The organism is Bifidobacterium sp. W8110, assembly GCF_016101375.1.
In the GTDB taxonomy this organism is placed as follows: domain Bacteria; phylum Actinomycetota; class Actinomycetes; order Actinomycetales; family Bifidobacteriaceae; genus Bombiscardovia; species Bombiscardovia asteroides.
The window spans coordinates 230,687-346,029 of the sequence record NZ_JACFQO010000002.1; the positions used below are offsets into that span (position 1 = coordinate 230,687).

General features: G+C 62.1%; 81 protein-coding genes, 2 tRNA genes and 1 pseudogene (2 of these 84 running past the window's edge). 57 read left to right on the forward strand and 27 right to left on the reverse strand.

Annotated elements, in window-relative coordinates; all coding sequences use genetic code 11:
* Positions 1-472 carry the final stretch of a glycoside hydrolase family 172 protein gene (locus H3T88_RS04130; RefSeq protein WP_232347169.1) on the forward strand. The gene continues 653 nt to the left of window position 1, outside the view, so 472 of the gene's 1,125 nt are visible here — the last part of the coding sequence; its start codon lies beyond the left edge, outside the window; the stop codon is at positions 470-472.
* Between the two features lie 20 nt (positions 473-492).
* Here the strand turns inward: H3T88_RS04130 and H3T88_RS04135 are convergent, their stop codons facing one another.
* Together H3T88_RS04135 and cysS are read right to left on the reverse strand one after the other, a co-directional pair.
* Positions 493-1,506 (reverse strand): LacI family DNA-binding transcriptional regulator, encoded by a 1,014-nt coding sequence (locus H3T88_RS04135; RefSeq protein ID WP_198203658.1) that lies wholly within the window; start codon positions 1,504-1,506, stop codon positions 493-495.
* A 3-nt stretch (positions 1,507-1,509) separates the two neighbouring features.
* Positions 1,510-3,087: a cysteine--tRNA ligase gene (cysS, locus tag H3T88_RS04140; protein WP_198203659.1), complete on the reverse strand. Its 1,578-nt coding sequence runs from the start codon at positions 3,085-3,087 to the stop codon at positions 1,510-1,512.
* Between the two features lie 91 nt (positions 3,088-3,178).
* On the opposite strand from cysS, the gene H3T88_RS04145 reads away from it, so the two are divergent.
* The gene (locus H3T88_RS04145) at positions 3,179-3,904 is read left to right on the forward strand and encodes a type 1 glutamine amidotransferase (protein ID WP_198203660.1); all 726 of its coding nucleotides are present in this window, start codon (positions 3,179-3,181) and stop codon (positions 3,902-3,904) included.
* 2 nt (positions 3,905-3,906) lie between these two features.
* Here the strand turns inward: H3T88_RS04145 and H3T88_RS04150 are convergent, their stop codons facing one another.
* From H3T88_RS04150 to coaD, 9 genes are all read right to left on the reverse strand, one after another.
* Positions 3,907-5,871, reverse strand: a complete 1,965-nt coding sequence (locus H3T88_RS04150; RefSeq protein WP_198203661.1) for an ABC-F family ATP-binding cassette domain-containing protein — start codon at positions 5,869-5,871, stop codon at positions 3,907-3,909.
* A 66-nt stretch (positions 5,872-5,937) separates the two neighbouring features.
* Positions 5,938-6,597, reverse strand: a complete 660-nt coding sequence (locus tag H3T88_RS04155) for a sugar O-acetyltransferase (RefSeq protein ID WP_198203662.1) — start codon at positions 6,595-6,597, stop codon at positions 5,938-5,940.
* Between the two features lie 30 nt (positions 6,598-6,627).
* Positions 6,628-7,182, reverse strand: coding sequence for an acetolactate synthase small subunit (ilvN, locus tag H3T88_RS04160; protein WP_015021375.1), 555 nt, complete (start codon positions 7,180-7,182; stop codon positions 6,628-6,630).
* Positions 7,183-7,196: 14 nt separating this feature from the next.
* Positions 7,197-9,137, reverse strand: a complete 1,941-nt coding sequence (locus H3T88_RS04165; RefSeq protein ID WP_110416839.1) for an acetolactate synthase large subunit — start codon at positions 9,135-9,137, stop codon at positions 7,197-7,199.
* A 217-nt stretch (positions 9,138-9,354) separates the two neighbouring features.
* Positions 9,355-10,116, reverse strand: a complete 762-nt coding sequence (gene rnc, locus H3T88_RS04170) for a ribonuclease III (RefSeq protein WP_198203912.1) — start codon at positions 10,114-10,116, stop codon at positions 9,355-9,357.
* A 142-nt stretch (positions 10,117-10,258) separates the two neighbouring features.
* Complete coding sequence (gene rpmF / locus H3T88_RS04175; protein WP_015021378.1) at positions 10,259-10,453, reverse strand: 50S ribosomal protein L32; 195 nt, start codon at positions 10,451-10,453, stop codon at positions 10,259-10,261.
* A 64-nt stretch (positions 10,454-10,517) separates the two neighbouring features.
* Entirely contained in the window at positions 10,518-11,138 is a 621-nt protein-coding gene (locus H3T88_RS04180; RefSeq protein WP_198203663.1) for a YceD family protein, read from the reverse strand.
* Entirely contained in the window at positions 11,135-11,827 is a 693-nt protein-coding gene (locus H3T88_RS04185; RefSeq protein ID WP_198203664.1) for a cell division protein, read from the reverse strand. The genes H3T88_RS04180 and H3T88_RS04185 overlap by 4 nt, the downstream gene beginning before the upstream one ends.
* On the reverse strand, positions 11,824-12,333 hold the full coding sequence (gene coaD, locus H3T88_RS04190; protein ID WP_198203665.1) for a pantetheine-phosphate adenylyltransferase: 510 nt from the start codon (positions 12,331-12,333) through the stop codon (positions 11,824-11,826). The genes H3T88_RS04185 and coaD overlap by 4 nt, the downstream gene beginning before the upstream one ends.
* Positions 12,334-12,394: 61 nt before the next feature.
* Between coaD and H3T88_RS04195 the strand changes: the two genes are divergently transcribed.
* On the forward strand, positions 12,395-12,706 hold the full coding sequence (locus H3T88_RS04195) for a DUF3039 domain-containing protein (protein WP_024627652.1): 312 nt from the start codon (positions 12,395-12,397) through the stop codon (positions 12,704-12,706).
* Between the two features lie 25 nt (positions 12,707-12,731).
* On the opposite strand, the gene H3T88_RS04200 is transcribed toward H3T88_RS04195, so the two are convergent.
* Positions 12,732-13,751: an aldo/keto reductase gene (locus H3T88_RS04200; protein WP_198203666.1), complete on the reverse strand. Its 1,020-nt coding sequence runs from the start codon at positions 13,749-13,751 to the stop codon at positions 12,732-12,734.
* Complete coding sequence (locus H3T88_RS04205) at positions 13,751-15,097, reverse strand: nicotinate phosphoribosyltransferase (RefSeq protein WP_198203667.1); 1,347 nt, start codon at positions 15,095-15,097, stop codon at positions 13,751-13,753. The genes H3T88_RS04200 and H3T88_RS04205 overlap by 1 nt, the downstream gene beginning before the upstream one ends.
* Before the next feature lie 103 nt (positions 15,098-15,200).
* On the opposite strand from H3T88_RS04205, the gene H3T88_RS04210 reads away from it, so the two are divergent.
* The 7 genes from H3T88_RS04210 (at position 15,201) to H3T88_RS04240 (ending at position 27,103) form a co-directional block, all read left to right on the forward strand.
* Entirely contained in the window at positions 15,201-15,839 is a 639-nt protein-coding gene (locus H3T88_RS04210; RefSeq protein ID WP_033511228.1) for a Pr6Pr family membrane protein, read from the forward strand.
* 65 nt (positions 15,840-15,904) lie between these two features.
* Positions 15,905-16,669 carry a ribonuclease PH gene (gene rph / locus H3T88_RS04215; RefSeq protein ID WP_015021386.1) on the forward strand — a complete coding sequence of 255 codons (765 nt, stop codon included), beginning with the start codon at positions 15,905-15,907 and terminating at the stop codon, positions 16,667-16,669.
* Positions 16,670-16,704: 35 nt separating this feature from the next.
* Positions 16,705-17,391, forward strand: a complete 687-nt coding sequence (gene rdgB / locus H3T88_RS04220) for an RdgB/HAM1 family non-canonical purine NTP pyrophosphatase (RefSeq protein ID WP_015021387.1) — start codon at positions 16,705-16,707, stop codon at positions 17,389-17,391.
* A 174-nt stretch (positions 17,392-17,565) separates the two neighbouring features.
* Positions 17,566-20,526, forward strand: coding sequence for a hypothetical protein (locus H3T88_RS04225; RefSeq protein ID WP_198203668.1), 2,961 nt, complete (start codon positions 17,566-17,568; stop codon positions 20,524-20,526).
* A gap of 474 nt (positions 20,527-21,000) precedes the next feature.
* Positions 21,001-23,811: a hypothetical protein gene (locus H3T88_RS04230; protein WP_232347134.1), complete on the forward strand. Its 2,811-nt coding sequence runs from the start codon at positions 21,001-21,003 to the stop codon at positions 23,809-23,811.
* A 50-nt stretch (positions 23,812-23,861) separates the two neighbouring features.
* Positions 23,862-24,155, forward strand: coding sequence for a hypothetical protein (locus H3T88_RS04235; RefSeq protein WP_198203670.1), 294 nt, complete (start codon positions 23,862-23,864; stop codon positions 24,153-24,155).
* Between the two features lie 68 nt (positions 24,156-24,223).
* Positions 24,224-27,103 (forward strand): hypothetical protein, encoded by a 2,880-nt coding sequence (locus tag H3T88_RS04240; RefSeq protein ID WP_332461010.1) that lies wholly within the window; start codon positions 24,224-24,226, stop codon positions 27,101-27,103.
* Positions 27,104-27,156: 53 nt separating this feature from the next.
* Here the strand turns inward: H3T88_RS04240 and H3T88_RS04245 are convergent.
* Positions 27,157-27,237, reverse strand: a tRNA-Leu gene (locus H3T88_RS04245).
* A 40-nt stretch (positions 27,238-27,277) separates the two neighbouring features.
* Positions 27,278-27,350 (reverse strand) — tRNA-Thr (locus H3T88_RS04250).
* Between the two features lie 122 nt (positions 27,351-27,472).
* Between H3T88_RS04250 and H3T88_RS04255 the strand changes: the two genes are divergently transcribed.
* The 14 genes from H3T88_RS04255 to H3T88_RS04320 all read left to right on the forward strand — a co-directional run bounded on the left by H3T88_RS04255 (position 27,473) and on the right by H3T88_RS04320 (position 44,583).
* Positions 27,473-28,597, forward strand: coding sequence for a mannose-1-phosphate guanylyltransferase (locus H3T88_RS04255; protein WP_110416849.1), 1,125 nt, complete (start codon positions 27,473-27,475; stop codon positions 28,595-28,597).
* Positions 28,598-28,726: 129 nt separating this feature from the next.
* Entirely contained in the window at positions 28,727-30,424 is a 1,698-nt protein-coding gene (gene pgi, locus H3T88_RS04260; RefSeq protein ID WP_198203672.1) for a glucose-6-phosphate isomerase, read from the forward strand.
* Between the two features lie 222 nt (positions 30,425-30,646).
* Positions 30,647-31,018: a 50S ribosomal protein L19 gene (gene rplS, locus H3T88_RS04265; RefSeq protein ID WP_015021395.1), complete on the forward strand. Its 372-nt coding sequence runs from the start codon at positions 30,647-30,649 to the stop codon at positions 31,016-31,018.
* A gap of 145 nt (positions 31,019-31,163) precedes the next feature.
* Positions 31,164-31,928, forward strand: coding sequence for a signal peptidase I (gene lepB / locus H3T88_RS04270; protein WP_015021396.1), 765 nt, complete (start codon positions 31,164-31,166; stop codon positions 31,926-31,928).
* Positions 31,929-31,935: 7 nt separating this feature from the next.
* On the forward strand, positions 31,936-32,643 hold the full coding sequence (locus H3T88_RS04275) for a ribonuclease HII (RefSeq protein WP_015021397.1): 708 nt from the start codon (positions 31,936-31,938) through the stop codon (positions 32,641-32,643).
* A 38-nt stretch (positions 32,644-32,681) separates the two neighbouring features.
* Complete coding sequence (locus tag H3T88_RS04280; protein ID WP_110416851.1) at positions 32,682-33,803, forward strand: LacI family DNA-binding transcriptional regulator; 1,122 nt, start codon at positions 32,682-32,684, stop codon at positions 33,801-33,803.
* 102 nt (positions 33,804-33,905) lie between these two features.
* The gene (locus H3T88_RS04285) at positions 33,906-35,519 is read left to right on the forward strand and encodes a xylulokinase (RefSeq protein ID WP_198203673.1); all 1,614 of its coding nucleotides are present in this window, start codon (positions 33,906-33,908) and stop codon (positions 35,517-35,519) included.
* 64 nt (positions 35,520-35,583) lie between these two features.
* Complete coding sequence (locus H3T88_RS04290; RefSeq protein WP_015021401.1) at positions 35,584-36,276, forward strand: L-ribulose-5-phosphate 4-epimerase; 693 nt, start codon at positions 35,584-35,586, stop codon at positions 36,274-36,276.
* Between the two features lie 28 nt (positions 36,277-36,304).
* Positions 36,305-37,819 (forward strand): L-arabinose isomerase, encoded by a 1,515-nt coding sequence (gene araA / locus H3T88_RS04295; RefSeq protein ID WP_198203674.1) that lies wholly within the window; start codon positions 36,305-36,307, stop codon positions 37,817-37,819.
* Between the two features lie 244 nt (positions 37,820-38,063).
* Positions 38,064-40,046, forward strand: a complete 1,983-nt coding sequence (locus H3T88_RS04300) for a pilin N-terminal domain-containing protein (protein WP_198203675.1) — start codon at positions 38,064-38,066, stop codon at positions 40,044-40,046.
* A gap of 195 nt (positions 40,047-40,241) precedes the next feature.
* A complete protein-coding gene (locus H3T88_RS04305; RefSeq protein ID WP_198203676.1) occupies positions 40,242-41,093 on the forward strand; it encodes a hypothetical protein in 852 nt (283 codons plus the stop codon).
* A 571-nt stretch (positions 41,094-41,664) separates the two neighbouring features.
* The gene (locus H3T88_RS04310; RefSeq protein ID WP_198203677.1) at positions 41,665-42,753 is read left to right on the forward strand and encodes a class C sortase; all 1,089 of its coding nucleotides are present in this window, start codon (positions 41,665-41,667) and stop codon (positions 42,751-42,753) included.
* A 129-nt stretch (positions 42,754-42,882) separates the two neighbouring features.
* Positions 42,883-43,731 (forward strand): aldo/keto reductase, encoded by an 849-nt coding sequence (locus H3T88_RS04315; RefSeq protein ID WP_198203678.1) that lies wholly within the window; start codon positions 42,883-42,885, stop codon positions 43,729-43,731.
* Between the two features lie 54 nt (positions 43,732-43,785).
* Positions 43,786-44,583 carry an HNH endonuclease family protein gene (locus H3T88_RS04320; protein WP_232347135.1) on the forward strand — a complete coding sequence of 266 codons (798 nt, stop codon included), beginning with the start codon at positions 43,786-43,788 and terminating at the stop codon, positions 44,581-44,583.
* 158 nt (positions 44,584-44,741) lie between these two features.
* Here H3T88_RS04320 and H3T88_RS04325 read toward each other — a convergent pair whose 3' ends face one another.
* A complete protein-coding gene (locus H3T88_RS04325; protein ID WP_015021407.1) occupies positions 44,742-46,313 on the reverse strand; it encodes an MDR family MFS transporter in 1,572 nt (523 codons plus the stop codon).
* Between the two features lie 331 nt (positions 46,314-46,644).
* On the opposite strand from H3T88_RS04325, the gene H3T88_RS04330 reads away from it, so the two are divergent.
* From H3T88_RS04330 to H3T88_RS04350, 5 genes are all read left to right on the forward strand, one after another.
* On the forward strand, positions 46,645-47,793 hold the full coding sequence (locus H3T88_RS04330) for a phosphate ABC transporter substrate-binding protein PstS (RefSeq protein WP_198203679.1): 1,149 nt from the start codon (positions 46,645-46,647) through the stop codon (positions 47,791-47,793).
* Positions 47,790-48,743 carry a phosphate ABC transporter permease subunit PstC gene (pstC, locus tag H3T88_RS04335; protein ID WP_198203680.1) on the forward strand — a complete coding sequence of 318 codons (954 nt, stop codon included), beginning with the start codon at positions 47,790-47,792 and terminating at the stop codon, positions 48,741-48,743. Before H3T88_RS04330 ends, pstC begins: the two co-directional genes overlap by 4 nt.
* Complete coding sequence (gene pstA / locus H3T88_RS04340) at positions 48,740-49,720, forward strand: phosphate ABC transporter permease PstA (RefSeq protein WP_198203681.1); 981 nt, start codon at positions 48,740-48,742, stop codon at positions 49,718-49,720. The genes pstC and pstA overlap by 4 nt, the downstream gene beginning before the upstream one ends.
* A gap of 31 nt (positions 49,721-49,751) precedes the next feature.
* Positions 49,752-50,531, forward strand: coding sequence for a phosphate ABC transporter ATP-binding protein PstB (gene pstB, locus H3T88_RS04345; protein ID WP_015021411.1), 780 nt, complete (start codon positions 49,752-49,754; stop codon positions 50,529-50,531).
* A gap of 68 nt (positions 50,532-50,599) precedes the next feature.
* Entirely contained in the window at positions 50,600-51,586 is a 987-nt protein-coding gene (locus H3T88_RS04350; protein ID WP_198203682.1) for an AEC family transporter, read from the forward strand.
* A 4-nt stretch (positions 51,587-51,590) separates the two neighbouring features.
* On the opposite strand, the gene H3T88_RS04355 is transcribed toward H3T88_RS04350, so the two are convergent.
* Positions 51,591-51,794, reverse strand: a complete 204-nt coding sequence (locus H3T88_RS04355) for a hypothetical protein (protein ID WP_015021413.1) — start codon at positions 51,792-51,794, stop codon at positions 51,591-51,593.
* A gap of 205 nt (positions 51,795-51,999) precedes the next feature.
* Between H3T88_RS04355 and H3T88_RS04360 the strand changes: the two genes are divergently transcribed.
* Positions 52,000-53,400 (forward strand): NCS2 family permease, encoded by a 1,401-nt coding sequence (locus H3T88_RS04360; protein ID WP_198203683.1) that lies wholly within the window; start codon positions 52,000-52,002, stop codon positions 53,398-53,400.
* Between the two features lie 191 nt (positions 53,401-53,591).
* Here the strand turns inward: H3T88_RS04360 and H3T88_RS08705 are convergent, their stop codons facing one another.
* The 4 genes and pseudogenes from H3T88_RS08705 to trxA all read right to left on the reverse strand — a co-directional run bounded on the left by H3T88_RS08705 (position 53,592) and on the right by trxA (position 59,198).
* Positions 53,592-55,520 carry an RCC1 domain-containing protein gene (locus H3T88_RS08705; RefSeq protein WP_332461011.1) on the reverse strand — a complete coding sequence of 643 codons (1,929 nt, stop codon included), beginning with the start codon at positions 55,518-55,520 and terminating at the stop codon, positions 53,592-53,594.
* A gap of 72 nt (positions 55,521-55,592) precedes the next feature.
* A pseudogene (locus tag H3T88_RS08910) lies at positions 55,593-57,410 on the reverse strand (RCC1 domain-containing protein); the annotation flags it as partial.
* Between the two features lie 286 nt (positions 57,411-57,696).
* A complete protein-coding gene (locus H3T88_RS04370; RefSeq protein ID WP_015021416.1) occupies positions 57,697-58,704 on the reverse strand; it encodes a G5 domain-containing protein in 1,008 nt (335 codons plus the stop codon).
* A gap of 149 nt (positions 58,705-58,853) precedes the next feature.
* Complete coding sequence (trxA, locus tag H3T88_RS04375) at positions 58,854-59,198, reverse strand: thioredoxin (protein ID WP_015021417.1); 345 nt, start codon at positions 59,196-59,198, stop codon at positions 58,854-58,856.
* Between the two features lie 171 nt (positions 59,199-59,369).
* Between trxA and H3T88_RS04380 the strand changes: the two genes are divergently transcribed.
* From H3T88_RS04380 to H3T88_RS04470, 19 genes are all read left to right on the forward strand, one after another.
* Positions 59,370-59,999, forward strand: a complete 630-nt coding sequence (locus tag H3T88_RS04380; RefSeq protein WP_033511568.1) for an NUDIX hydrolase family protein — start codon at positions 59,370-59,372, stop codon at positions 59,997-59,999.
* Positions 60,000-60,022: 23 nt separating this feature from the next.
* Complete coding sequence (locus H3T88_RS04385; RefSeq protein ID WP_198203685.1) at positions 60,023-60,880, forward strand: alpha/beta fold hydrolase; 858 nt, start codon at positions 60,023-60,025, stop codon at positions 60,878-60,880.
* Positions 60,877-61,914, forward strand: a complete 1,038-nt coding sequence (gene nudC / locus H3T88_RS04390; protein WP_198203686.1) for an NAD(+) diphosphatase — start codon at positions 60,877-60,879, stop codon at positions 61,912-61,914. The genes H3T88_RS04385 and nudC overlap by 4 nt, the downstream gene beginning before the upstream one ends.
* Before the next feature lie 87 nt (positions 61,915-62,001).
* Positions 62,002-63,600, forward strand: a complete 1,599-nt coding sequence (locus tag H3T88_RS04395) for a L,D-transpeptidase family protein (RefSeq protein WP_198203687.1) — start codon at positions 62,002-62,004, stop codon at positions 63,598-63,600.
* Positions 63,601-63,639: 39 nt separating this feature from the next.
* Positions 63,640-64,053 carry a glycine cleavage system protein GcvH gene (gcvH, locus tag H3T88_RS04400; RefSeq protein ID WP_045935082.1) on the forward strand — a complete coding sequence of 138 codons (414 nt, stop codon included), beginning with the start codon at positions 63,640-63,642 and terminating at the stop codon, positions 64,051-64,053.
* 10 nt (positions 64,054-64,063) lie between these two features.
* Positions 64,064-65,254, forward strand: a complete 1,191-nt coding sequence (locus H3T88_RS04405; RefSeq protein WP_198203688.1) for an App1 family protein — start codon at positions 64,064-64,066, stop codon at positions 65,252-65,254.
* Positions 65,255-65,261: 7 nt separating this feature from the next.
* A complete protein-coding gene (locus tag H3T88_RS04410) occupies positions 65,262-67,685 on the forward strand; it encodes a S9 family peptidase (protein WP_198203689.1) in 2,424 nt (807 codons plus the stop codon).
* A 66-nt stretch (positions 67,686-67,751) separates the two neighbouring features.
* The gene (locus H3T88_RS04415; protein WP_110416870.1) at positions 67,752-68,795 is read left to right on the forward strand and encodes a 3-isopropylmalate dehydrogenase; all 1,044 of its coding nucleotides are present in this window, start codon (positions 67,752-67,754) and stop codon (positions 68,793-68,795) included.
* Between the two features lie 30 nt (positions 68,796-68,825).
* A complete protein-coding gene (locus tag H3T88_RS08710; RefSeq protein WP_232347137.1) occupies positions 68,826-69,749 on the forward strand; it encodes a TM2 domain-containing protein in 924 nt (307 codons plus the stop codon).
* Positions 69,731-70,978: a lipoate--protein ligase family protein gene (locus H3T88_RS04425; protein WP_198203690.1), complete on the forward strand. Its 1,248-nt coding sequence runs from the start codon at positions 69,731-69,733 to the stop codon at positions 70,976-70,978. Before H3T88_RS08710 ends, H3T88_RS04425 begins: the two co-directional genes overlap by 19 nt.
* A gap of 124 nt (positions 70,979-71,102) precedes the next feature.
* Positions 71,103-71,822, forward strand: a complete 720-nt coding sequence (locus H3T88_RS04430; RefSeq protein ID WP_015021428.1) for a Crp/Fnr family transcriptional regulator — start codon at positions 71,103-71,105, stop codon at positions 71,820-71,822.
* Between the two features lie 41 nt (positions 71,823-71,863).
* Entirely contained in the window at positions 71,864-74,089 is a 2,226-nt protein-coding gene (locus tag H3T88_RS04435; protein ID WP_110416872.1) for a transglycosylase domain-containing protein, read from the forward strand.
* 149 nt (positions 74,090-74,238) lie between these two features.
* Positions 74,239-75,600, forward strand: a complete 1,362-nt coding sequence (locus H3T88_RS04440; protein ID WP_198203691.1) for an NADH:flavin oxidoreductase/NADH oxidase — start codon at positions 74,239-74,241, stop codon at positions 75,598-75,600.
* Between the two features lie 47 nt (positions 75,601-75,647).
* Positions 75,648-76,352 (forward strand): polyprenol monophosphomannose synthase, encoded by a 705-nt coding sequence (locus H3T88_RS04445; protein ID WP_232347138.1) that lies wholly within the window; start codon positions 75,648-75,650, stop codon positions 76,350-76,352.
* Between the two features lie 220 nt (positions 76,353-76,572).
* Positions 76,573-77,454, forward strand: a complete 882-nt coding sequence (locus tag H3T88_RS04450; RefSeq protein ID WP_332461012.1) for a DeoR/GlpR family DNA-binding transcription regulator — start codon at positions 76,573-76,575, stop codon at positions 77,452-77,454.
* Between the two features lie 82 nt (positions 77,455-77,536).
* A complete protein-coding gene (gene galT, locus H3T88_RS04455; protein WP_198203694.1) occupies positions 77,537-78,820 on the forward strand; it encodes a galactose-1-phosphate uridylyltransferase in 1,284 nt (427 codons plus the stop codon).
* On the forward strand, positions 78,817-80,079 hold the full coding sequence (gene galK, locus H3T88_RS04460) for a galactokinase (protein WP_198203695.1): 1,263 nt from the start codon (positions 78,817-78,819) through the stop codon (positions 80,077-80,079). The genes galT and galK overlap by 4 nt, the downstream gene beginning before the upstream one ends.
* A 115-nt stretch (positions 80,080-80,194) precedes the next feature.
* The gene (locus H3T88_RS04465) at positions 80,195-80,467 is read left to right on the forward strand and encodes an ACT domain-containing protein (RefSeq protein WP_015021435.1); all 273 of its coding nucleotides are present in this window, start codon (positions 80,195-80,197) and stop codon (positions 80,465-80,467) included.
* A gap of 10 nt (positions 80,468-80,477) precedes the next feature.
* Positions 80,478-81,842: a PFL family protein gene (locus H3T88_RS04470; RefSeq protein WP_110416876.1), complete on the forward strand. Its 1,365-nt coding sequence runs from the start codon at positions 80,478-80,480 to the stop codon at positions 81,840-81,842.
* A 15-nt stretch (positions 81,843-81,857) separates the two neighbouring features.
* Here H3T88_RS04470 and H3T88_RS04475 read toward each other — a convergent pair whose 3' ends face one another.
* Positions 81,858-82,511, reverse strand: a complete 654-nt coding sequence (locus tag H3T88_RS04475; protein WP_110416877.1) for a tRNA (cytidine(34)-2'-O)-methyltransferase — start codon at positions 82,509-82,511, stop codon at positions 81,858-81,860.
* A 90-nt stretch (positions 82,512-82,601) separates the two neighbouring features.
* Between H3T88_RS04475 and H3T88_RS04480 the strand changes: the two genes are divergently transcribed.
* The 4 genes from H3T88_RS04480 to H3T88_RS04495 all read left to right on the forward strand — a co-directional run bounded on the left by H3T88_RS04480 (position 82,602) and on the right by H3T88_RS04495 (position 92,330).
* A complete protein-coding gene (locus H3T88_RS04480; protein WP_198203696.1) occupies positions 82,602-83,627 on the forward strand; it encodes an A/G-specific adenine glycosylase in 1,026 nt (341 codons plus the stop codon).
* Positions 83,628-83,657: 30 nt separating this feature from the next.
* On the forward strand, positions 83,658-84,320 hold the full coding sequence (locus H3T88_RS04485; protein WP_198203697.1) for a hypothetical protein: 663 nt from the start codon (positions 83,658-83,660) through the stop codon (positions 84,318-84,320).
* A 194-nt stretch (positions 84,321-84,514) separates the two neighbouring features.
* The gene (gene rpoB / locus H3T88_RS04490; RefSeq protein ID WP_015021440.1) at positions 84,515-88,081 is read left to right on the forward strand and encodes a DNA-directed RNA polymerase subunit beta; all 3,567 of its coding nucleotides are present in this window, start codon (positions 84,515-84,517) and stop codon (positions 88,079-88,081) included.
* Positions 88,082-88,169: 88 nt separating this feature from the next.
* On the forward strand, positions 88,170-92,330 hold the full coding sequence (locus H3T88_RS04495; RefSeq protein WP_015021441.1) for a DNA-directed RNA polymerase subunit beta': 4,161 nt from the start codon (positions 88,170-88,172) through the stop codon (positions 92,328-92,330).
* Positions 92,331-92,694: 364 nt separating this feature from the next.
* Here the strand turns inward: H3T88_RS04495 and H3T88_RS04500 are convergent, their stop codons facing one another.
* From H3T88_RS04500 to H3T88_RS04520, 5 genes are all read right to left on the reverse strand, one after another.
* Positions 92,695-95,109 (reverse strand): DUF3488 and transglutaminase-like domain-containing protein, encoded by a 2,415-nt coding sequence (locus H3T88_RS04500; protein ID WP_198203698.1) that lies wholly within the window; start codon positions 95,107-95,109, stop codon positions 92,695-92,697.
* Complete coding sequence (locus H3T88_RS04505) at positions 95,106-96,350, reverse strand: DUF58 domain-containing protein (protein WP_198203699.1); 1,245 nt, start codon at positions 96,348-96,350, stop codon at positions 95,106-95,108. The genes H3T88_RS04500 and H3T88_RS04505 overlap by 4 nt, the downstream gene beginning before the upstream one ends.
* 3 nt (positions 96,351-96,353) lie before the next feature.
* Positions 96,354-97,886: an AAA family ATPase gene (locus H3T88_RS04510; RefSeq protein ID WP_232347139.1), complete on the reverse strand. Its 1,533-nt coding sequence runs from the start codon at positions 97,884-97,886 to the stop codon at positions 96,354-96,356.
* A gap of 2 nt (positions 97,887-97,888) precedes the next feature.
* Positions 97,889-103,315 (reverse strand): Ig-like domain-containing protein, encoded by a 5,427-nt coding sequence (locus tag H3T88_RS04515; protein ID WP_198203700.1) that lies wholly within the window; start codon positions 103,313-103,315, stop codon positions 97,889-97,891.
* A 184-nt stretch (positions 103,316-103,499) separates the two neighbouring features.
* Positions 103,500-105,056, reverse strand: a complete 1,557-nt coding sequence (locus tag H3T88_RS04520; RefSeq protein WP_198203701.1) for a serine/threonine protein kinase — start codon at positions 105,054-105,056, stop codon at positions 103,500-103,502.
* Positions 105,057-105,228: 172 nt separating this feature from the next.
* Here H3T88_RS04520 and H3T88_RS04525 point away from each other — a divergent pair, with 172 nt between their 5' ends.
* From H3T88_RS04525 to H3T88_RS04540, 4 genes are all read left to right on the forward strand, one after another.
* On the forward strand, positions 105,229-109,794 hold the full coding sequence (locus tag H3T88_RS04525; RefSeq protein WP_198203702.1) for a PD-(D/E)XK nuclease family protein: 4,566 nt from the start codon (positions 105,229-105,231) through the stop codon (positions 109,792-109,794).
* On the forward strand, positions 109,791-113,831 hold the full coding sequence (locus H3T88_RS04530; protein ID WP_232347140.1) for an ATP-dependent DNA helicase: 4,041 nt from the start codon (positions 109,791-109,793) through the stop codon (positions 113,829-113,831). Before H3T88_RS04525 ends, H3T88_RS04530 begins: the two co-directional genes overlap by 4 nt.
* 128 nt (positions 113,832-113,959) lie before the next feature.
* Entirely contained in the window at positions 113,960-114,700 is a 741-nt protein-coding gene (locus tag H3T88_RS04535; RefSeq protein WP_198203704.1) for a GNAT family N-acetyltransferase, read from the forward strand.
* Positions 114,687-115,343, forward strand: partial view of an MFS transporter gene (locus tag H3T88_RS04540; protein WP_198203705.1) — the 5' portion only. 654 nt of this gene lie beyond the right edge of the window; only the first 657 of its 1,311 coding nucleotides appear in the window; its start codon is at positions 114,687-114,689; its stop codon lies beyond the right edge, outside the window. Before H3T88_RS04535 ends, H3T88_RS04540 begins: the two co-directional genes overlap by 14 nt.

The window sequence follows — 115,343 nt, forward strand, 5'->3', positions numbered from 1 at the left end:
TCTGGCTCTGACCGCTCTGGAGAGCCGCTGGTGGGGGGAAGGTGAGGTCAAGGTCTACCTGGACGGAGACAAGGACTATCCAACCTGGTGCTCCACGGGAAGCGAGGACTACTTCGGCGGTGCCTGGAGCTTTGCCGGGCAGGACCCGGATGGCAGGATGCGCGAGGTCACCTACAGCGGGGCCTACATGGGATTTCCCTTCCACTCCAGGCAGTTGGACAACCGCGAATCCCAGTACTGGGATGCCGACACCCCGGTGACCAGGGGGTTCTACCGTTGGCACATCCCCGACCCGATTATTTTCAGCAGCGATATCAAGGTGACCTTGCAGCAGATAGGCGTTGACGAACAGGGCTACTTCGAACGTCAGGATGACTTGGCCAGTGTGGCTTACTGGTACCAGCAGGAGCCCCATCAGCCCTTCCCGCGAAACGTGCTGGAGACAGGGGAGCGGGAACGTCGGCCCCGGTGATTGGCTCAGGCGGCATCCTGCTACTGCCGGCTGATGGAGGCTCGATCAATCAGCGTGGGGCGCTCCAGTAGGACTCGTCCAGCCAGGGAAGCCCCCTCCTCCACAGCCTGGGTCAGCAGATCCGCAGCCTTGGCACATAGCGAGCGGGGGGTAAGTGGCATCTCAGAGATGCCTTGAAGCTCAAGAGTGGGGCTGGTCTTGCCTGCGGCGCAGGACAGAACAGCCACGTCATCGGGAATGCTTATACCGTCTGAGCGCATGCGGACCACCACGGTGTCCAGCAGGGAGGGGCGGATCTGGCCGATCAGGCCATCAATGCGGCCGTGATGGATGATGTTCAGCACCTGCTGGGTGTATGCCAGGTCGCTGCCGGTAGGTCCCGGTTCAAGTTGCAGATCTATGCCCAGACGGCTGGCCCAGGTCTTGAGACTGCGTAGCAGGATGAGGCGGAAGCCGGAACCGCGCCGGTACTCGCCCTCCAGATCCTCCAGAAAGAGCAGGCGTTTGCGTCCCGCTCTCGCCATGGCTTCCAGCGCCATACGACCCATCAGGTCGAAGTCAAGATCCACACAGGCACATGCTGTGTGCTGCCGAGGCAACCCCAGTGCCACGCAGGGGCGTCCATACGAGGCGGCCTGGGTGGCGCGGATGTCATCGTCCACCAGATCCATCAGAACCACGCCGTCGGCCAGATTGCTGCGGGTGACCCGCCGGATGTCTTCAGCGCCATTCTCGGCAGTCAACAATAGGGAGTCATAGCCACGGGCATGCTCGCAGCTGGCCATCTCGATGAAGTAGTCCGCGTAGGAGGCCCGGTTCTGACCGGGTCGGAGCGGGGCGCTCAGAGCGACGATCTGATTGCGCTTGGCCCGCAGCATCCGGGCGCCGGCATCCGGGGCGTAGTCCAGTTCATCGGCGGCCTGCATGATCCGCTGGTAGGTTCCCGGAGAGACGGGACGCTTGCCGGAGAAGGCATAAGAGACTGTGCTGACCGAAACACCGGCCTTCCTGGCAACGTCGCGTATGTCGGACATGGGTTAGCGGCTCAGGTCCCAGGTGCTGCCAGCGGGTGTGTCAGCCACGGTCACGCCGGCCGCCGTCAGCTGGTCCCGGATGGCATCGGCCCGGGCGAAGTCATGATCTTTACGCGCCTGATCGCGTTCCCGCAACTGCTGGCCTACCAAGGCATCCAAGGTGTTCATGGCCCGATTGTCACTGACGGCTGCGGCTCCTGGCCAGTGGGGATCAAGTGGATCAAGTCCGAAGACATCCAGCATGGCTCTGACCTGGAGCAGGGCATTAGCCAGCCACTTGCGATCCAGGGCAGCCGGGTCCGAATCCATGGTCGCGTTGGCTTGACGAATCAGCGCATAGAGGGCAGCCAGGCCGCCAGAGACGTTGATGTCGTCATTCATGGCCTGCACAAAGTCTTCCGGCAGATCGTCCGCGTCCAGTCCAGTCACGCGGTCACGCTCGGGCTGTGCTCCCAGGATCCGACCGGCCCGGTCCACAAAGTTGCTGATGCGCTCGTAGGCGCCTTCGGCCTCCTGCAAGGATTGGTCTGACCATTCCAACATGGACCGGTACTGCACCGAGACCAGAGCGTAGCGCACCACCCAGGCTGGGTGCTGGGACAGCACCTGGTCCACGGACAGCCCGTTGCCCAGGGACTTGCTCATCTTCTCGCCCTTCTGGGTCACCCAGGCCGTGTGCATCCATCGATGGGCGAATCCCCAGCCAGCCGCGTGCGACTGGGCCATCTCGTTCTCGTGATGGGGGAATCGGAGATCAAGGCCGCCTCCGTGGATGTCGAAATCCGCACCCAGATAGCGGTGGCTCATGGCCGAGCATTCCAGATGCCAGCCTGGCCGACCTGTGCCGAAGGGGGTTTGCCAGCGGGCCGTGGGCGGATCGGTGGGCTTGGGTGCCTTCCAAAGTGCGAAGTCACGGGGGTCACGCTTGCCTGGCTCCTCCTCGGCATCGGTATTCTGCCCATCGGTGTCGATGCTGGGTCCCAGCCGGTCGTTGGCGGCGGCCTGTTCGTCGGCGGGCTGGGTACCGGTCTGCTGGTGGGTCAGGGCACCATACTCAGGCCAGGAGGCCACGTCGAAGTAGACGTTGCCTGATGGTCGGCCCTGCTCGTCGGGCACCACATAGGCGTGGCCGTGGTCGATGATGCGCTGGATCAGGTCGATCATCTCGGGGATGTGCCCGGTGGCCCTGGGCTCGTAAGTAGGTGGCAGGACTCCCATGGTCTCGTATGCATGGGTGAATTCGCGCTCGTAGATGTAGGCCCGCTCCCACCAGCGCTGGCCGTTGGCCGCCGCCTTGGCCAGGATCTTGTCGTCGATGTCGGTCACGTTCCGGATCAGGGTCACCTGGTATCCCAGCCTGAGCAGCCAGCGTCGGATCACGTCGAAGGCCAAGGTAGTCCTGATATGGCCAATGTGGGGCGAGCTTTGTACCGTGGCTCCGCACACGTAGATGCCGACCTTGCCCGGTTCAATGGGGCTGAAGGGGGTCACCTGGTGATCAGCAGTGTCATACAGACGTAGACCAGCTGCGGCCAGGCTGACTGAAGCCTTGGAATCATGCGGTTGCGAACTCGTATCCATATCCTTGAGCCTACCAAGGCTTACTGACCGTCCAAGGGGAAATGCCGAGCCCGCAGACCCGGTCCGACGGCATGTGTGCAAGAATGGAATCATGGCGAAACCTAGGGTGCTGGTGCTTCAGCATGTGGATTGGGAAAAGCCGGGTCGCATTCTCGACAATCTTCAGGAGTGCGGGCTGGACACCGAGATCATCAATATCGTGGATGAGAAGAAGCCCGAGTTGCCGCGCTCACGTGAATTGGCGGGGCTGGTCATCATGGGCGGGCCCATGTCGGCTGACGATTATGAGCATCACCCCGGACTCAAGGCGGAGACCAAGCTGGCCAAGGCGGCGATGGCTGCCAACAAGCCCATTCTGGGGATCTGCCTGGGTCATCAGATTCTGGCGCAGGCCCTGGGAGGCACCCTGATGAAGGACCAGGATCCCGAATATGGCATGGGGCCCATCCGCTGGGTGGGGCAGGACGACGACGTGGCCATGTGGAGCAAGAACACGGATGTGCTGCACTGGCATGCCGACCAGGTCACCCTGCCGCCGGGGGCCAAGCTACTGGCCCGCTCCCAGGCAACCAAGGTTCAGGCTTTTCGGCTTGGGTCAGCCCTGGGTCTGCAGTTCCACCTAGAGGTGACGGCGCCCATCTTCGAGGAGTGGATGCAGGTGCCCAGCATGGTTGGCACGATGAAGAAGTCCAAAATCGCTAAAATGCGCGACGAATTTATCAAAGGGATGCCGCAGATGCAACCTCTGGCCGACGCAATCTTCTCCGCCTTTGCAGCCCGGTGCTCGACCCAGGTCGCTCAGCTGGCTGCCGCCTGAGACTACTCCAGCTCCTCCCCGATGGTCAGCCACTCCTCCTCCAGCTGGTCCGACTGCCCGGTCAGATCCTTGAGCTTGCTGTTTAGCTCGTTGAGACCCTGATAGTCGCCGGGGTCGTGCTCAGCCATCTGCCGTTCAAGTTCCTTGCGCTGATCGGACAGCTTGGCCAGCTTGCGTTCGATGGCGGAGGCCTGCTTGCTCAGATTCCGTCTGGCAACTCGTTCGGCCTTGGCCTGATTGGGATCCCCAGCCTCCTTGGCTGATGTCCCGGCTGGTGCATCCGCAGCCTCCCGGTCGGCAGACTCGACCATATCCAGGTAGTCCTGGACACCGCCGGGCAGATGAACCACCTTGCCGTTGATCAGCGCGAACTGCTGGTCGGTCACCCTCTCCAACAGGTAGCGATCGTGGGAGACCACGATCAGTGTGCCGGGCCATGAGTCCAGCATGTCCTCCATGACGGCCAGCATGTCAGTATCCAGGTCGTTGCCTGGCTCGTCCATGATCAACACGTTCGGCTCGTCCAGCAGGATAAGCAAGAGCTGCATGCGGCGCTTCTGTCCGCCAGACAGGTCGCTGATCCTGGTCATCAGCTGGGAGCTTTCAAAGCCCAGGCGCTCCATCAATTGGCTCGGGGACACCTCCTTGCCCTCCACCAGATAGGTGGGCTTGTAACGGCTGAGGACCTCCTTGATTCTATAGCGGCCCAGTTTCTCCAGTTCATCCAGCCGCTGGGTCAGCACCGCAAAGCGGACCGTCTTGCCGACCTTGACGTGTCCTGCCGTGGGAGCCACACTGCCGTCGATCAGACCCAGCAGAGTGGACTTGCCCGCTCCGTTGGCGCCTACGATGCCGAATCGGTCGCCGGGGCCGATCAGCCAGGTCACGTCGTCCAGGACCTTGTGCCCGCTGATGGTGAGGGTGCCGGCTGCCGCAGTGCCCGGACGGTCCTTGCCGTCCTCACCTGCCTTGTCGGGATCAGCGGCCACGGTCACTGATCCCATCAGAGGGCGTTCGGCATGAGGGGAGGGGACCCGGTCGTTCTCGTTCCCATCGACATCGGAGTCGGCCCCTGGATAGATCTTGGTCACGTCGACCAGGTCCACCACCTGTTTACCCAAGCGGGAGGTGGCCATTCGCTTGAGTTCCAGGCTGTTGCGCATGGGTGGCACGTCGGCGATCAGCTCCTGCGCGGCCTTGACATGGAACTTCTGCTTGGTCGAGCGGGCCCGGGCGCCTCGGGTCAGCCAGGCCAGTTCCTTGCGGGCCAGGTTCCGGCGCTTGGTCTCGGCCAGATCCGCCTGGCGCTCGCGCTCGACCCGCTGGAGCATGTAGGCGCTGTAGCCGCCTTCGAAGGGGTCGATGGTTCCGTCATGCACCTCCCACATGGAGGTGCAGACCTCGTCCAGGAACCAGCGGTCGTGGGTGACCAGCAGGAGGGCTCCGGAATTCTTGGCCCAGCGGTTCTTCAGGTGCTCGGCCAGCCAGTGGATGGTGAGCAGGTCCAGATGGTTGGTCGGCTCATCCAGGGCCAGGATGTCCCAATCTCGGAGCAGCAGCCGGGCCAGATCCACCCTGCGGCGCTGACCGCCTGACAGGGTGCCCACCTTGGCCTCCAGTTCCATGCCGCCCAGGAGGGACTCGACGATCTCGCGGGATCTGGGGTCGGCAGCCCACTCGTAGTCTTGTCGATTCTCCAAGGCCGCCTTGCGGACCGTGTCCTCGTCCTTCAGGGGATCACGTTGGTCCAGCATGCCAAAGGTGAGTCCATTGCGCATGGTCACCCGGCCTTGATCGGGTTCCTGGGTGCCTTTCAGCAGGTGCAGCAGGGTGGACTTGCCGTCGCCGTTTCGGCCCACGATGCCGATCCGATCACCCTCGAAGATGCCCTGAGTCACATCCGTAAAGACGGTTTTGGTGGCAAATGACAGAGCGACGTGTTCCAGACCGAGATCATAGATGGGCATGATTCCCCAATCTACCGCCAGCCTTGGATGGAATGAGCTGTGGGCTTTTCAGGGGGGGGGGAGGAGTTATTGGTCCTGGACGTTCTCCTGGTCACGCTGATGAATTCTGTCCAGGTAACCGGTTTTGTCCGCATCGGTGATAGGCCGTAGAACAGTGCATGGGTTGCCGACTGCAACTACCTGATCCGGTATGTCATGGGTGACGACAGACCCTGCCCCGATGACGGCTCCACGGCCAATCCGCACGCCGCCTAGGACGACCACGTGACCTCCCAGCCAGACACCCTGGCAGATTTCGATGGGTCGGGCCTGGCAGGCGCCAGCCTTCCGTTCCTCATAGTCCAAGGCATGGTTTGTGCAAAAGAGCCCCGCGCCGGGACCTATCCACACGTTCCTGCCTATGGTGATCGGAGCGTTGTCCAGCATGACGGCTCCGTAATTGATCAGAGTCTGGCTGCCGATCCGTATGTTGCAGCCGACCTCGCATCTGAAGTCCGGGTTGATGACGACATCCTGCCCCACCTGGCCGAGCAGGTCTTCCAGAATCCGTCGGCGTTCCTGCTTCTGCCCGGGGCCGGTCCTGTTGTATGCCAGAAAGAGGTTTTCCGCCCGTTCCCTTTGGCGATCGATGTCGGGATGGGTGTCCTGGTAGACCTGACCGGATACCATCCGCTCCCATTCGGCCCGGCCGGCCCGGCTCATTCCCGCCGTTTCATCGTCAGTCACGCGCACCACCTTCCAGGATTACAGGACCAATCAGCGGCCGGTGATCTGGGAGCCCAGCACCTTCTCGCTCAGGGCCCGGGGTCCCCGGGTTACGGCTACAGCGCCCGAACGGACCAGCTCGATGATGCCGAAGGGTCGCAGCAGCCGCAAAAGGGCTTCCAATTTGCCCTCGGCCCCGGTGGCCTCGATGGTCAGGGACTCGGGGTGGACGTCGACCACTCGTACGCGGAAGAGCTTGACAATCTCCAACACGTCGGAACGGTTGCGCTCGTTGGCTTTGACCTTGATCATGACCAGTTCGCGTTCCACGGCCTCATCGCCTTTGAGCTCGACGATCTTGAGCACATGCAGGAGCTTGTTGAGCTGCTTGATGATCTGCTCCAGGGGGACGGCCTCCACGTCTGCTGTGACCGTGATCCGGGAGATGTCGTCCCGTTCAGTGGACGAGACTGACAGTGAGTTGATGTTGAAAGCGCGCCGGGCGAACAGGCCGGCCACCCTGGCCAGGACGCCGGGGCGGTTTTCAACCAGGACGGAAAGGGTGTGCCGTTCGGAACCGGGCTTGGATGCTGGATAATTGGCCATGTGGTGCCCCTTTCCTACTTGTTTATACGACCGGCGGCGTCGCTGGCCATGGCTGCTCGATCGGCTCCGGTCTGCTCATGCGGCTCGGTCTGCTCCTGCTCCGGACGGATGCCGGCCAGAGGTTGCACGCCAGGCTTATAGATGATGGTGTCATTGGAGGCGCCTGCCGGGACCATGGGCCATACCATGGCATCCTTCCAGACGCGGAAGTCGATCAGAACCGGTCGATCAGTCACTGCGTTGGCCTTATCGATGGCCTCCAGGGCTTGCTCCTGGGTAAAGGCCCGCAGTCCCAGGCAGCCATAGGCCTCGGCGAGCTTGACGAAGTCGGGGATGCCGTTGCCGTCTGTGGGCTTTGCGCCGCCGTCCTCCAGGTTGGTCTGGGAGTAGTGGCTGCCGTAGAAGAGGGTCTGCCACTGACGGACCATGCCGTAGACCGAGTTGTTGAGTATGGCGATGCGAATGGGCAGCCCCGCCTGCCCGGCCGTGGCCAGCTCCTCGGAGGTCATCTGGAAGGAGCCATCCCCGTCGATCAGCCAGACGGGCCGTGGATCTTCCTGTTCCCTGGTGCCGATTGCCGTGCCGATGGCGGCGGGCAGACCATAGCCCATGGTCCCCAATCCGCAGGAGGAGACCCAGGAGCGGGTGCGTTCGAAGTCGATGAACTGGCTGGCCCACATCTGGTGCTGGCCTACGCCCGATACCCAGATGGTATTCGGATCGGCCTTGTTGCTCAGAGTCTGAACCACCCACTGGGGGGCCAGGGTACCGTCCGGGCTGGGCTCAAAGGTGGTGGGGTAGTCGTGCCGCCATCCGTCGATAAGCCGCCACCAGGGCTTGAGATCGGGCTTGCCCCAGGTGCGTTGAGCCGCCTTGAGCGCCGGGATCAGGTCGTCCAGTACCTGGCCCACATCCCCGACGATGGGTACATCCGCCTGCCGGTTCTTGCCGATCTCGGCCGGGTCTATGTCTATATGAATGACCCTGGCCACCGGGGCGAAGTCCTCCAGGCTACCGGTCACCCGGTCGTCGAAGCGTGTGCCCACAGCCACCAGCAGATCAGAGTGCTGGATAGCCCCATTGGCGGCCACCGTGCCGTGCATTCCGGGCATTCCCAGAACTGCTGGGTCGGAGTCGGGCACGATGCCTCGCGCAGGCAGGGTGGTGACCATGGGGGCACCCGTAGCTCGAACGAGCTCCTGGACCTGCCGACGGGCGTCTGACCGGACTGCGCCGCCACCCACATAGAGGACAGGTCTGTGTGACTGGACCAGGAGTCGGGCGGCATCGTCCAGGACGTGCCCATGGGCCCGCGTCACCGGGTTATAGCCGGGCAGGATCATCTCCTGGGGCCAGGAGTAGAGCATTTTGCCATTCTGAGCCGTCTTGCTCAGATCCACTACTACCGGGCCGGGCCTTCCCGAGCGGGCGATGTGGTAGGCCTCGGTCATGACCCGGGGGATGTCCTGGGCCTTGGTCACCAGATAGGAGTGCTTGGCCACCGGGTAGGTGATGCCCACGATGTCAGCCTCCTGGAAGGCGTCGGTGCCGATGGAGTCCACGCCCACCTGGCCGGTCACCACCACCAGGGGAACCGAGTCCATCATGGCGTCGGCTATGGGGGTGACCATATTGGTGGCTCCGGGTCCAGAAGTCACCAGGCAGACTCCCACCTTGCCTGTGGAGACGGCGTAGCCCTCGGCGGCGTGTCCGGCGGCCTGTTCGTGGCGGACCAAGGTGAAGTTAAAGCGCGCCTTTTCGTCAATGGCATCGTAGGTAGGCAGAATGGCCCCTCCTGGAACGCCGAATACCTGGGTGACCCCCAGATCCTCCAGGGACCGAATCAGCGCTTGGGCTCCCGTCATGGGCTCGCCCTGGGCGGGGACATCCTTGTCGTCATGGTCCCAGTTCTTGGGTACCGAGCTGAACGCTTGCAGAGGTGTCGGCAGACTCATGTTTCCTCTCGACCTCCAGACTGCGCGCCGACCTGCGGCCGTGCATGTCGAAATACGAACCTGTCGGAGCGTCAGCGGGGTGGGCGGACGAATCCCGATCAGGAGGAGGCACCTTTGCTGCTCGTGACGGCGTGCCTCCGGGTTATGCCCATAGTCTAAACAGGGGTCTGGTCGGGGTGTGGCGGCAGTACCGTATGCCGGAATTCCGGCTGGAGACTCATGATGATTGCTCGGTGCGAAGGGTCTTAAGCAGATCCTGGTCGTCCAGCCGCTTCCACCCCTGGGCGGCCGCAGCCAGCTGGGCCTTCCGCTTGCTGCTGGCCCGGCCCTTGCCGATCACGGTCCCGCCGTCTTCCAATCGCAGCTCGGCTGTGAAGACCTGGGCGTATTCCGGCCCGGAGACCGCCATGGTGTACCGGGGCTCACCCAAACCCAACTTGTGGGCCTTGACGGTAATCGAGGTCTTCCAATCCAGTGCTGGTCCCTCGGTGGCCACCTCGGCCAGGGTGTCGTCAAGAAGGGTGTGGACTGTGGTCCTGGCCCCCTCGATGCCGTGCTCCACGAAGACCGACCCGATCAGTGATTCGACGGTGTCGCAGAGTATGGAGTCCTTGTCGGCTCCGCCGTTCTCGCTCTCTCCCCGGCCCAGAAGAATATATTGCCCCAGGTGCAGCTTCTCCCGGGCGATGGTCGACAGGGCCTCCTCGGAGACCGCCTTGGCCCGCATTTTGGCCAGCTGGCCCTCGGTCATGTCCGGATGAACCTTGTATAGGGTCTCGGTGGCCACCAGCTCCAGAACCGCATCGCCCAGGAACTCCAGCCGTTCGTTGTTGGGCATGCCTGGGTGCTCATGGGCGAAGGAGCGATGGGTCAGTGCGTGTACCAACAGCCCCGGGCTGATTCTGCCGCCCAGGGCCTGGAAGAGCTCCTCAGCCGCCTGGTTGCCGGGATCTACCTGCTCCTGTTCCTCCTGCTGCATATGGTCTTCCTGATCCTTCCTGGAGTGCCCTGCCTGCATGGCCATTCTCGCTTCCTTGGCCTTTTCATCTGATGATATGGAAAAACCCCTGCCACCCGTCGATGGCCGGGGTTCTTTCATTGTGTACTGATCGCCGATCGGCTCACTTGCTGAACTGCGAGCGAATGGCGTCGCGGTAGACTCGCCCGCGGTACATGCCGCAGCTGGGGCATGCCATATGCGGCAGCGCGGGAGCTCCGCAGTTGGGGCAGGTAACCGTAGCGGCGGCCTGGGTCTTCCAGTTGGCGCGCCGGGAATGGGTGTTGGCGCGCGAGGTCTTGTACTTTGGCAGTGCCATATTGTCCTCTGTTTCGATCGAATACTTCGAGCTTAAGCGTAGAGCAGTTTACCGCAACCTCCGGTCATTCGCCAGTCTGGCCGTCGTTGCCGGGGTTCTCCTCCTGCTCCAGACGCTGCTTGAGTCCCTCCAGGGCCGCCCACCGGTCGTCCATTATCTCGTGGTGGTGATCGGGATGGTCGTTCAGATCCATGCCGCACTGGGGGCATAGGCCCCGGCAGTCGGGTCGGCACAGGGGCTGCAGGGGGAGGGCCTCAACAAGTGTGTCACGCAGCAGGGCCTCCAGATCCATGAAGGCGCCGCCGCTGACCAGAGGATAAGTCTGGCCGCTGCCCTCCTCCTGTTCCGCCAGGATCTCCTCCTTGCCATGGGTCGGCTCCGGTTCGGGATCCTTGTAGGGGAAGAAGGCCACCGGATCGTCCTGGATGATGGTATTGACGGGCCTCAGGCAGCGGGTGCATTCGGTTTTCAGGGGTACGCTGATGTGGGCCTGCAATAAGAGTCCATCCACTAGGGAGTCGATGTCGCCCTCCACATGCACGGATGTTCCTGCCGGGATGCCCACCACCTGGTCGCCGATGCCCTCCGGGGCTGGAAAATCACGGTCCACCCGGGTGCTCTGCCCTGCCCGCGTCGACACCTGGGCCACTGAAACCCCCCAGGGGGAATCTTCCGGTCTGCTCATCCCTGTGTGTCCTTTCCCTGGTCTGAGACTGACGCGTTCATGCTACGCGCCGCCTCCTGCTCACGCTGGTGGAGAACCTCCAGGCCGGCGCGGACATCCTGACTCATCTTGCCCAGCTGGGTGTCAAGTTCGCCCATGACCTGGGCGGCATATCCATCGGCCCCTTGGACGAGACGGTCCGCCTGGGACTGGGCTGTGTCGATGATGGTCTGGGCCTTCTGTCGGGCTATGGCCACTACATTCTCCTGGCCGGCCAGGAAGCGTGCCTGCTCGCCGGCCTCCTTGACGATATCTGCGGCCCGACTCTGGGCATCGGATATGGTGGCGTTGGCCTGGGTCTGCGCCGTGTTCAGCCGACGCTCCGCCTCCCTCATGAGCGCCGAGGCCCGCTCCAGTTGCACTGGCAGCATTTTCTTGAGCTCGTTGAGGTCGTCGGCCAGCTCGTCTCGGTCCACCTTGACCAGTCCGGGGCTGAAAATGGGGGCCTTGGCCTCATCCAGCATGGCCTGGATCCGGTCGATGATGTCATAGACGGTGGTGAATTCCGATCGAGGATTCCCGCTCTCGCTTCTATCCTCCTGCAGGTCGGGCAGGTCCTTCATGTCGACTGCGGGCTTGGGAGCGCTCGTTCTTGTCGAGTCGTCGATAGGCTCGCCATCGTCCCTTTCCTGGGTCTGCTCGTTCATCATTGGCTCTTTTCCGTGTGCGGTGTGTCCCTGTGCAGTGTGCCCATCAGTGTGTCCACGACGCTGTTGGGGACCATGCCGGTGATGTCCCCTCCGTGTCTGGCCACGTCCTTGACGATGGTGCTGGAGATGTGCTCCCTCACCGGATCGGCTGGCAGGAAGAGTGTTTCCACCCCGGACAGCTTGCGATTGACCAGGGCCATGCCCAGCTCGGCCTCATAATCCCCGTTCTGCCGCAGCCCCTTGACGATGACCGAGGCGCCCACCTTACTGCAGTAGTCGGTGATCAGGCCATCTGTGGAGGCTACGGTGATGTTCGGGTATCCGTCCTCGTCCAGGGCTTGGCGGATCATGGCCACCCGCTTCTGTTCGCTGAACATGGGGGTCTTGGCGGCGTTGACGGCCACAACCACGTGGACCGTCTCGAAGAAGCAGGCGCAACGTTCGATCACATCCATGTGGCCGGAGGTGACCGGATCGTATGAGCCAGGGCATACAGCGATAGTCATGATTCTCAGCGTAGCGCGTCATAGGGAGCGAACGTGCAGCTTGCCGCCGTACCATGGTGTCATGACTGCAAGCAAGAGCATTCGCATGGAGGATCCGGAGCGGGAGCAGAACCCCGACCAGGGCACTGGCACGGCCGTGCTGGACCGCCCGGACACTGAGACCGCCGAGAAGACCCGGTTGAACGATCAGGGCGATGCCGACCGGTTCGCCCATTACGTCTCCCGTGAGCGCATCGCCGAGTCCAAGCTGACCGGCCGACCGGTCGTGGCCCTCTGCGGCAAGGTCTGGGTGCCCAAGCATGACCCCTCCCAGTATCCGGTCTGCCCGGACTGCAAGCGCATCTACGAACAGATGACCGGTGGCAGCCACTGAGCGCTACTGAACGGTCCAGGCTGCTTCAGGACTGCTTGTCCAAGGCGATCCGGTCGATCATCTCCAGTTCTTCCTGGCTGAAATCGGCCGACTGGACGGCTTTGAGATTGTCCAGGATCTGCTCGGGCTTGGAGGCGCCGATGAGCACCGAGGTGACAGTCGGGTCCCTTAGCAGCCAGGCCAGTGCCATCTCTGCCAGACTCTGGCCGCGTTGGTGGGCCATCTCGTTCAGAGCCTGGATCTGCTTCAGCCGCTGTGGGGTCAGGGCGGACTCCTTGAGGAAGCGACCGTCGGCACGAATCCGACTGTCCTCGGGAATCCCGTGCAGGTAGCGATCGGTCAGCAGCCCCTGGGCCAGCGGGCTGAAGGTGATCAGTCCCTTCTTCTCTTTCGTCACGGCCTCTTTGAGCCCGTTGTCCTCGATGGTTCTGTCGAAGATGGAGTAGCGGTTCTGGTTGATGACGAAGGGGACGTGCATCTCGGTCAGGATGGCCGAGGCCCGTGCCATGGTTGGCCCGTCGTAGTTGGACAGTCCCAGGTAGAGGGCCTTGCCGCTGGTGACCGCCTGGGCCAGAGCGCCCATGGTCTCTTCAAGAGGCGTGTCCGGGTCGGGGCGGTGGTGGTAGAAGATGTCCACATAGTCAAGTCCCAGCCGTTTCAGGCTCTGGTCCAGTCCGGACAGCAGATGCTTGCGTGAGCCGAAGTCTCCGTATGGGCCAGGCCACATTTCATAGCCGGCCTTGGTGGAGATGACCAGCTCCTGGCGGTGGTGGCTGAAGCACCGCCGCAGGATGATCCCCATGTTGCGCTCGGCGGCGCCCGGTTCAGGGCCGTAGTTGTCGGCCAGGTCAAAGTGGGTGATGCCGTGGTCGAAGGCCGTCGTGCATAGCTCCTGCATACGATCCAGGGGCGCGGTGTCGCCGAAGTTGTGCCAGCAGCCCAGGCAGATGGGTGGCAGTTTCAGGCCGCTGTCGCCGCAGGGCCGGTAGGTTGTGGCATCGTACCGGCTCGGGTCGGGCTGGTAGGTTTCGGATTGCGCGTTCATCAGATGCTCCTCACTAAGGTGGGCAGGACCGGTTCGCCCTTCATCAGGCTGAGTGCGTTGATGGGCATCTCCTCCAGGGCCTTGGCCCGGTGCTCCCGGGCATCCAGGACCGCCTGCCCGCCCTGGAACTCCGGCATGCTCTGGCCATGGTCCACATAGGTGACCAGCAGATCCCGCCAGCTCTCCTCAGGCGTATAGGCTGCCAGAGCCTGTTCGGCTCCAGAGACGACGTGCTCGGCATCAGCCACCCCGTTGTGGTAGGAGCGGTAGGCCAACTTGCGTCCCGGCACCGAGGCCTTGCCCACCGACTTCTTGGCCACAGCCTGCATGACCCCGTCGGAGTTCTCGCGCTCGGTCAGCTTGTAGACCATGGCGCAGGTGGGGGCTCCCGAACCGGTGACCAGCATGGTGCCCACCCCATAGGAGTCCACCGGGGCATCCTGCAGGGAGGCGATGGCGTACTCGTCCAGATCATTGGTGACGGTGATGGTGGCCTTGGTGGCTCCCAGGGAGTCCAGCTGGGCGCGGACCTGCTGTGCCAGCGAGCCCAGGTCTCCGGAGTCGATGCGAACCCCGCCCAGCTCCGGTCCAGCCACCTCGACTGCTGTCCTGACGGCCTCCTCGATGGAGTAGGTGTCGGTCAGCAGGGTGGTCCCCTTGCCCAGTGCCTGGATCTGACCTTGGAAAGCCTCGCGTTCATTGTCATGCAGGAGGGTGAAGGAGTGGGCTGCGGTTCCGATGGCCTTGAAGCCGTATCGCTTGGCCGCCAGCAGGTTCGAGGTCCCCTGGAATCCGCCGACTATGGCCGCTCTGGCCGCTGCCACGGCCGCATATTCGTTGGCTCGGCGCGCGCCCATGTCCATGCAGGGCCGGCCCTTGGCTGCGGTGACCATTCGGGAGGCGGCCGAGGCCACAGCCGAGTCGTAGTTGAGTATGGACAGGATCAGGGTCTCCAGCAGTGTGCACTCGCCGAAACTGCCTTCGACCTGCAGAATGGGGGAGTCGGGGAAGAATATCTCGCCCTCCCGGTAGCCGCGGATGGTTCCGGTGAAGCGGAAGTGCTCCAGCCAGTCGATGGTGGTCTGGCTGACGATGTGACGGTCGGACAGAAAGCGCAGCTCGTCCTCGCTGGGGTGGAAATCCGCCAGCGCGTCCAGAATCCGTCCGGTGCCTGCTACAACTCCGTAGCGGCGCCCTGCCGGCAGGTGCCGGGTGTAGACCTCGAAGACGGATTGGCGTCCGGCCGTGCCGTCCTGCAGGGCGGCATCCAGCATGGTGTATTCATACATATCGGTCATCAGAGCCGTGGAGGTTCCGGTGTCCTTACTATTGTTTTCAGCGTTCATATCTTCCCCTTTGTGGGTGGAAAGGCCCTTGGTTGGCACCCAGTCTAATCCTCTGAGCACTTGGCTCGCCCTGCCCTCCCAAGGTCGGGCTAAGCTGGTCCGCATGAGATTCGTCGTGGGCATCTACCGATTGCTGATCGCCTTTTTCTGCCTGGGCGGCACCTACGAGGCCTGGCTGCTGGGAATCGGCAACAAGTGGGTCTATTTTACCTTCCAGACCAATATCGCCCTGGGTCTGGTCATGCTCTGGGCCGGAGCCGCCACCCTGCTCAAGGGCATCCAGCCTCCCGCCTGGCTCAAAGGCTGTCTGACGCTTTACATCGTCATCACCGGACTGGTGGCCATCCTGGTCCTGGGGCTGAACAGCACGGACTACCAGCTGGTCCTGGGCATCAGGACCACATGGATGATTCACGTCATCAGCCCCATCCTGGCATCGGTGGACTTCCTCTTGTTCGACCCTCATCGTCGTTTCCACTGGCACAATGTGCTGACCTGGCTGATCTACTTCCCCTTCTATGTAGCCTTTGTGCTGATCAGGGCCGCCATCTGGCCCCATTCGGGACCGGAGGCGGGCGGTAACCCTTATCCCTATGCCTTCTTGGATCTCGGGCACTTGGGATGGGCCCAGTTGACGGTCAACATGGCTGAGTATCTGGTCGTCTTCTTTGCTCTGTCGCTGGTCATCTTCCTGATTGATCGCATTCTGCCGGCCAAGACACCACTGACCATTGATCGGTAGACGGCTGACGGAATAATGGGACCAGACCAGGGGAGCCTGGGCGGAACGGGAAAGGATCATCACTGATGGTTGCTATCAAGGACATGCTCCAGGAGGGTGCCGTACTGCGGCCTGACGGCAGGGCGGCTGATGAGTTGCGACCGGTCGTCATCACCAGGCATTGGACGGAGGCCCCCGAGGGATCGGTGCTGATCGAGTGCGGCAAGACCCGGGTCATGTGCACGGCCTCCTTCACACCGACGCTGCCCCGTTGGCGCAAGGACTCCGGATTGGGTTGGGTCACTGCCGAGTACGCCATGCTTCCCAGGGCCACCAGCGACCGGACTGCACGCGAGTCGGTCCGGGGAAAGGTCGGCGGCCGCACCCAGGAGATCAGCCGGCTGATAGGCCGTTGCCTGCGCGGTGTGGTGGATATGAAGGCCCTGGGTGAGAATCAGATTCAGCTTGACTGCGATGTGCTTCAGGCCGATGGTGGCACCCGTACAGCCTCGGTCACCGGTGCTTACGTTGCCATGGTCGATGCCCTCAGATGGGCCCAGGACCACCATCACATCCGTAGCGCCGACAAGGTGACCAAGGATTGCGTCTCGGCCGTCTCGGTGGGCATCATTGATGGCAAGCCCATGCTTGACCTTCCCTATCTGGAGGACAGCAGGGCCATGACCGATATGAACGTGTCCATGACCGGCTCCGGCGATTTCATAGAGATACAGGGAACGGCGGAGCATCGTCCCTTCAATCGTCAGGAGCTTGGCATCTTGCTGGACCTGGCAACCAAGGGGAACAAGGAGCTTCAGGCCGCTCAGCGCAAGGCTCTGGCATCCGACTGACGTCCGGAACAGGTATTTCAGCGAGGAGGACCGGTATGGGGCAGGCCAGAAAGGTGGTTGTGGCCACGCACAACGAGGGCAAACTAGGTGAGCTTCGTCGCATCCTCGGCGGTTTCCTGGCCGATGAGGGTCAGAGGATCGAGCTGGTTTCGGCCGGCCAGTTGGGCCTGCCCGATCCGGTAGAGACGGGCACCACTTTTCAGGAGAATGCACTTCTCAAGGCTGGGCAGGCCGCTCGGGAGTCAGGTCTGCCCGCGCTGGCGGACGACTCGGGGCTGGTCGTTGATGTGATGGGCGCTGCCCCGGGAATCCTTTCGGCACGGTGGAGTGGCCGCCATGGCGACGACCAGGCCAACTTGGAGCTCTTGCTGAACCAGCTGAACGACATTCCCGACGACCACAGAGGAGGGCGGTTTGTCTGTGCTGCCGCCCTGGTAGTTCCGGATGTGCCGGGGTACGCCGTCCGGGGACGTCAAGTGACCAGGGTCGGCGAGATGCCTGGAAGCATCATCCGCCAGGCACGAGGGGACAATGGGTTCGGCTACGACCCGATCTTCGTGCCCCGTGATCAGCCTCGGCGTGCTAGCGACCGGCATCCGCTGACCTCGGCGGAAATGACCTCGGATGAAAAGAATGCCATTTCGCACAGGGGCAAGGCCTTGGCGTCCATCATGCCGATTCTCGTCAGCTGGGTGCTGGGCGACGGTCACATTAAAGGCTGATAAATCCTTATAGATTCCGTACGGCGAATGGTCGTGAAGCGTCGACAATTATGCTCTGAGCACCGGTTACACTTGAAGTATGCAAGGAAACGCGAAGGTGCGATTTTTTTATCTCTATGATACAGTCGGCGGTATTGGGGACAACTTAAAAACAGAGCTGATCTGTTCTAGCAGATGATTCCATCGGGATTTGGGGGTTTCGTATTGAAGCGATTGCAAGAACGGAACAATAAGGGATCGCTGCACGTGAACCGTTCGATCATCGCCGTTTTGGTAACCCTTCTGGCGACACTAGCCATGGTTGTTCCGCTTGGGCTGAGTGCTCTGTCGGCCAGTCAGGCCAATGCCGTTGATGGACAGGACGAGACGGCGAGCAGGAAGCCTCTGCTCTATAGAATGATGGCCTTCAACGACAGGATCGATACCTATCAGGATGAGCTGCGCATGGACTTCATCCTGCGCGTGAAACACAACGAGTTCAAGCCGGATTGTGTCGACCTTGGTAAGGCAGACACCGGTGGTAAGTCAAAGTGCAATTTATCTTTTGTATATCAGTATGTTGGTTCTGATAACCCTGCAGATTATCATCGTGTAAAGTATATAAACACTATAACTCCAGATGATTATCTTGAAAATAACAAAACTGGGTATGCATATGATGGAGCTACAGCGTGGGCTGATAATCATCTGCAGCGCTTTACTGTTCATAAGATAATCAATTCGGGTTTATACGACTACTTGACCATATCCATCGAAGGCGACATGAACATTGCGGATAAGTCTAAAGATCCCGCAAAGTTCGTGGCTGGTGGTCACCCTGAGCCCTTGAATGTCTTTGCTATCGTTGGTGATCAGAATACCATCCTGTCTTGCGGTAGTTCTTCGTGGGCATGGGGTACCGAAACCTGCTCAACTTTCGATCCAGCCTCCATGAGCAACTTGCAGGATAGATATTCAAATATCACCGCGAGTTTATCGAAGGATAAACAGATGAAAGTGTATATGGGTGACTGCTTGGGTAGCGGAGGAGACGACCTGCAATGCAGCGGCCCATATTCCTGGGTTGGGTGGGACAGCAACCCATATCTCTATCGAAACCATCAGGCTAATTGGGGTATGGTGACCGATTATGGTTTTCCGGCTTATAGCGATGGTACGGTTGGAAATATAAATGCCACAGCCCCGGGCACGGCCCCGGCACGGTCTTTCTTCGTGTATTGGATGAACTTGCGTGGTCCAGGCAACAAAACCAATGGCATATGTTCTGAGACCAGTTCCTATTACTATCAGTGGGTGGCTCTTAAGGACAGCCAGTGGGTGCCTGTTAAGGAACTGACTCCTGAGCCGGTCCTGGTGACAGGCCAGCAGCCGAGTCCCAACACTTTGACTACCACCTACGGACTGCAGGGCATGGTCAATACCAATGGCGCTTATAACGTTAATCCGACCGACCCAAAGTATGCGAATACCACCAATGTGCTTTTTGCGACTGATAAGGATGGCAATCCTATGCCTGCTCAGAAGGCTGATGGCGGGATTGATTTCAAGGAGGCCAAGGAGAAGCAGGATCTTGACGGCTATTTCAAGCTGGTGACCTGGCCTGACACCAGGAATTCTGATGGCACGGAATGTACAGCCGTCAGCCCTGAGGTGTACAGCCCCAAGAGCGCTGGTCTTGTGGGGATTGACGATAACATGTCCGCCGCGCAAAAGGATACGAATCTCTCTGCGGGTTGGACGATTGATACTGCTTTTTATAAGTATAATGTGCCGCGTCCTGATGATCCGACGATCACGAAGATCGAGAATGATGCGGATGCCGGCCTGGATGCTTCTGGAAGCGTGTATACGACCAAGCTTGACCCGGTAATCAGCGGTGAGTGCACGCCTTCCAAGGATGACAAGCATCCTAATACGGTTGTCCTGTATGGAGAGGATCCCACCAATCCGATTGCGGATGGTCAGGGCACAAATGGCGATGACCTGGTGAAAAGCTCGGACACGTGGGGGTTCAGGCTGGGGGAAGCTGTTTGCGAGACCGACACTGGCAGCAAGCAGGGAGGGTCCTGGTGGATACAGGACACCAATAAGCAGTATCCGTCGCCGGATCCCGGCAATAAGTACAACAGCTACAGGCGCTATCACGCCTGGGTGGTTGAGTCCACGTCAGGGTTCGGCCTGACCTCCTACTTCTCGAATGTTGGCACGGCTTATTTCGTCTCGGGCGAGAACGTGCCGGATGCGGCCAAGTTCTCGGTGGCGGTGCCCCATACGGTCAACGGGAGCCTGCCGGCAGGCTCGGTGGTCACGTTCAAGGGTGAGGTGTCGCCTGTGTATACGGCCTGGTCGTCGGGGAAGCTGGGGATGACTGATTCGAAGATGGCTATTTCTATGAAGCAGAACACTGCCTCGGACTGGACCAGCCTGCTGACTACTCCGGCCAACACCTTCCAGAGGGATGCGGCGGTTGGCACCACGTCTTCCGTCACGGATTCCGCGACGGGTCTCACGCTGGGCCTGACCAAGACGGGGGCTTCCACCTGGTCCTGGACGCTGAACATACCTGCCGGCAGGTTCGCCGGCTACAACGGCAGTGACGAGACGCAGACCTATACCTTCCAGGTTGAGATGATCAACCCGATGAACCTCCGATCGGATCCGGCTTCCATCGAGCGGAAGGTCGACATCACACCGACCACGCTGACCTTGGAGCGGTACGACGTCTTCCAGGTGGCGGGCAAAGCCTACAAGTATGTGGATGGGGATACGAAGGTTCCCGAGACCAAGGGGACCGTGGTGCATATAACCTGGCCCGGCAAGGGCAATAGCAGCACCGATGTCGTTGTGGGGGACCATGGCCTGTGGCAGGCGGTTCCTCCTGAGGGGATCAACCAGGGTGAGTTCTCTGCTCAGGTGCTCTCCGACGATGCCGAGAGCGCTGACCCCAAGGGCGGGTTCCAGGGCGGGAACCAGTCGGTCCCGGTGTCGCATGCGCTGGAGTTCCGTCCTTCCAATTCGGCTTTGCCTCTGACCGGCGGTTGGCCGCTTTCGGTGCTCAGGATCCTGTCGCTCATTGCGTTGGGTCTGGTCGGCTTTGTGGCCTGTCTGAGGAACAGGCAGGAAAGCCGGCACTGATCCTCGCGGCATAAGACAGGGCCCGCACTCATCTTTCCAATTCCATGAAGATGAGTGCGGGCCCTGTTTTCCTTATTGCTGTGTCGCTGCAGTTACGTCATTCGCGCCGGCTGCGTGCCCTCCGTAGAAGGCGACTTATTGCTTCTCGCCAACTGGTTGCTGGGCCTGTCGGGGTCAAGATTTCGGAAAGTCGCAAAACACCCTATCTGAATCCCAGATCGCGCCTTCTATTTCTGTACGATTTGGAGCCGTAATGAAAAATTGAAGACGCTTTGTTGTGCTCTATATGCAGTTGTCTTAATTGGGGATAAGTCAAAAGCGGAGTTGATCTGTTCTATCTGTTCTGGGGCATGATTTCATTGTGGTTTGGGGGGTATTGTATTGAGGCGTTTGCAGGAGCGGGGCAATAGGGGATCACTGCACGTAAGCCGTTCGATCATCGTCGTTCTGGTAACCCTTCTGGCGACGTTGGCCATGGTTGTTCCGCTTGGGTTGAGTGCGCTTTCGGCCAGCCAGGCCAATGCCGTCGATGATCAGGACGAGACGGCCAGCAGGAAGCCTCTGCTCTATAGGATGTTGGGCTACAACAACAAAATCGATGCTTACCAGGATGAGCTGCGCATGGACTTCATCCTGCGCGTGAAACACAACGAGTTCGATCCTTCTTGCGCCGATGGTACCAAGGGTGCCGACACCACGGGCAGTTGTAATCTAGCCTTTGTCTATCAGTACAGGGGTTCAGAAAACCCAACATACTATCGCAGGATAAAGTATCTGAACACCATAGCTTCAGCGTCATCCTCGGATCAGCCCTGGTCCGGAGCCTCTAAGTGGGCGCAGAACAGGGATGAGTATTTCACCGTGCACACGATAATCAATTCCGGTTTGTATGATTATCTGACCGTTTCCATTGAGGGTGATCTGGCTCTTAAGAATTCTGCCGATGCGTCATACTACCGGCCTGGTGGGGCCAGCGAGCCGGTGAATATCTATGCGGTTGTTGGACAGCAGAAAGGGACACTATCCTGCCTTGTTCCTGGTAGTTCATGGAATTGGGTCGCAGGAATCGATGACTGTGGCATTTTTAAACCTGACACCATGATTAATGCGCCGGACAGGGTATCCAACATTACCTCAGCCTTAACGGCAGATGGCAAGGATTTCACCTTGTATATGCAGACATGCCAGGGTAAGGGCGCTGATCTTCAGTGCAGTGGCCCGTATTCTTGGGTTGGCTGGGATGGCAATCCCTTACTCTATGGTGGCAGTCAGTCCAACTGGGGCATGGTAACCGACTATGGTTTTCCTGATTACAATAGCCTTACTCTTGGGAAAATGCCGGGCTCTGATCCGGGCCTAGCTCCGCCCCGCTCTTTCTTCGCCTACTGGCTGAATGTGCGTGGCAGCACTAGAGATAATCCTGATGGCATCTGTTCTGAGACCAATTCCTACTATTACCAGTGGGTGGCTTTGAAGGATAGCGAGTGGGTGCCTGTTGATGAGCTGACCCCTGAGCCGGTCCTGGTGACAGGCCAGCAGCCGTCTCCCAATTCGTTGACTACCACAGTAGGCGCGGAAGTCCAAGCTAGTAGGTATTCGGCTTTCAACTTGCCCAAACAGCCGGATAATCCCAATGAGATGTTTGCCACTGACAAGAAGGGCCAGCCTATGCCTGCCCAGAAGGCTGATGGCTCCATTAATTTCAAAGAGGCCAAGGCAAAGCAGGGTCTTGACGGCTATTTCAAGATGGTGACCTGGCCTGTCACCACGAACCGGGATGGCAGCGCTTGTACCGTCAGCCCTGAGGTGTACAACCCTGAGCGGAAAGGTCTTGTCGGAATACGTGACGGCATGAACAGCTCGGATATAGAACGAAACCTGTCTGCTGGTTGGACGATTAACAGTGCTTTTTACAAGTATGATGTGCCTCGCCCTAAGGATCCGACAATCACCAACATCCAGAATGATGCAGATGGTAGCTTGGATGCTTCGGGGAGCGTGTATACATCGAAGCTTGATCCGGTGGTCAGTGGCGAGTGCACGCCTTCCAAGGATGCCGCGCATCCCAACAAGGTTGTTCTCTACGGGGAGGATCCCGCCAATCCAATCAGTGACGAGCAGAGCCAGAACGGCGGGGACTTGGTGAAGACCGCGGACACGTGGGGGTTCAAGCTTGGTGAAGTTGAGTGCAAGGTCGATCCCAAGAGCAGGGAGGGAGGGTCCTGGCAGATACAGGACACCAACAAGCAATACCCATCGCCGGACCCAGGCAACAAGTATGACGGGTACAGGCGCTATCACGCCTGGGAGATCGAGTCCACGTCTGGTTTCGGCTTGACCTCGTTCTTCTCGAATATCGGCACGGCTTATTTCGTCTCGGGGGAGAACGTGCCGGATGCGAGCAAGTTCTCGGTGACGGTGCCTCATACGGTCAACGGGAGTCTGCCGGCGGGTTCGGCGGTCACGTTCAAGGGTGTGGCATCTCCTGTGTATACGGCCTGGTCGTCGGGGAAGCTGGGGATGACTGATTCGAAGATGGCCATTTCCATGAAGCAGAACACCGCCTCGGACTGGACCAGCCTGCTGACTACTCCGGCCAACACCTTCCAGAGGGATGCGGCGGTCAATACTCCGTCAGCTGTCACGGATTCCACGACGGGCCTCACGCTTAGCTTGACCAAGACGGCGGATTCCAATTGGTCGTGGTCGCTGAACATCCCTGCCGACAAATTCAGCGGTTACAACGGCGGCGATGAGACTCAGATGTATGACTTTCAGGTTGAGATGATCAACCCGATGAACATTCGTTCGGGCCCGGTGTCCATCGAGCGGAAGGTCGACATCACACCGACCACGCTGACCTTGGAGCGGTACGATGTCTTCCAAGTAGCGGGCAAGGCATACAAGTATGTAAACGGTGACACGAAGGTTCCAGAGACCAAGGGCACCGTGGTACATGTGATCTGGCCTGACAATACTGGCACGGATGTGACTGTTGGTGATCAGGGCTTGTGGCAGGCGGTTCCTCCTGAGGGCGTCAATCAGGGGGAGTTCACTGCTCAGGTGCTTTCCGATGATGCCGAGGGTGCTGACCCCAAGGGCGGGTTCCAGGGCGGCAATCAGTCGGCTTCGGTGTCGCATGCGTTGGAGTTCCGTCCTTCCAACTCGGCTTTGCCGCTGACCGGCGGCTGGCCGCTTTCGGTGCTCAAGATCCTGCTGCTGATGGCATTGGGCCTGGCTGGCTTTGTGGCTTGTCTGAGGAACAAGCAGGAAAGCCGGCACTGACCCCCCCAGCATACGACAGGGCCCGTGCCCACCTGCAAGCAATTTGGCAGATGAAGACAGGCCCTGTTTTTCATTCCTGTGCCGCTGCTGCCAAGGCAGTATTCGCCCCCAATCCGGAACGACCCGAAGAAGACAACATATTGCTTCTTACCAGCTGGGTGCTGGTCCTGCATGGTCGAGAACTTGAACCGCCGCAAAACACCCGATTTGAATCCCAGATTTTGCCCTTCATTTCTGTAGCCTTGAAAAGGCAAAGAACAATTTATATGCATTGTTGTGCTCTATGTGCAGTTGCCTTAATTGGGGGTAGGCCAAAAGCAGACTTGATTTGTTCTGGAGCATGATTTCATTGTGGTTTGGGGGTATTGTATTGAAGCGTTTGCAAGAACGGGGCGCTAAGGGTTCACAAGGTGTGAACCGTCCGATAATTGCCGTTCTGGTAACCCTTCTGGCGACGCTGGCCATGGTTGTTCCGTTGGGGCTGAGCGCACTTTCGGCCAATCAGGCCAACGCCATTGATGGACAGGACGAAACGGCCAGCAGAAAGCCCAAACTCTATAGGATGTTGGGCTACAACAACAAGCTTGATTCCTATCAGGATGAGCTGCGCATGGACTTCATCCTGCGGGTAAAACACAACGAGTTTGACCCTTCTTGCGCCGATGGTACCAAGGGTGCCGATACCAAGGGCAATTGCAATCTGGCTTTCGTCTATCAGTACAAGGGGTCAGATGACACTTCCTTTTATCGCAGAATAAAGTATCTGAACACCATAGCCTCAGCGTCATCCTCGGATCAGCCCTGGTCCGGAGCCTACAAGTGGGCGCAAAATAAAGATGAGTATTTCACCGTGCACACGATAATCAATTCCGGTTTGTATGACTATCTGACCGTTTCCATTGAGGGTGATCTGGCTCTTAAGAATTCTGCCGATGCGTCATATTATCAGCCTGGTGGGGCCAGCGAGCCGGTGAATATCTACGCGGTTGTTGGCAAACAGGACGACGCCCTATCCTGCCTTCGTCCCGGTAGTCCATGGAGTTGGAGCACCGGAATCGATAATTGTCGCAATTTTAACCCTGACACCATGATCAATGCGCCGGACAGGGTATCCAACATTACCTCAGCCTTAACGGCAGATGGCAAGGATTTCACCTTGTATATGCAAGAATGCCTGGGCACGGGTGCTGATCTTCAGTGCAGTGGCCCGTATTCTTGGGTAGGGTGGGACAGCAACCCTAATCTCTATGGTGGCAATCAGGCTAACTGGGGTATGGTGACGGATTATGGTTTTCCTGACTATAAGAGCATTGCTACTGGGGCAATCGCCGGCACTGCTCCGGGAACAGCTCCGCCCCGCTCTTTCTTCGTGTACTGGCTGAATGTGCGCGGCAGCACTAGAGATAATCCTGATGGCATCTGTTCTGAGACCAATTCCTACTATTACCAGTGGGTGGCTCTGAAGGATAGCGAGTGGGTGCCTGTCGATGAGCTGACCCCTGAGCCGGTCCTGGTGACAGGCCAGCAGCCGTCTCCCAATACGGCGACTACCACGACCAGCAAGGCGGCCCAAGTCAGTAAGTATTCCGCTTTCAACGTGAGTCCGAAGGATCCTCAATATCTCGACAACCCCAACGTGCTTTTTGCAACTGACAAGGATGGCAATCCTATGCCTGCTCAGAAGGATGATGGCGGGATTGATTTCAAGGAGGCCAAGGAGAAGCAGGATCTTGACGGTTACTTCAAGATGGTCACCTGGCCTGTCACCACCAATCGGGACGGCAGCGCTTGTACCGTCAGTCCTGAAGTGTACAACCCCAAGAGCGCTGGTCTTGTCGGTATAAACGATGGTATGTCCACCGTGGAGAAGGATACGAATATCTCTGCGGGTTGGACGATTAACAGTGCCTTCTATAAGTATGATGTGCCCCGTCCTGATGATCCTACGATCACCAAGATCGAAAACGATGCCGGCAGTGCTCTGGATGCTTCTGGGAGCGTGCATACGACCAAGCTTGATCCGGTAATCAGCGGTGAATGCACGCCCTCCAAGGATGCTAAGCGTCCCAACAAGGTCGTTCTCTACGGGGAGGATCCCAATAATCCCATTGTGGAGGGGCAGGGCACGAATGGCGATGACCTGGTGAAAGGGACGGACACGTGGGGGTTCAGGCTGGGCGAGGCTGAGTGCCAGGTCGACACTGGCAGCAAGCAAGGGGGCTCCTGGCGGATACAGGACACCAACAAGCTGTATCCGTCGCCGGATCCGGGCAATAAGTACAGCGGTTACAGGCGTTATCATGCCTGGGTGGTTGAGTCCACGTCAGGGTTCGGCCTGACCTCGTTCTTCTCGAACATCGGGACGGCCTATTTCGTTTCGAGTGAGAACGTGCCGGATGCCAGCAGGTTCTCGGTCACGGTGCCCCATACCGTCAACGGGAGCCTGCCAGCGGATTCGGTGGTCACGTTCAAGGGTGAAGTGTCTCCTATATACACAGCCTGGTCCTCGGGGGGTCTAGGGATGGCTGATTCGAGGATGGTCGTTTCGATGAAGCAGAAGACCGCCTCGGACTGGATCAGCCTGGTGACCACCCCGTCCAACACCTTCCAGAGGGATGCGGCTGCCGGCACTGCTTCTTCTGCACAAGATTCCGCGACGGGCCTCACGCTGAGCCTGACCAAGACGACGTCTTCAACCTGGTCCTGGTCGCTGAATATCCCTGCTGATAAGTTCACAGGCTACACCGGCGGTGACGATACGCAGACGTACGCCTTCCAGGTTGAGATGATCAACCCGATGAATATCCGCTCGGGCCCGGCCTCCATCGAGCGGAAGGTCGATATGACGCCGACCACGCTGGCCTTGGAGCGGTATGACGTCTTCCAGGTGGCGGGGAAAGCCTACAAGTATGTGGATGGGGACAGGAAGGTTCCCGAGACCAAGGGGACCGTGGTGCATGTGACCTGGCCCGGCAATGGCAATAGCAGCACGGATGTCGTTGTTGGGGACCATGGCCTGTGGCAGGCGGTTCCTCCTGAGGGCGTCAACCAGGGTGTGTTCTCTGCTCAGGTGCTTTCCGATGATGCCGAGGGTGCTGACGCGCAGGGCCGGTTCCAGGGCGGCAACCAGTCGGCTCCGGTGTCGCATGAGCTGGAATTCCGGCCTTCCAATTCGGCCTTGCCTCTGACCGGCGGTTGGCCGCTTTCCGTGCTCAGGATCCTGCTGCTGACGGCCCTTGGCCTGGTGGGCTTCGTGGCCTGCCTGAGGAACAGGCAGGAGAGCCGACACTGACCACGGCAGCATCAGACAGGGCCTGTTCTTGCGGGCCCTGTTCTTAATACCTGTGCGCGAGATGGGACTCGAACCCACACGTCCGAAGACACAGGAACCTAAATCCTGCGCGGCTACCATTACGCCACTCGCGCGTACGACATGCCCTGCCGTTGAAAGGGCGGCTGGTGGAAGAGCCACTTGACAGAATCGAACTGTCGACCTTCTCATTACGAGTGAGACGCTCTGCCAACTGAGCTAAAGTGGCCTTCGCCTTCCGTCCGGACCTGCCGGAAGAAGACAACACGCTACATCATACTGGATGCGCGCGATAAAAACGCCTTGGGATACGGGCAGAGGGTGTACAAGCTTCTTGACACAATGGAGGGCATGGATCTCAATGATTTCTATGCCGTCATTCCGGCCGGTGGTGTGGGTACCCGGCTCTGGCCGTTGAGCCGCCAGGACCGGCCCAAGTTCCTCTATGATCTGTTGGGGTCAGGCAGAACAATGATCCAGGGCACCTTTGACCGGCTGGCCGGCATCTGCGGGGCCGACCATGTGGTCGTCTCCACTGGTCAGCGGCATGTAGACCAGGTGCGTCAGCAGCTTCCGGATCTGGCTGAGGATGCGCTTTTCGCCGAGCCGGTTCCTCGCGATTCCACGGCGGCTATAGCCCTGGCGACTGCTGTGCTGGCCCAGCGGCACGGCGGGGAAATCATCGTAGGCTCCTTTGCCGCCGATCACGTCATCCGAGACGACAAAGCATTTGCGGCCTCAGTGGAGCAGGCGGTGGCAGCGGCCCGAGCGGGGTATGTGACCACCATCGGCATCGCAGCGTCTCGTCCCTCCACTGCCTTCGGCTACATCCACCAAGGCCCCTCCCTGGCCGATCGCATTCCCGGGGCCCCGGATGCCCGCCTGGTCAGCGAATTTGTCGAGAAGCCGGATGCCTCTACGGCCCAGGCCTACCTGTCCACAGGGGAGTACCGATGGAACGCGGGCATGTTCGTCATGCAGGCGCAGGTGCTCCTGGATTGCCTTCGTCGTTACAAGCCGGAGCTCCACGCCGCCGTCATGGCCATCGCCCAGGTCTGGGATCAGGGTGAGCGGACCCGCAGCCAGGCCATGGAGGAGCGCTGGCCGGGCATCGAGAAGATTGCCTTCGACTATGCCGTAGCCGAGCCCCTATCGGCGGCTGGCGGCGTAGCGGTTGTTCCAGGGGGCTTCGACTGGGATGACATCGGCGACTTCAATTCGGTGGCGGGCCTGCTGCCATCGTCCAACAGGCGCAACATCAAGATTCTGGGTGATGCAGACCGGGTCATCTACCTGGATTCCGCTGGAGATATGGTCGTGCCCGGCTCCGAGCGCACGGTTGCCCTTCTCGGTGTGGACGACATGATCGTCGTCGACACTCCCGATGCTCTCCTGGTGGCCCCCCGGGCTCGCAGCCAGGAAGTCAAGGACATGGTGGCCAAGCTGGCCCAGTACGGCTGTGACGACATACTCTGAGCACAATCCGACTTGGCTCAGAAGATTGACTGATTTTGTTGTCTTCTGTCTGCTTTTGTGAGTAGTTTGGGTTACAGAACCGGGTGCTCGGTAGACCGGGCATCACCTCATGAAAGGACCCGAACAACCATGGCCATCAATCCTCCAGTGGACGCTACCAGCACCAAGGCCTGGGCGGCCTTGCACCAGCACTTCGACGACATGCAGCGCCAGGGGATCGATCTGCGCGCATGGTTCGACAAGGACCCGCAGCGCACAGAAAAGCTCAGCTTCGAGCTAGGCGATCTCTATATTGATCTGTCCAAGAACCTGATCCAGCCCGAGACCCTGTCCCTGCTAGCCCAGTTGGGCCGAGAGGTCGGCCTTGAGGAGCGGATCGAGGCCATGTTCAACGGCGAGCACATCAACAACACCGAGGACAGGGCCGTTTTGCACACAGCGCTGCGCCGTCCCGAGGAGGACCGCGGCCGACTGATTGTGGATGGTCAGGATGTGGTGGGTGACGTCCGCGACACCCTCAAGCGCATCTATGCCTTTGCCGACCAGGTTCGCTCGGGCGGCTGGACCGGTCTGACCGGCAAGCGAATCACCACCGTGGTCAACATCGGCATCGGCGGCTCCGACCTTGGCCCGGTCATGGCCTACGAGGCTCTGAAGCCCTACGCGGATGCCGGCATCAGCGCCCGCTACATCTCCAACATCGACCCCAATGACCTGGCCGAGAAGACGCGCGATCTGGATCCGGAGACCACGCTCTTCATCATCGTCTCCAAGACCTTCACCACCTTGGAGACCCTGACCAACGCCCGCCAGGCCCGCGCCTGGCTCCTCAAGAGCCTGGGGGAGCGCGGCCTGCTGTCCAAGGACGGCGAGGACCTCTCGGCCGAGGCCATCCGCCGGCACTTCATCGCCGTCTCGACCGCCCTGGACAAGGTGCGCGACTTCGGCATCGATCCGGACAACGTCTTCGGCTTCTGGAACTGGGTCGGCGGCCGGTACTCGGTGGATTCCGCCGTGGGCACCTCCCTGGCCATCACCATCGGCCCCGAGCGCTTCGAGGAGTTCCTCAAGGGCTTCAACACCGTTGATCGCTACTTCCGCGCCACTCCTCTGGATCGGAACGTGGTGGCCCTGATGGGCCTGCTCAACGTCTGGTATGTCAACTTCTTCGGCGCCCACTCGCACGCCGTGCTGCCCTATGACCAGTATCTGCACCGTTTCCCGGCCTACCTGCAGCAGCTGACCATGGAGTCCAACGGCAAGTCCGTGCGTTGGGACGGCACGCCAGTGACCAGCCTGACCGGCGAAATCTTCTGGGGGGAGCCCGGCACCAACGGCCAGCACGCATTCTACCAGCTGATCCACCAGGGCACCCGTCTGATCCCCGCAGACTTCATAGCCTTCGCCAACACCCCCAACCCTGCCAAGGACGGCGACCAGGACGTGCATGAACTCTTCCTGGCCAACTTCCTGGCCCAGACCAAGGCGTTGGCCTTTGGCAAGACCGCCGACGAGGTCCGCGCCGAGGGCACTCCGGAGGCCATCGTCCCTGCCCGTGTCTTCACCGGCAACCGGCCCACAACCTCCATCTTCGGTGACGCGCTGACTCCAGCCGCTCTGGGCGAGCTGATCGCCCTCTACGAGCACATTACGCTGACCGAGGGCACTGTCTGGGGCATTGATTCCTTCGACCAGTGGGGCGTTGAGCTGGGCAAGAAGCTGGCTCGCGAGATCACCCCAGCCATCTCCCGGGACGATCAGGCGCTGGCCGAGCAGGATCAGTCCACAAAGTCCCTGATTGCCTTCTACAGGGCCCACCGCCGCTGATATCCAGCCGGGCCCTTGCAGGTCCGGCTCGTGGTATATTATTGAACAGTTGTTCGCCGGAAGGGCGGCTGCCGCATGGGCTCCCTTCCTTTCAGGTCCAGCCGGATGCTCCGGCGGATCGGCACCCCCGACGGCAGACCGTCGGGTTCCGTCCAGGATCGCCTCCTTTGGTGGTTGCGATCCATGTCATGGGTCGATGTGCGGCGGCCATGGAGGAACAGCATGAACGCGATTCAGGAATTTGACGCAAGTCACATGAAGCCTGCGGAGCAGATCCCCGACTTCCGCCCCGGCGATACCGTCGAGGTCAACGTCAACATCACTGAGGGCAACAACTCCCGTATCCAGGCTTTCACTGGCGTGGTGATCGCCCGTCAGGGCTCCGGCGTGCGCGAGACCATCCTGGTGCGCAAGGTCAGCTTCGGCGTGGGCGTCGAGCGTCGCTTCCCTCTGCACTCTCCGCAGATTGACTCCATCAAGGTACTGCGCCACGGCCGTGTCCGCCGCGCCAAGCTCTACTACCTGCGTGGTCTGCACGGCAAGGCCGCCCGCATTGTCGAGCGTCGCGACAACAAGGCCGATTCCAACAAGTAGGTTTCGTCCAGGGCGACCCAGCCCAGGCCTGGCCGCTAACACCCGGGAAGCAATTATCCCGGGTTTTTCCATGCTTGGGTGTGTACGCTATGAGGCATGCGGAACCTGTTTGCGTGCGGGTTCCGGTGGATGACAAGGAGTGGATATGGCCTTTCGGGATGAGGAAGCGACCCCGTCGGGAATCCCGTACCCCGACGGCATACGAGCCACCTCAGCCCCAGTGCCGCCCCGTCATGCCTTGGACCGTCCCGATGGACGCGGCTCCACCAAGGGCAGTCACCCACGGCTGGGTGAACGCGGTTTCCTGCCCGAGTTTCTGTTCGAGCTGGTTACCCTCTTGGCCGTCGTTGCCATCCTGCGCATATTTTTGTTCAGCATCTATGTCATCCCCTCCGGCTCCATGGAGAACACCCTTGGCATTGGGGACAGAATCCTGACCACTCACCGGCTGACCAGATCCATGGTGACCCCCCGCCGAGGGGATGTGGTGGTCTTCACTGACCCTGCCAACTGGCTGGGTGAAGAGTCCGGGCCCAGCTTCCGTGGCAATCACCTGGTCAAACGCCTGATTGGCATGCCCGGCGACACGGTGGCCTGCAAGGGTCATGGCGCCCCGGTCACCGTCAACGGCGTCGCCCTGGACGAGAGCTCCTACCTGCGCCCAGGAGTGGAGCCCAGCTCCTTTGCCTTCAAGGTCAAGGTGGATCCTGGGTACGTCTTCGTCATGGGCGACAACCGTTCCAACTCCGCCGACTCCCGCCTGCACAAGGACGACGGTCACAATGGCCTGGTCCCCATGGACAACATCAAGGGCACCGCACTGCTGACCTATTACCCGGTGGGCAGCTGGAAGCTGCTCAACAACCAGCACAAGGTCTTCGACTCCGTGCCCGAGCCAACGCAGGACTGAACCGGCTGTGAGACGGATTCTGCCGACCCTGGCCACCGAGGTTGCCTTGGCTGACCAGGGAGCTGAGTATGTGCTGGGCCTGGACGAGGTCGGCAGGGGAGCCTTGGCGGGGCCGGCCATGGTCGGCGTGGTGGCGGTCAGGTCGGCCGACCTGCCCCATTTGAAAGTCCCTGACGGGGTGGCGGATTCCAAGATGCTGACCCCCGCGCGTCGGCTGGCCATGTATCGTGACCTGGAGGACTGGGCTGCCGGCTGGGCGGTGGGAGCCTGCTCCAATCATGAGATCGATCAGTGGGGCATCGTCCATGCCCTGGGCATTGCCGCCCTGCGTGCGCTGGCCGATTTGGAGCATGGGATGAACCTGGGGCCTGGCCGCCGCCTGGCTGCCATCCTTGACGGCCCCAATGACTACATCACCCCGGCAGCCGACAGTTTTGACGCCCCCGACCTTCCGGTTCTGCCCAAGGTGTCCACCCAGGTCAAGGGCGATGCCCACTGTGCCAGTGTGGCCTGCGCAGCGGTCATCGCCAAGGTCACCCGTGACCGGCTTATGGTCCGCCTGGCCGCCTCCGATCCCGCCCTGGCCCCATACCAGTGGGAGCACAACAAGGGCTATGGGTCACGTGCACACCTGGAGGCCATTCGCCGTCTGGGGCCCAGCCGTCTGCACCGGGTCAGCTGGCATTTGCCCTCGTCCGGTCCCTGCAGGGGCTAATATCGGAACGGTCGACACGGCTATCGGAAGAAGGTCACATGCCCGCAGGCAACGGGGGCAGGTCACGGTCCAAGCGCCCCTCCATGTTCGAGGTTGCCCGGCTGGCCGGGGTCTCCCATCAGACTGTGTCCAGGGTCATCAACAATTCCAAGGACGTTTCTCCCGCCACCCGGATCAAGGTCCAGCAGGCCATCAGGAAGCTGGGTTATCGACCCAGCAACTCTGCGCGGGCCCTGGCATCCAGCCGCAGCCGGACCATTGGGTTGGTGGCTGGCGGTGTCAGTCTCTTCGGTCCTGTCTCATCGATAACGGCCATCGAGACCGTGGCCCGTTCCCATGGTCTGTTCATGTCGGTCATGATGGTGGACGAGTCAGCCTGCACGCTTGCCGGATTCCAGGAGCTCTGCGGCACCTTCCTGGAGCAGAATGTGGATGCCTTCATCTTTCTGACGCCCACCGACACCATGTTCCGGGCCGCCTGCCAGGTTGAGGTGAGCCAGCCCCGGGTCATCGTCACCTCGACGCATGGGATCACCAGCGTCGAAGAGGCCCTGAGCCGCCGCCGGGGCGACGGCCGGATTGCCCTGACCGGAATCGATCAGTGGGGTGCTGTGCAGCGGCTGGCCCGGCTGCTGGTCTCCCGGGGCCATAGACGGGTGCTCTATATGGCCGGTCCTGCGCAATGGCGGGACGCCGCCACCCGACTGGCTTCCTGGAAGGTGGCCTGCGCCCGCTGCCGCATACGAACGGCTGTGGTCCACGCCCGCAGCTGGGAGGCTGGGGAGTCCTACACGCTGATGAACCACCTGATTGATCAGCGAGGGATGAGCGGCACCTCCCTGCCCTCAGCCGTGGTCACGGCCAACGACAACCAGGCCGTGGGTGTGGCCCGATCCCTGCAGGAGCACGGCATACGCATTCCCGGTGACATCAGTCTGGTGGGCTTCGACGACGTTCCCACGGTAGACAACATGTTTCCGCCGCTGGCCACGGTTCGTCCCCGCTTTGAGGATCTGGGGGTGGCTACCATGCGGCAGGTCCTGGCCCTGCTTCACCAGGGGCAGCCGGTGGACTTCCCGGTCACCCATCACGGTGTGGGGCTGATCCAGGCGGATGTGATTCAGCGTCGGTCCCTGGGCTACGCAGTCAAGCGCCTCTGACCACCGTCGGCCCGCATCCCGCGGGCTTGCCTGATGCTCGGGTCTCAGTTACAATCGTAACCAGACTATGTGAGCGTTAACATATCAGGCAAAGGAGCGGACATGGTTGTTGGCGAACAAGGCGTCATCGTAAGCGAACTAAAGGAGGGCATGACCAGTCTGGGCATCGAATTCGGCTCCACCCGCATCAAGGCAGTACTGATCGACCATGACTACCGGACGCTGGCCACCGGGGACGTCGAGTGGGAGAACCGGCTGGAGGACGGCCTCTGGACCTACTCCATGGACCAGATCCACCAGGGTCTGCAGGCGGCCTATGCGGCCATGGCCGAGGACGTCCGTCGCCGGTACGGGGTGACGCTGACCAAAATCGGCGCCATAGGGGTCTCGGCCATGATGCACGGCTACCTGGCCTTCGACAAGGATGGCCAGCTGCTGGTGCCCTTCCGCACCTGGCGCAACACCAACACCCGCCAGGCACACGAGGAGCTTTCGCGGGTCTTCAAGATCAATATTCCCGAGCGCTGGTCCATCGCCCACCTCTACCAGGCCATCCTGAACGGCGAAGAGCATGTGCGCAAGGTGGCCTACATCACCACCCTGGCAGGCTACATGCACTGGAGGCTTTCCGGCCGCAAGGTCATCGGCATCGGCGATGCTTCGGGCATGTTCCCCATCGACTCCTCCCGCAAGGAGTTCGACCAGGGCCTGCTGGACATCTTCTCCCGGTTGCCCCGGGTCCAGGCCCAGCCCTGGGACATCCACGACCTGCTGCCCGAGCCATTGACCGCCGGCAGCGATGCGGGGGCACTGACCGCAGAAGGTGCCGCCCTGCTCGATCCCAGTGGTCGGCTGCAGCCGGGCGTGCCCATGGCCCCGCCCGAGGGCGACGCGGGAACCGGCATGGTGGCGACCAACGCGGTTCGTCCCCGCACCGGCAACGTGTCTGCAGGCACGTCCATCTTCGCCATGGTGGTTCTGGAGCATCCCCTGCGTGACTTCCACCCCGAGGTGGATCCGGTCACCACACCGGCTGGGGATCCGGCCGGCATGAGCCATGCCAACAACTTCACCTCGGATCTGAACGCCTGGGTGGGGCTGTTCGGGGACTTCGCCAAGGCCGCCGGTCTGGATCTCAAGGGGGATGCGCTCTACGCCACCCTGTTCAACCAAGCGCTCCTTGGAGACAAGGATGCAGGCGGGCTGATCAACTACTGCTTCTATTCCGGGGAGTTCCTGGCTGGCCTGGAGGAGGGCCGGCCCGTCTTCGCCCGTGGCCCCGAGGGACGGATGACCCTGGCCAACTTCATGCGCGCCCAGCTCTTCTCGGCCTTCTCGCCGGTCACTATCGGCATGGATGTGATGACCCGCCAGGAGCATGTCCAGGTGGATACCATGGTCGGCCACGGCGGCATCTTCGCCACCCCCAAGGTGGCCCAGCGGATCCTGGCCGCCGCCTTCAATGCCCCCATCAAGGTCATGTCCACCGCTGTGGAAGGAGGTGCCTGGGGGATGGCCGTGCTGGCCGACTACCTGGGTCATGCCGACCAGACCCTGGCCGACTATCTGGATGCCAATGTATTCGCGGGCGTTCAGTCTACAACAGAACAGCCGGACCCGGCCGACGTGAAGGGCTTCAGAACCTTCTTCGACCGCTTCACCAAGGGTCTGCCCATCGAGCAGGCGGCTGTGAAGACCATCCCCCTGCAGGGATGAGGACGAGAGCTGAAAACGTCAAGCGGCCGGATCAGCGTGATCGGGCCGGGAAAAGGAGTTGCTGATGGTGTCCTTGGCTGATTATTCGCCCGAGGTGCGCGATGAGGTGAAACTGGTGCGCGAGCAGGTGGCCACCCTGCATGCGCAGCTGACCAGGTGGAATCTGGTGGTTTGGACGGCGGGCAACGTCTCGCAGCGTTTGCGCTCCGCTGATCTGATGGTCATCAAGCCCTCGGGGGTGCGCTATGAGCATCTGACCCCGGGATCCATGGTGGTCACCGATCTGGATGGCAATGTGGTGGATGGTACTGAGGCTCCCTCTTCGGACACACTATCCCACGCTTATATCTACCGGCACATGCCCGAGGTCTATGGCGTGGTCCACACCCACTCCACCTATGCCACCGCCTGGGCGGCCACCGGCAGGGACATTCCCTGCGTGCTGACCATGATGGGCGACGAGTTTGGCGGGCCCGTGCCGGTGGGTCCCTTCGAGCTGATTGGCTCCGAGGCCATCGGCAAGGGCGTGGTCGATACCTTAAAGGATCATCCGGGCTGCCCGGCCGTGCTCATGCGCAACCATGGGCCCTTCACCGTGGGGGCCGATGCCGAGGCTGCCGTCAAGGCGGCGGCCATGACCGAGGAGGTGGCCCACACGGTCTGGGCGGCTGAGCAGATCGGTACGCCCAAGCCCATTGATCCGGCCGATATAGCCAAGCTCAACGACCGGTACCAGCACGTCTACGGCCAGCACTGAGCCGTAAAGCATAAGCAAAGGAGCAAGTATGAGCATGAAAAATCCCTTCGAGGGCAAGGAGCTTTGGTTCGCCGTTGGTTCGCAGGACCTCTACGGCGAGGAGACCCTGCGCCAGGTGGGCGTCCAGGCGGCGGACATCGCCCAGTCGCTCAACGACTCGGGTAGGATCCCGGTCAAGCTGGTTTTGAAGCCCACGCTGAAGGATTCGGATTCCATCCTGAACTTCATGGTCGATGCCTCGTCGAACCCGGCCTGCATCGGCGTGGTGGCCTGGATGCACACCTTCAGTCCGGCCAAGATGTGGATCAGGGGTCTGGAGAAGCTGCGCAAGCCTCTCCTGCAACTGAACACCCAGCATCATGTGGAGATCCCCTGGGACACCATCGACATGGACTTCATGAACCTGAACCAGTCGGCCCATGGCGACCGTGAGTTCGGCTACATCCTGACCAGGCTGGGAATCCCGCGCAAGATCGTGGTCGGCCACTACGCCGACCCCGAGGTTGCCGACAAGATCGGCGTCTGGGCGCGCGCCTGCGCCGGTTGGGATGCCGCCAACAACATGAAGGTCTGCCGCTGGGGCGACAACATGCGCGACGTCGCCGTCACCGAGGGCGACAAGACCGAGGCCGAGAGGGTCTTCGGCGTCTCCGTCAACACCTGGCCGGTCAACGAACTGGTGGACCATGTGAACGCCGTCACCGACGACCAGGTCAAGGATCTGATAGAGGACTACAAGCGCAGCTATGAGGTGGCTCCCGAACTTCTGGACTCCCGGTACGACTCCCTTGTGGTGGCCGCCCGCGAGGAGCTCGGCATGCGGGCCATGATGGAAGAGGTGGGCGCCACTGCCGCCGTTGACAACTTCCAGGATCTGGGAGGCCTGCGTCAGCTGCCCGGCGTGGGAGCCCAGCGGCTGATGGCTGACGGGTACGGATTCTCGGCAGAGGGCGACTGGAAGACCTCGGTTCTGATCCGGATCGGCAACGTCATGGGCTACGGGCTCAAGGGCGGCTGCTCGCTCATGGAGGACTACTCCTACAACTTCGTGCCAGGCCATGAGGAGATCATGGGCGCCCACATGCTGGAGGTCTCGCCCACGCTGCTGACCGAGGGACGGCCCCGCCTGGAGATCCACCCCCTGTCCATCGGCGACAGGGAGGACCCGGTGCGTCTGGTCTTCACGGCCACCCCCTGCAGTGATGCTGTGGTCGTCTCCCTGGCGGATGTACGCGAGCGTTTCCGCCTGGTCATGAATGTGGTGGATGTGGTCGAGCCCGGCGGGTCCCTGGCCAAGCTGCCTGTGGCACGCGCTCTCTGGAAGCCCCGGCCATCGCTCAAGGTCTCGGCTGAATGCTGGTTGCGCGCCGGCGCGGCCCACCATACCTGCATGACCACCACCGTGGGTCGTGAGGCCTGGGAGGACTTCGCCCGCATGGCTGGCGTGGAACTGGCCGTCATAGACGAGAACACCGAACCTCGGCGTTTCGAGGCCGACCTGCGTGCAGCCGAACTCTACCATCGGCTGGATAACAGGCACTGATCGCCTGTTCCAGGAAAGATAACAAGGCCCTGCCACTGTATAAGTGGCGGGGCTTTTGCATGTTCGGCTTGTCGGTTTGCGTTGTCCCTACTTTGTCGGTACAGTGATGATTAGGCAATGGGAACAGTGGCATGTCCCAAAGTTGACATATTGCCCACCCCCCTGAGTCGGGGAAGTGATCGGTTGGGGAGGCGAAGATGTGCCTGGCCATCCTGTGCCTATTAACAAAGAAGGGAATGCGTGCATGCACATGCAACGAGATAATGAAGGGATAAGGCTCCCTAAGCTTTTAGGCTTGGCGGTTGCCGGAGCGACGCTCCTGGCGGGCATGGTCGTTTTGCCAGCCACCCAGGCTTCTGCCGATGAAAACTATGGATTCACTAGTGAAGATAACTTTGTGCCCGGTGCCCTGGACGCTACCAAGGTGCCTCAGTTAACGGTCACCAAGTATCTGTCTCTGGCTGATGGGTATGCGCCCACCGGCTCAGCTAAAGATGCCGACACGTTGAACGGCAACCATGATCTCACTCCTGCCCAGGGCATCCTGTTTAATGTTAAAGAGGTTGTGCCGAAATCAGGTAAGAACCTAGCTGATATCGATGCAAACGACCCAAACACTTGGGATGCCAAGTACACCGATTCCAGCAAGAATTTTGCCGGTATCACCGATGGTCATGGTGTCATTAGTACGTGGTACCAAAGCGATGAGAACGGGAAGCCGACTGCGACGGAAGCAGCTTTCCCGGCAGGTCCCAACCATTACTATGTTCTGATCGAGAATACCGCTAATTCACCAGCTTTCGATACCAATAACAAGCATGGGATTGATCAGAACAAGTACAAGACTGCTGCAAACTCTTTCTTTGGTCTGCCCTATGCAACTAATGGATCGGATTCAAACCAGACTCGTGGTTTTATCTACCACCTTCACCTGTATCCAAAGAATGTCAATACGCAATCTTTCGCTAAGACTGTGCAGAGCATTAAGGGTGCTGACGGCAACGTTAAGACTCAAACAACGGCGGTTGCCGGTGATACGATTACTTACAAGCTGTCTCAGAAGCTCTACAAAGATGCCACTCCCAAGAAGAATGATGGTAAGCTCGACGTCTCGGAGCTGAAGGGTGAGGGCAAGGATGTACGGCTCGCCGATCGTATGTCAAGCTCGCTGCAGGGTAAACCAGAAACCGTCAAGGCTGTTATTCGGCCTAGTGCCGGAAATGCGGTGGATTTAGCCGTTGGTGATGATTTCACTAAGAATGTCACTGCTACTAATGAGAATCCCGCTCGTCTGAACGATCCTACACAGAAGATGTTTGCGGATGCTCCCACGAGTGACGTGACTTACTGGTATTTTGACTTCTTTACCGCTTCCGGTGCTGCGAAAGCTCAGGGTATCGGAACATCGGTTATGGAGCTGGAGGTCACCTATGATGCATTGGTGACTGGCAACGGTGATTCCACAGGTACCGGTGGTGTGGTTAACGATGCCGCATCAGACTACAGCGAGAACAAGAACAGCGATGGTACGCCGAAGGATCCTGAACAAGATCATACAAATGTGACTAATGCTGTAATCGCTTTTGGTTCTGTTCAGAATAAGAAGACCAATTATGCAGCATTGCCGGGCACTGAGTATCGTCTGGTTCAGAACGCTGATTCTATCGACAAGTATCTGGCTTCGGATGGTAAGTTCTATGCTGAAGGTGACGCTCCAGCAGGTGTCCAGGTTTACAAGGCTACGGCTAATAAGAAAGGTCTGGTATCCTTTGCGGCCCTGCCCATCTTTGGAACTGGGGCAGGAAGAGCAGCTGATAAGACTGTACAGAGTGTAAACTGGATGTTGGTTGAGACCAAGACTCCGACGGATTGGCGCAATCCTGGTATCCCCTTCGAAAAGATTACTTATGGGGATACAGGTTTAACTGAGGCTCAGATTGTTGAGAAGTATGGTCGTAATGCAACTCTTACGCCAGATTATCAGCAGTTGAACTTTGGTAAGTTCGAAGCTCCTGTGGGTGAAATGCCGGAAGGCAACAAGATGGTATTCAACCACGATGCTGTCGTCAGGTATTTGGCTCACTATAAGACAACTGACAGCGATTCACCATTGGCCTTGCCTCTAACCGGTGGTCGTGGCATCCTGCTGCTGCTTGTTGTCGGCGCACTGATCATGGGTGGTGCTCTCTATGCCCGCAATCGGCGCAATAACGCCGCCCGGGCCTGATGATCACGGTCACATCAAGAATCATGTGAGGTGACCCGATGGCGGACGGTTCCTCCGTGGATCGTCCGCCATTTTCATACGGATCGTTGAGATATTCTTCGGTTCGCACATGTCGGGACACTGGTTCGGTTTCATTTGGATTAGCGAATCCGACGCAACCACGTCGTCGAAAGGCGGCCTTGGAAGGGAAGGTTTATGAAGGGAATTGCCTTGCCGAAATGCCTCACCCACCGGGTCTTGCCCTGTCTGATTGCGGTCTTGGCCTGCTTAGGCCTTTCCGTTTTCGATATGACGCCGGCGGCAGAGGCGGCGACGGTCAACCCGACCCTGACGGTGCAACTCAAGAGAGGACCTTCAGGTCAAGGAGATCAGAAAGACATCCTACCGAGTTCTCCTGTATCGGCTGGGGCTGGGTACGTCTTTCGTGCCCTAAGATTGGATGCAGGTACTCTGAAGAGCCGGGTGGAGGCATTAGACCATAATCCTGGCGCTGATAAGGCACAAGCGGCCATCAGTAATGAGGTGGCAGCCAACCCAGATGCTTTCAAGGACAAGACGCAACCCGCTGAATACTATGGTGTCTCTGATCAAGAAGGCACTATAACCAACGCATCAGAAGCCAAATCACAAGGTGTTTGGCTTACAGGAGCTCACCTCGATTTAGAGGCACCCAGCCTGACAGGCGGAAGTCCGGCTGTTTTTGATGGCGACTACTTCAACGCCTCATACTGGCTGGTCACTATGGTAGCCACACCCAACAATGTAAAGGTGAAAGCCGATCCTGTGGTCGTGCAGTTGCCGCTCTACCGTGAGCAGGGTGAGGTCCATCCGCTTTATGATGTGACTATAAGTCCCAAGCTTGTGGATGTACCTCAAGACGTGCCTCAGGATGTGTCTCAGGTCGTGCCAGTCGTGCGACCAGGATCAGGAAAGCTTGCAGCTACTGGTGTATCCATGGTAGCGCCTGTCATTTTGCTTACGATTCTGGTCATGATGGGTCTCTACTTGGCGGTAGTCGCGCGATCCTGGAACAGAGATGAGCGCTAGGCATACTCATAGCCATGTCGGTGTGATGCCATCAACTGGCGTCAAAGGCATCTGTGAAGGTGTATTAAGGCCGGCGGCATCGTACAGGTGCCGCCGGCCTTTGTATGCCAAGGCGTATAACTGGACTATTTGAAGCGGAGCACAAGGAGGGCTATAGATGGACCAGGACACTGACCCAGCTACTATGACACCATCTCAAGCCACCGGCGACGATGATGTTGCGTATGCGTACATGACTGCTGGGCCATCCTCGTCGGAAAAGGCTACTGAGCAAGAGGAAATGCCGCCTGCCTATGCTCCTAGTTCCGATGTACCACCTTCTTATCCGCCTTCGGCTACACCTAAGGATCGCGGAGGCTCAGAATCGGATGATTCAGATTCAATAGAAGCTTCAGTGTCTGTTCCAGGCCAAGCTACAACGTCAGCTCCGATAATTGTAGTTTCAGGAAATCATTTCCAGGATAAAAGTCAACAAGGCAAAGCTGGTCAGGCAGCTGCGACTGCATCCAAGCAGGCCAAGAACGGTGGCAAGGCCAGCAAGTCGGGACGAGGGTTCGGGCTCCTAGAGACCTTGGCCTTCCTGATAGGCCTGGCAATTTTCCTCTATCCGCTGTTGTCAGCCTACGTGAACTATTCCAAGGATTCCGCCGCAGTGGACAACTACGATCAGATCGTGGATGCACTCTCGCCTGCACAGCGCAGAGCCATGTGGCGAGATGCCAAGAAGTACGATGAGGAATTGGGCAAGCCCACACTGAGGGACCCTTTCAAGTACAAGGAAGTCCAGGAACCACTGGGTCGCTACTACAAAATTCTCAATGTAGACGGTAAGGGCATGATGGCCTATGTGGAGATCCCCAAGATCCATGTCAAGCTGCCCGTCCGGCACGGTACCAGCGATGAGGTACTCAAGGACGGCACAGGGCATATCGCCACAACCCACGTGCCTACAGACAACCGGACTATTCACTCCGTCATCACCGGGCACACAGGTGAAGTCGGCTACATGCTTTTTGACAATCTGACCCAGCTGCGCAAGGGTGATGTCTTTCAGATTCGAGTACTCAAACGGCATATGAGCTACAAGGTGGACCGGATTAAGGTCATCTTGCCTACCGATGTCAGCGCACTGCAACCAATCCAGAATTCCAACTATGTGACCCTGCTGACCTGCTATCCCTATGGAGTCAACTCCCACCGTCTGATTGTGCGTGGGCACTATATCGGCGATGACGTGCCACCCACCCAGCCTGAGGGGGCGCCCATTTACATGGTCTGGGTGCTTCTGGCCCTGTTTTTGATCTGTCTAGTGGGCTGGTACCTGCTCTCACGTCGCCGGCGCAACTGCCGTCACGAACTGGAGCAGATGGAGCATCTGGAGTCTCGGGCGACAGGACCGGGGACTATGGGCGAGCCGCTGGCCACAATCATGGTCAGCCATGACCAGGAGACCCGGTCAGAAGCCACTCGACGCCGCCGGTTGATCAGAACGCGGCGAATCTGCAGCGCCCTTATGTGGCTGTTGGCTGTACTCGGCCTCTTCTTCGCCTGGGGCACGGTCGGCATGATGATGAGGATCAGCTTGCTGCCCGTATTCGATCTTGGCTACCGCTGGTTCGATACCCACGTGTTGTACTTCTTCGGCATCAGCAAATTCTAAGCCCGTGCACAAGGGAGCGGGTTTGACCACATGCGCCTGTTCTGTGGTAACCGGGCTTTTGTCTGGCTCTAGAATGGAGCGAGCATGGCCCGGCAGACTGCTGGGCTGCATCCTGGGAAGGTGTGGACCATGACAGCAGTTCCTGACATCTTATTGTCTGACGGCAATCGCATTCCGCAGGTTGGCCTGGGTGTGCTCAGGATCGACGATGATCAAACCGCTGGAGTAGTGCGTTCTGCCCTGGAACTGGGTTATCGCCACATCGATACGGCGGCGGGCTACCGTAATGAAGGAGGTGTGGGCCGTGGCCTCAAGGCCTTCGGTTGCCAGGATGGTTCTGAGCGTGCCAACCTTTGGCTGACCACCAAACTGCGTGACTCCGAGCAGGGGTATGACAGCGCTCTGCGGGCCTTCGACCGCCAGTTGGCCCTGCTGGGCACTGACTATGTAGACATGTATATGATCCATTGGCCCACTCCATTCGATTGGCGGGCCGACCAGGTTTGGCGAGCATTCCATCGGTTGCGCGATGAGGGGGTGGTGAAAACCCTTGGGGTCTGCAACTTCCTGCCAGAACATCTGGAACGGCTGCACCGGGAGACGGGGGAATACCCTGTAGTGGATCAGATAGAGCTGCACCCCAGCTGGCAGCAGCGCACGGTGACAGCTTTCTGCAAGGAGCATGGCATAGCCGTCGAGGCATACTCGCCATTGGCACGTGGCGCAGACCTGACAGCCGGTGGCGGAAGGCTGGAGCAAATCGCCCAGGCCCACAGGGTAACGCCGGCCCAGGTAGTGTTGCGCTGGCACATTGAAAACGGGACCATCATCATCCCCAAGTCTGTCCACCGGGAAAGGCAGTCGGAGAACCTGGACCTGTTCGGTTTCACACTGACCGCTGAGGAGCATGCCGCCATCGATGCCATGGACTCCCCAGTGCGCGCAGGACACGACCCGATGACCTATGCCTACGCCTGACCGCTATGATGGATGATTCATGCATGCAGTCGACATAGGAGGTATCGGCGGTAGATGACCGGTCCGAGACGCAGAAGATATCGGTATCGCGGCCGCAGCCGGTATGGTTCGGCATGGAGGAATCCCGCCCCGGCCCGCTTCCGTCGCGAATCACTCACGGAACGGGTGCTGATCCTTCTGGTAGTGGCTGTGGTCCTGGGCATCACCATCGGCCTGATATTGCCAAGGGTCAATGGTGGAGTCGGACGGCTGACCGGCCGATACACGGCGACCGGCGATGCGGCTCAGACCCTGCAGAATCTGACGGTGGATGATCACGCACGCCCCGGCCGCCAGTACCGGCGCGATGCCTTCGGCTTCAAAGAGACCGATGAGGACGGCAACGGCTGCAATGTGCGCGAGGATGTGCTGACCCGTGACCTGACTGACCTGCGAACCACTACCCCCGGCGGGTGCAAGGTGGCCAGTGGCCGTCTGCAGGACCCATATACCGGACGGACCATCGAATTCGTCAGAGGCCCCAAGACCAGCTCTGCCGTACAGATTGACCATGTGGTCGCCCTGGAGAATGCCTGGCGGTCAGGAGCCAGCAAGTGGGACACGGCCCGTCGCTACCGCTTTGGTAACGACCCCTACAATCTTCTCGCCGTGGACGGCCCCACCAACCAGGCCAAGGGGAGTGCCTCGGCTGACTACTGGCTGCCCGAGAACAAGGACTATCAGTGCTCCTATGTGGCCCGTCAGATAGGAGTCAAGGACAAGTACTCCCTGAGCGTCACCAGTTCGGAAAAGCAGGCCATGCTGGCCGTTCTGCATACCTGCCCAGGCCAGCCCCTTCCACAGGATCGCTGATTGTGAGCCTACAGGAGATCGACGCTTCCGTCGAAAGGGTTGACTGACAACGGACATCCTTCAATTGATGTCTTGTATTTACCGGTCTGTCGATCCTGCACCTTGCGATGAATCCGGTCAAATCCAGCAGGTACCGGAGAAAGACTCTCCGGTGATCATCAGTCCTGGGTCTTGGAGTCTGCAGTGGAGGCAGTGACGGCAGGCGCGTCGGTGTGGATGATGTGCATGTGGCGCAGAAGCATGCGGGTCATCTGGCGGCCGGAGCCAGCGCCGTTTCCGCGAACGCCGAAGTAGACCAGCAGGACCATGCCCAGGCAGATCAGTGCCGAAATGCGCAGGGCCCACTGCACGCCGAAGATGTTGGCTGCGATCTGGGTGGAGTGGCCTCCGCCCAAGGCGTTGTGGCGCAGGGCGGTGATGGACTCCATGAGGATGACCAGGATGGGTGCGCCGACAGCGCCGGCGATCTGCCGGGCCGTGTTGGTGACGGCAGAACCGGCGGAAACATCCTTGGGAGCCAGGTTGTTCAGGGACCAGGTGGTCAAGGGCATCAGTGTGAAGCCCATGCCGATCTGGCGGATGAACTGACAGATGGAGACCAGGCCGATCCAGGTGTTGGCACCGATCATGCTCATGGCGATGGTGCCCAGCAGCAGGACCGAGCAGCCGGTCATGGCTACAGGACGGGCTCCCCAGCGGTCCAGCAGCCTGCCTCCGAAGAACTGAGCGATGGCGGTGCCGATGGCTCCTGGCAGCATGACCAGGCCGCTCATGGTGGCCGAGAAGCCGCGATCCGTCTGGATGTACATGGGCAGAATGACGGTGACCGAGCTGAAGGCGAAGAAGGACATGGAGGCGATGATGGTGCCCACAGTGAAGTTCCTGATCCGCAGCACATGCAGGTCCAGCAGGGGCTTGTCATGGTGAAGCTGGCGAAGAACGAACCAGATGATCCCGATTAGGCCGACCAGCATGAATGGCCAGGTCATGATGGAGGTGATGGGGAAGTTCTCGATGTTGGTGAAGCCGAACATGAGCCCGCCGAACCCGAAGATGGACAGGGCCACCGAAAAGAAGTCCGCCTTGACACTGGTGTCGCGTTGGCCGAAGTTGCGCAGGCCGAAGATGGACAGGAGCAGCGCCACAGCCCCGCAGATGCTCAGCGTCAGGAAGATGGAACGCCAGCCGTTGGCGTCGGTCTGCCAGCCGCCCAGGGTGGGGCCGATGGCCGGGGCCACACTCATGGCCAGACCTACGGTGCCCATGGCCATGCCGCGCTTGGCAAGAGGGTATATGGAAAAGACGGTGATTTGCAGGACGGGCCACATGGTTCCCGTGCCTATGGCCTCGAGGATGCGGCCCAGCAGGACCAGGGCGAAGGTCTGCGACTGCCAGCTCAACAGAGAACCCAGGGTGAAGACGGCCATGGAGGTGATGACGATCTGCCTGGTGGAGAAGCGCTTGGTCAGAAAACCGGTCAGGGGCACCATGACGCCCATGACCAGCTGGAATACCGAGGTCAGCCACTGGCCGGTGGTCAGGGTGATGTGGAACTCGTCCACTATGGTGGGCAGGGCCGAAGCCAGCTGTAGCTGGGTGAAGTTGCCCAGGAAGGTGATGACGGTCAGGATGGCCAGCGACAGGAAGGCTTCATGGGTGAGCTTTCCGTTGACGAAGGCTCCATCCTTGCTGAGGGTCCGCCCTTGCTTGGCGAGCTCCTGCTTCCTCATGCAACCACCACTTCCTCTGGGTTCGGTTTTCGCTGCGCATACCACTCCCTGCGGTGCCGTCCTAGAAAGCAAATCAGGGCATACCGATACCGGTGACACTAAGAAAAGAACAAGAGAGCTAAGCGTCTGACAATGACCTTATAATATACCCGGCTGTGGATTGTGATCGGGTTTTTCCACATGGCTGACGCGGATGTTGAGGAGCTTGTCCGGCGGTCAGCGTTTCCAGTATGCTGTGTGAGGCGGGCTTCGCTAATGTGAATACGGGAAGGTCCAACACGGGCTGATAAGGACGGACGTTTGAAATGAAACGGCGGTCAAGGTAGGTAGCATGCACGCACATGGTCATGGTCGTGGAAGATTCACGGCCCTCCTCATGTCCCTGGCAATGATGATTTCCCTGGCGGCCTGCGGAGACAATGTCCCCGCCGATGGCGGCGGAACAGGCAATACTGCAGATCAGGCCCTATTCCAGGGCGAGTTCGCCGGATCTGGCGCATCCTCCCAGCAGAGCGCCGACGAGGCCTGGATAGCCGGTTTTCGCAAGCAGCATCCAGGGGCGCGAATCTCCTATGATCCGGCAGGTTCTGGTGCTGGAGTCAATGCTTTCCTGTCTGGTTCGACCATCTGGGCCGGCACCGATGCGCCGCTGACCGCCGACCAGCTTGAGCGCTCGCGCAAAGTCTGCGGTTCCGGTACAGCCTTTGACTTGCCTGTCTATGCCACTCCGATTGCTGTGGCCTACAATCTGCCTGATCTGTGGCCCAAGGGTTCAAGCGGCCATCTGCGTATGGACCCGGCTCTGATCGCCATGATCTTCTCCGGAAAGGTCACCAACTGGCGGGATCCGCGCATCGCAGCCCTCAATCCGGAAGCCGATCTGCCCGACCTGGACATCACCGTGATTCATCGTTCGGACAAGTCGGGCACCACGAAAAGTTTCCTCTCCTATCTGCACGACACGGCCGGATCCGCCTGGCCTTATCCAGCGGGCGAAAATTGGCCCAATGACCTGGGGCAGGGCGCCAAGGGCACTGCCGGAGTGGTCATGACCATGAACCAGGCGACGGGCACCTTCGGCTATGCGGACGCGGCTCAGACCACCGGGCTGGGTACCGTGGCCGTCCAGGTGGGGAAGACCTGGCAGCCGCCTACAGCCAAGACTGTGGCCAACCTTCTGGATGTGGCCCAGCGGGATCCACAGGCCAGTCAGCCTGGCCGGGTGGTTCTGACTGTGGATCACCGCACCAGCCGGGAGCACACCTATCCCATCGTCCTGGTCTCCTACGACGTGGTCTGCACTGCCTACCGAGATGATCGGGACGGGTCCAAGGCCCGGTTCGCCAAGGCCTGGCTGACCTATCTGCTGAGTGAGCAGGGCCAACGCATGGCTGCAGCCAACGCGGGCAGCGCCGAGTTGGGGCAGGGGCTGCGTAGCCAGGCCATGGCTTCGGTGGAGACCATCGGAGGGAAGTCATGAGTGACAAATCGGACCAGACCGCCACTCTGAACAAGGCCAAGCGGGTGGATCGGATCTTCAAGGCCTGCGCCACTGGTGCGGGCATTCTGATCTTGTTGGCCCTGGCTGCGGTCACCCTCTTTCTGATCCTGCGGGCCTTTCCGGCTTTCACCGGGGACCCGGATTCCCGAACCCAGGCCATCCTCTCCCTGAGCGGCGGACGGGCGAACAACTTCCTGGGCTACGTGGGACCGCTGGTTTTCGGCACCATTCTGATTGCCGGCCTGGCCCTGCTCTTGGCCTTCCCCGTATCCCTGGGCATCGCCCTCTTCATTGGCTACTATGCCCCCGCCCGCCTGTCCACGCTGCTCAGCACGGTAATCGACCTGCTGGCTGCCGTGCCCTCGGTGATCTACGGCCTCTGGGGGGCTCTGGTCCTGGTTCCCAACATCACCGGCTTCTGGCGCTGGCTGTCTGTTCATTTGGGCTGGATTCCGCTCTTTTCCGGACCCGTTGCAGCACCGGCCCGATCCGTGGCCACGGTGGCCCTGGTGTTGGCGGTCATGATTCTGCCAATCATCACCTCGGTCACCCGTGACATCCTGATCCAGGCCCCTCGATTGCAGCAGGAGGCCGCCTTGGCTCTGGGCGCCACCAAGTGGGAGATGATTCGGCTTGCGGTTCTGCCCTTCGGCCGCTCGGGCATTATCTCGGCCTCCATGCTGGGGCTGGGGCGCGCCCTGGGCGAGACCATGGCGGTGCTGATGATCCTCTCGCCAGGCTTCAGCTACTCCCTGCGGTTGCTGCAGGCTTCAAAAAGCCAAACAATCGCCGCCAACATCGCCGCCCAGTTCCCCGAGGCGGACTCCCAGGGCGTGGCCCTCCTGGTGGCCACCGGTCTGGTCCTCTTCATCATCACTTTTATTGTCAACTATCTGGCGCGCAGGATCACAGCAAAGGCGGGTGCATGATGGCAAGCCGAACTGATCGCGGTCCAGTTATCGATTTCGATCGCTTCAGACCAACCAGATCTTCCATCCGGGCGCGCAAGCGCAAGGACCTGCTGATGACCATCCTGATCGGGCTCTCCTTCCTGGTCGCCCTGATCCCGCTGGTTTCGGTGCTCTGGGTCAGCCTGTCCAAGGGGGTGCGACGGCTGACGCCGGACTTCCTCACTCACAACATGAGCGGAGTGGTAGGGGGCAACCCCACACCGACCGGAGGCTACGGCGGCATCCTGCATGCGGTAATCGGAACCCTGGAGATCACCTTTGGATCCATGGTCATATCCATTCCGTTGGGTGTCATGTGCGCGGTCTACCTGGTCGAGTACGCCCATGGAGGCCGCCTGGCCAAGGCCATCAGTCTCATGGTGGACGTTATGAGCGGGATCCCCTCCATCGTGGCCGGCCTCTTCGCATTCTCCATGTTCGCCTTGGTGGTCGGACCGGGCACCGTCAACGGTCTGGCCGGTTCGGTGGCCCTCTCCCTGCTCATGCTGCCCACGGTGGTCAAGACCTCCGAGGATATGTTGGCCGTGGTTCCCAACGACCTGCGAGAGGCGGCCTATGCCCTGGGGGTGACCAAGCAACGGACCATCACCAGCATCGTTCTGCGCACGGCCCTGCCTGGCATCGTCTCGGGCACCATCCTGGCTGTGGCACGGGTGATCGGGGAGACGGCACCCCTGCTGATAGCCTCGGGCTTCATCGCAACGACCAACCCCAACCTCTTCTCGGGGAGGATGACCACCCTGCCGGTCTTCGTCTACAACGAGTATTCCCAAGGGCTGGCCGTCTGCGGGCCAGGTGCTGACCCGGGGTGCCTGACAGACATCCACATGCAGCGGGCCTGGGCTGCGGCCCTGGTGCTGATCCTTATCGTCCTGCTGCTCAACCTGCTGGGACGGCTGGTCTCGCGCATCTTTGCAGTTGGGCGGACCCGTTGATCGCCGCCATGAGAGAAACGGAGGCCGGAACATGGGCCAACGCATAGACATCAACCACCTCAACGTCTACTACGGCGACTTCCTGGCCGTCCAGGACGTGAACATGCGCATCCAGGCCAACAAGGTCACCGCCTTCATCGGTCCCTCCGGCTGTGGCAAGTCCACGGTCCTACGCACCCTGGACCGCATGCACGAGATCACTCCGGGGGCGCATGTGAGCGGGCAGGTGCTCTTGGAGGGGCGTGACCTTTACGGGCCGGATGTGGATCCGGTCGAGGTGCGACGGGACGTGGGCATGGTCTTTCAGAGGGCCAACCCCTTCCCGACCATGTCCATCCGGGAGAACGTCCTGGCTGGCATACGACTGAACAAGAAGCATATCGCCAAGTCGGACGCCGACGATCTGGTGGAGTGGGCCCTGCGCGGGGCCAACCTTTGGAATGAGGTCAAGGATCGCTTGGACAAGCCGGGCATTGGGCTCTCAGGCGGTCAGCAGCAGCGGCTCTGCATTGCCCGTGCCGTGGCCGTGCACCCCCAGGTCCTGCTCATGGACGAACCCTGCTCGGCGCTGGATCCCATTTCCACCCTGGCTGTGGAGGATCTGATCAACGAGCTTAAGCGGGACTACACCATCGTCATCGTCACCCATAACATGCAGCAGGCCGCCAGGGTATCGGACTATACAGCCTTCTTCAATCTCAAGGCCGTGGGTCAGCCTGGCCACCTGGTGGAGATGGACGACACCACCACCATCTTCTCCAATCCGCACGAGCAGGACACTGAGCGCTACATCTCCGGCCGCTTCGGCTGAGACGGAACCGGTCTGCGCACCCGTCCGTCAGGTATCATGGTTCCGGTATCCGCGGAAGGAGTGACGGCATGGGAGTACTGCTGGAACCGGCCACCCTCTTGGGCATCATCCTGGTGGGTTACCTGTTCAAGCGCCTTGGCCTCTTCCGTCCCTTGGACTACCGGGTACTGCAGACCATTGTGTTCGACCTGGTACTGCCCGGAGCCATCATTTATTCCTTCGCCACCAACCCCCACGATCCCAGCATGCTTTTGGTCTCGGCCTTCGCTTTTGTGGCCTCGCTGATTCCGCCCCTGGCAATCTTCCTGACCAGCAGGCATCGTCCCACGGCTCAGCGGGCTTTTCTTATGCTCAACGGATCGGGTTTCAACATCGGATGTTTTTGCTTCCCCATGCTCCAGTCGCTGCTTGGCACGGCGGCCCTGGTGCCCGCAGCCATGTTCGACATCGGCAACTCGGTCATGGTCTCCGCAGGAACCAATGTCATGACCCAGGGGCTCCTGCATATTCGACCGGGCCAGTCCTTGGATCCCGACGCGGGGGAGCCGGTCAGGCTGGATGACCCCGATGCCCGCAAACTCCATCGCAAGGCCACAGCCATCTCCATAACCAAGGGCTTTCTGAGCTCGCCCTCCTTCGACACCTACATGGTCATGGTGGTCTTCATGCTGACCGGGGCCTCACTGCCCGGATGGTCAGCACAGATAACCAGACCCTTTTCAGTGGCCAATGCCTTCTGCTCCATGCTTATGGTCGGCATGCTCATGGAGTTGCCCGGCGGTCGTGATGATGTCAAGGCCGTACTGCAGATTCTGGCCTGGCGACTGCCTTTCGGCATCCTGTTCGCTGCAGCAGCGTGGTATCTGCTGCCCTTCGGGCCTCTGGTCCGTCAGGCGGTTGCCCTGTGCTGCCTGGCTCCGACGGCGGTTTTCGCCACCATGTTCACCGACAAGGTTCTCGGCAACGCCCGTCTGGCGGGATTTACCCTGGCCCTGACTGCGCTGATTGGCGCCGTGCTCATGGTTTTGACGCACCTGCTGCTCGGCAGCCTCTGAGGATTCAGTCCTTCTTACTGTCTTTGTCCTGGTCGTTGCGCTCCTGCTCCTGGCGCAGGGTGCGGCCCTCGCGGGTGCGCTGCTTGTTTACTGTGGCTGCTGCAATACGCTCAGCAGCGCGTTCATCCTGTCCACGATCGACTTCGCTGTCATGGACGTGCTGATACTGCTTCTGATCGTCCTGGTCCCAATGATTGTTCCTGGCCATATACCCCTCCTCGAAAACGCCCTGTCCTTCAACTCATCCCCATGTGGGACGGCTTCAGGGCCGTGCCGGTATGCCGATTATAGGTGAGCGGAAAGTTCTGCAGCGGTATTGGAGCTCAATAGGGGGAACTTGTAACAGAAAAAGCCGAGAGCTCGTGATATTCTTCTCTTGTCTCATCGCCAAATAAGACAATAAGGAATCGAATATGCATAAGCTATTTCGGCTTTCGGATAATAATACCACAGTCTCTACGGAAGTGGTAGCAGGCATCACCACCTTCTTCGCCATGGCCTACATCATCGTGGTCAATCCCTCGGTGCTTTCCACGGCGGGCATGCCCTGGGGTGCCGTCTTTCTCGCCACTTTGATTGCTGCGATCATCGGTACCCTGATCATGGGGCTGGTGGCCAACGTGCCCTACGGCGTGGCGCCAGGAGTCGGGCTGAATGCCTTCTTCACCTTCACCGTGGTGAAGGGATTGGGCTTCACCTGGCAACAGACCATGTGCATGGTCTTCCTGTGCGGCCTGATCAACATCCTGGTCACAGCCACCAAGCTGCGCAAGATGATCATTCAGGCAATTCCGCCCCTGCTCCAGCATGCCATCGGCGGCGGCATCGGCGTCTTCATCGCCTATGTGGGTCTGCTCAATGTGGGCATCATCAAGTTCGCTCCCGACAAGACCTCGGCGGCTGGTGCCAACCCTGGGCTGACAACCTTCAACACCCCCGGTGTCATCCTCTTCGTCATCGGCCTGTTACTGACCATCTTCCTCTTGATCTTCAAGTTCAAGGGCCACTTGGCTTTCATCAACAAGGGAGCCTTCGTCATAGCCATCATCGTGGTTACGTTGCTGGGTATCCCCATGGGGGTCACCAACATGGCCAAGTCGGTCGATCTGGGCCAGGCCTGGTCGCAGCTGCCGCAGACTTTCCTGGCCATTTTCACTCAGGATGGGTTCCCTGCCCTTTTCTCCGATCCGGCCAAGCTGCCAGTGGTTCTGGTGACCATCTTCGCCTTCTCCCTGTCGGACACCTTCGACACCATCGGCACCTTTGTGGGCACCGGCCGGCGTTCAGGCATCTTCTCCGCCGAGGATGAGCAGGCTCTGGAGAACGGCCGCGGCTTCAGTTCCAAGATGGACAAGGCCCTGTTCGCCGACGCTACGGCAACCTCCATCGGAGCGCTCTTCGGCACTTCCAACACCACTACTTATGTGGAATCCGCAGCGGGCATCGCAGCTGGTGGTCGGACTGGTCTGACCTCGGTGGTCATCGCCATATGCTTCGCGCTTAGCGCCGTCTTCGCTCCGTTGATCTCCGCTGTGCCCTCGGCGGCCACTGCGCCTGTTTTGGTCATTGTGGGCTGCATGATGATGAGCTCCTTCGCCGAGATTGAGTGGGGCGAGCTGTCTGAGGCCATTCCGGCCTTCTTCACGGCCATCTTCATGGGCTTTGCCTACTCGATCTCCTACGGTGTGGCCGCCGGCTTCATCACCTACAGCCTGACCATGGTCTGCAAGCGCAAGGGCAAGGAGGTCCACCCCATCATCTGGGGGGTCTCGGCTCTCTTCATTCTGGACTTCGTGCTTCAGGCTGTGCTCTAGCAGGATTCGGCAAACACAAGCCATCCACAAGCAGCATACGTCTGGATTATTGCTCAGCTGTGCCGGTAATAGTCACGCTGTTGTCAGATTGATCTGACTGTTTGAGGGTGTGTATAGAGCAAATCAGGCACAGAGACCACAACAGGGCCCCGCCACTACATAGGTGGCGGGGCCCTGCTCGTACGTGACCGTCAGTGCTTGTGCCGAGCGGCTGCTTTTCCGCCTTGCATGCTTTGCGTTTCAAGACGTTGCCGTCTGGCTGCCAGGCCACCGACTGTGGCTAGTGAGCCGACCATGATGGTGGCTAAGATGCCTGCCTCTCCGGTCAGAGGGAGGACGCCATAATGGATGAAACGGAAGGTATTGGTTTCATCGTTGGGTTGTGGAGCCCCGTTGAGAGTCCAGACGATGCTGACAGTCGTGTCACCGGCCTGATGGTTTGGCGTCAGCACGGTCCAGGCGCCGTCCTGTTGACCTGTGGAGCTTAGGCTGGTTCCGCTGACGCCTCCGAATTGCACTGTGGACGGGGTGCCGAGCCTGAAGGGGAAGAGCACGCTGACAGGCGAATAGACCGTCTCTGTCGCATTGTTCCCCAGCCTTCCTTGGCTGTTGTCTCCCCACCCCAATGTGCTGCCGTCGGAGGCTACGGCCAAGGTGTGCCCAGTGCCGGCGCAAACCTTGACGAAGTGGTCAATGCCTGATGGATTGCTCATCTTGGTTGGCCTGTTCAGACTGCCTGTGCCTCCGGTCCCCAACATGCCTGATGAGTTTTGACCCCAACCCCAGATGTTTCCGTTCTGGTCCAGTGCCAGTGAATTACCGCTGACCCTGCTGCCTGTCAACTGAGTGAACGTGCTGACATTTGCAGGCATGGCTACCATGGACGGAGCAGTCCTCGTGGTGGTGTCGCCCAGGCCGAGCTCCCCATTGCTGTTCCCGCCCCAGGACCATATGCGTCCCAGATCATCAAGGGCTAAGGAGTGGCCGCTGCCTGCAATGATCTGCGCAGGATTGAAACCGCCTGATGGATTGGTGCCCGGCTTGGCTTGAACAGGTGTGGTGGTGTAGCCATTAAGCGCCACATCACTCGTATTACCCAGGGCACCGTTCTGGTTCGATCCCCAGCCCCAGGCACGGCCTTGGGTGTCAGTCGCCAGGGAATGTGAGCCGCCCGCACTGACCTGTGCATAGTGGAATCCCGTCGTTTCGCCTTGCGGGGTTGCGACCTGGACGGGTCTGGTGGTAATCCCTGTCGTCGCCACAGTGCTGGCAGGAACGCCCAGTTTGCCGAACTCATTGGACCCCCAGCCCCAGGCTCTGCCCTGCCCGTCTACGGCGAGGACATGAGTGATTCCTGCACTGATGCCGGTGAGAGTGAAGTTTGTTGCCGTCATCCCGCTCGGGGCTTGCACACGAATCGGGCTGGAGCTGTATGCAGATGAGCCATTGGTGGCAACGGCATTGCTGCCCAGCTGTCCGGAGCTGTTGAGTCCCCAAGCCCAGACGTGGCCCTGACCATCCAAGGCCAAGGAGAAACCTGTTCCTGCGCTGACCTGTGTGAATCGGTTCACGCCTGTCGGTTTGGGAATCTGAACCGGGGTCAAGCGGTCCGTTGCGGTCCCATCGCCCAGCTGCCCGTATTTGTTGGCACCCCAAGAATAGACGTTTCCATCCGACCCCAGAGCCAATGAATGATCATCGCCGGCGCTGACCTGACTGAACCTAATGCCTCGCGCTGCAGGTGGAACCAGGGTCACCTTGGTCTGACCGCTGTCGGGGCCCTGGTTGGGGGATATGGTCCATTGCCCGGCGCCGGCCGTCCAGTGGGCTGTCAGTTTCGTGGGACCCTTGACGGGGGAAGAAAAGTCGTAGGCTACATCGCCGTTGAACCAGCCGTCGAATAAAAAGCCCGGTCGGGTCGGGTCTTGATCCGGTCTGGAAGCCGTCTGGTCCTCGATGACTGACTGACTGGTGGGCTGGCTGCCGTCGGCCTTGTCGAAAGTGACGACATAAATGGGCGGGTCATAGGTGTAATCCAGGATCTCATCGGGTTGCGGACCATAGAGATTCCAGGTAATGGCCGCTTTTATTTGACCTTTCCTATGAGCTGGCGTCGCCACCTGCCAGTTTGTACCTGCTCTTTTGAGATCGCGGCCCAGTGTTCGGTCGAATTTGACCGCAGTAACATCTGGCGAAAGCGGGAAAGCAGCCAAGCTTGGTGTCAGCCTCATTGCCTGGCTATTATCCGTGCCTATAGGAACGGTTGGATCGCCTAGCTGTCCGCCGTTGTTCCATCCCCAGGTGTACAGGTTTCCATCCGATCCTAATGCAGATGATTCTCTCCATCCTGCATTGATCTGAGTCCAAGTGAATTTTTGGGCAGTTGAGGAAGTTGATTGATCGACAATGTGCGGTCTACTGATGTACGAACCGTCGGTGTTTATATCTTTGATCCCTAGTTGGCCGTATTCGTTAAGCCCCCAGGAGTAGAGATTGCCGTCCGAGCCAATGGCCAGGACGTGATCGTCTCTTACCATGACTCGAGCCCAGGTGAATCCTGCCGATGCCCCGTCGGGCGGGGATATGAGAGTGGGCGTCCTTCTGTCTTCAGCATTGCTGCCATCTCCTAGCCGTCCGTACCCGTTCCATCCCCAGGCGTAAAGATCCCCATTCGTGCTGATTGCGAAACAAGATGTATCTCCTGCGCTGAACTGGGAAAAGGTAACGCCGGCGGGTTGACGGACCGGAACAGGAGTAAATCGCTGAATGTCAGTCCCGTCACCCAAGCGGCCGCTGGTGTTTAAACCCCAGGCGTACAATTGCTTATCTGAGCCTAGGGCCAGAGAATGATACCGTCCAGCACTTAACTGAGTGAAAGTGACTCCGGCTGGCGTGCTGACAAGTACAGGTTTGCTACTGTATGCAGCTGGATTATCGCTGCCTGTAGGGACGCTGGTGTTACCGAGCTGGCCGTACCCGTTCCATCCCCAGGCGTAGAGATTGTGATTTGAGCCCAATGCCAGGGTGTGATCCCATCGGGTGCTTACTTGGGTCCAAGTGAATTCATTTGAGACACCGGCAGGTTTCGGAACCTTGACGGGAGTCAACTTGTTTTCGGTAGTTCCATCACCAAGTTGTCCACGGGTATTGTTTCCCCAAGCGTAGAGGTTGCCGTCAGAGCCGAAAGCAAGAGATGAATGGTCGCCGGCGGCAATGGTAGTGAAAGTGAATTGGTCTGATGCATTGGCTGGTTTGTTTGTTTTCACTGGAGTTTGCCGCAAAGTGGTGCTGTTGTCGCCCACTTGCCCTGAACTGTTATCACCCCAGGCATAAAGACTTCCATCCGACCCAAGAGCCAAGGAATGGGTTGCTCCTGAAGTAATCTGAGAGAATTTGATACCACGGGTCGCTGGGGGAGTCAGAGTCACTGTGGTGCCTCCCAATGCGGTTCCGTGTGCAGGTGAAAGGTACCAATGGCCGTCTCCAGCTGTCCATTTTGCGCTCAGTTTCAGGTTGCTGGTGACGGGCTGGTTGAAGTCGTAGGCTACTTGGCCGATGAACCAGCCGTCGAAGAAGTATCCGTGCCGGGTGGGATCGGCCGGGCGTTTCGCCAGACCTCCCGATGGCATGGTCTGAGTGGCAGGGGTCGCTGTGTCAGCCTGGGTTGTGTCAAAGGTGACCGAACATTGATTATTGGGGCAGGAGCTTGTCGATCGGGTGGAAGGGGCAGAGTTTGCTGAGGTCAGTGCAGTGGGGGATGGAAAAGCAGGGGAGGGTGTTGTTTGGATAGGGGAATCTGGCTTTTGGGCCACTGTCGGCGTGGGGGTATTAGAGGGAGTTTGAGTTGAGCCAGATATGCCCGGAATCAGACCCCCCCCCCCCCCTGATTTTCTACGCTTTGCGATGCTGTTGGGGATGCAGTGGCATCCGCTTGTGCCAGGTCGATTCCCGAGAGATTTGCCAATACGAGCACTGATGCGACAATAGCTGCAAGAGAAGCTATGCAGCATGCACGACTCCTAGGTGACGATTGCATACGGTCTCCTTCGAAAGCAACAGCGCATGCAACGTGGCACCTGCATCCCCGACTCAATCCCCAAGACCAGCTTGCATGACGTTCAACCGCAATTAGTCTATCACGGCCCTGAAATACTGGGGTTTCATTCAGGCTTTGCCCCTGCCTTGACCATCGAATTGTAGGCAGGTGATCAACTGATTGCTTCTTAGGCAAAAAAGAACTTCCGGCAAGCCGAACCGGCCTGCCGGAAGTTCCCGATTGAGTTGTATGGAAACCAATCAGTACCAATTGGTCGCTTGGGATTGGGCCCATGCACCGCATGGGTTCCCGTAACGGCCCTGGATATAGCCCAGTCCCCAAACAATCTGGGTATGAGCATCGGTCTGCCAGTTGGGACCGGCCGAGGCCATCTTGCTGCCAGGCAATGCCTGAGGAATGCCATAGGCACCCGATGGGTTGGATGCATTGGTTCGCCAGCCCGACTCCTTATTCCACAGCTGAACCAGGCAGGTGAACTGGTCTTCTCCCCAGCCGCGGGAGGTTACCAGACCGTGGGCGATGCTTTGGGCTTCGCCCACAGGGACTGTAGTGGTGGTCGAGCCGACCTGCGCAGGTGTGCCACCGCCGGTGCCCACCAGCACTACCTTGTCGACGGGAACCGTCTTGACGAACGAGGCGAAGATATTGCTGGTCAGGTTCTTGTTGCCGGCTGCAGTGACCAGGCTGGTGGTCTCCATGACGCCGTTCTGGCCCTCCGTCTTGACCTTGGTGGTTCCTGCCGGAAGGGAGCTGGTCTTCTCTTCAATGGTGTTGAAGGGAATGGGCGACTCTTCCGTCTTGACCTGGGCGTCAGCTCGGTCGATGCGGATGACGGTCTTTTCATTGACGCGAGTGGTAAGGGACGGGTTGATCTGGTCCCCCGGCTGCAGGGTGATGTCCCCGGCCTCCAGAACGGATTTGACATCGGTGAAGCCTGTGCCCAGGACCACCTTGTTCTTCCCGTTGATCTGTACATTCACGTAGGAGGTGTTCGCGTTAGCGCCGCCCGCTCCGTTGCGGATGGCCTGCCTGGTGCTGCCACGGGATACCGTGTCCCGATCCTGGGTGGCGGAATAGGACGTTACGCCTGAATTGGCTGAGCTTTCAGTGGATGTGTAGAAGTCGCGCGAGACGAAGCCTGCGCCAACGACCATGCCGAGAACAGTGACACCGGCAGCCAACCGCAGCCACTGACGCCTGGTCAGAGCCTTGACCGCACTCATCCGTCCTCTACGGTGGTTCGCCATTACTCTCCTCTGTTGGACCGACAGATCCTCAGTGATCAGTCGACGTAACGCTTCCTATCGACCGCATGCTTCCGGTAGCTCCGAAAGGGTCACTGGACAAACACATCACTACTTTAGTGCAAATCGGCCGTGGAGCCAACTTGACCTACTCAGGCCTGTGCCGGGGTTGACAAATCAGCCTTGCGGGCCTGATCGATCAGGTCGTCCAGGTCCGAAGACCTGAGAGCACCGGCCTGCTTGAAGATAATCTGGCCCTGCTTGGTGATCATCAGCGTGGGCACCGCCTGGATGTCGGCGGCCGCGGCCAGATCCTGGTTCTGGTCGATGTCCACCTTGCCGAAGACGATGTCGGTGTTGGCCTGCGAAGCCTTCTCGAAAATGGGGCCGAAGGCCTTGCAGGGTCCGCACCAGGTGGCCCAGAAGTCAATCAGCACCAGGTCGTTGTCCTTGATGGTTTGCTCGAAGTTTTCCGAAGTAATAGTCGTGGTGGCCATGATAACGCTCCTTGAAGTCGTTTGACTGTCGCGCGGGAAGCTCCCCTGCTTAGCAACCGCTTTCAATCATCAGCATTCCATCAAGGCTGGAGAAAGCGCCCGAATATGCTCTGGGTGGAGATGTCCGCCGGGGTCACGTGGGCGGTCAAGACTGGTACGGATAATGGAGCCATGCCAGTGCTGAACGACGAGATTCCCGATGATGACGACTTCGATGCCGATCGCGACCGTGGCGCCTTCTCACACATCACCCCAGAGGACTTCAACCGGGGTTTTTCGGGCTCGAATCCCCCCGGATGGCTGGATCGTGATGCCATCGACCGTGCCCGGCGCTGCCTGCCCATGCCCTATGTGGAGGTGGTACCGGTTCGCGTGGATGACATGAGCGCCGTCACCCAGGTGGGAACCCTTCTGCGCGTGGATGACCAGGGCAATATCGAGCGCACCCTGATCACCGGACGGATCCTTTACCACGAGACCATCAGGGAGGCTCTGGCCAGAAACATCGCCAAGGATCTGGGCCAGCTGGCCCTGCCCATGCTGCCTGCAAGCCCCCAGCCCTTCACCGTGGCCGAGTTCTTCCCGACGCCGGGGGTCTCGGAGTACTACGATCCGCGCCAGCATGCCATCGCTCTGTGCTACCTGGTGCCGGTGGCCGGGGACTGCAAACCCCAGGACGAGACCCTGGACGTGGAGTGGATCGATCCCAAGGGCGATATGCTGGAGTCCTTCATGAGCCAGATGCCCGGCGGGCACGGCAAGGTGCTGATGAGCGCCCTGACCTGGGCTGGTGCACTGTGAGCCGCGAATTCTTGGAGGCGGGCATGACCATTGCCAATACCGTATACCGTCATGGGGAGGGGCTGCCGCTGGTCCTGGTCCATGCTTTTCCTGTGGATCACCGCATGTGGGATCGGTGCGCGGCCTCGCTGATTGACCAGGCTGATCGCGCGGGCATGACCCCCTTCCCTGTCTATGCTCCGGATATGCCCGGAGCAGGCGATTGCCCCCTGCCCGAGCCGGCTTCCTGCGGTCCTGCAGATTCTGACGGTGCCCTGCCTGGTGCGCTGGATGCCATGGCTCGAGCCTTTGTGGACATGATCGTCGCCACGGGTGCGCAGAAGGCCATTTGGGTCGGGCTTTCCATGGGAGGCTACCTGGTCGAAGCCATAGCCAGGCTTTACCCGCGGATGGTGGCCGGGCTGGCCCTGTGCGACACCACCATGATGGCTGACCGACCGGCATCCCGGGCCAACCGCCTGAAAATCGCCCGAACCTGCGAGGAGGAAGGGAGGCTTGATCCGGTCATGCACTTTGCCAGACCCCAGGAGGGTGATTCCACGGTCAAGCGTTCACCCGCCTTCGTGCAGACCATGACCGAATGGATACAGTCCCAGGATCCCAGGGGCATTGCCTGGCGGGAGCGGATGGCTGCAGGCCGTCCGGATCAGAGCGATCTGGCCGGCCGCATCATGGTGCCCGTGGCCCTGGTCAGCGGCCGCTGCGACCCATCCAGCCCCCCAAGCACCATGGAGCCGCTGGCCCAGACCATGCGTCAGGCCGGAACCGACGTTACTTTTGCCGCCATCGATGACTGCGGCCACTTCAGCGCCGTCGAGCATCCGGATCAGGTGGCCGCGGCCCTGCTGGACCTGGTCGGTCGCGTGGGGAGGCAGTCATGAGCGATCCCGATACGGTCTTCTCCCCGCTGGCGCTTACCGGGCCTCTGCCCTTCCTTCCCCTGGCCCAGGGGGATGTGGACTACGATACGACGTCTCGGCAGCAGCCCGGGCTGATTGACCATCTGCTGGACCAGGACGGCACGGGGGTCATCCTGGTGCGGGGCGAGAAGGTGGCCGTGCCCAGAGGCAAGGGGGCCTTGGCTGGTCGCACTGGGGCCAGCATCCGTATGGCCACCTTGCCCGCTGCATACTTGCGAGGTCCTCTGGCAGGCTCGACAGACCAGTCTGAGCCGCCCTGCTACTACCTGGGGACGGTCGACCGACAGGCCTGGCTGGCCATGGATCTGGATCTTGCCTGCGCCGGTCGGGCTGCCCAGGATCCCCTTCGTGACCTGGCTCAGGCCGCTGATCAGCGCTTTGACTGGCTTGCCCTGCGTGAGTATGCCCCTCATGGTCGTCCGCGTCAGGTAGGCCTGGCGACTTGCGCGGTCGCCCTGTCACGATGGCATGGACGCCAGGCCTTCTGCCCCCGCTGTGGCGCACCGGTCCATCCCTGTCAGGCCGGATGGGCCCAGATCTGCCAAGGGGTTGCATCGGGGGACAGACACACGCTCTTTCCCCGCATTGAGCCCGCAGTGATCATGGCCGTGGTGGACGGCCGCGATCGGCTTCTGCTCCAGCACAACCAGAAGTGGCCTCCTGGCTTTCGTTCGGTCACTGCTGGATTCGTGGAGGCTGGCGAGAATCTGGAGCATGCAGTCCGGCGGGAGACCTTGGAAGAGGTGGGCCTGAACCTGGGGGAGATGCGGTACCTGGGCTCACAGCCCTGGCCTTTCCCCTCCTCTCTGATGGTGGCCTTCAGAGCCAGATCCCTGAATACGGACATCCGGGTGGATGGTCAGGAGACTGATGATGCCAACTGGTTCACACGGGAGGAATTCGGGACCGCTCTGGCTGCTGGCCGGTTGCACATACCTCAGGCGGCCAGTGTGGCCAGGTACATGATTGAGCAGTGGTACGGCAGCGAGCTCTGATTCATCGGGGTGGCGCCGCGACCCCGGACCTGGTCTCGTCGTAAGATATTTCAAGGAATTGACAGCAGCGAAAGGTGTGTTGTGGCTATGGAGGAGCAAGAAGAGCCTCGTATCTCTGATGTCGACCAGGCTGAAACAGTGACCTTGCCGCCGACGATGGGCAACGGGCCCGATCCTGTGGACCTGTTCGCTGACGGAGAAGCAGAGCGGGCTTTCGGCGCAGGTGCCAGCCACAAGGCTCCTTCGAGCGGTCATCGGGGACGTACCATCCTGGCTCTGCTCCTTTTGGTTGTGCTGATTCTGGTGGGTTGCTGGTTCGGCGCCCGTGCCTTCTTCCGCGATCGGGTGGCCCCCGGTGTAACCCTGGGAGGACAGGTCATGATGGGTCGGACCAAGGATCAGGTCAGCCAGATCGTCGATCGGCAGGTACGTGACTCCCAGGTGGAGATCAAGGGTGAAGGCACATCCGCCCGGGCGGGGCTGAAGGACCTGGGTGTAAGCGTGGATTCGGATGCCACGGTCACCAGGATCATGGATGCCAAGGGCTCCGCAGGCATCTCCCGGCTGAACCCTTTCCACGGCGAGGCTGTGCCGCTGGTGGCCGAGCGGGATCAGCAGGCCATGGACAAGTATCTGACTGAACGTTTCGTCCCCAGTCAGGACCGATCCGTTCCCTCGACCATCGTCTTCGACCAAGGCGCACATGCTTTCCGGGCCCAGGAGGGTCGCGGCGGCAAGGCGCCTGAGCTGGATCGCGTGCAGGATGCCGTCTCCTCCTTGATAGACAAGCCTGGCAGGCGTCTGGCCGTAGGGGTGGTCTACAAGGACGTGACCATGCCCATCAGCCTGGACACCGCCGATAAAGTGGCCTCTCAAGCCAACCAGCGACTGGCCAAGGACTTGGTCATCAAGGGTGCCGACGATGACCTTATGACGGTCCCGGCCGCCACCGTGGCCACCTGGGTCAAGCCAGTCACCGATCTGCAAAAGGGGACCATGGAGCTAGGCTTCGATCGGCAAGCCATCAAGCAGTATCTGGATCAGGAGCTGGCCCGACAGCTGAACCGGGATATGGTCACCGCCGTCAACGTCAAGAACACCAAGGGCGATGTGGTGGCCGAGACCACCAAGGGAGTGGACGGTGTCCGGGTCACGGATGTGTCCGCAACGACAGATCTGGTCGTCAAAGCCCTGCAAGAGGGCGACACGAGCCCGGTCCAGGTGAAAGCCGAGATTACGCCCCACAAGGAGCAGACACGGGTGGCCCGCTACGACGTGCCCGACGGCGACACCTGGATTCGGGTCAACCTCAGTGACCAGACTGCCACCGCCTACCACGGCACCACCCCGGTCAAGACCTTCCCCATATGCTCAGGCAAGCCCCGTGACGACAGATGGTCCGACACCGGCACCTTCTTCATCTATCTTCGCCACACGGTCCAGACCATGCGCGGGGATGGCTACGTCTTGCCCAATATCACATGGGTCTCCTACTACAACGGCGATGAGGGCTTCCACACGGCCAATTGGAACTCTGTCGGCATTGCCAAGGGAGACCCCAGCAACTACGGATCCCACGGCTGCATCAACATGTATGAGCAGGACGCCAAGTGGATCTTTGACAACGCCCCGGTCGGGACCATGGTCAAGGTTGAGGGGCAGGTTCCGTCGGGTCCGGCCCGCTAGGAGCGCCTGCCGCGGCAGACGGCCGAGTAGGCTGGAACCATGAGCGATGAACACAGTGATGGAACTTCCCGTCTGGATGTGCCCGAACACCTGCGGTATTCCCAGGATCATGTCTGGATTGACCCCAGTCAGTCCCCGGCGCCCATGGGCGTGACCGAGTATGCGGCGGACCAGCTGGGAGACCTGGTTTTTCTGGACCTGCCCGAGACCGGCACCCACGTCGATGCCGGGGATGAGGTCATCGAGTTGGAGTCCTCCAAGGCTGTCGAGCCGGTGGTCTGCCCGGTGGCGGGTACCATCGCCTACGTCAATAGGGCGGCCTCGGACGACCCGGAGGTCATCAACTCCGACCCCTATGGGGAAGGCTGGATAGCCAAGATCGACCTGGAGGACGATGAGCCCGATTTGATGAGCGCCGAGGAGTACGGTCAGCTGCTGAAGAGCCTGAACTGACGGTCCGGTTATGACCAAGCGATCCGGACGCAATGAAGGATCTCTGCGGGTCCGGTCGGTCAGCACGACTTTCGATTCAGCCGCGCCCGGGGAGGGCATCGAGAGCAGACCGGCTCCGGTGCGTCTGCTACGGCGTCTGATTACCGGTGCCTTCGACTTGTGGGTGGGCCTGTCCATCAATATGACCGGGCGCCTGGGCTGGTCGGCCGACGTTCAACCCTATGTGGGCTACGGTACCGAGTCATACTCCCGGCTGATTTGCCGTACCATTCTGACTGACGGCCGCAGACGCGAGGATCCGGCAATGCGTGGCATCCGCGGCCTGCTGACTGTACCTGCGCCCAGAACCAGGGTCAGGCTGGCCATCGACAGCACGGCCATCGGGAGGGTTCAGGTAGGCGATTCCTCGGTCTACGATGCCGTCGATCCAAGCCGCAGCCTGAGTGCGGATGCGGTCTTTTCCGACCGATCAGGCTACCTGGATCTGGTGGCCGAGCATCGGCTGACCCCAGGCGTGCACCGGGTCTCCTACCAGGTGCGGAGCCGCCGGCCAGTGGACGCGCCTTTATACATCGTGCCCGGTCAGACTCCTGTCGGCGTCATATCCGACGTGGACGACACCATCATGATCAGCCAGGTGCCCAATCATTGGAAGGCTGCCTGGAACCTGCTCCTGTCAGACCCGCACCGCCGGTCTTCGGTGCCGGGCATGGCCGTGCTTTACAACCGCATCCGCGATCTGGACCCCCGGATGCCTTTCTTCTACCTGTCGGCCTCTCCTTGGAATGTGGAGGGATCCATACGCGGCTTCATCCATGACCACGGATTTCCGGCCGGCCCCCTGCTGCTACGGGATCTGGATCCCCGGCCCAAGACCTTCGTGCCTTCCATCGTGCAGCACAAGATGGAGTTCATCCACCAGCTCATGGCCGACTTTCCCAAGATGCGCTTCGTGCTCATGGGCGACGACGGGCAGAGCGACCCCTCCACCTTCGCCCAGGTGGTACGGCAATATCCGGGCCGGGTTCTGGCAATCGGAATCCGTCAGCTGAGCCCCCAGGAGACCGGGCTGGGAACCTTGGTCAAACGCACTGCCACCCAGCCGATGCCAGTGACGGAGGTGCCGGTCTTTTACGGGACCACAGGTGCCAATTTGATGCGAACCCTGCTGCCTTACCTGCGTCGTTGTGCCCGAATATAATCGCCCCATGAGTTTTTCGGCCGTCAATCCCGTTCCTCCACGTGCACAACGCCGTCCCTCTGATCGATGCTTCCATGGGGATCACTTCGAGGATCCATACGAGTGGATGCGCAACCGGGAGGATCCGGCCACCAAGGCCTATGTGCGTGATCAGAACCGATACTGCCAGGAACGGCTTGCCGGTCAGGAGGGTTTGCGGGCCACCCTGCTCAAGGAGTTCACCGACCGGGTACAGCAGACCGACATGTCGGTGCCCACCCGGATGCACGGCTACTGGTACTTTTCCCGGACGCTCAAGGGCCAGGAGTATGGGGTGCAGTGCCGCCTGCCGGTGCGCGACCAGGATGATTGGGATCCCCCCGCCGTCCAGGCTGATGCGGCGCCTGGATCCATGCCGGGTGAGGAGGTCATCTTCGATGCCAACGCCGAGGCCAAGGGGCATGACTTTTTCTCCCTGGGGTGCCTGGACCTGAGCGTCGACGGCCGGTGGATGCTCTATGGACTGGACACCAAGGGCAATGAACGCTACGACCTGCGCATCCGGGATTTGGCCGAGAGCCGAGACCTGCCTGATCGGATCGACCAGGTCTCCTCCGGGGCAGTGCTGACTCCCGACGGCCACTGGGTCTTCTACACCGGCCTGGACAAGGCCTGGCGTCCGGACACGGTCTGGAGGCATAAGGTGGGCACTTCGGCCGATCAGGATGTCATGGTCTACCAGGAGGCCGATGAGCGCTTCTGGGTGGGGCTGGGCCTGAGTTACGACGAATCCGCCATGCTGATTGCCACCGGGTCCAAGACCACCAGCGAGGTGCTCATGCTGGACCTGAAGGATCCGCAGGGGGAGTTTGTACCCTTGATCCCCCGCAAGGAGGGGGTCGAGTACGACATCAGCCTGGCCCGGTTTGAAAATGCAGGTCCGGCGGGACAGGACCTGCCGGTGGCCGTGGTCTACCACAATGTGAACAACCCCAACTTCGAGGTGGACCTGATCGATCTGCGTAGCCACCATCCGCCATTTCAGCTGGGAGAAGGGGTGCGGCTGGCCCAGGGCAGTCCATATGGCTGCGAGCGCTCCGGAGACCTGTCCTCCCTGCCGCCCGAGAAGCCCTATCAGGACCCGGGCAATCCGGCCATCCTCCAGGGCGCTCGCGGACTGGGCATCGAGGGGCTGGGCATCCACCGCAGCTTCGTGGTCCTGACCTACCGGGCCGACAGTCTGCCCCACATGGCCGTCATCGGCAAGGACCAGGCGTTGGAGGATCTGCGGGCGGGCCGGCCCTGGCGCTTCCGTGAGGTCCTGCCCGACCAGGGCAGGAACGGCATTGATCGTCTCTACAGCATCGGCCCCACGGACAACCCCTCCTACCAGGCTCCCGGACTGCGCTACATCCGGGGCAGCTATGGAACCCCGGCTGAGTTGCGGGAGCTGGATCCGGTCCGGGGTGTGGATCGGCTGCTTAAGCGGGCTCGGGTTTTAGGCGACTTTAAACCTGAGCATTACGCGGAGCGTCGGATTCTGGTCCGCGTCAGGGATGGGGCCCTGGTACCGGTCTCGCTGGTCTGGCGGCGGGGGATGCATCCTGGGCTGGATGCCTCTGGCAGGACCGGGCCCGATGACACGATCATCCAGGCCCCAGACCATCCCGAACGCCGTCCCTGGCCGGAACAGGATCCGGACAGGCCCGCACCCATGTTCATCACCGGGTACGGAGCCTACGAGATCAGCCAGGACCCCGGCTTCTCCACCGGTCGGCTCAGCCTGTTGGACCGGGGCGTGCTCTACGTGGTCCCCCATGTGCGCGGCGGTGGGGAGATGGGCCGCGCCTGGTACGAGCAGGGCCGTCGGCTGCACAAGGTCAACACTTTCCTGGACTTTATCGACGTGACTGCCGCACTGCAGGCCCAGGGCTGGGCGGATCCCCGTCATACGGTGGCCAACGGCGGGTCGGCCGGCGGGCTGTTGATGGGTGCCGTGGCCAATATGGCTCCCCAGCTCTATGCCGGCATAGAGGCGGATGTGCCCTTCGTGGACGCGCTGACCAGCATCCTGGATCCGGACCTGCCGCTGACCGTGACCGAATGGGACGAGTGGGGAGACCCCCTGCATGACCAGCAGGTCTACCGGTATATGCGCTCCTACTCGCCCTACGAGAACGTTCCTGACGCTGATCGTCGGTGCCGGCTCTTCGGCAGCGACCACTTCCCTGCCATCCTGGTGACCACATCCATGAACGACACCCGCGTGCTCTACGTTGAGCCGCTCAAGTGGGTGGCCAGGCTGCAGGAGCCCCAGATGGGGGCCGATGCGCTGATCAGAATCGAGGTCCAGGCAGGCCACGGGGGCATCAGCGGCCGTTACCGGCAGTGGGAGGAGCTGGCCTTCGAGAACGCCTGGTGCCTGTCCATCATGGTCCCCGAAAGCCGCTGATTCGGTCCTGTCCGGGATTCGGTCGGGGTCGGGAAGGGGGCTTGGCTGGCTCGTTATGCTCGTGGTATGACAAATAGCAAGCAGAAAACATATCACATTGCGGTCATTGCCGGTGACGGCATCGGCAAGGAGATTGTTCCCCAGGCTCAGGCCGTCCTGGAGAAGGTTACCCGAGGCAAGGCTGACATACGATACGAGGACTTCGACCTGGGCGCTGAGCGCTACCTGCGTGATGGAGCCGTTCTGCCCGACGAGGATCTGGACCGGCTCAAGCAGCAGGATGCCATCCTTCTTGGGGCCATCGGCGATCCACGCATCAAGGCCGGCATCCTGGAGCGGGGACTGCTGCTCAAAATGCGTTTCGAGCTGGACCAGTATGTCAATCTACGGCCTTCCAAGCTCTACAAGGGCGTGGTGTCGCCACTGGCCAATCCGGGTGACATCGACTTCGTGGTCGTGCGGGAGGGCACCGAGGGGCTCTATGCCGGGGCCGGCGGCTCCATTCGTCGGGGCACTCCCCAAGAGGTGGCCACCGAGGTCTCCATCAACACGGCTTACGGGGCGGAACGGGTCATCCGCTATGCCTTCCAGCTGGCCATGAAGCGTCGCCGTCGCCTGACCCTGGTCCATAAGAAGAACGTGCTGACCAATGCGGGAGACATGTGGCAGCGACTGGTCGACCAGGTGGGCCAGGAGTATCCCGACGTGGAGCGCGAGTACCTGCATATCGATGCCTCCACCATATTCCTTGTGACCGAGCCCAGCCGTTTCGATGTGATCGTGACCGACAACCTCTTCGGTGACATCCTCACGGATGAAGCGGGGGCTGTGGTCGGAGGCGTGGGATACTCGGCCTCCGGCTGCATCAACGCCTCGGGCACCTACCCATCCATGTTCGAACCCATCCACGGCTCCGCTCCTGATATAGCCGGCAAGGGGATAGCAAACCCCACGGCGGCCATTCTCTCGGCGGGGATGCTCCTGGATCATCTGGGCTTCGAGGATGAGGCAGCCAGCATCGAACGGGCCGTGGAGGACGACATCGAGCGCTCCGGCTCCACCCAAAGAAGCACCGCGCAGATCGGTAGGGATATTCTGGCCCGTCTGTGATCGGAACGGATGGAGGCTAGACTGGAGGCTATGACTATGGATGATGCCCCTCAGCCGGACGACCGGCAGTCCAGCAATACGCCGACAGGGAATCCTGGTTTCGGGCCATCCCCATCCCCGCAGGTACCGCCCGCGCATCGGGATCCTGCCGGTGGGGATGCTCCTGTCGGAGCAGCTGACGGTCAACGGCAGGCTCCGGGCTGTCCTGCTGGTCATGATGCCGGCGTCAGGAATCAGAATCCGTATCCCGCCGGTCAGTATTCCCAAGGCGGATATCCTACGGGGCAGAGGGCCAATGCCGGATACCCGTTCGTCCCTCAGAACGGCGGCCAATATCCTGGAGCCGATCAGGCAGGGCCTTATCGGCCTAATCAGTACCCGACCGCCGGGTATCCAGCCGGTCAACAATATCCCGCTCAGTATTCCGGCGGACAATATGCAGGCGGTCAGAATCCCCAAAGGCCCTATCAGCCGGGACCGGGCTACCCCGGCCAATACCCATCCGGCCAGTATCCGTCTGGCCAATACCCACCGAGCGGGTACCCGGGCAATCAATACCCATCCGGCCAGTATCCCGGCAATCAGTATCCCGGAGGGCAGTATCCGCCGCAGACCTCCATGCCCTGGCCCTACCCGGTCATGCCCCAGGGCGGGTACCCCGGAGCCATGCCAAACGGCAGAGGCCCCTATCCCATATCACCCATCCCGCACAGCAAGCTGGCAGCCGGTCTGCTCAGCATCTTCCTGGGCTGCTTCGGCGTGGGCAACTTCTACCTGGGTAGGACCGGCCGTGGCGTGGCTCAGCTCATGCTCACCCTGATCGGCTTCCCCTTCTTCTTCATCGGGCCGACCATAGCCGTGATCTGGGGGCTGATCGAAGGCATCCTGATTCTGACATCTTCAACCGGTTCCTTCTGGCATCGTGATGCTCGCGGATGGGAGCTGACGGATTGAATCCGGCCCGCCTGCGCGGTGTCGGCAAGCAGATGGGCGGCAAACTGGCGGCCGTAACCCTGACCCTGGGCCAAGGGTCCGACTCCCGTCCGGCCATTGCCTCCTGCAGGGTTGACGGCGATTTCTTCACGGAGCCAGCCCCGACAGCTTCTCAGGAGCCAGAGGGAGATCATGGGGCAGTATCCCGACTGGAATCCGCAATCTGCGACCTTCCGTTGCCCCTGGATCCTGATCTGGCCCTGGAAAGGCTGGACAGGGTCATGGCGGAGGGGGATGGCCAGCGGGTAGTCGGTGTGTCCCCATGGACCCTGGTGACCGCGCTGGAACGTGCCCTGCCGGCTGAGATGGTCATCCAAAGACAAGGGGAGTCCGATCAACCGTCGTCAGCGCCTGACCGGACATTTTCCAGGCAGTCGCAGCCGGACGAGGTCGAATGCCTCCGACGTTGGTCTGGCCTCAAGCTGGACCTGATCAGGGACGGTCCACGTCAGCCGGTCATGCAGATGGCCATGGACCAGGCTCTCAATGACGCTGTGGCCCAGGGCCGGTTGCCGCCTACCCTGCGCATCTGGAATTGGTCTGCACCGGCTGTGATTCTGGGGCGTTTCCAGTCCCTGAGCCGAGAGGTCCACGTCGAGCGGGCACGCAGTCTGGGCTTTACTCTGGTTCGCCGCTGCACCGGCGGTGGCACCATGGTCATTCAGCCGGACCGGGCCATTACCTATTCCCTCTATCTGCCCTTGGACTTCGTCAAAGGAGCCGACCTGATCGACTCCTATCGGATCTGCGACTATTGGCTGGTCCGTGGTTTGCGTATGCAAGGGATTCAGGCCGGTTGGCAGGGCATGAATGACATCGCCTCCCCACGGGGCAAGATGGGGGGCGCCGCCCAGCGCAGACTGCCTTCAGGAGCTCGCGGACCGGGCGGGCTGCTCCACCACACCACGCTTTCCTATTCGGTGGATGCCGAGCTGATGGCCCAGGTGCTCAAGGTGGCCCCGGAGAAGTTCCATGACAAGGCCGTGACCTCGGTCAGAAGCCGGGTGGACCCCATCGACAGGCAGACCAGTCTGTCCCGTCAATCCCTGATCGATGCCCTTCTGGACACTCTGCCCTCCCTGGTGGAGGACCTGCGCATATCCAGTCCAGCGCCCGAGGTCGAGCAGCGGGCCCGAACCCTGGTTCGGCAGCGCTACGGCCGCGGGGGGTGGACCGCCCAGATCGCCTGACCGGGAAAGGGGGTTGGTGTATGTGGGTATAATCGTGCTCAGTCGCGTCGAACCCGGCGTGAGGTCATCAACCATGCGTGAGTCGGTGCAGACCCGCCAGACATGGCGAAAAGGAGTGCGGAGTATGGCGGTTCACAAGCCCAATGAGATTCCCGATGACGGGAACGCCCTCAGGCAGACCGCCCTATTCAAACAAGTGCCCAGGCAGGACGCCGACCAGCTTTTGGACACCATGCACGAGACCACATACGCCAAGGGGTCCACGGTCTTTCGACAGGGGGATACCGACCACCGCATGTATCTGTTGGAGGAGGGACGGGTCAAGCTGGTCCGCCAGTCGCCCGACCGCCGCATCCAGCTGCTCAGCATCCACGGGCGCGGGGAGATCCTGGGCGAGATCCCCGTTTTTGACCCCTCCGGTGGGCCGCGTACAGCCTCGGCCGTGGTCATGGTCAACAAGACCAAGGTGGCGGCTCTGGACCACGATACCCTCTTCGACTGGCTCAACCAGCATCCCAAGGTGGCTGTGGACATGCTTCAGGTGCTGGCCCACCGTCTGCGGACCGACAACGAGCGCATCTCCGACCTGGTCTTCCTGGATGTGCCGGCCCGCCTGGCCAAGACCCTGCTGGATCTGGCCACACGCTTCGGCGAACCCTTCGAGCAGGGGCTGATGGTCCCTTACGATCTGACTCAGGAGGAGCTGGCCCAGCTGGTCGGCGCCTCACGGGAGACCGTCAACAAGGCCCTGATGGACTTCTCAAACCGGGGATGGATCTCTCGCAAGGGCCGCACCATCATCATCTTCCAGCCTGGACCGCTGATTCGACGCTCGCGCATGTGAACGCCGCTACCCGGTAGAGCCGACGGCCTAGGATGGAGACCATGCCCGAACAAAAGAAATCCATGTCGGTCAGGCGCTTCTTCACGCTGCTGCTGGCTTACCTCATCTTCTGCGTCGCAGGTGGCGTGGTCGTCTCTGGTTTCCTGTCTCCCGCTGTCTTCGGCATCAACGCCGCCTCCAGGAATCTGATGCCTGCCCTGAAGACGGACAATATCGATTTCAACGTCAACGATCTGCCCCAGCAGTCCCGCCTCTACGCCTCCGACGGGCATACGGTCATCGCCACCTTCTATGTGCAGAACAGGATCGTGGTGCCCATCAAGGACGTTTCCGACTACATGCAGAAAGCCGTGGTGGCCCGCGAGGACCGTCGTTTCTTCGAGCATGCCGGCGTGGACACCCAGGGTGTGCTCAGGGCCTTCATCCAGACCTACATCAAGCAGGGCGACACCCAGGGCGGCTCCTCCCTGACCCAGCAGTATGTCAAGAACGTGCTCATGAGCCAGGCCGAGGAGAACAACGACCCCATCGCCGCGTATCATGCTCAGGAGGAGACCATAGCCCGCAAGATGCGGGAGATGCTGATTGCGGTGCAGATGGAGAAGAAGTACTCCAAGGCCGAGATTCTTCAAGGATATTTGAATATCGCCCAGTTCGGCACGAACGTCTACGGGGTTGAATCGGCAGCCAGGCGCTACTTCAGCAAGTCGGCCAAGGATCTTGACCCGGGCGAGGCCGCCACCATCGCCGCTGTGACCAAGAATCCCGCCCGCTTCGACCCCACAGTCAATCTCAAGGCCTCCCAGGAGCAGCGGGACATCGTCCTGGATCTGATGAGGCAGGAAAACTACATCAGCCAGCGCCAGTATGACGAGTACAAGGCCAAGCCGCTGGATCAGATGCTGCATGTGCAGTCCGCGGACGCCGGCTGCCAGGCGGCTGGGGACGCGGCTTTCTTTTGTGACTACGTGACCAAGCAAATCCTCAACTCCAAGGAGTTCGGCAAGAGCCAGGGGGAGCGCAACAAGCTCCTCAAGGAGGGTGGTCTGGATATCTACACCACAATGGATGTCAACGCCAACGCCGCAGCCATGAAGGCGGCCCGGGACACCATCCCCGTGGATGATCCGACCGGGTTCGAGGTCACGATGGCGGCCATTCGCCCGGGCACAGGCGAGGTCCTGGGCTTCGGCATCAACCGCATTTACGACGCCACCCAGAACTCCGGCGGCGGCACCCGCACGGCAATCAATTATGCAGTGGATCAGCAGGACGGCGGCGGCTGGGGGTTCCCCGTGGGCTCCTCCTGGAAGCCTATCAATCTGGTGGCCTGGATGAAGGCCGGCAAATCCATCAACCAGCCCTTGCGCACATCCACCAACTACCCACAGGCCACATTCGCCTGCACTGAGACTGACGGCACCTCTTACGGGTTCGGCACTGGCAACTGGCATGTGGAGAATGCAAGCGGCGGCACCGTCTCGCCGGAGACCCCCCTGCAGGGCCTGATCCGCTCGCACAACACCGTCCAGGCCTCCATGGCCCAGCAGATCGGCCTGTGCAGCATAGCGGACACGGCCAAGGAAATGGGCTACCACAATTCACCCAAGGACCAGATGGATATCCACTCGGACAACACCTTCCAGCCGCCTATGGTCATCGGAGCGGTCCAGGCTTCCCCACTGACCATGGCCAATGTCTTCGCCACCATCGCCGCCAAGGGCGTGGCCTGCAGCCCCATCGCCATGACCAAGGTGGTCGACAAGAACAATCGGTCCATCAAGGTGCCCAAGGCCAACTGTCATCAGGCCATCGACCCGGGCATCGCCGAGACCACCGCCTATGCCATGAACCAGGGCGTGGTCCAGCCCGGAGGCGTGGCGTCCGTGGCCCAGCTGGACGGGGGCCGTAAGACCTTCGCCAAGACGGGCACCCATGAGGACAAGTACATGCTGACCGGCGGATTCGTCCCCCAGGTGGCCGCCTTCGTCACCGTGGGCAATGCGGAAGGTCAGGTCTCCTTCAACAACAAGACCATCAACGGACGGTCCTTCCACATCTGGGACGGCGTATCCATCGCCGCCCCGGCCTGGAAGGACTTCATGAACACCTACCTGGCCGCAGCCAATATCCAGCCGGACAACTCCTACGGCAATCCCGATCCCCGCTTCACAGGTGGGGTCCAGCAGTCTCAGCCATCTCAGCAGTCCCGGCAACAGTCCTCGGGCGGACAGCAGCAGACCTATAGTCACAGCCAAAGGGAGTAACAAGGCAACCAGGAGACCGGTCCGGACCGATTCCAGACTGTGGATTCGCCGGAGGACCAGGGCCTGTGCCTACAATGGAGGCCATTAGGGATTCGTCAACGGGCGGACCACGTGGGGTTGCGGCCGCCCGCCGGGAGAGGCAGGAACTGATGGTCCAGGAATATTCAGAGCTGGATGACAAGGCCCCTCGGGCCGACGGCCGGGTCAACGACGATCAGGCAATGCCGGGGCCGGTCAGCGGTTCTGGCAGGTTGGATGTGTCCAAACCGATCTGGTCCGCTGGGACCGATCAGGCCGACGGAAAGAAGAAAGCCGGCAATGCCGCCAAGCCGATCAAATCATCCAAGAGGGGCAAGAAGGGCAAAAGAGCCAAAAAGTCCAGGTTGTCAAAATCGGGAAAAAGGCGGGAGACGGCCCTGCCTGCACTCTTCCAGCCCATGGAACTTCGCGACCAGCATATCCGCAACAGGATCTGGATGCCCCCCATGGACACCTATTCGGCCCTGCGGCACGACGGGATTCCTACCAACTTCCACTATCAGCACTATGTGTCTCGGGCCTTGGGCGGCTTCGGAGTCGTCATCGGGGAGGCCACGGCCGTCAATCCCCAGGGACGTATCTCACCCTGTGATGTGGGACTGTGGAACGACGAGCAGGCCAGGGCCTGGCAGGGCATCGTTCGGGATGTCAAGGCCGCCGGGGCAGTGCCCATCGTCCAGCTCAACCACTCGGGGCGCAAGGGTTCCTCCGGATGCTCCTCCATGGGCTACATCAATGCCACCGTGCCTGTGGCCGAGGGCGGCTGGCAACCTGTGGGCCCCAGCCCCATCGCCTTTGGGAGGATGGCTGTGCCGGTCCAGCTCTCCCGGGCTCAGATAACCTCCATTGTGGCTGACTTCCGTTCCGCTGCCATGCGAGCCGTTCGGGCCGGCTTCCTGGGAGTGGAGCTGCATGCCGCCCATGGCTACCTGCTCTCAGAATTCCTCGATCCCCTGGTCAACCGACGCGACGATGAATACGGTGGCGATCTGTCCGGCAGGATGCACCTGCTGATCCAGGTGACCGATGCCGTGCGCGAGGTCATTCCCTCGGGCATGCCCCTGCTGGTGCGCATGTCCGCCACCGACTGGGCCACCGGCGGGTGGGGTCTGGACGAGACCATCCACACTGCCAAGGTGCTCAAGCTGCACGGGGTGGACCTGATCGACGTCTCCACCGGGGGCCTGCTGCCCGGCGTGAAGATTCCCGCCGCTCCCAACTATCAGGTGCCCTTCTCCTACCAGGTGCGCAGCCAGGCGCTGATTCCCACTACGGCGGTGGGGCTGATCACCAAGCCCAGGCAGGCCGACCGGATTGTGCGCAAGGGTCTGGCCGATGCGGTGGAGATCGGGAGAGCCAGCCTGCGTGACCCCTACTGGCCGCTCAGGGCCGCCTACAAACTGGGGCTGTCCGCTCAGCAGACCCCCTACCCTGAGCCGTACCGGCGCGGGGCCTACGGCATCGCACGCTGAGAGCGGCCATGGACGTTGTTGGTGGGGGAGCAGGGACCATTGTGGTCATGCCTACGTATCAAGAGGCTGACAATATCGGGGTGACCCTTCCACAGCTGTTGGCCTGCTGCCCGGAAGTCGATGTCCTGGTCGTCGACGACAACTCGCCGGACGGCACCGGCGCCAAGGCCGAGGATATGGCCAGGAGCAATCCTCGCGTGCATGTCATCCATCGCCATGCCCGCCGTGGGCTGGGTCCAGCCTACGTGCAGGGGTTCCGTTGGTCGCTGGAGCATGGCTATGACCTGATCTGCGAGATGGACATGGACGGCTCCCATCGGCCCCAGGATCTGGCCAGGATGCTGGCGGTGGCCCAAGGTGAGGCGCATCCGGGTCTGGTCATCGGTTCGCGCCGGGTGCGCGGAGGCCGCACAAAGCATTGGCCCTGGTATCGGAACCTGATCTCGCGTGCGGGATCCTGGTATGCCCGCACCGTATTGGGATCCTCAGTAAGGGACATGACTGCCGGCCTGCGGGTCTATCGAGCGGACGTGCTGAGGCGGATCGATCTGGGAAGGGTCCGATCCAGCGGCTACGTCTTCCAGGTGGATATGCTGCGTCGGGTCCAGGCCATGGGCGTTAGCGTAGTCGAAGTGCCTATAGTCTTCGTGGAGCGAGTTCGTGGTAGCTCGAAGATGGATGCTGGGATCGTTCTGGAGGCCATGGCGCAAGTGACTCTGTGGGGACTTGAACGGTTGATTCGTCGAAACTGACATTGCATCCCCTTTGTGTTCGTTTTTATGAGCGACCCCAAAGGTCCTTATTGGGATTTTACAGAACAAATTACGCCTTGGTGATTGGATTTCCGTAGGAGCTCCGGCAGGCTTCAGGTGTATGGAAGAATGGTCCAAGCATGGCAGGGATGTCGATTTTTCCGCCCCGCTTTGGAACAGCGACCACTGTCCGATGGCCGGCTTGCCAATTTGGGCGAATGTGTGCGATAATGTTCGAATGATATCGTCACAACGCCAACACCTGATATTGAACCGGTTGCGTACTCGTGGCGCAGTCCGCATTACCGCCCTTTCCAAGGAGCTGGGCGTCTCCGCCATGACCATCCGCCGTGACATTGCCGACCTGGCGGACAAGGGCCTGCTCAAGAGAGTCCATGGAGGGGCCGTCACGACGAGCTCGCTACTGGCCGAGCCGCTCTTCTCGGTCAAGTCACAGATGGACATGGGTCTCAAGGACACCATCGCCCGGCGCGCCATCGACTATGTCTCCCCGGGCGACGTCATCGCCATCGGGGGCGGGACCACGGCCTACGTCTTCGCCCAGCACCTTCTGGAGAGCCGTCAGTGCGCCGGCGTGACCCTGCTGACCAATTCCATCCCCGTGGCCGAGCTGGTCCAGGCCATGGAGAGCAAGGACGTGGAGGTCATCGTCACCGGCGGCGTCATCACCCGGTCCAACTCCCTGGTCGGCCCCATTGCGGATAAGGTCATCGCCTCCCTGAGGGTCAATACGGTCTTTCTGGGGACCCACTCGGTCTCCATACCGCGTGGCTTCCTGATGCCCAACTCCCTGGAGGCGGCCACGGATATGGCGCTGATGGACATTGCCGACCGGACCATCATCCTGACCGACCATACCAAGTGGAGCTGCACCTCCCTGTCCCTGTTTGCCTCATTCGACCAGGTGGACACCGTCATCACCGACGACCAGCTGGACCAGGAGTCGGCGGAGGCCACCCGGTCCCTGGTCAAGCGGCTGGTTTTGGTGCCGGTCAACCCCGAGGAAGGCCAGGCTCAAGACGGGGACTCCGACGGACCCGAAGCCAAGGCGGGTGCCGGGGAAGCGGTCCAGGCTCAATGATCAGCCAGTTGTTCAAGGGTGCGCAGGTTGTCATAGCAGGTTGCCATGGATTGTCAATCATCACGGACGATGAAGGAGCAGCATGAAGTCAGAGCAGTATATCCCCCAGCGGTATGTTCCCGGCGACTACGCCAGGGAGCATATCCGTATCACCCCCACCCGGCTGGCCGACGGGCGCCGGTTCTTCTACTTGGATGACGATCCTGAGTATGTCTCCGGCCGCAAGACCAGGCGTCTGGATGACCCTCGTCCGCTGACCGACCGGTTCGCCCCCCATCAGGATCAGGAGGGCAGGACGGTGCCCTTCCAGCCGCCGCAGATGCGCCGTGATCCTCTGACCGGAGACTGGATCCCCATGGCCACGGCTCGGATGAACCGGCCCATCACCGCCGGTCCGCAGGCCACCGCCAAGGGCAACCCCCTGGCCGCCAGAAAGCCCGGAGACCCCTACCAGGATGGGGAGATCCCCGATGTGGACTACAACGTGGCGGTCTTTGAGAACCGTTTCCCCTCCATGATGCAGGTGCCCGATACGCAGGCAGCCGACCAGCCTTCACTGGTGGACGGCAACCCCCTATGGCCGGTGCGCGAGGCCAACGGACGCTGTGAGGTGGTCTGCTTCGACCCTGATGAGCACGCATTGCCTGCCGATCTGCCGGTCTCCCGTCTGCGGACGGTGGTTGAGGCCTGGGCCTTCCGCACTGCTGAGATCTCGACCATGGAGGGCATCGAACAGATCTTCCCCTTCGAGAACCATGGCCAGGAGATCGGCGTCTCCCTGGCCCACCCCCACGGTCAGATCTACTGCTACCCCTTCATCGCCCCCCGGCTGGAGCAGGAGCTGAAGCAGTGCGCCGCCTACCGCGAACGCACCGGCGGCAACCTCCTGGCGGACATCCTCAGGGCCGAGCTGGACTCCGGTCGACGCATTGTCTTCCGCAACGCCACCTGGGTGGCCTATGTGCCCGCCGCCGCCCGCTGGCCCCTGGAGGTCCATATGGCCCCCGTGCGCGACGGGATCCTGAGCCTGGACCAGCTCAACGACCAGGAGCGCTGGGATCTGGCCGTCATGTATTCCACCCTGCTCAAGCGGGGCAACGCCTTCTTCGACAAGGGCGACGGCAAGGGAATGGATCTGCCCTACATCGCCGCCTGGCATCAGGCCCCGCTGCACGATTCGCGGCGGGAGGACTACCGGCTCAACCTGCAGTTCTTCTCCTTCCGTCGTGCCGTGGACAAAATCAAGTATCTTGCAGGGTCCGAGTCAGGCATGGCTGCATGGGTGTCTGACACCACCCCTGAGCGCATCGCTGACCGATTCCGCCAGCTGGGACCCCTGGACCTGGAGAATGGAGAGAATCAATGACGAGGACAGTGGAATTCATACAGCCCTGGACCCAGGGTGCTGACGGCCAAGGGGCCACCAAGGCCCGAGAGCTCTTCCGGAAGGTCTATGGCGGGGACCCCCAGGGCGTCTGGAGTGCCCCCGGCCGGGTCAATCTGATTGGCGAGCATACGGATTACAACGCCGGGCTCTGCCTGCCCATCGCCCTGCCCACTCGCACCTATGTGGCCGCCAGTCCCAGGACGGACAGTCGGGTGCGTCTGGTCTCCACCATGGATCCGGAGAACCCGGTCCAGGCTGACCTGGATGGGCTTCAGGCCCGTGGGGTGAGCGGCTGGGCGGCCTATCCGGTCGGCGTGGCTTGGGCTCTGCGGCGGGATGGCTTCCCCCAGGTTCGAGGGTTCGACCTGGCCCTGGCCTCCTGTGTGCCCGTGGGGTCCGGGTTGAGCTCCTCGGCCGCCATGACCTGTGCAGTGGCCCTGGCCCTGGATGACCTGTTCGGTCTGGGTCTGGGCGGCGACGAGGGTGGCCGGGTCAGGCTGATTCAGGCCGCCATCACGGCTGAGAACGATATGGCCGGCGCATCAACCGGCGGCATGGATCAGAGCGCCGCCATGCGGTGTCGATCCGGCTGCGCCCTGCGGCTGGACTGCCGGCCGGAGCTGGATGCCATGAGCAACGTGCGCCAGGTTCCCTTTGACCTGCGGGCTGCGGGCCTGGAGCTGCTGGTCGTCGACACCAGGGCCCAGCACCAGCTCAATGATGGCCAATACGATCAGCGTCGGGCCACCTGCGAGCAGGCTGTGCATTTGCTGGGGGTGGCCAACCTGCGCCAGGCGGCAGACCAGGTCAATGGCGCCGCTGATCCGCCATCCGCCCTGGCTGCGCTGCTTGAGCAACTGCCCGATGAGACCATGCGTCGGCGGGTCCGCCATGTCATCAGCGAGATAGGACGGGTGGACCGCTTCATCCAGGCTTTCGGCAGGTGCGATTACGTCCTGGCCGGCCGCCTGATCAACGCCTCCCATGACTCCCTGAGGGATGACTACGAGGTCACCTGCCCGGAGCTGGACGAGGCCGTGGACACAGCACGTCAGGGTGGGGCCTACGGAGCTCGTATGACCGGCGGCGGGTTCGGCGGATCCATCATCGCCCTGGCAGATGCCGGCAAGGGCTCCGATCTCGCCCGTGACATCGCCGAACGGTTCGCTTCCAAGGGATTCAAGGCCCCCAGGGCCCTGATCGCCCTGCCCTCCTCGGCGGCCACCCGCGAATCCTGAACCAGTCTGTAGACCCCTACGACCCTGCTTCTCCCGGCGCTCCTCTAAGCTGGGGGAGCGGGGTCCCGGTTTTCGCGGGCTCCGGTCAAGGGCGAGGTGGATGAGGAGGACGGCCATGGACAAGGCGATCATCACGGTGGTGGGCAAGGATGCCATAGGCATCATCGGCAAGGTCTGCACAGACCTCTCCCAGCAGGGTGTCAATGTGCTGGATATTTCGCAGACCATTCTGGACGGCTTCTTCACCATGATGATGATTGTTGACTGCACCGCCTGCCGGGATGATTTCGATGCACTGAGCCAGCGGATGGAATCCCTGGGAGAGGATATCGGAGTCTCCATCCGCTGTCAGCGCGAGGAGATCTTCACCAGGATGCACCGGGTCTAAGGAGGCGGCCATGATCACACGCGACGAGGTCCTGGAGACCAACGACATGATCGACCGGGAGCGCCTGGACGTGCGCACCATCACCATGGGCATCAGCCTGCTGGATTGTGTGAGCGGGGATGTGGACATGCTCTGTCGGAACATCCATCGCAAGATCGTCTCCCTGGCCGGCGACCTGGTGTCCACTGGGGACTCCATCGCCCGCGAGTACGGCATTCCCATCGTCAACAAGCGCATCACCGTCACCCCTATCTCACTGGTGGCCGCCGGAGCCTGCCATTCCGTGGAAGACTATGTAGCCGTGGCCAAGGTCCTGGACCGTTCGGCCCAGGAGGTCGGTGTCAACCTGATTGGTGGCTATTCGGCCCTGGTCGGCAAGGGCATGACCCCGGCCGAACGGCTGCTGATCAAGTCACTGCCCAGGGCCCTGAGCCAGACGGAACGGGTCTGCGCCAGCGTCAACGTGGGCTCCACCAGGACCGGTATCGACATGGATGCCGTAGCTCTGATGGGACGGGTCGTCAAGGCCACTGCCGAGAGCACCGCCGACTCGGACAGCTCCGGCTGCACCAAGCTGGTGGTCTTCTGCAACGCTCCGGACGACAACCCTTTCATGGCCGGTGGTTTCCATGGGGTCAGCCAGGGATCGGCCGTCATCAACGTGGGGGTCTCCGGTCCCGGCGTGGTCAAGACCGCCTTGGAATCAGCAAGGGGAGCGGACTTCGGGCAGCTCTGCGAGACCATCAAGAGGACGGCCTTCAAGATCACCCGGGTGGGGCAGCTGGTGGCCCAGGAGGCCAGCCGTCGCCTGGACGTGCCCTTCGGGATCATCGACCTGTCCCTGGCCCCCACCCCAGCGGTGGGGGACTCGGTGGGCGAAGTCCTACAGACCATGGGCCTGGAGCAGGTGGGCGCACCCGGGACCACAGCGGCCCTGGCCATCCTCAACGATCAGGTCAAGAAGGGCGGCATCATGGCTTCCAGCTCGGTGGGCGGGCTGTCCGGGGCCTTCATTCCCGTGTCCGAGGACGCCGCCATGATCCAAGCTGCACAAGAGGGGAGTCTGACCCTGGAGAAGCTTGAGGCCATGACCTGCGTCTGCTCGGTGGGGCTGGATATGATTCCCATCCCTGGGGACACTTCCGCCGAATCCATCTCCGGCCTTATCGCCGACGAGGCGGCCATCGGCATGATCAATCAGAAGACCACCGCAGTCAGGGTCATTCCTGTCATTGGCAAGCAGGTGGGTGAGTGGGCCGAGTTCGGCGGGCTCATGGGTGGTGGGCCGGTCGTGCCTGTCAATACCCGCTCCTGTGCCGACTTCGTCAACCGAGGCGGACATATCCCGGCGCCCATTCACAGTTTCAAGAATTGAGCGCGCTCGCGGTGTTCAGCGACCGCCTTGGAATCCCAGCTGCCGCCAGGCCTCGTAGATGGCGATGGAGGCGCAGTTGGTCAGGTTCAGGCTGCGCAGACTGGGCCGCATGGGCAGCCTGACCTGTTCGGCCACGTGAGGGCCGGCCATGATCTCCATGGGGTCGGGGATGTCGCCGGGCTCGGGTCCGAACAGGAGGATGTCGTCGGGCCGGTAGCTGACCTCGGTATAGAGTTTGTCGGCGTGGGCGGTGAAGGCGATGATCCGGCTGCCGGGCATGGAGCGAACAAGGTCGTCGAAGTCCGGGTGCAGGACCACATGGGCCATGTCGTGGTAGTCCAGGCCGGCGCGGCGCAGCTTGGTGTCTTTGAGGTTGAAGCCCAGGGGCTCTATCAGGTGCAGGATGGTGCCGGTCACGGCGCACAGGCGGATGGCCGAGCCGGTGTTGCCGGGGATTCGTGGCGAGTAGTAGCACAGGTGGGGTGTGGAGGTCTTCACCCGACTGGCCTGATCGGCCTTCATCATGGCGTCCACCACGGAGATGGGATTGCCGTGTGCGTCGGTGACCAGCTCATCGGGACCATAGTTCGATTTGCGGTATCCGTACTCGTACATGCTTTCGACAGCCTTCGACGGGTCGCCTGACTGCTCCTGCTCCTGCCTGTTCATGAGGCCAACCTACCGTCGCCAAACGACAGGTGAGGCAGTGTCGGTCGGCACCGTCGGGCAAAATACGGCGGTTGAATGAGACGGAATCGGATGGCGAAGGGCGGTGTGACCATGGAGAACACGGAAGCGGCCTTGGTGGAGATTGAGCCCATCCGCCTGCGGCTGTTCGACTGGTGGAGCCGATATGCCCGCGACCTGCCCTGGCGCTTTGGACGAACCACGCCCTGGGGGGTACTGGTCTCCGAGGTCATGAGCCAACAGACCCAGATGAGCCGGGTGGTGCCCTACTGGACGGCCTGGATGAAGGTATGGCCGGATGCGGCCTCCCTGGCTGGCGCACCCAAGGCCGAGGTCATCACGGCCTGGGGCCGGCTGGGCTACCCGCGCCGAGCCCTGCGCCTGCAGGAGTGTGCGCAGCAGGTGGCCGGCCAGTATGCAGACCGGCTGCCCCGGGATTACGACCAGCTGGTGGCCCTGCCCGGCATCGGCGACTACACGGCCAGCGCTGTCATGAGCTTTGCCTACGGCGAGAGGATTGCCGTCATCGACACCAACATCCGCAGGGTGCTGTCCAGGGTATTCCTGGGGCGCGAATCCACCGGGGGCGCTGCCAGCCGTGAGGAGCGCCAGCTGGCCTGGCAGGTCCTGCCCGAGGACGAGGGAACCGAGGCTGTCGACGCCCAGGACAGCGGTGCTCAGGAAGATAGTGACCGTTTGGGGCTGGCTGATCCGCAGGTTCGGTCGGCAGCCTGGCGGGAGCCGCCCTCGGCACGATGGAACCAGGCTGTCATGGAGCTGGGCGCCACGGTCTGCATAGCTCGCAAGCCGGCCTGTGACATCTGTCCCCTGGCCGGCCATTGCCGCTTTCTCAAGGCTGGGCTGCCAGGTCTAGGCGCGGGCAGGACCAGGCCCCGGCAGCGTTTCGCAGGCACCGACCGGCAGGTCCGCGGTGCAATTCTTCAGGCCCTGCGGCGGGCTTCGGGCGCACCTGTCGCCAGGAAAGACCTGAAACCCCTGTGCGACGACGAAATCCGACTTGATCGGTGCGTCGCCTCCCTGGACGAGGACGGTCTTCTGGAGATCGGCCAGGACGGCAGCCTGAGTCTGCCACGGTGAAGGCCGCCCTGGCGATTAGACTGGAGAAGTATGGCCAAGCGACGCATGAGCGAGAAGAAACGGCGGATGTACCGTCGCCGGAGGATCGCGGCCGCCCTGCTGGCGGTGCTCTTCCTGCTGGTCTGTGCTGGCCTGGTCTGGGGCGTGGGGGCCGGCATCAGAGCCCTGCGCGGAGGCGATGGGGGCCAGGGTGCCTCTACCAGCGCCCAGCAGTCCGCAAAGACGAAATCCAAAGACAAGGACAGGCAGGGCAAAGATCAGAAGAAGGATGCCGGCAGGAAGCGTTCCTCAGGAGCCCCTGACTGTGGCAAAGGGGACCTGGCGCTGGAGCTGGCTGCGCCCGATCCCAGCACTGAGGTCGGCGGATCCATCGACTTCACGGCGACCATCCGGCACAAGGGAACGGGCTCATGCCTGGTGGACGGTTCCGACGGAGGCCGGGTGCTGGTCATCACCAGCGGCCAGGATACCGTCTGGCGCTCCGATGCCTGCCCGGTGGGGGCGCGCACCCTGCTCATGGCCACCGGCGACAAGGATGTGCAGACCATCACCTGGCATGCCGACAGGAGCCAGGAGAGCTGCCAGCCCGACCAGGAGCTGCCTTGGGTCAAGGCCGGCTCCTATCAGGCCAAGCTGGTGCTCAAGGCCGATTCGCACGTAGTCTCCCAGCAAGTGCCGGTCATGGTTCAATAGCAGCTTTTCCAAGACGACACGCCGATTGTGTTTAGGGTTCTTGTCTGCTATAGTTTTGTCTTTGCATGAGGTGTGTCATATAGCGGGCATGCATCATCGAGGAGGTGCCCGCGAATAGGCATATGGCGGCCATTCGGCATCTCCCTGGGGTAACAGGAATGATCGAGTACGGCGAGCGATAAGGAACGTCCATTTTGGCTGCCAATAAAGCTGTAAGTAGTACCACCGCCACGCAGGCACGCGCTGACGAACACGACATCAAACTGCACAAGGCCACCGATCGTGTCAATTTCGGATCCATCCGTGAACCCATCGAGGTACCCTACCTCCTGGGCGTGCAGACCGATAGCTTCGACTGGCTGGTCGGCAATGACCGCTGGAAGAAGAGGGTCGAAGAGGATCAGGTCAACGGGACCCATACCGTGGCTCCCGTCTCCGGCCTGGATGAGGTCTTCCAGGAGATCTCGCCCATTGAGAACTTCGCCCAGACCATGAGCCTGACCTTCTCGGATCCCTACTTCGAGGAGCCCCGGCACACGGTTCAGGAGTGCAAGGAGAAGGACTACACCTACTCCGCCCCCCTGTACGTGAACGCCGAGTTCGAGAACGGGGACACCGGCGAGATCAAGTCCCAGACCGTCTTCATGGGCGACTTCCCGCTGCAGACCCCCCACGGCACCTTCATCATCGGCGGCTCGGAGCGCGTCATCGTCTCCCAGCTGGTCCGCTCTCCCGGCGTCTACTTCGACCGCACCCAGGACCGCAACTCCGACAAGGAGGTCTTCGGGGCCAAGATCATCCCCAGCCGTGGTGCCTGGCTGGAGTTCGAGATCGACAAGCGCGATGTGCTGGGCGTGCGCGTGGACCGCAAGCGCAAGCAGTCCGCCATCGTCTTCCTCATGGCCATCGGAATGACCAAGCCGCAGATCCGAAAGGCCTTCAAGGGTTACCCGCTGGTGCTGGACGCCCTGGAGAAGGAGACCATCGAGACCCAGGACGAGGCCCTGACCGACCTCTACCGCAAGATCCGGCCTGCGGACACCGCCTCTCCCGAGGCCGGCCGCAACCTGCTGGATTCCTTCTATTTCAACACCAAGCGCTACGACCTTGCCCGGGTCGGCCGCTACAAGATCAACCGCAAGCTGGGTCTTGAGGCCGACTTCAACGACCGCAGCCTGCACCCCGAGGACATCATCGCCACCCTGAAGTACCTGGTGACCCTGCATGCCGGCGGGCAGACCTTCCCCGGCCGCCGCGACGGCCAGGACATCGAGCTACGGGTGGACGTGGACGACATCGACCACTTCGGCAACCGTCGCATCCGCCAGGTGGGCGAGCTGATCCAGAACCAGCTGCGCACCGGTCTGAGCCGTATGGAGCGTGTGGTCCGCGAGAGGATGACCACACAGGATGCCGAGGCCATCACCCCGCAGTCCCTGATCAACATCCGCCCGGTCAACGCCACCATCAAGGAGTTCTTCGGAACCTCCCAGCTGAGCCAGTTCATGGATCAGAACAACCCGCTGGCCGGCGTGACCAACAAGCGCCGTCTCTCGGCCCTGGGCCCCGGCGGTCTGTCCCGCGACCGTGCCTCCATGGAGGTGCGCGACGTGCACCCCTCCCACTACGGACGCATGTGCCCCATCGAGTCCCCTGAAGGCCCCAACATCGGCCTGATCGGCTCCCTGGCCACCTTCGCCCGGGTCAACCCCTTCGGCTTCATCGAGACCCCCTACCGCAAGGTCATTGATGGCCAGGTGACCGACGACGTGGTCTACATGACCGCCGACCAGGAGTCCGAGCACACCATCGCCCAGGCCAACCAGGAGATCGACGAGACCGGACACTTCGTCGAGGACGAGGCCCTGGTGCGTGACGCCGAGGCCGAGGCCAAGGATGTGCCCGTCTCCCAGGTGGACCTGATGGATGTCTCCCCCCGGCAGATGGTTTCGGTGGGTGCCTCCCTGATTCCGTTCCTGGAGCACGACGAGGGCCACCGAGCACTGATGGGCACCAACATGCAGCGTCAGGCCGTCCCCCTGGTCAAGTCCGAGCGTCCCCTGGTGGGCACGGGCTCCGAGTGGCGTTCCGCAATCGACTCGGGCGATGTCATCCTGGCCGAGAAGCCGGGCGTGGTCACCTACGTCTCCGCCGACATCATCCGCGTCATGAATGACGACGGCACCCAGTCCTCCTACAAGCTGGCCAAGTTCCAGCGGTCCAACCAGACCACCTGCTACAACCAGGTTCCCCTGATCAAGGACGGGGAGCGGGTCGAGGCCGGTACTGTCCTGGCTGACGGCCCAGCCACCCAGAAGGGCGAGATGGCCCTGGGCAAGAACGTCCTGGTGGCCTTCATGCCCTGGAACGGCTACAACTACGAGGACGCCGTCATCATCTCCCAGCGGCTGGTCCAGGACGACACCCTGAGCTCCATCCACATCGAGGAGTACGAGACCGACGCCCGGGAGACCAAGCTGGGCGCCGAGGAGATCACCCGTGACCTGCCCAACGTGGGCGAGGATGCGGTGGCCAACCTGGACGAGCGCGGCATCATCCGCATCGGCGCCGAGGTCGAGGCCGGGGACATCCTGGTCGGCAAGGTCACCCCCAAGGGCGAGACCGAGCTGACCCCCGAGGAGCGGCTCCTGCGGGCCATCTTCGGCGAGAAGAGCCGCGAGGTGCGCGACACCAGCCTGCGGGTGCCCCACGGCGAGACCGGCACGGTCATCGAGGTCAAGGAGGTCACCCGCGAGGATGCCGAGGAGGACGGCGACGAGCTGCCCAACGGCGTCAACCGGATGATCCGGGTCTACATCGCCCAACACCGCAAGATCACCCAGGGCGACAAGCTCTCCGGCCGTCACGGCAACAAGGGCGTCATCTCGAGGATTCTGCCCGAGGAGGATATGCCTTTCATGGCCGATGGCACCCCCATCGACATCATGCTCAACCCCCTGGGCGTGCCCTCCCGTATGAACCTGGGCCAGGTCCTGGAGCTCCACCTGGGGTGGATTGCCCACTCCGGCTGGGACATCAGCCTGGATCCCGACCTGGAGGCCGAGTGGAAGAAGCACATCCCGGCAGGTGCAGAGAAGGCCGAGCCCGGCACCGCAGTGGCCACCCCGGTCTTCGACGGTGTGCGTGAGGATGCCTTGAACGGTCTGCTCAAGACCACCCTGCCCAACCGTGACGGCGAGCGCCTGGTGGGCGACGACGGCAAGGCCGTGCTCTACGACGGCCGCACCGGCGAGCCCTTCACCAAGCCCATCTCCGTGGGCTACATGTACATGCTCAAGCTCCACCACCTGGTGGACGACAAGATCCATGCCCGGTCCACCGGCCCCTACTCCATGATCACCCAGCAGCCCCTGGGCGGCAAGGCCCAGTTCGGCGGCCAGCGCTTCGGCGAGATGGAGGTCTGGGCCCTGGAGGCCTACGGCGCCGCCTACACCCTGCACGAGATGATGACAACCAAGTCCGACGACGTGGACGGCCGCGTCCGGGCCTACGGAGCCATCGTGCGCGGGGAGAACCTGCCGGCGGCCGGCATCCCCGAATCCTTCAAGGTGCTGCTCAAGGAGATGCAGTCGCTCTCCTTGAACGTGGAGGTGCTCAACGCGGAAGGCAACGTGATCGAGATGAAGGATGAGGACGACGACCCGAGCGCCGCCTCCGACGACCTGGGCTTCAACATCGGCGCCCGCCCGGACGCTTCCGCCAAGGCCGACCAGTCCGCTCCCGAGCCGGAGTACCGCTGAACCACCAGTCACAGGGATGCCCGACTGACGGGCATCCCGCCAAGAGGCAAACTTCAGAGCAGTTACAAGATCAGAGACAGGACACAGAGTGCTGGACGTCAATGCATTTGACAAACTGAGAATCGGACTGGCCACGGCCGACGACATCCGCGGCTGGAGCTATGGCGAGGTCAAGAAACCCGAAACCATCAACTACCGTACCTTGAAGCCCGAGAAGGACGGCCTGTTCGGCGAGCAGATCTTCGGACCCACCCGTGACTGGGAATGCGCCTGCGGCAAGTACAAGCGCGTGCGCTTCAAGGGGATCGTCTGCGAGCGCTGCGGCGTGGAGGTCACCCGCTCCCGCGTCCGCCGCGAGCGTATGGGCCACATCGAGCTGGCCGCCCCCGTTACCCACATCTGGTTCTTCAAGGGCGTGCCCTCCCGGCTGGGATACCTGCTGGACATCGCGCCCAAGGACCTGGAGAAGGTCATCTACTTCGCGGCCTACATGGTCACCAAGGTGGATGAGGAGCAGCGCCACAAGGATCTGCCCGACCTGCAGGACGAGTTCGACAACGAGATCAACCAGCTGGAGAAGAAGCGCGACCTGGAGATCGACAAGCGCGCCAAGAAGCTGGAAGAGGACCTGGCCGAGCTGGAGAAGACCGACGAGGTCAAGGGTTCCATGAAGGCACGTCTGCGCAACGGGGCCGAGCGGGACATGACCGCCATCCGCAAGCGCTACGATGACCAGATTCAGAGGATCACAGCCGTCTTCGACCGCTTCAAGACCCTGAAGCCCGGCGACATGGAGGGTGACGTGGATCTGTGGCGGGAGATGCAGGACCGCTACGGTGACTACTTCGAGGGCTGCATGGGCGCCGAGGCCATCAAGAAGCGCCTGCAGGACTTCGACCTGGAGGGTGCCGCCAAGGAGCTCCGTCACGAGATCGACACCGGCTCCGGCCAGCGCAAGGCCCGTGCCCTCAAGCGGCTCAAGGTGGTCTCCGCCTTCCTGAACACCGGCAACAAGCCCGAGGCCATGGTCCTGGACGTCGTCCCGGTCATCCCGCCCGACCTGCGCCCCATGGTGCAGCTGGACGGCGGCCGCTTCGCCACCTCCGACCTGAACGACCTCTATCGGCGCGTCATCAACCGCAACAACAGGCTCAAGCGCCTGATCGAGCTGGGCGCCCCCGAGATCATGCTCAACAACGAGAAGCGCATGCTCCAGGAGGCCGTGGACTCCCTCTTCGACAACGGCCGCCGTGGTCGCCCCGTTACCGGAGCCTCCAACCGCCCCCTGAAGTCCTTGGCGGATATGCTCAAGGGCAAGCAGGGCCGCTTCCGTCAGAACCTGCTGGGCAAGCGTGTGGACTACTCCGGCCGTTCCGTGATCGTGGTCGGGCCCTCCCTGCGCATGCACCAGTGCGGCCTGCCCAAGCCCATGGCCCTGGAGCTCTTCAAGCCCTTCGTCATCAAGCGGCTGGTGGACCTCAACTACGCGCAGAACATGAAGAGCGCCAAGCGGCTGGTCGACCGCGGCGACCCCGAGGTCTGGGGCGTGCTGGAGGAGGTCATCTCCGAGCATCCCGTCCTGCTCAACCGTGCGCCTACGCTGCACCGTCTGGGCATCCAGGCCTTTGAGCCCATCCTGGTCGAGGGCAAGGCCATCCACCTGCCCCCGCTGGCCTGCGCGGCCTTCAACGCCGACTTCGACGGCGACCAGATGGCGGTCCACCTGCCCCTGTCGGCAGAGGCCCAGGCTGAGGCCCGCTCGCTCATGCTGGCCTCCGACAACATCCTCAAGCCCGCCGACGGCCACACGGTAACCATGCCCTCCCAGGACATGATTCTGGGTCTGTACTACCTGACCACCGTGGTTGACGGCGCCAAGGGCCAGGGCCGGATCTTCTCCAGCCTGGCCGAGGCCCGGATGGCCCTGGACCTGGGTGAGATCGACATGCAGGCCAAGATCCTGCTTCGGGTGCCCGCCGACTTCGTCATGCCCAAGAACTGGGAGCCAGGCGACCTCAAGGTCGTCGACCCCGAGCCCGGCAGCCCCGACGTGGTCAAGGAGGAGGTCTTCAAGGACGGCTCCAGGCTCTTCGCCACCAACTACGGGCGGGTCCTGTTCAACCGGACGCTGCCTGTGGACTACCCCTTCATCAACGAGCAGGTGCCCAAGGGCAAGCTGTCCGGCATCGTGGACGACATCGCCACCCGGTACTCGACCGCCCAGGTCGCGGCCACCCTGGATGCCCTGAAGGATCTGGGCTTCACCCGGGCCCAGTGGTCCGGCGTGACCATGGCCTTCTCCGACATCGTGGTGCCGCCCGAGCGCAGCGAGATCGTCAACGAGTACCAGGGGCAGGCCGCCAAGGTCAACTCCCAGTACGACATGGGTCTGCTGACCGACGAGGAGCGCCGTCAGGAGCTGATCAACCTGTGGACCGAGTGCACCGACAAGGTGGCTGACGCCATGCAGGAGCACTTCACTCCGGACAACAACGTGAACATCATGGTTCAGTCCGGGGCGCGAGGCAACTGGATGCAGATTCGCCAGATCGCCGGTATGCGAGGCCTGGTGGCCAACCCCAAGGGCGAGATCATCCCTCGACCGGTCAAGTCCAACTACCACGACGGCCTGTCGGTGCTGGAGTACTTCATCTCCCAGCACGGCGCCCGCAAGGGTCTGGCCGACACCGCACTGCGCACCGCCGAGTCGGGCTACCTGACCCGTCGTCTGGTCGACGTCTCCCAGGATGTGATCGTGCGCGAGGAGGACTGCGGCACCATGCGCGGTCTGACAATGAAAGTGGCCGAACGCGACGAGCAGGGCAACCTGGTCCTGGTCAAGGCCGCCGACGGCGGACCCTACTCCAGGCTCCTGGCCGCCGATGTCATCGACCCCAAGGATGGCAAGACCGTGCTCTACAAGCGCGGTGACGCCCTGTCCATGGACGTGCTTCGCGACATGGTCGCCCACGGCGTGGAGGAGGTCAAGGCCCGCTCGGTCCTGACCTGCGAGTCCACCCGCGGGGTTTGCGCCAAGTGCTACGGCTGGTCCCTGGCCACCAACAAGCTGGTGGATGTGGGTGAGGCCGTGGGCATTGTGGCCGCCCAGTCCATCGGCGAGCCCGGCACCCAGCTGACGCTGCGTTCCTTCCACTCCGGCGGCGTGGCTTCGGCCTCCGACATCACCCAGGGTCTTCCCCGTGTCACCGAGCTCTTCGAGGCCCGTACCCCCAAGGGCGAGGCTCCCATCGCGGAGTTCCCCGGCACCGTCAAGGTGGAGGACACCGATCGCGGTCGTCAGGTGACCCTGACCCCGGACGACACCTCTGTGGAGGCGCTGACCTACCCGGTCACCCGCCGTGCGCCCATGATGGTCAAGGACGGACAGCACGTCGAGGCCGGCACCCAGCTGATCGAGGGCTCCGTGGATCCCAAGAAGATCCTGCGCATCCTCGGCCCGCGCGCCGCCCAGGTGAACATCGTCAACGAGGTGCACACGGTCTACCGCTCCCAGGGCGTGGACATCCACGACAAGCACATCGAGGTCATCGTCCACCAGATGCTCCGCCGCGTCACGGTCATCGATTCGGGCGACACCGACCTGCTGCCCGGCGAGCTGGTCGACCAGGCCAAGTTCAAGGCCGCCAACATGAAGGCCGTCAAGGCCGGTGGCAAGCCGGCCGCGGGACGTCCTGAGCTCATGGGCATCACCAAGGCCTCCCTGGCCACCGACTCCTGGCTGTCGGCCGCCTCCTTCCAGGAGACGACCCGCGTGCTCACCGAGGCCGCCCTGAACCAGAAGGTCGACGACCTGAAGGGCCTCAAGGAGAACGTGATCATCGGCAAGCTGATTCCGGCCGGCACCGGCCTGGCCAGGTACCGCAACGCCACCGTTGAGCCCGACAAGGCCATCCGCGACACCATCTATCCCAACTTCGGTCTGGGCGGCGGCGACGTGGATCTGAGCGACGCCGACCTGAACGATGTGGACTTCTCCAACATCGACTTCGGGGACCTGAAGCTGGGCGACGACTTCAACCCGGACGACTTCCTCAACGACCAGGGCGGCCAGAGCCATCTGGACACCCCCAACGTGCAGGATCCGTCAGCTGCGGCCGGCGATCAGACGGCTGCCACGGGCGCGGGATCCTCGGATGCAGCCGATGGAAGTGGCTCCGATCAGAAGCCGTCCCAGCAGCCTGGTTCGGCCACCTTCTCCTCTTCGGAGGATCAGCACTCCAACCAGTGAGTGCCCGCACGGCCGGTAGCTGCAGGTCCGCTCGGGCCGGATGATCCGGCCTCGCGGATTCGGCTGCTGTGATAAAGGTTGAGGGCCAGCGCGATCTTAACGATCGCCCTGGCCCTCATCTTGTTTTTCCTGCGGTTCAGGTTACCGGCAGACAGCGGTAGACAACGACTGTCTGCCGACCGTGTCCACGCCCGTGGTCCATGGGCGCAGCAAGTTGTCCATAATTTTGTGTGTGAACCCTGGATCAGTGGGTTGGTGGGGTCCTGATTCTTGAAGCTCGATTGCAGAACATGCTCTCTTCGCTGCAATGCCACTGTCTGGGCAGGAAAGAGGCGTCATGGCGGATCCCGTGGTGATGGGCGGGTCAGTGCAGGTGCCTGGGGGAAAGCAGGGTGCGCCAGCGGCGGGTTCGTGGCAGGGATGCCAGGATGGCGGATTGAAGCTTGTCCACCAACAGCCAGCAGTCTTCGGCTTCCTGCTCATCGGAGGGGCGCCGGTCGAAAGAGGCCTGATCGGCCATACTGCGCAGTCGTTCCAGATCCCCGCGCAGTCCGGCCGACGGGGACCCTGGAGGGTCGGTCAGCAGGGTCCGGGCGATCAGATTCGCCTGTTCGCTACGGGTGCCGTCCAGGGACAGGCCAGTCTGCCTGCTCAGGTCACCGATCTGTCGCCAGCCGGCGCGGATGCGTGTCTTCGGGTCACCTGTCGACCGTGCCCGTCTGCGCAGCCAGGCTTTGACGGCTAGCAGGAGCAGAATCAGGAGAGCCGGCAGCCAGATCGGCATGGTCCAGAGTGCTGTTTTGGCTATCAGGGGTCCGTGCTGTTTCCAGAATGAGGGTGAAGACCGCCGGGATGCTTTCTGCCCGCCGACTGTGGTTCGACCCTGGGTGATCCGGTCGTCGCGGGGAGGATCGACCAGCGGAGGCGGTGGCTGGCGGACGAGAGTGCGTGGATCGGGCGGCGTGGAGTCAAGGGACCTGTCCGGGGTCCTGGTCTCCGGTGGTGTGGGGTAGAAGGGGATCCATCCGAGTCCCTTCAGATTGACCTCCACCCAGGCCTGGGCATCACGTCCCGTGAAGTCGATTCGGGTACTCCCATCCGACTCGGTCCTGGTTCGTGACCGACTGATGGAACCGTCATGGTTCTTGGGCAGGAATCCCAGGACCACCCGGGATGGCAGACCCATCTGCCTGGCCAGGAGGGCCATGGCCGAGGCGTATTGCTCGCTGTCGCCCACCATGGCCTGGCCCTGCAGGAGCTGATTGATTCGATAGTCGCCATGGCCGGAGGGCGAGGGATAGTCGCCGGCCAGACCATGGGAGAACCATCCCTCCTTGTGCAGCCGTTCCTCGATGGCCAGCGCTCTGGTGCCGCCGCGCGCCTGCATGGAGGTCATGGAGGCAGCCGCCTTGGGCAGGCTCTCAGGGGCATCCGACAGGGGAGGCACCTGCGCATCTCCCGGATCGCTGTCCGCGATGCGACGGGTTGGGGGTCGGTCTTCGGCCACGCCGTGCACCGTATAGCTGGCTCCTGCCTGTAGGGCCTGATCGGTCAGAGCAGTGTCCGTAGCCTTGTTGAAGTAGAGGTCATTCCGTTGCAGACCCAGATTCGTATCGATGCCATCGACCTGTCCAGCGGAGGGTAGCCAGGCGTGGTCGAATCCCTCCCGAATCAGAAAGGTTGCGGTAAAAGGCTGTCCGGTTTGTTTGCCGTCTTTGGTCTTCTCCTGCTGCCTTTCTGTGCGGATCTGGGCGCCGATGCGCCGATAGTCGGCGGCTCCGGCGCCTGAGGAGTCGGACAGATTCCAGACCTTGCCGTCATAGCGGTCCATGACTGCCATCCGGACCGGCGTGCCGGCGGGCAGGTTGCGTACCGTGACCAGGGTATCGTCGCGGTGTCGTTTGATATAGGCACGGTAATCACTCAAGGGGCTGGTGAACTGGTAGGGGTCCATTGGGGGCTGATAATGGTCGCGGATGACCAGCCGGGTCGGGGCGGGCAGGATGACAGCGGAGAAAATCATTCCGGCCGCCAGGACCAGGGTCAGAAGAGTGGATGCGAGTCCTTGCAGACGCAGCAACCCCAGTCCACTTGCGCTCCAAATCAGCAGGAGCAGCCAGAGGATGCCGCCCGTCAATGCCGGATAGAGGCCTCTGCTGGTCCCTAGGGCTGCTGACACAGCCATGGTGGCCAGGATGGGCAGGGTGGCTGCCAGGACGGCCACTGGGTGTGCCGGCCGTCCCGGATTGCGGCCCAGGCCATGGCGGGCCAGCAGCACCGCCAGATAGCAGGTCCAGAGCATCAGCGTCCACAGGGCCATCAGTCCGCCGGCTTCCTGGCCAAGGGGCGGGTCGATGGCTGCCAGGGTCTTGAAAGCGCCGAAGGTAGCGGACCACCCTTGTGTCAGGGTTGCCCAGGTGGGCAGGAGGTGTGCCAGGGTGGTCCCGTTCAGAGCAAAGATGGGACCCAGCAGGAATTGGGCCGCAATCAGCAGCAGAGGCTGCAGGAAAGCTGTGGCAATACCACGGTGGGGGAGCATGGCGATTAGCAGTCCGGCCAGGCAGGCTGCGGCTCCCACTGTCAGCCAGAAGGGCAGACTGCCGTAGACCGGCAACAGCTGCAGTCCGGCCAGCAGATTGAGTGCGGCCAGTTCGGCGACCAGAATGACGGGGGAGCGACGCCTTGTCGGGCCGACAGTGGATTGCAGGCCTGCCCTGCCGATCAGACGAATCGGCTCCCTCTGGACCTGCTCCATCCATGATGCGGATGATGTGCTCATGGCTGGTTCTCCAAGAGGAAGGGGAGGTCCCGAATACTACCCAAAACGGCGTTGACCAGGCCTGGCTGGGTCTGCAGGCTTGGATGAGCATCCAGGTCGGCAGCCAGCAGCATGACCGGGGAGGCGCTCTGAGCCGATTCGCCCATCAGCGCTGAGGGTTGGCGGTCGCCCAGCGAACCGGTTACCAGAATGGTCAGACTGATCTGTTCGCAAGTATCAGTCCGGTCAAGTAAATCGTAGCCGTCTTGGCGTGGGTGGATGGCACTGCAGGCGTCCAGAAAGCTACGCGGATCCTCCGTGGGCAGGGTGGTTCCATGGGCACCGGAATTGTCGGGTTCCGGGGCCAGCGCTCGCAGCCGACGGCCATCAAGCAGGCATCGGCAGCCCAAGGAGGCATAGATTTCAACTGCCAGCTCGAACTCATCTGCGTTCCGGTAGGAGGCGGCCTGGCCGTCCAGGATCAGTTCAGTCCTGGTGTGCAGGGTGGGCTCATACTGGCGGACCATCAGGGTACCGGCCCGGGCAGTGGACAACCAGTGGACCCGCTTCATATCATCGCCCGGAGCATAGGGGCGAAGGGCATGGAATTCCAGGTCGTCGTCTACAATGCCGGGACCAGGATCCCCCTCCAGGTCGCGTTCAAGTCCGGCTTCAAGGTGCGGCAGGGACACCGTGCGGGGATGGATATAGAGTTTTCGGGCATCAGCCAGAATCCGGCGACGGCGGACGAGTCCCAGCGGATCCCCGGCCTCCATGGTCACCGGGCCCAGGTCAATCACGCCACGAGACCGGGCTTCCAGTTTCAAACGGATCTGGTGACTCTGGCCGGGAGCCAGGGCCGGCAATGGCGCCATGACGGTTCCTTGGCATAGAGCCAGGCCGATTCGGCCGTGACGGGTGGGGTGGCTGCCCGGATTGGTCAGAACCAGGACCAGTTCAGCCTGACCGCCTACCTCCAGATGTCCCTGGTCCAGACGAGTTTCAGCGCTACAGGACAGGTTGCCCAGGCTCATCAGGAGCCCCAGCAGCAGGCCTGCGCCCAGTAGAACGCCCGCAAGCAGTTCACGCCATCCAGTCGGGACGAAGGCCAGTGCACAAATGAGCGCCGCCAAGGCCATAGCCCGGCCCAGGGCAGTGATCGACTGCCAAAGGTCAGCGGCCTGGGCTCGAAGGTCCTGTCTGGCTCCTGTCGAAGAGGCCGGTCTTGCTTCCTGTGCAGGTCGTCTGGCGAAGGCGGTCATGGCTCACTGCTCCCCTGTGGGGACGGGGACCTTGGCCAGTGCTTCGGCCAGCGCCTGGTGTTCATCCATGTCCGCCAGCCTGCTCTGAGCGGTCAGAATCAGCCGGTGGGCCAGGATGGGGTCGACCAGGTCCTTGATATCGTCGGGAATCACGTAGTCGCGGCCTTTGGCGCAGGCCCGAATCCTGGAGCAGCGCACTAGAGCCAGTCCGCCTCTGATGGAGGAGCCGACCCGGATGGCAGGGCTGTGCCGTGTGGCTTCGATGATGTGGATGACATATTCCATGATGGAGGAATCGCAGAAGACTTTGGATGCGCAGGTGGCCATGGCCTCCACCTGGGTGGCGTCGACCACCGGGTCGACCAGGCCAGCCCTGTCACGGATATTAGCCTCTCGAAGGATGCGCATGCTGGCATCGTGTCCCGGTGCCCCAAGTGAGGTGCGGATCAGAAAGCGGTCCATCTGAGCCTCGGGCAGGGCATAGGTGCCCAGCTGCTCGATGGGATTCTGGGTGGCCATGACCATGAATGGCCGGGGAAGGCGGTAGGTGCGGCCATCCACGGTTATCCGGCCCTCCTCCATGACCTCCAAGAGGGCTGACTGGGTCTTGGGGGAGGCCCTGTTGATCTCGTCAGCCAGAACCAGGGAGGCGAAGACCGGGCCGGGTCGGAAGGAGAATCGTCCTTGAGACTGGTCGTAGAAGGTCACGCCCAGCAGATCGGAGGGCAGCAGGTCGGGGGTGAACTGGATTCGCTTGCAGTCCACGGCAATGGAGGCTGCCAGTGCCCGCGACAGCTGGGTCTTGCCGGTGCCCGGATTGTCCTCCAGGAGCACATGGCCCCCTGCAATCAGGGCGGTGACGCAGAGGGCAATGGTTTCCTCCTTGCCCAGCACTGCCTGGCCGACATTGTCGACGATGGAGCGGAAGAGGTTGGCGAAGGTCGACACATCCATGGCGGCCTGGCTGCTGCCTGTGGTCTGGCTCGATCGTCTCTGCTGCCTGGCCCCTGCTGCCTGTTCTTCTGCTTCGGTGGAAGACCGCCGGTTCCGTCTGGTTTTTTTCGCATCTGCAGGTTCTCCGGTCCGGACTTCGTATCTGGGGGCCGAGGTTCGTCCCAGCTGGGGGTGACGGGACTGATCGGTGACATCGACGAGGTCAGGTCTGGCAGAAGATGAAGAGGATTGTGGGAACAGGTCATGGACCGGTTGGCGGACGGGGATGGTCCCGTCTTCCTCCATGGTGCGGTCCGATGGGAGGGATTCCGTCCCCGATTCCTGAGTTCTTCCTTGTTCGGCAGCCGCGGGGATACGACCGGGCCGGGTCCGGTCGTCGTTCACTGCCGGAGTGGATTCCTGCTGGCCCAAACCTGCCATGAGGGCCTGGCGCTGTCGCTTCAGTACGTCCAATCGGTCGGCAGGGATTCGTCGGCTTTCGCCGCTCGCCTCGCGTGCGGCCTTGGGGGTACCCCTCCTGGTCGCGTCATTCGGGATGGTGCCGTCCTGCTGGATGGGCTCCTGTGCGTTTCGTTCATCCATGGTCATTCATCCTTGTCTGCTGAGGGATCCCCAGACGGGTTCTTGTCGCTTGGCTTGTCGTCCTTCTTGGGCAGGGTCAGCTCCTTGGCGGCGGCGGGCGAATCGCCTTCGGAACCCACGCCACGGATGCGGGCGACGGCCCGGAAGTTCAGCGTGGCGCCCGGCTTGGCTGATCCGGCGGGCAGGGTGATGATCTGACTCAATTCCGGCTGGTTGCAGGCCAGGGTCCAGGAGGCCTCGTCGGGGTCGAGGCCATAGATGCTCACCCGGATGTCTGCGCAGGGCCGGCCATGTTCGGATCCGGGGTTCAAAACCAGCTTGACCTGGTCCTTGCCCAGGTACTCCAGAGTCTGGAATACAGGCGGATCCGGATGCGACCAGGTAGATCCAGAGGCTGAGGCCACAGGTCCTGATCCGGCCATATTGGCTGGGGTCACGCTCACTGTGCAGGCGCCTCCTGCTTCGTCATGGCCCACATCGAAGACCGCCTTGGTGGCGGTGGCCGACCGCCATCGTGGCGAACCGCATCCGGAACCCTCGCCGTGGACCGTATAGCTCTGGATGGGTGAGCCATGATTCTCTGGTGGGCGCCAGGTGACGGTCAGGGTTTCCTTGGTGCCGCCGTCCACGGTCAGAGCCTGCACGCCTCCGGGGAGTACGTCCGGTCTGGCTGCCGCCGGCGAGGATGCGGGGGACCAGCCGACTTGGTTGTGGGCTTGGACGGTGAAGGAGTAGTCATGGCCGTTGGCCAGCCCGTCGATCCGGCAGGTGACGGCATTGCCGCAGGAGCGTTGTCCCGAGCCCGCCGACGATGTGTAGGAGACCCGGTACTCGTCCACCGGACTGCCGTTGACTGCACCCGGCTCCCAGGCCAGGAGAACCGTTCCGTCGCCTGCCTGGGCGGCACCCGCCAGCATTCTGGGGGCCTGTGGGCGGTCGATGATGCCCACGGTGATGGTGGCGCTGACCCGGCGTCCCGGATCACGGCTGCCATCTTCGACCGTGGCCAGAATGGTGTTGGTGGAGGCGCCGATGTCGCGATCGGCCCTGATGGCGATTTTTCCGTCGCCCAGGTTGGTGGCTGTCAGTCGTGAGGTGTCGTCGCTGACCAGGCCGACCAGACGCAGCGGGGTGTCGGGGAAGGGGTTGAGGGCACCGTCGAACAGATCCAGCTCCAGACTCTGTCCTGCCTTGAGCCCCACCTGACGTGAGGGGACCGAAGCCAGCGGTCGGGTGGTGGCGACTATGCGGAAGGCCAGGACCGTATGCACATCGCCGGATGGACTGGTGATGTTGACCGGTAGGGTGGCCTTGGTGCCGGGTATCGCGGTCTTGTCGGCGGCCACGTTCAGCTGGCCCTGAGGACTCAGTTTGGCATGGATTGGCCCTTCAGGGTTCCCGGAGGAGAAGGTGCTGTCGGCCGGGTCGCTTCCCTGGGGCCAACGGGTCATAGCGGATAGGGAGATGGTCTGTGCCGGCTCTCCGGCCACCAAATCGATGACCGGTGCCGAAAGGACCGGCGGGGATGCTCTGCCGCCTACCACGGTGATGGGCAAGGTCAGCACAGACTCGTTGACGATGGCCTGGCCGCCTGGATCCCCGTCACGGACGGCAAAGGTCAGTGAGGCTGGCCCAGCATAGTCCTTGGCGGCGGTGAACTTCAGGGTGTGCTCGTCCACATAGGGGTCGGATCCGTCGGACTTGGTGGCCGAGACGGACTGGCGCGAGGCGATCCGTGCGGTCTTGCCCGCACCCACCCTGACCTGATCGGCGATGTCGATGGTGATGCTCTGCCCAGCCCGCACTTTAAGGGCCGGAGCCCGAGGTCTCAGGACAGGGGGAAATACCCCATAGGCAGGGACCTTCACAAAGGCCATTGAAGTGATCTTGAACCGGGTGTTGGTGACGGTGTAGGGTACGGCTCTGGCCTGGTCGGTCAGGTCGATGACCAGCTTGGTGGAGCCGGCCTCGCCTACGGTCCTGGCGTGGGCCCTTGCCCCGGGGTGAATCCCAAGGCGCAGGTCATCGAGGGTGCCGGATGGATTGTTGATGGAGTCGGCCAGATTGACTTCCACGCTGCGCTTGTCCACCGTGTCCTCGGGAGCCACCTGGTAATCCTGGGCTATGGGTGGCTGGATGGGGGCCTGGGGGTCAGAAACCACGGTCAGGGTGGCCTGGTCACTCAGACCTGCCCGGTTGCGCGCCTGATAGACCAGATAGGAGGTTCCTGGCTGTGAGGGGGCAGTCAGCCGGATCATGCCGTCCTCCACGCTGGCCTGGTCCAGGCCCTGGCGCTCCAGGTGGGGGTCCAGACTCAGGGGGTCGTCATCCCCAGCGATGTCGTTGAGCAAAACCGGCACATCGGCCACGGTCCCAGGGCGCAGCCTGACCTTGTCGTCCCTGGCGAAGACCCCGGTCACCGACGAGTCGGGAAAGACACCGATGCGGACGCGCGCCTGGGCACGCTGCCCCACCCAGTCCTCCACGGCGTAGGTGAACTCGTCGGTGCCGTGCGAGTCGGGATAGGCCTCATAGATCAGGTAGTCGGCCCCGGCTTTGACAATCCTGCCCAGTCTGGGCGCCTGGTTGCCCAAGCCGGACAGGGTGTCGCAGTCTCCGTCCGGGTCGATGCTGGTCAGCGGGACAGGGATGCGCACCTTGGTCCCGGCAGCCACCTGGGCCCGCAGGTCCTTGGGGGTGGGTGCTGGTTTGCTCGCGGGGTCGGAGACATGCACCCGGAAGGTGATCGTGCCTGAGGCTGCGTTGCCCAGATCGTCCCTGACCGTATAGGTGGCCGGGAAGTCCCCGGTGCGCTCGCTGGCCTGATACCTGACTGTGTCCCCGGATACGAAGGCCAGGCCCGCAAAAGTCCGTTGATCCGTAGCCAGCTGCTGGTCCAAGGTGACGCTGGTTCCGTCAGCGTGGGTGACCTTGTCCATGACCGAAACCGTGACCAGGCCCGATGAGCGGACCCCCACGGTCAGATTCGGGGCCTTGGGCGCCGAGACTGCCCTGCTCAAGGAGGGGGGCTGCAGGACGATGGTCCCCTGAGCGCTGCCCTCGGCGTTGGTGACCGTGTAGGCAATGCTCAGCGGGCGTGTGGGGATTTTTCTGGCTGACAGGTAGACCCTGCGGTGGTCCACGATGCCGACCTTGATGCCTGATTCAGGATTCACGTGTACATCGGTCAGGGCCAGCACTCCGCCCATGGGATCCAGGTCGTTGCCGAGCGGATCGACGATGGCGGTCTGGTCGGCCCCCAGCAGGGCCACGTCGTTGACGGGAACCGGCGGCGCGGATCCACCCTGATCGCGTTCTGCATCCAGTCTGACCAGCCCCTGGGTCTCCTGGTCCCCCTGGGCCACCCGGTAGGGCACATAATAGGTGCCCGGGTTGGCGGCGGTGGCGGTGAAGGAAAGACTCTCGGAGTCGACCTCCACCTGGATTCCGTCAGTCTTGTCGACCCGGACCAGGCGAAGGGGTTGAGCGGCATTGGCGTGTACACTCCTGCTCAGGTCCACGCTGACCTCTCGGCCGGGGGTGGCCTGGCGAATGACCGGATCGACCAGGGGGGCCAGGGTGTTGACGGGTCTGACGGTGAAGTATGTGAGTCCCTGACCGCTCATGACTCCGTCCGAAACGGTGACTTTGACAGCCAGCCGACCGGAGGTGGCCGACCCAGCGCTCATGGTCAGCTGCCCGTCAGCCCTGGTGGACAAGGATATCCGATTGGAGTTGACCGGTTCGGCGCCGACCAGGGTCAGCGGGTCCCCGTCGGGATCTTCGAAGCCGGCCAAGGCGTTGACGGTGGTCGTAGCGCCCTGCTCCACCTCATATTCGGGAGGCGTATCGCTCTGGACCGGTGCCTGGTCGCCTCGGTCCATCTTGGCCGGGGCGATGTTGAGGTCGATGCCAGCCGAGGAGACCTGTCCCCGTCCATCGGTGATGGAGTAGTTGATTCGGGCCCGGCCGGCAGGTGCGTCGCTGGCATCCACCTGCAGGTAGCGGCCGTTCATGACCGGAGTCAGGCGCAGATTCCCCTGTGAGCTGCGCGCATCCTCGATTCGCAGAACCGAGCAGTCGGTCTGGCGATCGTTGCGCAGAGGGTCCAGTAGGGCCCTGGAACCGGCCCGAATGCCCAGACTGTCGTCCTCGGCCTGGATGGGCTGGGATCCTGATCGACATGTGGCCGTGAACCGCTGGCGATTGTCGGCCGAGTCCTGGCGTTGATTGGCTTTATCTGTGTGTTTGACCTCCATGGTCCGCCACTGCGGCCGGATCACCTTGGTGGAGGATTGGGGGTTCCAAACGTCGCCAGTCAGCACGTCGTTGAGGATTACCCTCCTGTGGTTGGCCCGGAAGACCAGGTTCGAGGTGGGGCTGATGGTCTCCAGAGTGGTGGGACGCGGCCGGGGTGACCGGACCTGGGGCACGGCCGTCCCCGTCGCGCACAGCCGCAGAAAATTCCGTCCCGAGGAGGCCCAGGCCGTCCAAAGGCACCCGCCCGAGGAGACCGGCTGGGCGGGTTGGCCGCTGCCGCCGGTGTGTACGTTCTCAACCTGATTCCATGGATGATCCAGATTGACAATGTGGACGCTTTCCTGATCGGTCAGGCCCACCCAGGGTCCCTGGCGGTCCATATCCACTGGAGTGGACTGGAGCTGCAGGTCTCCCCGGTGCGGTATCCGGGTGGATCCTTGGGGCCAGTAAAGCCGATCGCCCGCCAGGAGGACGGGTCTTCCGCCAATGACGCTGAATGCTGTGGCTCGGACGGGAGCGTGGCCCGTCAGGGAGTCCAGTTCACGGTGGGCCCGGGAGTCCGGTCCGTCGATCCTCAGCACGACCCCGTCCGAGGGCCGGTAGGCGTAAACAGCTCCGGATGCGTCCACAGCGACCGCGGCCCCGGAGCCCAGGGCCAGTACAGGGTCTCGGCGTTGCGGGTCCATATCTGCCGGAGAAGTCGCCTGACCGACCCAGATCTTGCCGGTCCGTGCCTGGAAGAGGACCAGGGTGGGTCCGTTGACCATTCGCTGGATACTGGCATCCGACCGGGTGGTGTCCCCCAGGGTGGCGGTGGATGCCACTATGGGCGCCATGCCTCCCTCACGGCCCAGGATGACCGCGTATCCACTCTGAGCCAGGTCGAAGCGGTCGGTGCCCGTCGACAGGGCCACGTCAGCCTCGCCGATGTCGGGCTTGAACCGGGCCACCTTGCGCTCGTTCTGAGAGCTGATCCAGATGCTGCCGTCGTCCACCTGAACAGCACGGCGGTCCACCCCATGCATGAACAGGGCGCCCAGGATGAGCAGGACCAGCGCCGTCAGCGTGACGGCCAGGATGGCGGCAGGGCTCTTGGTGCGGACGGCCAGAGTATGCCGGAGACGCGGCCCGGCCTGGCGCATCCGCAGGAACAGTCCCTGCAAGTCCATAATCCCCTGGGTTCCTTTCCTGTCCTGCAGCACAGGCCATGATGCCTGACCTATGCCTTTGTCTCTTAATGAGTCCGGACCGCCGTCGATGCTCTCTCTGACGACCGATTTTAGCTGGTTTGCCAGGTCTTGGCGGTCTGTGAAAGTCGGGGTGGTCGAATGTGAAAATGCCTCCACCGAGGGTTCACTGAACAGCGCAGATAATGGTGGGCTCCTGGGACATGCTCCGGTCGGCCCGCACCAGGGTGACGCTGATGCAGGTCTGGCCCCCCTGCGGACTGTCGATGCGGGCGGTCGGCTGTCGGGTCTGCACGCTGCGGCCACGATCTCCGGTGCCGCCCTGGTCCAGGGGATGCCAAACGTAGCTGTCTGCCGGTTTGGGATCGGGATTGACCCAGGTGAATACGGCCGCGGTGCCCTGGTAGTGGCCTTGGCCCTGGGTGGGCGAGGGAACCGGACCCTCCTGCAAAGCCTGGGGGTCGCTCGAATCCGTCGGGTCCGGGGACTGCACCTGTTGGGATTGGACCTGGGAGGAACCCGTGGTCGGCCGTGAGCCTCGTTCGGAACCGTTCGGCAGGCCGACAACCAGGGCCCAGGCCAGGGCCAGGACCAGGACGATGGCGAGGATCAGTCCTAAAAAAATCAAACGGCGGCTGCCGCCGGGGAAATGCCTGGCCTGGCTGCCTTCATGGTCAGTGACCGCCTCACTGTCTGGGCGCAGACGCGGTTGGGAGCTGGCCCGTGCCCCGGTCCAGGGGCGGCCGGACTCCTTGCATTCTTCCCGGCCTGCGATGACTGCGATACGGGCATGTGGGCCCGCATATGCCTTCGGATAGGGGTCGATTCCCTCGCCGATGAAGGGCGTTGCATGGCCGTAGAGCTCCTGCTGGACCTCCTGAAGTGCGCGACCGAACTCCAGCGCCGAGTAGTAGCGATCATCCCGGTCATGGGCCATGGCTTTCCCCAGGGCGGCGGACAGCATAGGAGAAGCTTCGCCCATGTGCAGAACCGGGGTTTCCGCTGTCAGAATCAGCTGGACCAGGTGATCCTCATTCCGGGCCTGATAGGTGTACTCGTAGGGGGAGCGGCCGGCCAGCATGCCGAAGAGCGAGGCACCCAGGGAGTAGATGTCGCTGGCCTCGGATCCTCCCGAGCGGTTTGCCAGGACCTCTGGGGCCGCCCAGGGTATGGAAAGTCCGCCGGCCCGTTCGCTTCCATAGATGCCCGAGGAGATGCCGAAGTCGGCCAGGACGGGCAGGCCCTGGTCCGTGATGAGAAAGTTGCTGGGTTTGACGTCCCGGTGCAGGATTCCGCGTTCATGGGCGCAGCAGAGGGCCGAGGCCATGCGCACTCCCAGGTCCAGCACGCTTTCCTGGTCCATGCCGCCCTTGAGCATGATGGTCTTGCAGCTGCCGCCCGGGGCGTATTCGAGTACCAGGCAATCCCGTCCGTCATCGCTGACCAGGGCCTGGTGGATGCTCAGGATGCAGGGGTGGGTGGAAAGCCTGGCCAGGTTCTTGGCCTCCCGCAGAAAGAGCTGATGGGTCTGTCGGTCCATGTTGCCTTGGAGGGCCACCTTGACTGCCACAGGTCGGTTGAGCCCCTCCTGTTCATACAGGTAGACGGCGGCTGTGCCTCCAAGATCCAGGGGGCGCATGAGCCGCAGCCCGGGCAGCGCCGGAGCCTGGTCCATGGTTGGAACCGTACCCGGGCGCTGGGCCTGGGGACCATTCTGCTGCAAGGGACATCACCTCCTGGGACTGCCTGAGAACTGCTATCCACGATAACAGCACGTCGTTGCCGATCAGGCATCCATTGAACCTCTTGTGGACGGTCACCGACCAGCGAGTTCCGTGGTCTGCAGATGGACCATGCCGGACCCTATTCTTGTAACTATGAGCAAGCAGCCACCGGTGGATTCGCAAGAGGCCATGGAACCGGTCCTCGCCCTTATCGGCGATCGGCTCCAGAACGCGGAGGGTCGGCCCACCCGGGCCCTGGTGGTGGCTGGCCCTCCCCGCAGCGGCAAGACCAGGCTGGCCACCCGGGCCCTGCTGGCAGGCATGGAGCGGTTCGGTGACGGCGCCAGTATGGCTGTATCCGGTCGTACCGCAGCCGACCAGGTCAGCCGCCAGGTCATTCTAAGGCGGGGCAGGTCCGACCGCACCCGACCTGTGGGGACCCTGCAGGCCCTGGCCTTCCGTCTGCTGACGCGGTCCCGTCTGGCCCAGGGGGGGCACGATCCGCTCCTGCCCAGACTGCTCAACGGCGCCGAGGAGGACGCCCTGCTCAGGCAGGTCATGACTGTCCACCTGCAGCATGTCCAGGCCGGGGACGACTGCGCGGTTTGCCGACTCCTGGAACGTTACTTCCGAAACGGGGCGGGCTGGTCGTCCGTCCTGGTCGGCGACGGTCAGGGACGGGTCGTAGGGGTCGCCGACAGGTTCATCGCCCAGCTGCGGGACATGTTCGCCCGCATGACGGAATTGGGCCTGGACAAAGGGGACCGGGACCAGCTTCTGGATGCCCTGGCCGTCCAGCCCATGGACCCCGACCGCCGTGACCGGCTGGGCCTGCAGTGGCGGCTGGCCTTCGCCCTGGAGGATGAATACCGCCAGAGCATCACCAAGAGCTACCCGGACGAATTCCGTCTGGACCCCTCCATGCTCATGGTCGAAGCCTCACGCAGCCTGGACGGGCTGGCTGATGAGGATCTGCCCGACCTGCTGGTCGTGGACGACTGGCAGGACATCACCCTGGCCGGTATGGACCTGCTGCAGGGTTTGAACCGGGCCGGTTGCCGACTTCTTCTGGTGGGCGATCCGGACCAGTCGGTACAGTCCTTCCGCGGTTCCTACCCGGAATTTCTGGTCAATCGCCTGACGGCCCTGTCCAAGCACGTGCCAGACGCTGCGGCCCCCCTTCTTGCCCCGGACTTCGCCTGTCTGGGCGCTGCCGAAGTGACCCTGAAACCTCGGAGGATGGTGGTTCCGGAAGCACCCACAGAGCACATTGAGGACGGTCAGGGTCCCGATACGGCGGTTCCGGGTTCCTACGCCGATCTGCTGGCTGCCAGGGTCAGCCTGGGCATCGCCGGGATTGAGGAGAATGACACCCCTCTGCCCGACAGACCCGGCAAGCTGCCCGCCTGGCCCGGTGCCGGACCGGTGGCCCCCTTGGCCGCCGGTGACAGCCTGATCCGCGACGGCAGTGTGCAGACCAGGCTCTTCCACACCCCCGACCAGGAGGACGACGACCTGGTTTGGCAGATCAAGCATGAGTTCCTGGCCGAAGAACGTGACTGGAACGACATGGCCGTCATCGCCCACGACAACATGACACTGCGCGCATTGGGCCGCAAGTTGCGCGTTCAGGGCGTGCCGGTGCGCTTCTCCTCGGTGACCCGTCCTCTCAGCCAGGAGCCTGCCATCCAGGGTCTTTTCGCCCTGGTCGAGTTGGCCCAATCGGTACTGGATTCCGACAACGCCGGAAGCGATTCGGATGATTCGGTCCAGGTGGCCGCCTGGATCCGTTCGCGCCTGCGCACGCTGATGGCCAGCCCCCTCTTCCGGGTTCCCGCTACTGCCGCTCGTGCAGAGCGTCCCGTCAGGATGGAACGGCTGGAATCCATCATGGAGACCATGGCCGCATTGGCTCCCCTGTCCGGCCAGCAGGGGAGCGAGCCGGACTCATCCGGCTCCTTGGACGACCTGCCGCTCCTGGGACAGGCCTGGCAGACCTGGGTCGAGGATCTGGCCGAGCGGCGGGCCAAGCGGGACCGTTCATCCGGCATCAGCGTCGACGACTCCCTGCTGACCAGGCACGATTCCTCCAAGCCAGGGGACGGGTCTGATTCCTTCTTCACTGCCTCGGCCCCCGATCAGCCGGTGGATCTGGGGGACCGGGATGCGCAACGTCCAGCCATTCTGTCTGTTCAGGCCCTGGAGACACTATTGGTTCTGGACCCGGATGGGCGATCCTCGGGAATCATCCTGGAGGCCATGACCGCCATCGCGGGGGGTCGCCGGGAGGATCCTGACGTTCAAGTCCTGGACAAGGCCCTGCAGGTTCTGCGCCTGACCGCCACCCGCATCAGCGCACTGGAGGACCATCAGCCCCAATATGTGCTCTGGGAGGCCTGGCGGAGTCTGAACCTGGCCGACGACTGGCAGCAGAAGGCTCTGATGGCCACCCAGGAGGGGGAGGAGGTCAACGACCGTCTGGACGCGCTCATGCGGCTCTTCCAGTACGCGGCTGGTTCTCGTCGCTTCCCAACGGTCGAGGCCTTCATGGACCAGGTGCGCACCATGCAGATCGAGGCCGACTCCCTGGCACGGATCGGGCCCATTGAGCATGCCGTCACGCTGACCACGCCCGCCGGCGCTGCCGCCCTGGCCACCGACTGGCCCCTGGTCTGGCTGCCCGCCGTCCAGGACGGGGTCTGGCCCAATCTGATTCCCCGAGACACCATGTTCGGAGCCGAGGAGCTGGCTGACCTGGTCCTGCACGACCGCATCGGTGACCCCCTGGCGGACACGCTCAGCCACGATCCAGCACTGCGTTCCATCCTCTACGCTGAGAAGAAGGGTTTTCTGGAGGCACTGACCCGGGCCCGGACCCAGGTGCGCATCAGCGCGGTCTGGAACGATGACCTGGTTCCTTCGGACTTTCTCTACGGCTACCTGCCCGAACGCTATCCACGCATTGCCGATATGAGCCAGGCCGCCTTCAGTACGGTCGGCGCTGGCTCGGGCGGTAGTGAGCGCTACGGAGGGCTGGAGGTATCTGCCAGGGGCCTGACGGCGGCCGCCCGGTCCATCCTGGGTGTACAGGCCTTGCTCCCGCAGGACCAGGTCGACCGTGACCGAGTGGACGATGCTGTGCAAACCCTGCGGCTGCTGGCCGACCAGGGCCAGGATTCTGCCGATCCCAGGCATTGGCCCTTCCTCTATGACCAAGAGGGTGCAGATGAGCCGGCATTGGATCAACATGTCCCAGACGAGCAGTCCGCAGTTGAGCCGGCCTCGGACCAGCATGCCCCGGATGACGTGGTTTCGCGTGAACAGGTCGCCGGGTCAAGGGCCGTGACCGCTGCCGGAGGTGTCGCATCGATCACTGAAAGAGGCCGTGCCCCTCGTTCATCACATACTTCCGCCAGGCAAGCCACGCAGGCGGGTCGCCCCCAAGATCGTGACCAACGCCATGATCATCGCCATGGACAACGATCCGACCGCCAGGTGGTCCTTCTCTCGCCCTCAGCGGTTGATGCCATCTGGAACTGCCCCCTGGAATGGGCTCTGGGAGATCAGTTCTCCGGCCCATCTCCCTCCAGGGTGCCCACGGAGTTCGGCTCGCTGATTCACAAGGTCGCCAGCGAGGGCACTGCCCAGGGTCTGGACCGTCCAGGCAAGGGCGATCCGGACGCCCGGCAGCAGCAGGTTCGTGATGCGCTCCTTGATATCTACAAGGAGCTGGCCCCCCAGGAACAGCGACTGCGGGACCCGGACGAGCTCTATGATCAGCGCGGCCGCAGCAGCCGGGTGGAGTCCATCCTGGACAACCTGGCCTCTTATTTCGTCCGCTCCTCGGATTCCGAATACGGCCTGGAGGGCAGGAACCCGGTCCCGGTCGGTGACCTGCTGGGTGTGCAGAGCGAGCGCTCCTTCGATGTCAGCCTGTCCGTGGAGGACCTGGTCCCCCTTTGGCGGGCCACCTTCCCGGACAGGCCCTTGGATACTGATGGGCTCTTCGCCCTGATGTCCGGCCTGGTCGACGGTTTCCCCGCAGCCCTGGATGCCAGGACGACGGTCAGGCTGACCGGTCGCATCGACCGTCTGGAGGTCAGGTCCCTGCCCGAGGGCATCCGTCTGCGGCTGGTGGACTACAAGACCGGCAGAGTCCCCTATACCCAGGGGCAGCTCTTCAACGACCTGCAGCTGGTCTGCTATCAGCTGGGCCTGGCCTTCACGCCCACGTCCGGCAGCAGCCCGGAGGTGGGGGCGGCATGGAGTCTGCCCCAGGCCCCCGATCTGGAGAGGACAGAGGGGATGAAGCTGAGCCAGTCACTGCTCCTGCAGCTGCAGGCCCCGCCCAAGGATGCTCATACGGGGCTGCGCCGGGAGGAGATGGCCTACCAGCCGCCACTGTTCGAGCGCAACAGACTGGTGACCATCGCCCAGCCCAGAACCGGCATGCCCGCTCCGCTCAAGTCCAAGGCCGAGCCTGCGGATCTGCCTGATCAGGTGCCGCCTGGGGTGGATGCGGATCTGTGGAGCATGGTCCAAGCGGCCAGAGTCTCCTCCCAGGCCGTATGGGGGCTGACCATGATAGCCCGGGTCTTCTTCGCTGCCGGGGTCAAGCTGGCGGCTGGCCGGGATGACGCGGTCTTCGACCCTGCCCGTTGCCATCGGGCAGGCAGTGGCCAGGAATGTCAGGCATGGCAACTGGTGGCGCCCAATCTACTGGAGGATCAGGAATGAAGCAGACTGCCGAACAGTCCGCCATTGTCGATGCGGATGTCAATGAGGATCTTCTGGTGGTGGCCGGAGCCGGCTCGGGCAAGACCATGACCATGACCAGCCGGATCATCGCCCTGATCCGTCGGGGAGTGCCCTCAGAGCAGATTCTGGGGCTGACTTTCACCCGCAAGGCCGCCTCCGAGCTCCAGTCCAGGGTGGGGTCGGCGGTCATCCGACGCGACCAGGGCAGAGGTACCTCGGGCGTGGACCCCGAACGCAACTTCCTCAAGCCGACTGTTTCCACCTATGACGCCTTCTTCCAGTCCATCGTGCGCCAGTACGGCCTGCTGGTGGGCATGGATCAGGACACCCGTCCCCTGAGTTCGGCAGGGGCCTACCAGTTGGCCTCACAGGTGGTCGCCGACCATCTGGATCTGATCTTTCCTGCTGGTGCCTCGGCACAGGATGGCGACTCCGGCGACTTGGGCTCCGCGACCTTTTCGACCACTGTCAACCGCGTCCTGGGGCTGACCGGGGCGGTGACCACCTCCATGATCAGCAGTGACTGCCCTGATTTCGACCAGGCTGTGGATCGGATTCGCGCCTGGGACCGCGTCTTTGTGGATCGTGCGGACCAGCTCATCGGTGACCAGCCTGTGCCGGCCACCGAGCCCCGAGTCAGCCAGACGCCGCCCAAGCGAAGCAAGAAGGAGACCGACGAGCACTATCAGGGCAAAATCAAGGACTTCCAAGACACGCGACGGAGCATTCGCATATACCGGGTGGATGCCATGCGACGGGCGGTTCTGACGCGGGAAAAGCTGCTGACCCTGGTCCAGGACTACCAGCGTGCCAAGCGCCGGGCCAACATGGCCGAGTTCGGCGACTTCACCCTGGCCGCCTTCCAGCTGGTTGAGCGTTTCCCCTCCATCAGCGCCCAGCTGCGACGCCGCTACAGCCACGTTTTTCTGGACGAATACCAGGATACCTCCACCACCCAGGCCCTGCTTCTGGCGGCTATCTTCCATCCGCACAATCGGCAGGAGGATCAGGGGAGCGAGGATCAGGCTCCTGGCAGGTCGGCCGTGACCGCCGTGGGCGACCCCTTCCAGTCCATCTATGCCTGGCGCGGGGCCAGTCCCGGGGCCTTCCGCACCTTCCAGGCCCAGTTCGGCATGTTGGCCGACCGACCCGACTTCGGCGGCGGTCCTCTGTCTGGAGTGACCGCCTTTGGGCGCTCGCAGGACCAGGACCCGCTGACCCTGTCGCGCACCTTCCGCAACTCCGGCTGGGTGCTCAAGGCCGCCAACCAGTTGACCGTCCCCCTACGCCACCGGGGCCGGGAGAGCCGGTCCGAAGCAGAACTGCGCGAGGTGGACGTGGCCAAACTCCGTCCACGTGAGGACGCCGACCCGGGTACCGTGGGCCTCTTGGGCTACGCCACCGGTGGCCAGGAGATTGATGGCGTGGTCAGATTCGCCCTCAGGGCGCGCGAGCTCTATGGCAATCAAGGCGATGCCCCGCACGTGGCTGTTCTCTTCCGTTCCAAGGCGGCTCTGCCCAGGTACCGAGAGGCCATGGAGGCTGCAGGGCTGAGCTGCCAGGTCGTCGGCTACTCCTCCCTCTTTGACCGGCCCGAGGTCATGGATCTGCGGGCTCTGCTCTCTCTAGTCTGCGACCACACCGACAGCGATTCCCTGATGCGTCTGCTGGCCTCGGCCCGGTTCGGCATGGACGCGGCCGACCTGAGCGCTCTGGCCTCCCTGGCGGCCAAGGTCAATGAGGACAGCCAGTACCGGGCCCTGGTCCGGGCGGGCCTGGTCGAGTCCGACTCTGATCCGCGCCGCCGTCGCGAGGATTTGCACCGTTACCGTGACCAGGTTCCCAACGATGTCTTCCTGGTGGACCTGCTTCTGCGCGACGACCTGCCAGACCTCTTGAAGAGCTCCGGCCTATCCGCCAGGGGACGGGTCCTGGCCGCCGAGGCCGCCCGGGTCGTCTGCCAGGTCCAGGCCGAGTCCTCTGCCCCCCTGCGCCAGGTGGTCATCGCCGCCATCCGTGCCCTGGACCTGGATGTGGACCTGGTGCTGGCCCGTTCCCTGGCCGATCCTGAACGTCCTCTGGAGCCCAGCCAGGCCAAGGCAGGCATTCAGGCCCTGCTGGACCAGGTGGATGTCTACCTGTCCGAGTTGCCCCAGGGCATTGGGCCCAGTCTGCGCGGGTTCGTCTCCTGGCTGTCCTCACTGGATCAGAGTCCCGAAATGCCCACTGACGGGGACGACCGACAGGCTGACGTGGCCCTGATGACCGTCCACCAGGCCAAGGGTCTGGAGTGGGATGCCGTGGCGGTGGTCGGGCTGAAACGGGGAGCCTTCCCCAGCAGCCAGGGTGACCGGCTCACGGTCAAGCCCGCCTTGGACCAGCCGGTGGTCCAATCCCCGGATGGCCCGGTCTACCAGTACAACTGCACGGCCCGTACCTGGCTGGTCGATCCCGAGTCCGTGCCGGTGCCCGTGCGGGCTGATGCCATGATCCTGCCCCGCTTTCCCCACGACGCCCCCCTGGGAGCTGACCCTGAGGATCTGCTGGGTCGGCTGAATCTGGCAAGCCTGGAGGAGGAGGCCACGGGCCTGTCTCGGGAGAGCGGGCTGGACGACCAGGCCCAGCCGGTCCGGGCCGATGCCATCGCCCCCTCTCAGCGCGAACAGTACGGTCGTCGGCTGCTGGACGACGAGCGACGGCTGATCTATGTGGCGGCTACCAGGGCCCGGCATGACCTGCTGCTGACCTTCAGCCAGGATTCCCAGGCGGAGTCTGCGGCCCTGAACACGCCGGCTCCGGACCCGGATAAGGCCTCCAACTTCTGGACCGAACTGGTGGAGCTCTTCCAGGAAGAGCCCGAGGCGGTCAAGCTGGAGCAGGCAGAGGATGCACAGGAGGGCGAACCAACGCCGCCCTTGGGGCTCTTTGTCGGTGAGAACGCCCAGTCCTACCGTCAGGCCGTTGTCGATCAGGCCCTGGAAGAGGTGGATCAGGTCGCCGCCCGAGACGGCGAGCGTGACCAGGCGCTCTGGCCCCCGGTTCTGAGTGCGCGGACCCGTGAAGCCCTGAATCGCTCGGCCTCCTGGGTGCGTGCCGGGAAACCAGGTGACCCCGTAATTGATGAGGAGGGCGATGACGGACTTTACGCCAATGCGGTCCGCGTCCTGCAGGTCAGCACGGGCCGTCTGGGGGTCGCCGACGACCAGCTGCTCACGGACTTGGATCTGTTGCGGCGCACCGGCCGTCGGATCCTGGGGCACGGGGCCAGCAGCGTCACCGCCATCCAGGCCGGTTCGGCAGGGGGCGATCCCAAGATGGAGAGGGATTACTGGCAGGGGCTGGTCAGACCCATACCACAGGTAGCCTCCCCGCAGGCCGAGGCGGGCACCCGCTTCCATGACTGGGCCAGGCGCTTCATCCTGCCTGAAATCTCTGCCCCTCAAGGACTGGTGGATCTGCCCGATCAGGCGGAAGCACCGAATCTGCTCGATGGTCCGCTGGGCCCCGGGGCCATGGCTGAGCGGGCCCGCATGCTGGCCGGGCTTGACCGTGAGCGGGAGTCCATGGATTCCCAGGCCGATCCCGTGCAGGCCCGTCTGCTGACCTGGGAGCAACGGCTGGCTGAGTCCGAGTGGGCCCAGCGCACCCCCGTCTGGGTGGAACGGCCCATCGTGGCGGTGCTGGCCGGGCGCATAGTCAAGGGCAAGCTGGATGCGGTCTTCGCAGGCGGGCTTGACCCGGATCGCCCGGATTTGCACTACACCATCGTGGACTGGAAGACCGGATCCCGACCCCGTGGAGAGGATTCGACCAACCGCCGTCTGGTCCAGCTGGACTTCTACCGACTGCTCCTGTCACGCTTGGAGGGTATCGGCCTGTCGACCATCGACGCCTGCCTTTATTATGTAAGCGAAGACCGGCCCCAGGATCGACTCATCAGGGCCCGTGCCAGGACGGAAGAAGAAATTCTCGCATCGATGGCCGAGGGCATACCCGAGCAGTCGGACGAGGACTGAGTCTGCGGCAGACCCCGCCGGATAAGGGCGATGGGTGCCGTGCATCAGCAATCATGAACAGCAGGCGATCGGCGGACGGCCCAGGGCCGTCGTGGGGCCGGGCACGCCCGAATGGAGCAATGAGACAGATGACAACGTCCAGTAATCGCAACCAGGCCTCCCGGAGGAGGGGAAGCGTGGAAATAAGACCCATGGTCTGGGCGGATATGCCCGACCTGGTAGGGACCTTTGACGCCACCTGGAAGGTGCAGGAGGATCCCGAGGGGGGTGTGTCCCGTCTGAGCGCAGCCCATTTCATCCTGCACTATCTGGTGGGTGCCACCAGGGCTCGGATAGCTGTCGATGGGCAGGACTTCCTGGGGGTGACCCTGCTGGCCGAGGGGCGTGGCGAACTGTGCTTTCCCCAGGCCGAAGAGGAGCTGGAGCAGGTGGACCAGAGGCTGTCTGCCACGGCGCTGGGCACTCAGACCCTGGACCGGGCCCGCCAGTGGCAGCTGACCGAGGTCAAGTTGGAGGAGAAGTGCGGTTTGTCCGTCCCGCCTCAGGCTGAATTGAGGCTCTTCCTGGTCTCCAGCCGTGCCCGGGGACGCGGTGTGGGCGGCGCCCTCTGGCGGGATACCCTGGAGCATCTGGACCAGGCGGGCATCGAGCGCTTCTACCTGCATACGGACTCCTCCTGCGACGTGGGCTTCTACGACCATCAGGGCATGGAGCGGCTGGCCGAACTCAAGGGGCGGGACCATGCGGCCTTCGCAGGGCGCGACCCTTCCGACGACCCTCAGTTCTTCGAGGGGATTGACGACATCTTCATCTACGCCAGCCATGTGAGCGACCTGCTGGGCAAGGACGGTGATCATGGCGGCCGCTAAATCCCCCTTCCTGCGCCTGTTCACCTACCCGGGCGCCGCCGGCTTCTGCCTGTCGGCGGTTCTGGCCCGTCTGCCCCTGGGCATGATGGGTCTGGGCATCGTACTGGCCTTGAACCACATCTATGACAACTGGACCTCGGCCGGGCTGATGAGTGCCGTCTACACGCTCAGCGCGGCCCTGGTCACCCCCTTCTACGCCCGCCTGTTCGATCGGTTCGGCCAGCGTCGGGTCGGGGTGATCGCCCTGATTGTGCAGGCTCTGGCCATCCTGGGATTCGCCGTGGGAGCCATGCGCCGGGTTCCCCTGGGTGTGCTCTTTGTTCTGGCGGCCCTGATGGGCCTGACCCAGTTCGCCTTCGGAGCCCTGGTGCGCACCCGCTGGGCCTGGGTGCTGCGCGACGACAAGACCAATCTGCTCAACACCGCCTATGCCCTGGAGTCGGGGCTGGACGAGTGCGTCTTCATCATGGGGCCCATCCTCTCCGCCTACCTGGCCACCTCGGTCAGCCCGGTCTCCCAGCTCTACCTGCCTGCCCTGGCTCTGCTGGTCGGCGGACTGACCTTCTTCGCCATGCGTTCCACCGAGCCCCCGGCCGTCGTCCGCATGGAGGCCGTCAGCCAATCTGCGGCGGATCATTCCCCG

What these genes read in the sequence shown, in the direction of transcription:
- H3T88_RS04135 (WP_198203658.1), bottom strand. Translation starts at nt 1,506, where the DNA reads ATGTCCGACATACGCGACGTTGCCAGGAAGGCCGGTGTTTCGGTCAGC.
- cysS (WP_198203659.1), bottom strand. Translation starts at nt 3,087, where the DNA reads ATGGATACGAGTTCGCAACCGCATGATTCCAAGGCTTCAGTCAGCCTG.
- H3T88_RS04145 (WP_198203660.1), top strand. Translation starts at nt 3,179, where the DNA reads ATGGCGAAACCTAGGGTGCTGGTGCTTCAGCATGTGGATTGGGAAAAG.
- H3T88_RS04150 (WP_198203661.1), bottom strand. Translation starts at nt 5,871, where the DNA reads ATGCCCATCTATGATCTCGGTCTGGAACACGTCGCTCTGTCATTTGCC.
- ilvN (WP_015021375.1), bottom strand. Translation starts at nt 7,182, where the DNA reads ATGGCCAATTATCCAGCATCCAAGCCCGGTTCCGAACGGCACACCCTT.
- H3T88_RS04165 (WP_110416839.1), bottom strand. Translation starts at nt 9,137, where the DNA reads ATGAGTCTGCCGACACCTCTGCAAGCGTTCAGCTCGGTACCCAAGAAC.
- rnc (WP_198203912.1), bottom strand. Translation starts at nt 10,116, where the DNA reads ATGCAGCAGGAGGAACAGGAGCAGGTAGATCCCGGCAACCAGGCGGCT.
- rpmF (WP_015021378.1), bottom strand. Translation starts at nt 10,453, where the DNA reads ATGGCACTGCCAAAGTACAAGACCTCGCGCGCCAACACCCATTCCCGG.
- H3T88_RS04180 (WP_198203663.1), bottom strand. Translation starts at nt 11,138, where the DNA reads ATGAGCAGACCGGAAGATTCCCCCTGGGGGGTTTCAGTGGCCCAGGTG.
- H3T88_RS04185 (WP_198203664.1), bottom strand. Translation starts at nt 11,827, where the DNA reads ATGATGAACGAGCAGACCCAGGAAAGGGACGATGGCGAGCCTATCGAC.
- coaD (WP_198203665.1), bottom strand. Translation starts at nt 12,333, where the DNA reads ATGACTATCGCTGTATGCCCTGGCTCATACGATCCGGTCACCTCCGGC.
- H3T88_RS04195 (WP_024627652.1), top strand. Translation starts at nt 12,395, where the DNA reads ATGACTGCAAGCAAGAGCATTCGCATGGAGGATCCGGAGCGGGAGCAG.
- H3T88_RS04200 (WP_198203666.1), bottom strand. Translation starts at nt 13,751, where the DNA reads ATGAACGCGCAATCCGAAACCTACCAGCCCGACCCGAGCCGGTACGAT.
- H3T88_RS04205 (WP_198203667.1), bottom strand. Translation starts at nt 15,097, where the DNA reads ATGAACGCTGAAAACAATAGTAAGGACACCGGAACCTCCACGGCTCTG.
- H3T88_RS04210 (WP_033511228.1), top strand. Translation starts at nt 15,201, where the DNA reads ATGAGATTCGTCGTGGGCATCTACCGATTGCTGATCGCCTTTTTCTGC.
- rph (WP_015021386.1), top strand. Translation starts at nt 15,905, where the DNA reads ATGGTTGCTATCAAGGACATGCTCCAGGAGGGTGCCGTACTGCGGCCT.
- rdgB (WP_015021387.1), top strand. Translation starts at nt 16,705, where the DNA reads ATGGGGCAGGCCAGAAAGGTGGTTGTGGCCACGCACAACGAGGGCAAA.
- H3T88_RS04225 (WP_198203668.1), top strand. Translation starts at nt 17,566, where the DNA reads ATGATTCCATCGGGATTTGGGGGTTTCGTATTGAAGCGATTGCAAGAA.
- H3T88_RS04230 (WP_232347134.1), top strand. Translation starts at nt 21,001, where the DNA reads ATGGTTGTTCCGCTTGGGTTGAGTGCGCTTTCGGCCAGCCAGGCCAAT.
- H3T88_RS04235 (WP_198203670.1), top strand. Translation starts at nt 23,862, where the DNA reads ATGAAGACAGGCCCTGTTTTTCATTCCTGTGCCGCTGCTGCCAAGGCA.
- H3T88_RS04255 (WP_110416849.1), top strand. Translation starts at nt 27,473, where the DNA reads ATGGATCTCAATGATTTCTATGCCGTCATTCCGGCCGGTGGTGTGGGT.
- pgi (WP_198203672.1), top strand. Translation starts at nt 28,727, where the DNA reads ATGGCCATCAATCCTCCAGTGGACGCTACCAGCACCAAGGCCTGGGCG.
- rplS (WP_015021395.1), top strand. Translation starts at nt 30,647, where the DNA reads ATGAACGCGATTCAGGAATTTGACGCAAGTCACATGAAGCCTGCGGAG.
- lepB (WP_015021396.1), top strand. Translation starts at nt 31,164, where the DNA reads ATGGCCTTTCGGGATGAGGAAGCGACCCCGTCGGGAATCCCGTACCCC.
- H3T88_RS04280 (WP_110416851.1), top strand. Translation starts at nt 32,682, where the DNA reads ATGCCCGCAGGCAACGGGGGCAGGTCACGGTCCAAGCGCCCCTCCATG.
- H3T88_RS04285 (WP_198203673.1), top strand. Translation starts at nt 33,906, where the DNA reads ATGGTTGTTGGCGAACAAGGCGTCATCGTAAGCGAACTAAAGGAGGGC.
- H3T88_RS04290 (WP_015021401.1), top strand. Translation starts at nt 35,584, where the DNA reads ATGGTGTCCTTGGCTGATTATTCGCCCGAGGTGCGCGATGAGGTGAAA.
- araA (WP_198203674.1), top strand. Translation starts at nt 36,305, where the DNA reads ATGAGCATGAAAAATCCCTTCGAGGGCAAGGAGCTTTGGTTCGCCGTT.
- H3T88_RS04300 (WP_198203675.1), top strand. Translation starts at nt 38,064, where the DNA reads ATGCACATGCAACGAGATAATGAAGGGATAAGGCTCCCTAAGCTTTTA.
- H3T88_RS04305 (WP_198203676.1), top strand. Translation starts at nt 40,242, where the DNA reads ATGAAGGGAATTGCCTTGCCGAAATGCCTCACCCACCGGGTCTTGCCC.
- H3T88_RS04315 (WP_198203678.1), top strand. Translation starts at nt 42,883, where the DNA reads ATGACAGCAGTTCCTGACATCTTATTGTCTGACGGCAATCGCATTCCG.
- H3T88_RS04320 (WP_232347135.1), top strand. Translation starts at nt 43,786, where the DNA reads ATGACCGGTCCGAGACGCAGAAGATATCGGTATCGCGGCCGCAGCCGG.
- H3T88_RS04325 (WP_015021407.1), bottom strand. Translation starts at nt 46,313, where the DNA reads ATGAGGAAGCAGGAGCTCGCCAAGCAAGGGCGGACCCTCAGCAAGGAT.
- H3T88_RS04330 (WP_198203679.1), top strand. Translation starts at nt 46,645, where the DNA reads ATGCACGCACATGGTCATGGTCGTGGAAGATTCACGGCCCTCCTCATG.
- pstC (WP_198203680.1), top strand. Translation starts at nt 47,790, where the DNA reads ATGAGTGACAAATCGGACCAGACCGCCACTCTGAACAAGGCCAAGCGG.
- pstA (WP_198203681.1), top strand. Translation starts at nt 48,740, where the DNA reads ATGATGGCAAGCCGAACTGATCGCGGTCCAGTTATCGATTTCGATCGC.
- pstB (WP_015021411.1), top strand. Translation starts at nt 49,752, where the DNA reads ATGGGCCAACGCATAGACATCAACCACCTCAACGTCTACTACGGCGAC.
- H3T88_RS04350 (WP_198203682.1), top strand. Translation starts at nt 50,600, where the DNA reads ATGGGAGTACTGCTGGAACCGGCCACCCTCTTGGGCATCATCCTGGTG.
- H3T88_RS04355 (WP_015021413.1), bottom strand. Translation starts at nt 51,794, where the DNA reads ATGGCCAGGAACAATCATTGGGACCAGGACGATCAGAAGCAGTATCAG.
- H3T88_RS04360 (WP_198203683.1), top strand. Translation starts at nt 52,000, where the DNA reads ATGCATAAGCTATTTCGGCTTTCGGATAATAATACCACAGTCTCTACG.
- H3T88_RS04370 (WP_015021416.1), bottom strand. Translation starts at nt 58,704, where the DNA reads ATGGCGAACCACCGTAGAGGACGGATGAGTGCGGTCAAGGCTCTGACC.
- trxA (WP_015021417.1), bottom strand. Translation starts at nt 59,198, where the DNA reads ATGGCCACCACGACTATTACTTCGGAAAACTTCGAGCAAACCATCAAG.
- H3T88_RS04380 (WP_033511568.1), top strand. Translation starts at nt 59,370, where the DNA reads ATGCCAGTGCTGAACGACGAGATTCCCGATGATGACGACTTCGATGCC.
- H3T88_RS04385 (WP_198203685.1), top strand. Translation starts at nt 60,023, where the DNA reads ATGACCATTGCCAATACCGTATACCGTCATGGGGAGGGGCTGCCGCTG.
- nudC (WP_198203686.1), top strand. Translation starts at nt 60,877, where the DNA reads ATGAGCGATCCCGATACGGTCTTCTCCCCGCTGGCGCTTACCGGGCCT.
- H3T88_RS04395 (WP_198203687.1), top strand. Translation starts at nt 62,002, where the DNA reads ATGGAGGAGCAAGAAGAGCCTCGTATCTCTGATGTCGACCAGGCTGAA.
- gcvH (WP_045935082.1), top strand. Translation starts at nt 63,640, where the DNA reads ATGAGCGATGAACACAGTGATGGAACTTCCCGTCTGGATGTGCCCGAA.
- H3T88_RS04405 (WP_198203688.1), top strand. Translation starts at nt 64,064, where the DNA reads ATGACCAAGCGATCCGGACGCAATGAAGGATCTCTGCGGGTCCGGTCG.
- H3T88_RS04410 (WP_198203689.1), top strand. Translation starts at nt 65,262, where the DNA reads ATGAGTTTTTCGGCCGTCAATCCCGTTCCTCCACGTGCACAACGCCGT.
- H3T88_RS04415 (WP_110416870.1), top strand. Translation starts at nt 67,752, where the DNA reads ATGACAAATAGCAAGCAGAAAACATATCACATTGCGGTCATTGCCGGT.
- H3T88_RS08710 (WP_232347137.1), top strand. Translation starts at nt 68,826, where the DNA reads ATGACTATGGATGATGCCCCTCAGCCGGACGACCGGCAGTCCAGCAAT.
- H3T88_RS04425 (WP_198203690.1), top strand. Translation starts at nt 69,731, where the DNA reads ATGGGAGCTGACGGATTGAATCCGGCCCGCCTGCGCGGTGTCGGCAAG.
- H3T88_RS04430 (WP_015021428.1), top strand. Translation starts at nt 71,103, where the DNA reads ATGGCGGTTCACAAGCCCAATGAGATTCCCGATGACGGGAACGCCCTC.
- H3T88_RS04435 (WP_110416872.1), top strand. Translation starts at nt 71,864, where the DNA reads ATGCCCGAACAAAAGAAATCCATGTCGGTCAGGCGCTTCTTCACGCTG.
- H3T88_RS04440 (WP_198203691.1), top strand. Translation starts at nt 74,239, where the DNA reads ATGGTCCAGGAATATTCAGAGCTGGATGACAAGGCCCCTCGGGCCGAC.
- H3T88_RS04445 (WP_232347138.1), top strand. Translation starts at nt 75,648, where the DNA reads ATGCCTACGTATCAAGAGGCTGACAATATCGGGGTGACCCTTCCACAG.
- galT (WP_198203694.1), top strand. Translation starts at nt 77,537, where the DNA reads ATGAAGTCAGAGCAGTATATCCCCCAGCGGTATGTTCCCGGCGACTAC.
- galK (WP_198203695.1), top strand. Translation starts at nt 78,817, where the DNA reads ATGACGAGGACAGTGGAATTCATACAGCCCTGGACCCAGGGTGCTGAC.
- H3T88_RS04465 (WP_015021435.1), top strand. Translation starts at nt 80,195, where the DNA reads ATGGACAAGGCGATCATCACGGTGGTGGGCAAGGATGCCATAGGCATC.
- H3T88_RS04470 (WP_110416876.1), top strand. Translation starts at nt 80,478, where the DNA reads ATGATCACACGCGACGAGGTCCTGGAGACCAACGACATGATCGACCGG.
- H3T88_RS04475 (WP_110416877.1), bottom strand. Translation starts at nt 82,511, where the DNA reads ATGAACAGGCAGGAGCAGGAGCAGTCAGGCGACCCGTCGAAGGCTGTC.
- H3T88_RS04480 (WP_198203696.1), top strand. Translation starts at nt 82,602, where the DNA reads ATGGCGAAGGGCGGTGTGACCATGGAGAACACGGAAGCGGCCTTGGTG.
- H3T88_RS04485 (WP_198203697.1), top strand. Translation starts at nt 83,658, where the DNA reads ATGGCCAAGCGACGCATGAGCGAGAAGAAACGGCGGATGTACCGTCGC.
- H3T88_RS04500 (WP_198203698.1), bottom strand. Translation starts at nt 95,109, where the DNA reads ATGAGCACATCATCCGCATCATGGATGGAGCAGGTCCAGAGGGAGCCG.
- H3T88_RS04505 (WP_198203699.1), bottom strand. Translation starts at nt 96,350, where the DNA reads ATGACCGCCTTCGCCAGACGACCTGCACAGGAAGCAAGACCGGCCTCT.
- H3T88_RS04510 (WP_232347139.1), bottom strand. Translation starts at nt 97,886, where the DNA reads ATGGATGAACGAAACGCACAGGAGCCCATCCAGCAGGACGGCACCATC.
- H3T88_RS04515 (WP_198203700.1), bottom strand. Translation starts at nt 103,315, where the DNA reads ATGGACTTGCAGGGACTGTTCCTGCGGATGCGCCAGGCCGGGCCGCGT.
- H3T88_RS04530 (WP_232347140.1), top strand. Translation starts at nt 109,791, where the DNA reads ATGAAGCAGACTGCCGAACAGTCCGCCATTGTCGATGCGGATGTCAAT.
- H3T88_RS04535 (WP_198203704.1), top strand. Translation starts at nt 113,960, where the DNA reads ATGACAACGTCCAGTAATCGCAACCAGGCCTCCCGGAGGAGGGGAAGC.